Source organism: Opitutaceae bacterium (genome assembly GCA_041395105.1).
Classification (GTDB): domain Bacteria; phylum Verrucomicrobiota; class Verrucomicrobiia; order Opitutales; family Opitutaceae; genus B12-G4.
Map to the genome: position 1 here is coordinate 57672 of JAWLBB010000003.1, position 115343 is coordinate 173014.

Genomic DNA, 115343 nt, shown 5'->3' on the forward strand with positions numbered 1-115343 from the left:
AGATCGAGGCTTCGAGGGGATTTGGTCATCGGTAACGGAGTGCACTCTGGACGGGCACCTACCAAACTCGACACCTAAGCTGCCAAATCCACAATTCCGCCAACATCCGGACCTATTTTTACCCTGACTGCGTTAGGCCTGGAGCAATCGATGCATTCGCGACTCCCGGCCGGCTGCTGCCGGTCGGAAGTCCTGCTCGGACGGTAGTCGGATGATTCGGTGGCCATCGAGGGCCGACAATTCCTGCTCTCCGGCGGATCGACGCGGGTTGATGATGGGTGCAATCGCCCAGGTATCGTCGTGGTTCAAAGCGATCAGTGAATGATCCATCGCCCAGTGATGGTTCTTGCAGAGTGCGATTCCATTGGATGGGTGATCGTTGCGGCTGGCGGAAAAGGGAATCAGGTGAGCTGCGTCGACGAAGGACAGTTCATTCTCCAGCCTTATTCGCAGGCCGCAGGCAGCACATTGGTGGTCGTAAAGTTCGCAGATGATCCGACGGAAAGCTGTCGATCGTAACGGGCTCTCAGCCGTCCTTCCATCCGTGTCATCCCTTTTCTCGCCGTATTCATACCCGAGTCTGGCAAGCTCCGTTGCTTTGTCTGGGAAATAGCGAGCGATCAGGTAGGAGCGAACCTCATTCCGGATTTTTCTGGATTGGAAAAGGGTCCAGAGATCTGGATCAAAGTAGGCGTAGTCGGCTTCTTTTCGGAGTTGAGCGACAGACTTGGGTGCCCGGACAATTCCCGGCACGTAGAGTGGTTGGTTTCCTTTGCTGGGTTGCAGATGCCAAAAGCCGTCTCCAGACAGGTAGTAGAACGGATTCTGGATCGTAGGCCGGTCGTCTTTTTCGGCCACTGTGGCGAAGACCGCTTTGAACTTTGTGATGAGTTGATCGCTCAATTCGATCCGATTCGCCTTGATTGCTCCCGAGTCGATCAGATCAAGGATCGCCAGGAGGAGTGCCGGTTTATGGGGGCGCTCGTGCCCTGCGGACTTGTCCCGTTTGAGGCGATAAAGTCTATCAATGTAGTCCTGCAGATTCACTGGTTGTCGAGAGCGGACGAATTGTTAGCCCGTTTCAGTCCAGGCTCAATCCTCAACGTCGCGGCAGATGCTGTCGAGTTGACGGGCGATCAGATCAATCTCCTGGGCCGAAAGAATCTGCTGACCACGTCCTTTGACAGCCTGTGGAAGAATCTTGGGGTTGATGACCCGGATACCCGGGGAAGGGGATTCCTTCACGAACCAACCCGGGAAGGTGAGGATAGGACGAACCGGCGTTTTCAGTCCCGTTCGGGTTGTGATCCAATTGCTCAGCCAATCGGCCTGCGCTTTGGCCTGTTTGATCCCCTGGGTATCTTCACCCCAAGGGAAGATAACCTTCCGTCCGTCAAAGCTGGCTTCGTATTCCTTGTATCCGGGTCGTGCGCGGCGTTTTCGACGTGCCTTCGTCTCGACAAGAGCAACGCCAGTCGGTCCGACAACGACGTGATCAAGGTTGAACCGCTTCTTTCCGTTCGAAGCGGGCACATCATGAAAGACTCGGTACCCATCGGGTTTCAGAGGTTCAAGATACTCCCCGACGGCTCTTTCGCCGAGGTACCCGAGTCGATCATCCCTCATCCTGTTCAAACGGCGAAAGAGCAGGGTGCCTCCTATAGCGATTCCGCCAACGAGGATCACGCCCATGGCCGCCAACTGGAAGACGATCCGATCTGCAGGGAGTCCCGGCAGGGTGTAGACAAAGACCCCAGCAATCAGTAGCGGACCCAGAGCGGTTCCCAACACCCAGAGTTCCATGGTGTTTTCGGTCTCTTGGACGCGCCTGCGAAGCGATTCTCCCGGTCCTCGCAGAAGAATGAAGGGTACGGGCGAAAGGGTCAGCCCTTACTTCTTGAGGGTACGGGCGAAAGGGTCAGCCCTTACTTCTTGATGTTTTCCGTTGCATGAGACTCATGGTACGGGCGAAAGGGTCAGCCCTTACTTCTTGATGTTTTCCGTTGCATGAGACTCATTGTTCGGTGTAGGGGGTGGTGAAGGGAAAGGGGTAGGAACGAAAAGGTGTCACCGTTCAATGTTCAACCCAGGGGGCGCTCCCATCGAGTCAGCCGACCAGTTGCGTCCGATCTTTTGTTTCGTGCTCATTGAAAGGGATTGACCACCCGAACCCCATCGTAGTCCTGGCCGGGGTTGAGGTCTTCGGAGTAGAGAGTGTGGCAGCCGAGTTCCCGGGCGGCGGCGACGATGGTGGAGTCCCAGTGGGAAAGTCGGAATCGGCGTCGCAGGATGATGGCGGAAAGAATCAGCTCACGAGTGATGGGCTGCACCGGCACGTGTCCGCTGAGTTCCATGGTGGCCTCGATTCCGTTTTCGGAAATGCCCAGTTCTTTCTTGCACAAGGCATTGGAGATGAATTCCTGCAGGACCTGGCCGGAAAGAGCGAAATCGGTCTCCAGGATCAACCCTTCGGCGATGGTCCGCTTTCCGGCGTCGGCGGGTGCGGAGGAGCAAGCGTAGAGGAGGACGTTCGTATCCAGAAAAGCCTCAGCGGTCATAAATTTCTTCCCGCTTCAGAGGCGCCATGGGTTCCGTGTTCGATGCCCGCATGGCTTTCAACAAGTTCTTGAAGGTCTTCTTCCTCTGGTTGTCCCGTGCGCTGTCGTTCTCTTCGGAGGTGACCGTCTCCAATCCCCTGACGACGAGTTCGCGCAAGGTTGTCCGCCGCTGGGCCGCTATGATCTTCGCCCGATGGAGAAGTTTGTCAGGAAAATCTATCGTCGTTTTCATCGGAACAACATTTGCAGAAGTATTGGAGTATTGTCAATGAAGGTCGATGGTGGGCCGCTAATCAGGCTCGGGTTGGTTTAAACTCGAAGGTAACCCTTCGACGGGCTCAGGGCTGGCGAAAGAAGGAACGAAGGCCTCCGGCTCGGAGAGGCGCGACTTTCGGTGGCTTGTAAGGACATAGGGGTCAGGCAACAAATATCAAGAATGGTGCTGGGTGCACATCGACCGAGGCTTCGAGCGAGGCAAGGGCCTGGTGCTTGTGGGAGGGGATTGACTACGAAGAAGGTACCTCTTCGGGGGGCCCAGGGCAGTGGAAGGAAAGGTAAGGGGCGCTGAAGGTTGGAAGACGGGAGATGAATGCTTTGGCGGCGTGGCCCGAGGGCCAGCCCTACGGGAGAGGGTGGGGGAGGAGTAAGGGGTCAGGCTTTGTGGATTGTAGTTGAACGGCATTGTCGCCCGGTTCTCGACCCCAGCGAGGCCGGCTTCAGGCTCAACCGGCGAATTGGCTGCGATGGATCTCGAGGAATGCGGGGTCGGGGAGAAACCGTTCTGGCAACTGAATCTTCGTTCCCTCGAAATGTTTGAAGTTTTCCCGAACGGTGCTGTTGGTGAAGTGGTCCCGGATCGTCTTGGAGACGACGAGCCGTAGATCAGAGTCCAGGGTGATCAAATGGCGATCAAAGGTTGCCCTTGTGGGGCTGTTGCCCAAATCATGATAGGTCCACCCTCACGGATTCTTCGGGCGGCGGCCCGGCCTCCGGCTCAGAAGAGCCTATGGATCGGAGAGGAGGACCGCCCTCCATCATGTCCCGTTCTTTGAGATGGAGGGTCGTGCTTCCGGCTTCGTGGGACTACGCCGGGACAAGCCTGCGCGACCGCGTTTGGGCAACAGCCCCTCAAAGCCTGACCCTTTCTCTTTCTCCCGGATTCCCCTCGTGTCCTCTTCGGAGTCTCCGATTCCCAGTGGTCGGACACGCATGATCTGACGGGTTGGGCAGGAGAGGATTACGCCTCGATTCTTGTCCAGACCGGCTCTGGATCGAGGCATAAAGCCTCTCCTACACCCTCTTGTGGATACCTGATACCCATCAGTTAATCAGTCTCTTAGCTGGTGGGGAAGCCTTCGGGCCAAGGTTGGCCTTCGGGCGGACGCCAGAGAATGTTGGTGTCGATGCTGGGTTTGTGGTGACGGTATTTCTTCATCAGGCGGATCTTCTGCCGCACGTGCCGGCCGAGATTCTTACCGTAGATGAAGGTGGTTTCGCCGGTATCGGAAACGACCATGAACTCGGTGGGGGAGTTTTCGAAGTGATCGAGGAAGCCCGTGGCATTCTCGATTTCCTGGTCGATGGAGGCTTGGAGGAACTTCTCGTATTTCCTCTTTTGGGCGACGGACTTGCTTTCGATGTATCCGTAGACACCGGAGCACCACGCGACGACGGTGCGCAGGGTGATGGCCCAGTGGCGGTAGGCGCGAAGACGATCGCGGAGATCGCTGAAGACGGCGGTGGCCTGGGTGTCGTCGGCACATTTGGCGAGGACGGCGGCGACGTGTCTTTCGGCTCTGGCGATACGGGGGAGCAGTTTCTTGTCGAAGCGTGGCACCATCTTGTCGGCGGAAGCGCGGGGGATGAGGTCGAAGAGCACGTCTTTGCCGAGGTCGTTTATGCCGGGGTTGTTGTGCTGGAAGCATCCGTGGCGTTCGTAGTAGCGGCGTTCGGCGGCGGGGATGGCTTCGATATCGGGAACGATCGGGCGATCCCAAGTGCGTTGCCAGCACCAGCCGAAGCCGCAGAAGAGGGGCACGACCGGTTGCCAGGCGACGGCGTCTTCGAAGAGTTCCCAGGCCTTGGCGAGAGCCGGACCGTGGCTGTCACCGGCAAAACGGTTTGCGGTGGCGGCGAGGACCTCGTCAATGGACAGTTCGGGGGTGAATTGAGCGGCGCGGATCGCCGCGGTATTCGGCCAGTAGGGGGCGGCGGTGGTGTTGGCGAGGCCTCCCATGGCACTGACCATACCGACGCCGATGCGTTTGAGCTGGGTGAGTCGTGCGTGGAGCATGCGTGGCCAGGGAATGCCGATGAGGGGTTCCTGGTTCCAGACGGGTCCGGGGGCGTAAGTGAGGATCGGTTCGACGCCCTGGGCGCGTTCCTTGGCGAGTTCGGCTTTCTCACGCTCGTCGATCTGGCAATGGAACATGCCGCCGGCGACTCCTTGTTGATCCGGATAGTTGGGGTGGCTGTAGGGGAGGGAATAACCCCGGGCGAGGAGCGAGGGGCCTTCCCAGTGGATGCCGCGACCAAGTTCGGATTTGAGGTGGTCGTGCTCCACCTTGAAGGGCTCGATGCGCAGGCTGAGTTTGAAGTCGGGATTCACTTCGCCGGCGGCGTCGCGGAGATTGCGGAGGAATCTGCCGATGCTTTTTCCCGAAGCTTCGGCGATCTTGTCGTGGCTGCGCCATTCGCGGATCATATAAGGTCCGCCGTTGCGACCGATGTAGAGGGAGGCGGAGTGTTCGAATCCGCCGCCGCTGTCATTGGTCCAGATGGACATGGCATCGAGATCGGGCACGGCATCCATCAGGGCCTTGATGGCGAGGCGGAAGTGGTGTTTGGTGACGGGGTGGTCTTGCGCCATGGTGTAGCGCGGCAAACGGGAGCGGAAGGGGTGATCGATACGCGCACCGCGGAGGGTAGGGTAACGTTGGAAGAAACGTTCGGGCAGGCTGCGTGGCTCGTAGAGGCAGACGCTGGGCTTGAGGCCGAATTTGCGACCGAGGGCCGAGAGACTCTGCAGACGTTCGAGGTTGGCGTCGAGGTATTGGGCCGGCCAGATGCCACGGGTGAGCGGGGTGTCGATGAAATGATTGAAGCCGGGACAATAGGTGTAGAATTGGGAGTAATATTCGCCGGGCACGGAGTCTTCGTAGGGGAAGCTGGAGTGGAGGCTGTTGACCTCAATGTGAGTGAAGCCGGATTCAGCGAGCGTGGCGGCGTATTGCTCGGGGCAGAACTTTCGGTTGGTGCGCCAGTATTGGGCGAAGGAGCCGTCCCAGATGGGGCGATTCATGCTGAAGCTGCGTTCGATGAGCAAACCCCGGGCGAGTTTTTCCCGAGTCGTGCCGGTGAGGCCGTGGGAAAGCAGGCGCACGGCGGCGTAGAGCCCGGAACCTTCGCTGGCGATGACTTCTCCGGTGCCGTCTTCGGCGATGCGCAGCCACATCCAGTTGGCGGTGTCCCTGGCGGCTTTTTGCGCGGCGGGAACCCAGCCTCGGGAGGCCAGGGCGACATTGACGCCTTTTCCGGGCCGGGGGGATTTTTCGGCCGGCGCACCGGTGAATTGGGCGAGTTCATCGGCCGCGGTTTTTTCCACCGGGGAAAACTTCGAGGCGTAGGTGATCCCCTTGATCCGGAGGGAGGACTGAAGAGAGGTGGCGTTGCTCATGAGAATAGGGAAAGTCATAAGGAGAAGGGAGACGGAGCGGGAAAGACAAGCAAAGGCGTCTTCAAGCGGTCCGACTATTCATGATTCCGCAAGGGAGGAAGAAGTCGGAAGGGCAGAAGGGAAAAACGCATAAACTTGAAGGGGGTAAAAGAGTTCATCCCCACAAAGCCTGACCCATTCTCAGAAGGGGGTGAATGGGCCGACCCCTTCCACTGTCCGATTTTTATTGTGCATCGCCATCGGAATGCTAGTTTCGCACCGAAATTGGTATTAGCCAATCACGAGTTGTATCGCAGGCGGTCGGAGAAATCAGAAACAATTCCACTCCGATCGGTTGGGGGACTTAGCTGATCGATTCGGCTGGCTGTGCTGTTTTGGACCATTCGGACCGCGGGATTCAGTTGGAGAAATCGTGAGGGATCGCCCACTCCTCGACCGTTTTCGCTGACCGGGAACCCCTCTCCGAAATGATCGATTTCATGATATTTGCTGGAGATTCACGAAGAACCTAGAGCGCCCAAGAGAGGATTCCCATGATTGATCAGGTCAAGATTTCATTGCCGGGACGCGGTGGTCAACGATCGCTTTTTCTCTTCACTTCTCTAGTCGCAGTCCTTGCCGCACGTTCTGAAACGAATCTCCTGCTGGAATACGGCGGATTTGAGAACGTTGAGCCGGGAGCTAGCTTTATCACGCCGCCCGACATTATCGATGCGGAGACCTTTCAAGGCTGGAGGCTCTTTAACGTTGATTCGGGTAATGTGGTGTTCGAGGCATCCATAACGGATCACGCTTCGGCTGGCAGTCAGGCCATACGACTCAAGGTGAACAACACGAACCAATCAGGCAGTCTTGCCCTCGACCAATGGGATTTGCCATCTCGAGCTGCCGCGAGCTTTCGGAAGAATTACCTGGTTTCCTTCGACGGCGCTCTGGTGGAAGGTGCAACCACCAACAATCTTCACTTGGTCATTCACGAATTCGACGCGAATGGAGATATCCTCCAGGCTGGATCGGAAACGTATTTTTCTGTCGAATCATCGGAATTTGCGACGAAGTTGTATGCCTTCAGCCCTGTAAATCCGAGCACAGGCATGGTCAGTTTGTCGTTCGGGCCGATGAGAAATGTTTCCGGTTCTGCAACGATCGACCTCGACAATATCAGCATTGTCGAATTGCCCCCGGTTGTAAATGGGGACTTTGAATTGTTCGACAAGGAAACGGCGGGTGGTTCAGGGGTTTTTGGCGATGTATCATCCATCGTCGGATGGCGACTCTTCAGCGTAGGAGAAACTCCGATCGAGAGTCTGGTCACCACGGTTGTCGATTCCGCCGATTATACGGGAGGCGGATCCGAGGGGAAAGCCCTTCGTATCGATATAAACAATACAGGAACGCCCGTAGGTCAGGACTACGGCCTGGACAAGGACAACTTCAGGACGCCGGTCTCTCCCGGTGACAAGTTTGTCCTTGGTTTCGATGCGGCCCTGCTTGAGGATTCAGAAGGATCGTTTCTCCTGGCTGTGAGCGTGGCGGAGTTTGATGGTGAGGGAGGGTTCAATGGAATTGCGACAGGATTCAATCATGCGCTTCCTCTCGATCAGAGTTTCCATAGGTATGAGTTCTTTATCGAGATCACCGATCCAACGGCCGCTCAAGCAATGATCGCCTTTCGCCCAACCACGACCGGCGCAAGCAGTCTCGTTCTTGACAATGTGGAATTGACACCCTTTTCGGAAAAGCCCGGCTATCAACCGGGTGATCTCAGTGCTCGCCAGAGCGAACTCACCGTGGCCCTCAGGTCTCTGGAAGGGGCGCCTCTCCAAGGGACGGCCAGCGTAAAGGTGGAGATGCTCAATCATGCCTTTCGGTTCGGCACCTCGGTTGCGGCATACAAACTGGATCCCGATAATGCGAGTTACGATGAGTGGACTGCCACCGAAGTCGACAAATACTTCAATTCGGTCACCTTTGAAAACATCATGACCTGGGCCTTTTACGAAGGTATAGGTCCGGAGCGCCTTCTGAAGGCTGTTGAGGCCGCCCGGAACCACAGAGGCTTTGGCAGTGCTGATCGGATGCGGGTTCGCGGACACACCACCGTCTGGGGCGCCCGATACCAAGTGCCCCTGGACGTGCAGAATTCAGACGATGGCCCCTTTATCCACGACCGTATTATCAACCATGTTTCAGACTACCACAACACGTTCAGGAAATCCGGAGTGAAGGTGTTCAACCTTTACAATAATCCGTTCTATCAGACCAATCTGCTCATGGCGAAGATTGTTCCGGGGCTGGACTTGACTGCCCAAGCCGCGGAGATCGCCCAATGGTCCAACGCAGCCAAGGAGGCGGATCCGAATGCAATCCTCTTTGTGGAAGAGACCAATATGCTGAACTTCTGGAATGAAGATGATGCCGACATAATACGATACAAGGCCCTGATAGACGGCATTCGCGATGCAGGTGGGCAGATCGATGGTATCGGGGTGCAGGCCCACATCGATCGCATGATCACCAAAGCACAGATTACTCGCCGACTGGATATTCTGGCTGCTCCGATGGCACCTACGGCGAATCACCCTGAGGGTCTCCCGGGCTTGCGAATCGAAGTGACGGGTTTCGATCTCAATATAGGAAACTGGAAAGCGTCTCCGGAAGAACAGGCATTCGTCGCTGCCAATGTGCTCGAATGCGCTTTTGAGCATCCATCGGTCGACGGAATCACCATGTGGGGCATGAACGATTTCAACCATTGGCGCAGAAATTCTGTCCTGTTTGACGACCTTGATAATACCAGCGGCGATCGCATTGAACCTGTGATCAAGCCCAGCGGCCAGGTCTGGATAGATCACGTCCTGACCGATTGGTGGACGAACGTAAGCGGCGAGAGCGACAGTTCCGGCATCTTTGTGACACCCGTGTTCAAAGGAAAGCACAGGATCACCGTTACATACGAGGGCGTCACCAAAGAGTATATAGCGACCATTACGCATGATGAAACGGTGGCGGCATCGTTCAAGACCGCGGTGCAGGATACTTCCAGTTTCGAGGAGTGGGAGGAATCTATCTCATGGGCCCAGGCCGGCGACAGCGACAGGGCTGCGGATCCCGACGGGGACGGCAAAAGCAATTTCGAAGAGTACGCCAGAGGTTCCAACCCGCTGGGCCAGGACCCCTCCGCGGAGGACTTTATTCAGCTTGATTCCGACGGAAACTTGAATTTCCACTTTTCTCAACGAACCAGCGGCGGAGATATCACGCGAGCCATTGAGTATTCACCCGATTTGTCTGTCTGGTTTTCCTACCCGGATGAAGTTCTCTCTTCCCCCGCACCGGCGCTTGATTTCGTCATGGTCGACGAAGGTGAGGGTATTGCACACATGAAAGTGCAAGTAGGGCCCACGGGATTCTACAGACTGGTGTTAAGCCCTTCGACGCCGTAGGCGGAATTCGTCAGTTGCGGGAAGCAGAAGGGGTTGTTCAGAATTCAGTCTTTCTTGGACTGGGATGGGGTCAGCCCTGGTTTTGAAGTAGTCACGAATGGCGCTCAGCTAGCGAAAGAGTCGGATCAGCCAACGAGGTGTTGATTGCGCTTCGGCGGCGGGTCCGGAGGCCCTCGCCCTACCACCTGGAGTCAGAGCATCCGTGGCAGGGCTGGATGTCCTCTCCGAGGCGTAGGCTCGACGAGCCGGAGGCCCGGTCAGCCGCAACGGTTGTCCGAGACAAGACAATGAAAGGCACCCTTAACTGAGCGCCATCCTATTGTGCTACGGTTTCTTTCGGAATACCCGGCCCAGGCACAGCCTCCCTCATGCGGACCCGTTGAAGAAACGGACACCTGACCGTCGAACCCTTTTCAGCGCCCCGATGGCTGACATACGGTGCAACTGTCTTCAGCTACAAACTACAAAGCCCGACCCTTTCTCTCATTCACCGGTGAATTGGGCGAGTTCATCGGCCGCAGTTTCTTCCACCGGTGAAAACTTCGAGGCGTAGGTGGTCGCCTTGATCCGGAGGGAGGACTGAAGAGAGGTGGCGTTGCTCATAAGAATAGGGAAAGTCAAAAGGAGAAGGGAGACGGAGCGGGAAAGACAAGCAAAGGCGTCTTCACGGGGTCAGTCCGACTATTCAGGATTCCGGAAGTGAAGAGGAAGTCGGAAGGGCAGAAGGGAAAAAACGCGTAATCTAGAGGGGGGCAAAAGAGTTCATCCCTTGAGTTTTGATTCACGGTGACTCTGAACCGAAAGGCATCTGGAACGGGACAAGGGATCTGGAAGGGGAAAACGTTCAGTTTTCAGTTTTCGCCCGACCCCGCCAGGGACAAGAGCCAGAGGAAGGGGGCCAATGGGGTCAGTCAATGAGAAGCTGTTGCCCAAACGTGGTCGCGCAGGTCTGTCCCGAGGTGCAGCGGCCGCTCGGGGATCACGATCCCCATCTCCAGTGACGGAACGCGATGAAGGACGGTCCTCGTCTCCGATCCGCACGCTCCCGTGAGCCGGAGGCCGGGCCCCCGCGCGAAGAATCCGTCAGATTGGAGGCATCCCGAATTGGGAAAGAGTCCCTTGTCTGTCGATCTCATTCAGGTTGGACCCTCGGGGCGATCCGGAGATTGCGCCGCCGAACGCATCCTGCGCGAAGACTTACCGCCCCTCCTTGAAGAAGGGGGCTACATCGCGCTGGCCGACGGACGCGTCCGCGAGGACGTGGCCTTCACAGACTACCTCCACTGCCAGCGCCTGCTCCGCGCTGTCACCTGATCCGCCTAATTGCATATGGGCGTGACATTAGCTCAGGTTATGATCTGAATCGCCCTCCATGACTGCCGCCCCATCCGACGGGACCGCTGACGCCGATGATGCCTGCCACCCGCGCCCGCCGGGCCATTCCCGGGTCGGGGTGGAGACCCAGCCCTTGTCATCCGTCCGGGGCGGGCGGCGCGCCCTGGTAGGCCTCCTGGCCCTCCTTACGGGCGTCTGCGCCCTTGCCGGTCCTGAACCTGCAGTATCGATCCGGACGCCGGTGGCTGAGCCGATTATCGGCGGTGGACCGGCCGCCCCGGGCGAGTTCCCCTGGATGGTCGCCTTGATCGACCGCGGGTCGACCCTGAACTCCGAACGCCAGTTCTGCGGCGGTGTTCTGATCGGCCCGACCTGGGTGCTCACCGCCGCCCACTGCGTCGACTCAATCCCCCTGAACGGCTTCCTCGTAGCCCTCGGGGAGACCAACTTGAACGCTTCCCCGCGGCTGGCCCGCGCCAAACTTGTCTTCGTTCATCCCGACCATCATCACCGGGTCTCCCTGGGCGCCGATATCGCCCTGATCCAGCTTTCGGTCCCGGTCGATGACATCGGCCCGCTCACCCTCCGCCGACCGGAGGATCCGCCGGTCCTGCCCGGGACGGGAACCATCCTTGGCTGGGGCCGCACCACGACCGATCCCGAAGACCAGACGCGTACCGCCCATCTCCAGGTCGTGGACGTTCCGATCCATCCGCTCGACAGCGCGATCCTGGTTGAAGCCGGACTGGACGACCTGCCGCCTGGATACATCCCTGTTGGAGGCTTCGATCCGCCGGCCGATTCGGCGCAGGGCGACAGCGGCGGGCCGCTCCTGATCCGGGACGGCGAAACCGGCGACTGGCTGCTGGCCGGGATTGACAGCTACGGCGGCCGGCCCACTTCGGACAGCCGAAACGGATTGTCCGTCTACACCGACGTCGCCCACCACGCCGGCTGGATCGAGGGGATCACCGGCTCGGCGCCCTCGGCCCCGCGCGTCGAAGTCGACGGATTTCCGTTCCTCGGCGACCAGCTTGCCACCACTGAGGCGACCCCTCCCTCGTTCAGGCTCTGGCCCTTCGCTCCCGGCTGCCTTCAGGAAATCGAGTTCTCCGACGACCTGCGTGACTGGCACCGGTTCAGTTTTGCGATGCGCGACGCCCCCGACTACCGGTTCGAGGCGGACGGCGGCATCATTGTCGACCCCGCCCGTCTCTTCAACCTGAGCGGTCGCGTCTTCGTCCGCGACACCCGAAACCCGGCATCGGCCGTCCGCACCGGAGCCTTTCCCCTCCGGCCCCACGTGGTCACCCGGGGGACGAGCCGGAGCACCGCGGCCTCCCTCGGCCAGAACCAGGTCACCTACCGGCTGGCGGGTTTCGAAGCCGGCCGGCCCTACATCATCTCCTGGAACGAACCTGACATCCAATCCAGCAACATCCGGTTCCAGGTGGAAACCAAGGGCCTGCTCAAGGACATCCCGTCGGTGATCGGCGAGACCCTCGAAGCGCAGATCGCCTTCCTTGCGGAGGCCGGCTCCGGCTACTGGCTGACCGTGTCCGGCCTCAACCCGCACCAGGATCAGGAGTTCTCGCTCTACGCACGCGAGGACACGGCGATCGGGGTGGTGGTGGACGCGTGGCAGAACGGCTCCCTTGAGGCTTCCGACACTCCGAGGGCGGGTGCCGACGTGGTGATGGACGTGTTTCGGTTCACCGGACTGACACCCGGGGAATACCGGATTGAGCTCTACTCTGAGTTCGATGCCGAAATGGAGGTGGTCGACCGGCGGACCGGCGGACGGCGCGGCTACTTCGACGAGGAGGTGGGGGGTAAGACGGAATCCTTTATCGCCGACTGGCTCGACCTGGCGGAGTCGGATTTCCGTATCCGGAATTTCGATGCGGGGGTCTACGGCGCCTACCGGTTCCGGATCACTCCCCAATCCAACACCGACACTGTCGATGTCGGATCGGACCGGCAGCGGGCCGTGACCGGCCGGGACGCCTCGGTCTCCGACGACAGGGGGAGGGTCTACCAGTACGAGTGGCTCGAGATCGAGCGGGCCCGGGAGTATTCAAGCATCACGGTCACGGTTGAAGGACTCAGCGGCTACGGTCCATTTGTCGCGATCGTCGGCAGCGGCTACGACGATTACGTGGACACGGGCAAGGGTGGTCTCGTCACCCTGACCTTCGCGCCCGAATCCAACCGGGGCTACGTGCTCCTCGTCGGCACCCAGGACGACACCCGCAACCAGAACTACCTGTTGACGATAAGCGGGACGCCCCGCCTGGACGATCCCGACTACAACCTGCCCTGACCGTTTCATCCGCGGAGCCAGGTGGGGCCCAAGCAAGGTCGCTGCGCCGTCCGTACCGGAGCGGCCGCTCCGCTCGAAGGTCAAAGGGGGCGGTGTTCAGATTCGAGTTTTCTTTGAAACAACGCGCCCGAAATGGGATTGATCGTTCCTATCGCGTATCTGTGAGGAGTCGGCCCGGGTGGGAAGCGGGTATGTTCGGCAGAATTGCGGGTCACAGGATATAAGATACAAACAATGTCATTGATTCGGGCCGCTCGACTTTGTTTCTTTTAGGAAACGGCCGGTGTCGCTGTTGAGTTTGTCGGTCTGTTTGGTTATATCGTGGGTTGAAGCCGTGCCAATCTCATCATGCCCGTCCTGGCCGAGACGTTCCGCTGCCGTATCTCACTTTCTTCTGTCGCATCTCTTTCCGTGTTGCAGGACTACCTTACCCGGCCCTGTGGAACCGTGAGGAGGAGACTTTACATTTCGTATCGCCTCCCGGCAATCCAACGTCTTCAAAATGAGGAATAGATCATGCTCGACAAGCTGTTGAATCGAAACCTTCTCAGCCGGCGCAGGTTTATCCTGGCCGGAGCCTCAATTGCCGCCGCCCCGCTGCTTCGCTCCCGGGTTTTCGATCCCATCGGGGAGCCTGAAGGCGGGCTCTTTTCACTTGGGGTGGCTTCGGGTGATCCCCTGTCGGACGGTTTTGTGCTCTGGACCCGGTTGGCTCCGCGGCCAAACGAGCCAGGCGGAGGCATGTCACCCGAGCCCGTCGAGGTCAGCTGGGAAGTGGCTGAGGATGAATCGATGAACCGCATCGTCCGGAAAGGCATCGCTGTGGCCGAGGCGGCCTGGGCGCATTCCGTTCACGTCGAGATCGCGGGGCTCCCGTCCGATCGGTGGTTCTGGTACCGGTTTCGGGCCGGCCCCGAGGTCAGCCCCACGGGAAGAACTCGAACGCTTCCCCGGGAGGGTGCCCTGCCTGAGCGGCTCAACTTCGCCTTCGCTTCCTGCCAAAAATACGAGATGGGCTATTACACAGCCTATGAGCACATGGCGCGCGAGGATCTCGATCTGGTGGTCTTTCTGGGCGATTATATTTATGAGGATGAGGACTCCTCCAAGGGGGTCAGGCCCCATGGGCTGGAAGCCATCCGCACCCTGGACGACTATCGGTTGCGCTACGCCGTCTACAAATCGGACCGGGCACTGCAGAAGGCCCACGCCATGGCTCCGTGGATTGTGACCTGGGACGACCACGAAGTTGAGAACGACTACGCGGGCGATGTTCCGAAACGCCCCGAGGATTATTCAGAATCCGCATTCCTGCAAAGGCGCGCCGACGCCTACCGTGCCTACTACGAACATATGCCGCTCAGGTCGACGGCGAGGCCGTCCGGACCGGATTTGACGCTCTACCGGCGGTTCGACTATGGACGGCTCGCGCGATTCCACGTTCTTGATACGCGCCAGTATCGGTCCAATCAGCCGAGCGGGCCGAGAAGGCAGCCGTTCAGTCCGGCGCTGGAAGACCCGACCGTCACCATGCTGGGAACCGAACAGCGCCTCTGGCTGGCCGATGGGCTCTCCCATTCTCCGGCCATCTGGAACATCCTCGCCCAGCAGGTCCTGATGGCCCCGGTTGATCTGGAACCCGGCTCCGAGACCTCTTTCGACGTGGACAAGTGGTCGGGCTACGGAAACGAACGGCGGTGGCTTCTGTCCTATCTGCGGGAGGCGAATGTCTCCAATCCGGTGGTCCTGACCGGCGATCTCCATGAGAATTGGGCCAATGAACTCTGGATTGACGCCGATCAGGATGTCACGGACCCTGTGGCGGTCGAACTGGTCGGGACGTCAATCAGCTCGAGTGGCAACGGGGTGGGGGAGCCGGACTACCTGGCGGAACTTCTGGCCGAAAATCCCTGGGTCAAGTTTCACAACGACCGACGGGGATATGTCCGCTGCAGGGTGACACCCGCGGAATGGCGGGTCGACTTCCAGACGGTGCCGTATATCGACAGGCGTGGCGCCCCGCTCGAAACAAGCGCGTCATTCCTGGTCGCGAGTGGTGACTCCCATCTGCATCGGGCGCCGGGTGGCCCGTACCCGCCTGAATGAACGCGAAGGGCGTCTCGCAAGAGTCGAATAACCGAGGCCGGACACTCCGACGAAGAACCAGCCACAACCAGGCCGGACATATCCGAACTCGAAAGAAAACGTAGCATGCAACGTATTCTTTTTGCCGCCCAAAAGAAACCGTATTGTGCTGGAATGGCGCTCAGTTTGCGAAAGAATCGGATCAGCCAACGAGGTGTTGATTGAGCTGGCGGCGGGTCCGGAGGCCCTCGCCCTACCACCTGAAACCGGAGCATGCATGGTAGATGACATGTAGCCGACAGGGAAGCAGAAGGGGTCAATGTTCAGATTTCAGTTCTCTTGGAAACAACGCTCTTGAAGGAGGTAGGTCCATTCAGAGCATCATGTTGTCCTGGGTTCCTCGAACACAGCCGCTGGCAGGGACTGACCCCGTCCTCTTGCTCCCCAACCGCCGCCTTGCCCAACGAACCCAATCAATCTCTGCGACACGCTTCAGCAAAACTCAAGACAGCCTCTTGGAAGGAAACGGGCCGTAAGTCTCCGCCAGGTCATTGTCGGCATCATAGATGATCTTGCCATCTTTCACAAATGGCACGGCCATGGCCCACTTCTTGATTTCATCTCCACCAATCGGGGCCGAGGCATACTGCGGCAGATAAATGCGGCGCATCCGCTTTGTCAGATTGGGGCCGCTGCGATGCAGGGTGTAACTCGTGAAACAGGCGATACTGCCGGCGGGAGCAATCACGGGATCTCCGGGATCGTCGCCGGTGTAGCCCACCAGATCATGCGTGCCGGGTTCCTCGATGTGTTCCACGATCTTATCCGCCGTGCCACCACGGGAATGTGGGAGGATATAGGCCGTGCCATTGGCCTCACTCACATCATCGAGCGTGACCCAGCAAGTCAGATACGGAGGGTGTGCGACGTCGGGATGGCTGCGTTTCACGTAGCCGCTGTCTTGATGCCAACTGAACTTCATTCCCTGCTCCGCATTCTTGACGACCCATTGTTCATTGAACAAGAACACATCGGGACCGAGGGCGGCTTGGGCAATTTCCGCCATCATGGGACTGAAAATGAACTCCCGCATCCGCTGGCTCAACCGATAGAGGTTGCCAATGAAGTATCGGCGACCTCGATGATTGATCCCATCCACCATGATACCCTTGCTGTCCATCTGAGAATCCTTGTAGCCGAGGAAATAGGAACACTACTCGCGAAGCATCGTCAGTGTGTCAGGTGGGATGATTCCCGGTAGGATCATGTAGCCTTCGGTGTGATAGAGATCGCGCTGTTCAGGTGTAATGAGGGTCATCGTGCTGAAGGTTGGGGGAGTCTGGCTGGGACCTGTCGTTGCAGGCCAAGTTGAGAATACCGGGGAAGTCTAGGTCGTCGGCAGCCTGACTGTCGCGTTCAATCTTCTCGAATGGGTAACTAAAGGGCTTGGGATGGGGTCAGCCCGGGTATTGAAGTAATCACCGCAGGCTTCCTGCGTTTACACGGGGCGCCTTAGGTCCTGTTCCCAGTCCTGGTCAGTCCCGGGACGCTGAACTTTGGCCGCTGACTGACCGTCGAGCCGCTTATCGTTGTTTTTTCTCGGACAACAGTTGCGGCTGGCCGGGCCTCCGGCTCGTCGAGCCTACGCCTCGGAGAGGACGTCCAGCCCTATCACGGACGCTCCGTTTTCAGGTGGTAGGGCGGGGCCTCCGGACCCGCCGTCGAAGAGCAAACAGAGCTTTGTTGGCTCATTGCGCCTTGGCGCTAACCAGGCGTCATTCTATTATGCTACAGTTTCTTTCCAATGCTGCCGGTAATGCCTTTGCGTCCCCACTGCTGGTGCGCTGGAGATTCGTAGGCAGGGTGATGCCTCAAGTCGGCGGAAGGGGAGACGGGGGGTTCGAAAGGTGATCGAGGATGGCCGCGGCCAGGGCTTCGGGCTCCTCCTCGGGCGCCGAGTGGCCGCACTGCTCGAGGATGATGAGGTGCGCCTGCGGCAGGGTTTCGGCGACGCGCCGGCAGGGCTCGACCCCGACCACTGCGTCGTGGCGACCCGCGACGACCAGAGTGGGCGCCGGAATGCGTTCGAAGGGCAGGGTGAATCCCCGGGTGCCTGCATGGCCGCGCCGAAGCCGCGGAACGCGTCGCCGAGGCCCTCGATCAGGAGACGTTCCCGGTAGGCCTCGGCAATTTCCGAGGTGAGGAGGTCTTTTCGATGGTAGGCCATCCCGAGCGTGCGCCGGAAGCGGTCCGGGCTGGAAAGGAGGGCGCGGACCATCCCGTAGGCGAGCAGCCGTCCCGGTGCGACGCGCAGGTACCAGGGTGGCTTCTCGAATTCGGCGGCCGGGCTGATCAGGACGAGGCGGTCGACCCGGTCGGGGAAGTCCGCGGCCAGGACCATCGCGAGGGCGGCGCCGTAGGAATGGCCGACGACGGTGGCCTGCCCGACGCCCAGGTGGTCGAGGACCGAAAGGACCATCCGGACCTGGCCGTCCGGCGTGTAGGGCTCCGTCCGGGCCGGGCGTTCGGTGAACCCGAACCCGTTGAGGTCGATCGCCACCACCCGGTGGTGCTCCGCCAGCAGGGGCGCCAGCTTTTGAAAGGAAAAGGTGGAGGCGGCGAAGCCGTGCAGAAGGACGACCGGTCGGCCCGCCCCGGTCACCTCGACGTGGACCCGCCGTCCATCGACCTCGACAAGCTGGTCGCCGGGAAGCGCGGCAACGGCCTCACGGTAGGGGGTCAGCGAGACGCAGCCGGGAAGCAGGGAGAGGGCGGCCAGACTCATGAGTCGGATGATGAAGCGGCGAGGCGCGGGCATCAGCCTCAGGTCGACAGGCCGATCCCGCGGGCCATCAGAGTGGCGAGCAGCGGCATGGCGAAGAGCAGGATCAGCTCGAGCCGGACGCTCCAGATCAAGGAAGCCGGGATGGCGACCTCGTCGGAGGGTTCGCCCTTGCGCTGGCGACCGAAGAAGACGCTCGGGTAGATCGAGATCAGCCCGACGAGGAGGAAGAGGGTGATCTTCAGGTGAAAGATGCCGTTGGGGGAGTAGAAGGAGGCGGGCTTGCCGACCACGAACCACTGCAGCAGGCCGGTGACCAATACGATGACCGCGCTTATCCCGTAGACCAGGTCGATCCGCTGCAGGCGCGCGAGCTGCAGACGCGTGAGCCGCGGCTGCAGACCCCAGTGCTGGGCGGCCACCGCGGCCACCAGGGTGAGGATCGAAGCGAAGTGGAGGTAGCGTACCAGGATGTCGGCAGTCATGACTCGAAGCGGATGAGATGACGGTTATCCGTTAAACTGTCCCGCGCAACAACCCCGCTGAAGTATTGCCCGGAAACCCGACCCGGTTCCCCCATCGGGAGATCCGGTCGGGCGGGACCCGCCGCCGCCTTCAGAGCGTCTCGCTTCGGACGCGCTGCTCCTTGCCCTTCATGCGCAGGACCCAGCGAAGGCAGAAGTGGGCGGGATCGGCCGGTTTGAGATAGAGCATCGGACACAGCCCGGGAATGACGATGGCCCCGGCGCCGCGCAGCCGCTCGATGGCTTCGGCCGTAGCGGCGCCGGGGCTCATCGCATCGTGGAGCCAGACGAAGGGGACGCGGGCGGCGATGCAGTCCTCGACCGCCTCGGTGACCTGCGGGGGATCGACATAGAGAAGCACGGCCTCGACCGGTGGGTCGATCCGGGTGAGCGACGAGGCGCGGTCTGCCGCAGGGTCGTCGGCGAATGCGGGGTTTACCGCGATCACCTCGGCTCCCCGCTTGCCCAACTTCCGGGCCACCCATTCCCCGGGAGCCGGCTTGCCCGTCTCCACGCCCCAGATCGCGATGCGTTTTTTGCCGAGGAATTCCCGGACCCGTTTCTCGAATGAACCGTCCGTCATGATCTTGCTCTCCTTTTTGCCGCCGTGGCGGCGGATCGAGAATAGCCGGCCAGGCCCGCCCGGTTCAAGCTTTCCCGGGGGGAAGACGAAGCGTCCTCCCGGATTCCTCTGGTCGGGAAAGCCACGATCTCCTGCCGGAACGGGCAATGACTTGCCGGTGGCTCCGGTCAGAATGGGAGAGGCGAAAGAGGGCACCTTTCAGGTTTCGGGAGGAAAGGCCCCGCATATCCCCTGGGCGTGGCGCGTGCCACCGGTGGGCTCCGGGTTAGTCCGAGGCAAAATTGGTGGGATCGTTCGATTTTCGGCGGCCGGAAGCGGCAGTGTTTCAAGGGTGCCGAGGCGATTTCTCAGTCGGCCGGAGGGGGTGGAACGGGCGTGCGGCGATTGCTCGTCGCGGGCTGGAACGACTGTCCGTCGGGCCTTGCCTTAACGGGAGTTTCCGTCGAAGTTTTTGGGGTGTCCGGACAAGGTTCTCCGCCTTCCTGAGCGGAGACCGGGGCGAAACCCAAGGTCCCGGGATTCCGGCCTTCCGCACTGTTACCCGTCATGAAATCGCTTGAAGACAAACTGAAGAATTGGAAGAGCCCCGTCGACATGCTGCGCAATGCGCCGGTCGGCCCCTATGTGTTCCCGATCAAGCCGGAGTTCAGCAACTGGCGGGACGAGCAGGAGGCCTGGCTGAAGACGGCCGCGCTCTTCGACCTCTCGCACCACATGACCGACATCTATTTCGAGGGCCCGGACCTCATGCGGTTGCTCTCGGACCTCGCGGTCAACACCTTCGCCAATTTCGGGCCGGGCAAGGCCAAGCAGATCGTGTGCTGCAACCCGGAGGGCTACGTAATCGGGGATGCCATCCTCTTCGGGCTGGGCGAGAACAAGGTGAACATCGGCGGTCGTCCGTCCGTTCCTCACTGGGTGGCCTACAATGCCGAGAAGGGCGGCTACAACGTGACGGTGACCCGTGACGAGCGCTCGGTCCAGAACCAGGGGCGGCGCAAGACCTTCCGCTTCCAGATCCAGGGCCCGCACTCGATGGCCATCCTGGAGAAGGTGGTCGACGGTCCGATGCCGGTGGTCAAGTTCTTCAACATCGCCTCGTTGTCCATCGCGGGACGGCCGATCCAGGCGCTCGGCCACGGCATGGCCCGCACGCAGGGGATGGAACTGTTCGGTCCGTCGGAATACGGCGAGGACGTCCGCGCCGCGCTGCTGAAGGCCGGCGCCGATTTCGGCCTTCGCGAGGTCGGCGGCCGGGCCTACTCGACCGTCTCGCCCGAGTCGGGCTGGATTCCGTCGCCGATGCCGGCCCTGTTCAGCGAGTCGATGAAGGCCTACCGCGAATGGCTGCCGGCCGACGGATTCGAGGCCAACGCGTCGATCGGCGGCAGCTTTGTCTCGGACCGGATCGAGGACTATTACCAGACGCCCTGGGACCTCGGCTACGGGCGCCACGTGAAGTTCGACCATGACTTCGTGGGCCGGGCCGCCCTCGAGGCGATGGCCGACAAGCCCCACCGCGAAAAGGTCTGGCTGGTCTGGAACAATGACGACGTGCTCCGGATCTACGCCAGCGCCCTGGGGCACGGTGACCGGTTCAAGCACCTGGAAATGCCCGGCGCCCAGTATTCAACCCTGCCGTTCGACCAGGTGCTCATGGACGGGAAGCTGGTCGGGCTCTCGACCTACAACGTCTACACCTCCAACACACGGGCCTGGGTTTCACTGGCCATGGTCAACCGCGAGGCCGCGGCCGACGGGACGGAGGTCACGGTCATCTGGGGCGAGGAAAACGGCGGCACGGCCAAGCCTTCAGTCGAGCGTCATGTCCAGACCGAGGTGGGCGCGGTCGTTCGCACCTCGCGTCCGGTGCCGGAGGAGCATTGAGGCGTTCCCACCGCGATCGACCGGGCAGGGGCCCGCTTCATGCTGCCGCACCGGACAACCACACATGACGACTGACGCGCAGATCCGCTGGACCCTTGAGGTCGTGCCCGCCCACGCCGACCGGGTTTCGGTCGCACGCGGCCTGGTCGACGAGGTCTTCGTGACCATGATACCGGGTTCCGAAATCCGGGCGATCCTCACGGCAATCGAGACCATCGCGGGCCAGGGTTTCGCACCGGTTCCGCACATCGCTGCGCGCGAATTCCGGAGCGAGGCCGAATTGGATACCTTCCTGGAAGGTATCCGCAGTCTTGGGATTGCCAAGGCGCTGGTCCTGGCCGGCGGCATTGGTCGTCCGGCCGGCCCCTTCACGGAAAGCCTCGATGTCCTGCGGACCCGGGCGTTCGAACGCTCGGGACTCAGGACCGTGGGCGTGGCAGGCCATCCCGAGGGCAATCCCGCTGACCCGGATCCCCGCCGGAGCCTCGAGCGGAAACTGGGATTCCTGCACGCAGCCGGCATCGAGGTGGAAATCGTCACCCAGTGGAGCTTCTCTCCGGAAAACGTTACCACCTACATCGAGGACCTGCGCCGGACCGGGATCAACGAGACCGTGGCGGTCGGAGTGGCGGGTCCGGCCTCGCTCAAGACGCTCCTGAAGTATGCCAAGACCTGCGGGGTGTCCGCCGCGACGGAAGTCCTGAAGAAGCAGGGCTTCAATCTCGGACGGCTCCTGGTGTCGAACAAGCCCGAGGCCTTCGTCGCCGCGGTCCGGGGAACCCGCCGCTTTCACCTTTATCCGTTCGGGGGACTCGAGAAGTGCGCGCGTTGGCTGGAGGAGCAGAAAGCCAGGTCGGCCGGCGTCCGAGGGGCGGAGTAGACATCCGCGACCGGGCACAGGTGCGCGTTACGCGATCCGGGGATTGCGCCGGACGGGTACTCTCCGTAACCTTGCCGGGTGCGTGAGAGCATGACCCACCGCCGCCGTTTCCACGAAACGATGGGGCCTGGATCCCCGGACCGGGTGCCTTATTTTCAGGAAGGCATCCGTGCCGAAGTGCTCGAAGCCTGGCGCCGGCAGTCCCCCGGTGCCGTCGAGGCCCAGGCTTGGGTCCTGCAGGCGGATCCGAAGGTTGAACTGCAACCGGACCTGGAACCGGCTCCGGAGATGCCAGGGCGTCCGCGCTCCCGGACCGACCTGGCCGAAATGGAACGACGGCTTGATCCGCACGACGCGGGACGGCTGGCCGCGATGGCGGGCGCCGTAAGCGAAGAACTTCAGTCCGCGGACACGGTGCGCATGCTGCGCATCCACCGGGGCTTTTTCCCTACCCTGGGCGTGCGGAACTGGGAGCATTTCCAGGACCTGATGCTCCTCCTGGGCGATGACCCGGGCGTCGTCCGCGAGGCCATGCACATCCAGGGCCGCTTCTGCGCCGCTCTGGCCGAGCACATCCTGGAACAGACCGAGATCGATGCCGCTGTCTTCAGCGAACCCATCGGCGGGAACGCGGGGCCGCTGATCTCCCCGTCGATGTATCGTGATCTGCTCCTGCCGAGTTATCAGCCGGTGCTTAACGCTTTTTATCGGCATGGCGTTTCCACCATTATCTTTCGCACCTACGCCAATGCGCGGATTCTCCTGCCGGCAGTCCTCGAATCCGGATTCAACTGTCTCTGGGCCTGCGAGGTGAATACCGCCGCAATGGATTACCGGTCCATCCGCCGCGAGTTCGGACGTGACCTGCGCCTGATCGGGGGGATCGACCTGGACGCGATCCGCGCCGGGCGCCACGCCATCGACCGCATCCTGCGCGAGGAGGTGCCGCCCCTCCTTGAAGAAGGCGGCTACATCCCGCTGGCCGACGGACGCGTCCGGGAGGACGTGGCCTTCACGGACTATCTCCATTACCGGCGCCTGCTCCGCGAAATCACCCGATCTGCCGGGTCGGATTGAGCGCGGTTGAGCCGGGTCGATAGGCACCAGCGGAGTCCCCTTTGGCACCATCCCATGCCCACCGCCATGCTCTACTGACCATACCTGGGCAATTGACGGGTCTCTCGAATGCCTGAGAGTGGTTCACAGCTGGAACAAAATCGTTTGCGTATTTTGAAAAAGAACCTCTACCAGTGAAATGCAGGCTACCTGACGCACCTCTGAACGGCATCCGGATAGCTATCGCCTATCCAGGAAAGCCAACAACGATTAACATGAAACCAACGCTGCTCGCCCTATTGTGTGGGCTCGCTCTGCCAATCTCTGCCACCACCCCCGACGACGGCTCCGTCCTGCCATTTCCGCCGACCCTGTCCGCCAGCAGGGCTGCGCCGCGCCTTCAGGACTCCATTCACCAGCGCCGCGTCGAGCCGGAGCGTCTCCCAGTGGACGCACCAAACATCCTGATCATCCTGGTTGATGATGCGGGTTTCGGGACGCCGGACACCTTCGGCGGTTTCGCCCACACGCCGAACCTTACCAGGCTGCGCGAAGAGGGCATCGCCTACAACCGCTTCCACACCACCGCGATCTGCTCGCCGACGCGGGCCGCGCTTCTCACCGGCCGCAACCACCAGCGTGTCGGCTCCGGCACCATCGCCGAGCGCGCGGTCGATTGGGACGGCTACACCGGTATCATCCCGAAGACCTCCGCCACCATCGCGGAAGTCCTGCGCAACTACGGCTACAAGACCTCCGCCTTCGGCAAGTGGCACAACACTCCCGCTGACCAGACCACCGCGATGGGTCCGTTCACCTACTGGCCCACCGGTTACGGCTTCGACTACTTCTACGGCTTCCTTGCCGGTGAGACCTCGCAGTATGAGCCCCGGCTGATCGAGAACACCACGGCCATCGAGCCGCCGCACGATGAGACCTACCATCTCACCGACGACATGGTGGACCAGTCGATCAGCTGGCTTAAGAGGCATCGCGCCTTCTCGCCCGACAAACCCTTCTTCATGTACTGGGCACCCGGCGCCGTGCACGGCCCGCACCATGTCAACGCAGAATGGGCTGACAAATACAAAGGCCAATTCGACCAGGGCTGGGACAGACTGCGCGAGGAAATCTTCGCCCGCCAGAAGGCGATGGGCTGGATCCCGGCCGACACCGAACTCACCCAACGTCACCCCACCATGGACTCATGGGACAGCATCCCTGAATCGGAGCGCGCCTTCCAGACCCGCCTGATGGAACTCTACGCCGGCTTCGCGGAGCACACCGACGCTGAGATCGGCCGCCTGTTCTCCGCCATGCAGGAGATGGGCGTGAAGGACAACACTCTCATCTTCTTCATCTGGGGCGACAACGGATCGTCCGCCGAAGGCCAGAACGGCTCGATCAGCGAGTTGCTCGCCCAGAACCAGATTCCCAACTCCGTCTCCCAGCAGATCAAGGCCCTCGAAGAACTGGGCGGCCTCGAAGCTCTCGGCACCTCGGTCACCGACAACATGTATCATGCCGGCTGGGCCTGGGCGGGCAGCACGCCGTTCCAGAACACCAAGCTCGTCGCCTCCCACTTCGGCGGCACCCGCAACCCTCTCGTTGTCTCGTGGCCGAAGAGGCTGAAGGCCGACAGAACCACGCGAACCCAGTTCCAGCACGTCAACGACATCGCACCGACCATTTACGAGTTGCTTGGGATCAAGCAACCCGAGGTCGTCAACGGCTTCGAGCAGGACCCGATGGACGGCGCCAGCATGGCGAAGAGCCTGTCCGATGCTTCCGCTGCCGACAGCAAGCCGACCCAGTACTTCGACAACAACGGCAGCCGCGGCATCTACCACGAAGGCTGGTATGCCTGCACCTTCGGCCCGCTCATCCCCTGGCTCAACGCCCAGAAGGACCTCGCCGACTGGGACTCGGCCAAGGATGTCTGGGAACTCTACGACCTTACCAAGGACTTCTCCCAGGCGCACGATCTCGCTGCGGAGTACCCGGAAAAACTCGCCGAGTTGAAGGAACTCTTCCTCGCCGAGGCCGAGGACAACAAGGTCTTCCCGCTCGGCGCCGGCATCTGGCTGCGCCTCCATCCCGAAGACCGCATCAAGACTCCCTACACCAGCTGGACCTTCGACGACACCACCACCCGGATGCCCGAGTTCACTGCTCCCGCGGTCGGCAACCACAGCAACACTATCACGCTCGACGTCGAGACCGGCGAGGATGCCAACGGCGTGCTCTACGCCATGGGCGGTTCGGGTGGCGGCCTCTCCTGCTACATCCTCGACGGGCACCTGTGCTTCGAATACAACCTGATGATCGTCTACCGGACCCTCATCAAGTCCCCGGACAAGCTCGCGCCAGGCAAGCACACGATTGTCGTGGAAACAAAGTTGGCCCAGCCCAATCCCGGCTCGCCCGCCGACATCATCCTCAGCGTGGACGGCAGGGAGGTCGCCCGCGGCACCACCAAAATGACCGTCCCCGCCGCCTTCACTGCCAGCGAGTCCTTCGACGTTGGCGTCGACCTCGGCTCACCCGTGGCTCGGGATTACTTCAAAAAGGTCCCCTTCCGCTTCGATGGCAATATTCACTCCGTAAAGGTCGAACTCGCGAACTGACAGAAAATCGATTCCAGGCCCTGAAACACGGACAACCGCTTTCCTGCCGATCATAATTCAGGGTGTGCTCTTCAATAAGCTCCTGAACGGCGCTGGCCTTACCCTTGCATGGACGAGAGTTGACGCCCCCCGATTTGCCTTAACCGATCCAGCAGAGCCACCTCCGCTATTGTTTGAATCGCATTTCGAACGTGCGCGACATCGTGCAGGTCGCGCCGCTCTGGTTGACCTGCGAGTGGAGTTCTCCGGTGATGTACTCCTCGTTCTGAACACGCCAGGTGAAGTGGATCTCCATGGGGATTCCATCCTGAGATCCACCGACGGTTCCTTCATAGGTACAGTCGGCCACCCGGTGCATGACGAGGTCGGCGGTATCGCGCGAGAAATCGGTTCCGAGGATGGTGTCGCACCCATCCTGGAAGATCAGTTTCCCGGTCGCTGTATCGGGCGGGAGCGGGACGGTCATGTTGAAAGCTCCGGTGCAGACCATTGCGCCCGGAAGGTTCGTGATGGTCCAGGACCCCTCCCGAGGGCAAATGCAGTCATGGGCGGTGAATGTGAACGTAGAGGTGACGGTCTCGCCTTCTTCCACATTGAAGGTGACTGTTCCGGCGGGCACGTCGCCGGTGCTGGGTCCGGGACTTTCCCCGTCGTCGCAGGTGATGGTCTGCAGGTGATAGCCGCGGGCCAGCAGTGTCGGGCTGATGACGGACAATCTGGATGTGTAGGTTCCGGGTTTCAGGTTCTCCGTGACCAGCTGTTCTTCCTGTCCGAGGCGCAAAGTAATGAGGCCGTCCGGCGTGCCTTCGAAGCGGAGTGTTTCGGTGTCAACTTCGGGCACTGTCACGATCCTGATGATGACCGAGCCGGATCCGTTTTGGGTATCCGCAGAACTGCCGCCGCTGGAATGCGCCGCTGTAGTCGTCGACGATTTCATGGTCTCGGATCCAACGGCCAGACCGCAGGCAGCAACCCATGAGAGAATGGAAAACAGAAACAAACGCATCGCCTTTCCGATGTGAAGAATCGGTTCCGATGTCAACCCCGGCGGATCGACCGCCGGCCGGTCGGAATAGGCAGAGGGCGGTCAAATCCGGCAAGTGAACGCGCAGGTAACGATCCTTTGGCGCCCGGGGACTCGGCCGCCCGGATCAAATCATCTCATTGAGCAGATTGGGATGCGGGCGGGGAATGACGACACGATTGACAAGGAGGCCTTTGGCGGCGACGAGGCCGGCTCCGGCGTCGACCGCGGCCTGAACGGCGGAAATACTGCCGGTCAGGGTGGCAAATGCCTTGCCACCGAGCGCCATGGCGAGACGGATCTCGATGAGCTGGACATTGGCCGCTTTGACTGCGGCGTCGGCGGCCTCGATCATCGAGGTGACGGAAAACGATTCGATCACACCCAGGGCGTCGAGTTTGGTGACCGTGGCGGCGCCGGAGATGGCGGGAAAGACGGCTTCATCGATGTTGGCGAGCACTGCATGGTCGATCACGGCGCCCTCACTGGCACCGACCCCAGCCTGGACGGCGGCCTCCACACCGGCGACATCGCCGGCGACCGCGACCATGTATTTTCCCGAGCAGATAGATCGGGCCAACAGCATTTCCACGTCGGCGGCTTTGAGCATGGCGTCACTGGTGAGGTAGCCGGCCGCGATGCTCGAGAGTTCGACGATTCCGATGGCGTTTTTGGGCATGGCGGGAGTATCAGGTTTTCTCGATGACGATGGCGCCGTTCACCGAGGTGACGGTGCCGGCTATGCTGGAGTGAATGCGGGCCGCGAGCTTGCCCTCCGGGATGTCGGCCACCAACTGTCCCGCCGCGACCCGGTCGCCGGGACGAACCACCGGCTGGGCCGGGGCGCCGACGTGCTGGGTGAGTGGCAGGGTGATGCGGCGGGCGTCGAAATCAACGTCGGTCCACGGCGCCGAAACATCGTAATGTTTCACCCCGAGCTTCAGCATGAGCGCCTTGATCGGCACGTGCCGGCCGGCCTCCATGGGGTGTGCGGTGATCTTCCTGTCCGGCCCGAGCCAGCGCGCCAGTCCGGCTTTCTTGCGGTCGTCCCTGGCCTGGTCGCAGGCTTCCTTCGGAAATAGGTCCTCGGGGCAGGAGTAAAGGGTGCAGAGTCCACAGGAGCAGCATAGGTCCGCCCACTTGCTCCAGTTTTCCTTACCCGTGGCGGTGAACCCAAGGGTTCGCATGACCTTGTGCGGCTGCACGTCATAGCCCAGCAGGTAGCGGGGGCAGAACTCGGTGCAATAGCTGCACTGGTCGCAGGCCGACTTGCCGATCCGGTGCATGGCTTCTTTCGGCCGCAACATGCGCTGCACAAGCCGGTGCTGGGTCGGCAGAACGATCAATCCGCCCGTGGTCTTGGTGACCGGTTTGGAGAGGTCCTGCTCGATGCGGCCCATCATGAGACCGCCGACGAATACGGTGCAGTCGGCCCTGGTGGCGCCGCCCGCAATATCGATCACTTCCTGCAGGGTGATGCCCACCGGCACGGCCAGACTCATCGGCCGTTTCACTTCGCCGGTCACGGTCAGGAACTTGCGCGTGACCGGCCGGCCGTCCATCGCCTCCGCGATATTGAAGAGGCTTTCGGAGTTGTGAACCACGACGCCGACCTGCAGCGGGATGCCCCCCGCCGGGATGAGCCGCCCGGTGCACTCGTGGACAAGGACAAACTCGTCTCCGGCTGGATAATAGTCTCCGAACTTCTGGATCCTGATCGGCGTTCCCGCCGTCGCATTCTCCAGTGCGGCGATCGTCTTTGCGCGTTTGGCTTTGATTCCAAAGATTGCCTGTTTCGCCCCGGTGACCTGGATCGATGCCTCCATCCCTCGGATGACCTGAGCGGCATGGGCTTCGGTCAGTTCGGCGTCCTTGTGCAGCAGCGGTTCGCACTCCGCACCGTTGGCCAGGACGTATTCGACCTCGGCCTTGAGTTTGATGTGGGTGGGGAACCCGGCCCCGCCGGCCCCGACCACTCCGGCATCCATTACCGCTTTGAGAATGTCCATGTTGTCATGAGTCACGCATGTCTGTGCCGGAAAGAACCGCACCTTTGCCTGCCCGCGCAGGGCGTGTGAACGGGCAAAAGGGGTCAGGCTTGGTCGTGTCTTTTTGAGCGATAGTGTTGTGAGGTCTTCTCGTGCGAAAAACAGCGATTGAGGAGAGGATTTGGTCCGCCCCGGTCTTCGGCCACATGGGTGGTGAATGAAAAACCATGACAACCATCAACGGGGCTAGGGTGATGATTAGGTCATCGAGCCCGTTTAGCCAAATCCTTTCGTTCCCACGTCGATCGGGTTTTGAAGCCCTCGTGGCGAATTACGGCATCGATCTTCAAACTCTGGCGTGCTTGTCATGCCTCTCAATACTGGGTCACCGCATCCGCCGGGGGTAGCGCATCCGGCTGAAAACACGCAGTGTTCTTCGACCCGGTGTTCGGTCAGAGAGGCCCAACCGCTGAAGGTTGCCTTCCGGAATCCGGAATCCGGGACCCGGATAGGGATCTACTGGCGGATCCGATTACCGGATGATCGGATGTCCCGGCAGGCTATGACACGGAATTGATTTGTATCCCTGAGGTGAAGCCTTAGGTTCTTCCTCGTTCTTTCCCACAACATCCTTCGAGTGCTCCGCAGGCAGCGGGGCCGCCAACCGGGTTGATGAGAGTCACCACGGTGGTCCAGACGGGGTCGTGTTTTTCACGGTCCCGCGGGATGCGCAGTAAACCACTGAATCCAAGCACTCTCCCGTTCGCTGATCCGCCGGGAGCTCACTGATGAGTGCCCGGCGTTTTTTTTGACGCGGGCGGAAGGGTGCGTGTTCGAAAACCACGATACCCATGACCGACAGCACGTTATCGGGAGGCGTCCTGAGCCTCCGCACCGATCCCCGCAACGATCGCCATCACCTCTACCGGAACAACCGGGGGAATTGGTGGATCCACTACACCCTCCACTTGCCGGATCATACGGCCAGTCGGGTCCGTCGCAGTCTGGCCACCCGGGATCTGGCCGAGGCACGCAGGCGCCGGGATGAGATCCTCGCACGAATGAGCGGAGAGGCGGTGGCGTCGTGAACCGCATACCGGGACCCGCGGCGGCTGAGCGGGATCCGCGATTCTGTCAGGGAGTGTGGCGCTGGAAATGGAATCAGACCCATGTCTTCAACCATCAAGCGACAGGCAGGCGAATTGTGAAGTGCGGCCTGGGTTTCGCTCGGGGCACCGAATCGGGAAGTTCCGGCGGCGACGGTCTCAAGAAAGCTCGGTGGACAAGGAGAACGGCAGGTCGCCGGCTGCGTGTGGAGAGTCTACGGGTTGGTCGGTCATGTTGAAGCGCAGCGTGCAACCGTTGGCCAGGGTTGTGTGCGCGATGTCGGCGGCACTGTGGTTTTCACCGTCCACCTGGACTGACTCTACGTAGACGTTGTGGACACTGTTGTCGGGGGCTTCGACGACGAGATCCCGGCCGTTGGGCAAGTGCACGGTGGCCTTTTTGAAGAGCGGGCTGCCGAGAACAAACGAGGGGTGTCCCGGGCAGAAGGGGAAGAAACCAAGCGCCGAAAAGAGGTACCACGATGCCATCTCGCCGTTGTCTTCGTCGCCGCAGAAACCATCGGGCGAATAGAGTTCGCCGAGCACGCGCCGCACCCAGTATTGTGTCCGGTGGGCGGCACCGGCGAATGGATACAGGTAGAGTACATGATGCACGGGTTGGTTTGAATGGGCATACTGGCCGAAGTCGACCGCAGCCATTTCGGTCATCTCGTGGATTTCAGTGTTGTAGTTGCCGACTTCGAAACGCGGCGGCAACGACAGCATGGCATCGAGTTTCCGGACGGTGGCCCCGGGTCCGCCAAAGAGGGCGATCAGCCCGGCGGCATCGTGCGGCACCGCCCAGGTGCATTGCCACGCCGATCCCTCGATATAGGCGCCGCCCCAGCGAAACTCGTCGAAGGGACTTTCCCACGAACCATCGCGCAGACGCCCCTGCATGAAGCCCGTCGCTTTGTTGAAGGTGTTGCGGTAATGGAAGGCGCGTCGGCGGAATTCTTCGCAGTCTTCTTCGTGGCCGAGCGCCCTGGCCACCTGGGCGACGCAGAAATCGTTGTAGGCAAAGTCCTGCGTCCGTGATGCGGCGTGCTCGACCTCGTCGTGCGGGACCCACCCCAATTCCATATAGGCCCTGATGCCGCGGCGACCATAGTTGCCGGCGTCGTCGCCGGTCCGGGTGGCGTTCTTGAGCATGGCCTCGTAGGCCGTATCCAGGTCAAAGCCCGTAATGCCGCGCACGCAGGCATCGGCAATGACTGCGTCCAGGTGGGTGCCGATCATGCAGGCGCGGTAGCCGGGGCTGGACCACTTGGGAAACCAGCCGCCCTCCCGATAGGCCTGGACCCAACCTTCGAGGATCTCCGACAAACGCACGGGATCGAGGAGGGCGAGAAGCGGGTAAACGGTTCGGTGCGTGTCCCAGAAACCGTTGTCGGCATAGAGCACACCCGGATGCACCTGCCCGTCGTAGGGACTGAAGTGGCAGGGCAGGCCCGCGTCGTCGTATTCGTACCAGGCGCGCGGGAAGAGGTGGGCCCGATAGAGGCAGGAATAGAACGTGGTAAGCTGCGCATCGGTGGCGTCTTCGACGTGGATCCGGTTGAGCACGGTATTCCACGCCGCTGACGATTCGGCGAGGACCTCGTCGAAACCGCGGTCGCCAACTTCGCGGGCGAGGGTGCGGCCCGCCTGTTCGATGCTGATAAAGGAAGTGGCGATACGAACGGTGACAGGTTTTGCCGTCGGCAGGAATTCGATGAAGGCGCCCATCCCGTCTCCGCTGCGGCTCGTCCCGTCTTCCCAAACCTCGTCGCCTTTGAAGAAGCCGCCACCGGTCGTCGGAGTTTCCAGCTCCATGTGGAAGTAGAGCGCGTAGTTGGCGGATACGCCGCCGCTGTTGGCGCGGGTAAAGCCGCTCAAGGTGCTTCCCTTGGTATCCAGCTCGAACCGGCATTCTCCATCGAAGAGGTCGACGATGAGACGGGCCGGTTCTCCGGTAGGAAAGTGCAGGCGCATCACGGCGCAGCGCTCAGTTGGCGTGAATTCGACCTCAGTCCGGTAACGGCCTAGGATCGTGCGGAAATAGTGAGGGCGCAGTATCGTGTCCTGTGGGCGGAAGACGGACGAGCGCCTTTCGCCCTGCAGGAGGCGACGGCCGCTTTGTGGACAAAGCAGGAAATGTCCGTAATCGCCGATCCACGGGCTGGGCTGGTGGGTTGCGCGAATGCCCTGCAGTTGGCGCGCATCGGGCTTGTAGAAGCGCGGGCTGTCTTCGGTCTGGGGGGCCCAGTGCGTCATGGCGAAGGGGCGGGCGACCAGGGGCAGGGTATTGCCCTGCGAAAAGGCGTGGACCGAAGAGGTTCCCTGGGCGGGGTTGGCGTGGTCGAGCAGGTTCCGCATGATGACTCGGTCCTTGAGCTGGTGGCGGAAAAGATCTAGCACGAAGAGGGCCTGAAGGGGATCGGATTCTTCAGCCTGTCTTCATTTGGTTCCATGCGGGCGGATCCGGGAGGTGGCGGGTTCGGGTCGAGGTGCGGCGGGAATTGCCGCGTGGGCATACCTCCATGACTACCCGCCGAGAACCTTGCTTATCAGGTAGGCCGCATAGGCCATGTAGCAGACCAGCAGCACCGCGCCCTCGATGCGGTTGATGCGTCCCGGTCCCCGGAAGCCGTAACCGATGACGAACAGCGAAAGGGTCAGTGCGGCCATCACAAGCATGTCCCGACTGAAGATTTCAGGTCCGACAGCCAGCGGGCGTATCGCTCCAGCGATACCCACCACCGCCAGCGTGTTGAACAGGTTGGAGCCCAGAACATTGCCGAGAGCGATATCGTGTTCGCCCTTCCTGGCTGCAATGATTGACGAGGCCAGTTCCGGCAACGAAGTGCCGACGGCGACAATGGTCAGGCCGATGATCAGGTCGCTGACCCCGAACCCATGAGCGATCTCCACCGCGCCCCAGACCAGAATGCGGGAACTGACAATCAACAGCGCGAGTCCGACTGCCAGCCAAACGACCGCTCGGCGAATGGGCATGGCACGGACGTCCAGTTCTTGTTTTATCTCGATTCCCAGAGCATCCTCTTTTTTCCCCAGCCCCTGCCAGATGGTCCAGGCCATCAAGCCGCCAAACACGGCCAGCAGCACCATGGCATCGAGCCGGGTGATCTCGTCATCCCAGAGTTGCCATGCCGCCAGGGCGGTGACCACCGTGAGGATAGGTAATTCCTTGCGCAGCACCTGCGAATGTACGGCGATGGGGCTGATCAAGGCCGTTACCCCCAGGATCAGGGCGATGTTGGTGATGTTCGAGCCGTAGGCATTTCCCAGCGCGATTCCCGGGTTACCCTGGGAAGCGGCCAGCACCGATACCAGCATCTCCGGCGCGGAGGTGCCGAACCCGACAATCGCCATGCCGATCAGCAACGGCGGCATACCGAAATGGCGTGCGGTAAAGGCCGATCCCTCCACAAAGCGATCGGCGCTCCAGATGAGGAGCGCCGAGCCGAAAACCACAGCAAGAAATGCCAGTGTCATACGGAAGTGGAGTAAGTGTCTGGTTTGGGTTCTGTAGGTCAAGGGGCGTGACGGGAGTCGGCAGGCGGCGACCACCTAAGAGGAAGGTGGTGAGGACGTTTGGGTGGAGGATCCTGGAAAACGAGTGGCTGCAGCGAATGAAGGCGCATCCAACGCCCTTTCTGTCCCACGGGGGCGGGCTCTTCTCAGGAAGTGATCAAGAGACTGAAAGCCATCCCGCGGGACTTTCGGGCGGGGCTACCGCAAATCCCGGAATTCCTGGATTCAAAGGTCTGCAGAAAAGATCGAAATCAGTTCTTGGATCTCGAGTTAGGCCAGCCGTGTTCTCCGTGAAGGTTTCGGCTGAGCTGCCGCAGGCCCGAGTAGGGGCGGTGACTTTCGTTCTTGCCAAGCAGAGCGGAGGGGTAAAAGAATTCCGCTTTCTACGGGTCGATAGCTCAACGGAAGAACAGTTGCCTTTAGTCGACGTATCTGGTTTAACACTACTGATCCGATCTGATCTCTTCCATGCTGGCCTTACACTTACGGGTTTCAGAAGTTTCTGGAATGATCCCGAATGTGCTGGATTTTCGGATCGAGTATAGAAGGGTGTATAGTACTTTGACGTCGTCCAATCGGCCGGCAATTGATGCGGGGAAAGGCCTTCCGAACGGCAAGCGTGTGTTGACAGCGCTTCATTGCGTGTCTGAGCGTTTTGAAAAAAGCACTTGTTTTTTCAAGTGAAAAGGACGAGGCTCTTTCGTGGCCTTTGAATTCGATCCGAGGAAAAGTGCGGCCAACCAGGCGAAGCACGGGATCGACTCTTGAGTTGCCCAAAGGCCTTGGTCGGATCCGAGAAAGATGATTCTTCGAGCTGAAGCGCGGGGTGAATCCCGCGAAGCGATCCTGGCATCATTGGGCGGGAGGGTCTGGTTTGGCGTATTTACACTGCGAAAAGGCCGAGTCCGCCTGATCAGCGTCCGCCCGGCTCGACGAAACGAAAGGAGAATCTATGAAGAAGCAGAGTAAAGGAACGGTTCGGAGCCTCGATGGAAAGCGGACGGTTTCGTTGGAGGAGTTCGATCGAATCGCCGACAGCGGGTCCGATGAAATTGATGAATTCCTGGATTGGTCGAAAGCGAAACGGGGAGGGGCCCGTCCCGGTGCGGGTCGCAAGCCAAAGGAGTCCGTGCGCCTGCAGGTCAGCTTGCGTCCTGAGGTCCGGGAAAAACTGCGTCGACAAGCCACCCAGCGCGGCATGACCCAGACCGCATTGCTTGAGGAGGCCATTACCCGGCTCTAGATTGTCGCCGATTCCGTAGCGATTGAGGATCAGAGTGTGATCTTCCCCTCGCTTCCTGGCCACGGTCACCAGGCGCTCCGGGGCGTTGGCCCGGAGTTTGAAGCTGTAAGTACTGACTTCCACAGTAGGGGGATGTCCGATGGGGTGCGCTGAGAGTCAAGGGCCCGCCTTTTCGGGATGCGGGCTCCTTTTCCGTGAAGGTTTCGGCTGAGCTGCGCAGTCCCGACTAGGGGCGGTGACTTTCGTTCTTGCCATACGGGGGGAGGGGGCAAAAGGATTCTGTCTTCTACGGGTCGATAGCTCAACGGTAGAGCAGTTGCCTTTTAATTCCTGTATCCGGTTTATCACTACCGATCTGATTTGATCTCTTCCTTGCTGGTCTGACACTTACGGGTTTCATCCTTTTCTGAAATGATCCCAAATGTGCCCATTTTTTGGATCAGGTATAGAAGTGAGTATAGTACTCTGGGCGATTTTCTACGGATCACAGAATTGCTTTCCGCCAGTTGAGATTGCTGGCTGAAGATCAGGTCTTGGGGCGTTGCCAATGGCTTTTCCATGAGCGATGGTTGCCCTCACTGTGGTAAGGGCTAGTCCAATTTTGGGAATAATCAGGCGTAGAGTTGCTTGGCTCCTCTTGACCTTCACGCGGACCTGAGTCGTCGGCGTCCTTAGCTAGAACTGAGGGAAAGTTTCGCGTCCCAGGGTATGGTCCACCAAAAGGTACTGTAGTCGGATCAAATTGGCCATCGATCAGGGGGTCGGGATAACCTGACTCGAATGGCGCCGTCGCTTTGGCTGTCTCCCTTGCCCATGAGAGCCACTTAGCCTGCTCAGCGTTCAGTTCATTGGCTTGAGTATCCAACCAGCGCTGTTCGCACACAGTAACAAACTCCGTGATCGACTGAGACACTTGCCACCATTGGGCTGCTCTCCTCAGATCGTCGAGCCGGAGTTGCTTTACGGTATTGAGGGATTCGAGGTGCCGCCGTATGGCTACGTCTCGCTGACGAATCCGTTCTTCCTCTTGCTCTTTTCGCCAGAGTTCCTCGAGTTCCCGACGCTCCTTTTCGTCGCTAATTGCCTCTTGTTCGCGCCTTTCATTTAGCTCGCGGTGATAGGCGCAGGTGAAGAGGATGATCTTTGAAGCCATTGCACGCGGAGATCCCTTTCCGTCGTCAATCCACTGTTCGGAGGTTCTTTGGCAGTAATCATCGGACTCGATGACAAAGAGCAATGATCCGCTCGGGACCTTGTTGCGCGTTACAGTCTGGTACCGTCTGCCTTGAGTTCGGGTTGCGCTCGGCTCGCTCACGAGCGTTTCAGTGATCTTGAGGAATAGCCGATCTTGGCCGTTTACGAAATAGCCACCGCCCGATGATCGTCTCGAATGGCGGTATGGTAATCCGCGAGACTCAAGCTCTTTGACGATTGCGTGGATTGATTGCGTCGCTCTCCATGCTGCGGCTTTGCTGATCTGTGCCTTTGGCAGAGCTGGTTCATCGAGCCAGACCAGCCCGTCGGAGTGCTCTTTGGACTTCTGCACAGCATGCAGGAACTCTTCAGCGACTGGGTGAAGGTTCGATGGTGAATTGGGAATGATCAGTTTTCGAGACAACGGCCTATTCAGTGCTTTTAAGAGTTCCTCGGGGGAAGGCGGAAGGGCCGGGCGCTTGATGCGATGTCCAGCCGCGATCTTTGCCCAATAGCCCGGCGGTGGCCGAGGGACGCTCAGTTTTCGGCACCGCTTGGCAATTGCGACGTCCGATACGCCGAATTCCTCGGCCAGTCGAATGCCCGGGCTCTCCCATACCTTTTCATAAAGCTCCTGCCTTGTGAGTTGGTGCAAATCGCTCTCTCCCATGGTTACATTACTATCCCCATGCAATTACAGCACTTGGATGAGATCCAGTCAAATATGCAATCAGTCCAGAAAAGGTCCAAACCCAGTTCTGCTTGGGAGAACGACTCTCGCTCTGATCTTCGAGGGTCGCAAAAGCAAAGAGTTGCTGACTCTTTTCATATTTCGACCCTTTTCAGATTATTTGCCTGTCGCTTGAAGATATGCCGTCGATGGTAAGCGAGGAATGGGATTTGCTGGGGACGAAATGGACCTACAGAAGCCTCTGGGTTGATGTTCCATCGAGTCAGCAGGTTGGTTATTGTGGAATTGGAGACTCTCATTCGGCCGTCATTGGTGAACGTGATCCCGCACCTGTCGAATAGGCGATCAACATGAGGCGCCAATAGTAGTCCATTGGCGCCGTTCAGTCTGTCAGCGTTCCCGCTTTTGATCCACGGTCTGATATGGCTCGCGACTAGAAACATGGAGTCCGTGACCCCAGTGACCCTGCATCCTCGTTGTTTTGCCAATACTCTTTGCTTGAAAGTCCCATGTCCGCGGCAAGCGTTTATTAGTGTAATCTTCTCGGTTTCTGAGAGATCCGAATCATGAATCTCTTGTTCAGCGATGTTTCCTGCGATTTCGTCACTGAGCTCCTGGAGTTCAGAAGTTACCCGGCACGCATCAGAGGTCAGTCTGACAATAGCGTAGAACAGATCTTTGGAAATCCAGGTGAAGCGCACCAGTTGGTTTCCGGCGCCATCGCTCTTAATGGGTGAGTATTGGGTGGGAAACAGGGTCTGCATCTGGCCATAGAATCGGCGGAGCTGTAATGCTGTAACGGCTCGTTGAACGCCGTCCAAATCACGGGGATTTTCCCTTCCGCAACATGTTGATCGCTAATATATGAAACACCAGAATTCGCTGTTTCGGGCGACCACCGGCCGCAGACAAGGCCGACGCATGAGATCATTCATTCTGCGGAGGAAACTACGAGGTCACCTGGGATCGCGTCCGCAAGTCTACTGTAGTCTCTGCAGGCTCTCCCGCTTTCCGTTGTTTGTGGAATTCGGATGAAGCCGCCGTGGATCTCCTCTTGAGCGGTGCGATTGTGGTTAACCCACCAGTAGTTCATCGCGATGTCGAATTTAGGTTAATCGGGTCGGGAAGTAAGGCCGACAACACGGTAATCCAAAGGAATACGGAATTCATTCTGGAGCTTCCTGAGATACTCTCGATCCCGTAGCTTGAGCTCATTCCGGCCAACGATCACGAGCTTCACGGGCCCCTGGTATTCGTGACCCGGGTAGTAGGCATATTCAAGGATTTGCCCCAAAGCCTCGCGGATTACCTTTCGAGGTTGGAGGGCAGTCTTTATCTCGAATAGGAGGAGCTCCTGATCCTTCCTGACACTGACATCGACGAAATCTTCTTCCCTAATGACTGCCGAGTTAGGAAATTCGGCTTGAAGCTCCTTCATCAGTTGAGCCTGCATCCGGGCGTGTTCAGGAGTTACGTCGATAGCAGGAACTGCTTCTCGTGTGGTCGTGCGAGCATCGGGCAGATCTAGCGATCCGAACCTTCCAGCCAGTGTCGGTATGTCGTTCCTGGCTTTGGTTTCCCTAAACCCGAACAGTTGGTATCGTTGGAGCTTCAGGACCCGATCTCCTTCTTTAGCGAATGTGCCCTTTGGGAATTCTGAGATGTTTCTTTGCTGGTATCGGATGTTAAGGATGTGTTCAGGTCCAGGGGCATTGGTGAGGCCAGAGATATCGCCTCCTATCTCTTCGACCTCATTGCACATTGTTTGATACCACCCACGCTTTTTGAACTCGGCAAGGGCGTCTGCAGCCTGCGATTTATCTAGGCACTCGATATCACTTATGGTTGCTACGAAACGTCGCATTCTGTCGGGTTGGATCGTGAACAAAGTAAGGTCGAATGACTCTCCGGCCCGCACCAGGTTCGTATGGCTCTTATTCACGCCCTGGATGAAGGAGTAACGCCAACCGTCAATCACCCACTCAGAACGGAAAAGCCAGTCCTCATGACCGTACCCGACCCTATTATTGAAGGTGCCTCTGGCTTCGTACTTTCGAGCTTCCCCAGTAGGAGAACGCCAGCCTGTCGGATTGAATGATATTCGAGTGAGTTTGTGCATCGCAAGACTCAATGAGCTGGCCTAGTGTCCAGAGGGTTCACAATGGATTTCTTGAGTGAGGCCCAAAACACGAAGACTCCATTGTCATCTGCAAGTCTTGGGGGGATTTCTTCTTGGGGGCTGATTAGGTTTCCGGTTCCGGCAGCTCTTCGATGAGCTCTCGGATCACTGCGATCCGCTCCTGAATGTCAGGCTTCGCAAGCATATTGGCGATCTTCTTCCATAACTGCTTCGCTTGTTCTTCAGTGCCTTCGTCAGAATCTAGATCGAAATGAACACCTGTGGGTAAGCTTTCGATCGTGATCCACTGCGGGTTCGTTTTTGGTGTTCTTGGCTTTGATGCGAAGGGCTTTTCTCCAATCCGACTGAGAATCCGTTGGTACCAAGCATACGGTGGTCTGCCGGCTATAATCCTAAGCGATGTTCGACCTCGTATTGGAATCGCGACTTCAAATAGAACGAATGCCCCATTGGGCCCCCATGCAGTTCCGGCGCGGTTCTTGGGGACGTCCCATTCAGTGGGTAGAAACCGGAATGAGCTTTTTGTAGATGCGACAGGCAAAACTCCCTTGGACTGTCGCGCAGACGTCTGCAGCGCCTCACTTGCCGCCTCACGTTCGTCTGGTCGGTGCTCGAGGATCACGTCAATGGCGCGATGGTGCTTGCGGTAGATGGACCGGGCTAGGCGGGCGATTTCGGAATCGTTCATGAATCTTTCCTCCAAAAGGCGCAGGTAACTCTCCATTAGGAGCCGGGGCTCAGCACCTATCGAATTCCTTCGTCGTTGCAGGGCGTCGCGCAGGGCTTCAGTCACCTGGGAATAGTCTGCGGATATAAAGGCGTCATCTTCTGGGTCTTCGTCGTCCCGAGTCAAAAAGATGAATAGCTGCTTCGCTGCCTTTGGAAACTCGGTTTCAATTGTTTCACGGTAGCGCCGCAATTGGTCCGAGTGTTGCATTGAACCGACCTTGTTCTCGATGCACACAACCCATTGCGCGCCGTCGACGTGAGTCAGCAGGACCAAGAGATCAATGCTACGCCATTCTCGGCGCACTTCGACCGCTGCGAGATTCCAGGTGTCGATCTCGACAGGAGACAAAGGAGGTCTCTCGACCCCATCCGCGGCATGGACGATTCGGATTAGCCAGTTTTGCAGGAAAAGATCATCGAGCCCATGGTCCTGTGCCGGGTCCAGGAGCCACGCTAAGGTATGCGAGTGCCGCAGTTCGGCGTTCGCCGCGCCAAGAGTATCGAAGAGATTGAAACCGCCAAGCCGATCCTCCAATTCCGCTAACTCGGGGCAGTTTACGACTAAGGCCGTCAGAGCCGCCTGTTCGGTGGTGTCCGCCGCTGAAACTCGCTCGCTCATCGATCTGCTAAGAGCGTTCCTAGCGCTTGCCCCAAGACTCGGAATTCTTCCTTGGCGTCGAGGCCTTCGACGATCTCGGCTACCAACCCGGTTCGGGATGAGAGGCCTCCAGCCTCATCTTGAATGGGGTGCGAGGTAAGCATGTGGATAAGGTTCCCTTGATCTATGTGGGGTTGCCGCCGGCTCTTGGGTAGCGGTTTGTTTTCTTATTGGCGATGAGACGATTTAGACGCAACGATATTGCCAACTGGAACAATTTTCAGTCAGAACATGGCAATTAATGCTCGGTGAGGGTCTCCACCGGATACGCTGACGTCGACTCGTGATTCGTATGGTCAAATAGTCCGAAGGAGCGCCGTCAGAAGCTGCATATTGGCAGTTCACGATTCGGTTGATATGGACTCTGCAGTCTGCCTAAGGTTGGCCGCATTCTTCGGGATAGGTCACAGACCCTGTCTCGGTGATTTCGATCACTTTGTCCTTCACGAGCCCCTGGATGGTCTTTTCCAGTTCATCGGGCGTCAGGCTCTTGGCGAAGGCGGCTTGGATTGAGGATTCAAGGGTCTTCCGCTTCGCTGGGCGGGAGACTTTCTTCTCTCGGTAAAGCCGCTGCAGGAATTCCGCTCGTTCATCTTGCTTCATCAGGGCGGGAATTTCCGCGAATGATTCACGACGCGAGGCCAGGATTTCGCGGTCTTTTAGATAGCGCACCACTGCATCAAATCCCTTGTCTCGCGAGAGGATGTGATAATAGCCCGTCGGATCGATTTCAGTCTGTCGTCCCACCTCACAAGCGAGTACAAAATCAAGTGCGTTCTTCGCCGCTAGACCTGTCTCGACGAGGCTGACCTGAGCTGCATGTGACTGAATCAGCTTCACTAGCGGAACTGGTAGCGCCTTGTGGCGCTCGCCCAAGACCAGCGTTACATGGGCAGCCTTCCCTCCTAAGCGATCAAGATCCGCCTCGTGGACGTTTTCGTAGTCCACGTAAATGTAGTTATTCCGTGTCATTGTTAAGGATTTCGGCTCGAAAGTTGGAGGGATCAATTGCCTAGAGTTCGGACAAATGGTGTACCCACTATCCGCAGTCCGACGGATTTCGAGGTGATCGCTTCGCAGAGGAAGGTTGCCGGTCCAGTGTCCAGATCGAACGTTCTGGTCTCCTCGCGTCGGATCCGGGTGCCGTTCACTGCAGCGACTTTCTCATCGTTGCTTTCGATGATACCTTGAAGAGCGAGTTGGGAAAAGACCAGCTCCGCTTCGATTGGATTATGACCTTTCAGGTCTCCGATCCTAAAGGTCCGCAAGATGGCCTCGGCTTCAGTGACTGAGGCGGACGAAATCTTGGGGACGATAATCTTCAAGCGTTCGCGGTAGATATTGGGGTTCCCGAGCGGAAAGGGGGGCTCGGATTTGACCGCCAGGGACATCCAGATGTAGGCATTGACTTCGTTTCTTGGAATTGTGGCCTCAGACAGGTAGGCGTTGGAAATGCGGGCCTGAGCCTTGGCGACTCCCTGCATGGCGGAACGGCTCCACCAGAGAATGGCGAGACGCCGGTTCTTGAGCCCTTGTTTCCCTGAACGGTACCTCAAGTGGTATTCCCCCAGTTCATATTGAGCGAGAGGGTGGCCCTGTTCGGCAGATTTTCGGATCCAGGCAATCTTCTCATCAGGCTTCGTCAGGTAAATGGAAGTGCCGTACAGGTACTGGGCATCGCGGTCACCGGCTTCCGCCGCCGCTTTGATTCGGGCAATGTCTGGAGCAGCACTCCATGCGTTCTGGGTCGCAAGCAGGAAGACAAGAATCAGGAAGTTCCTTAATGAGTGATTCACGAGACGGTTTCCAGTTTGAGGACCTTCTCAGTATGTCGGCATTTCGGGAACGCGCTGCAGCCCAGAAACTTACTTCCCAGGTTTGGACCGCGACGGGCGGTCCGAGTCACCATTGGCGAGCCGCACTTAGGGCAAATAGGTTCGGCGACAGTTCCAAGTGAGGAAGGGGGATTTACGGGGGCCGTGGTTGTTGAATCGGCCCGTGTGGCCTGGATCAGCCTCACGAGGGAGGCACCATCAATCAGGTCGACAGGCTTTCCAACTGCGAAGCGGGTGGCTTCTTGAGTGAAAGTGCCTGAAGTCACGATCGCCGCGCGGCTGGCTTTTCTGGCGGTCAGGAGTCCAAACATTTCCCGTATCACCGAAACGCCGACGGATCGTGACTTCCAGTGCTTGCACTGGACCAGGATGGTTTCGCCTTCCTTTCGGACCACGAGATCGACCCCGCCATCTGGTCCGGTTCCGAGGGAGACATCGACCCGGTACCCGTGGCGCCGGTAAACCTCGCCGACCAGGAATTCAAATGACTTCCAGGACAAGTCTCGGAGGGAATCCAGTGAAATGATTCCGCCAGCCAGCCGGCGGCACCGGAGCCTGAAGAGAAGCGAAAGAAGCGAGAGAACGAGAAAGGGTAGGGTGGCCAGGCAACCCAGGGTGTAAGCACCGGCCTGGATCGAATCAGCAATCAAGGTTCCAGACCCGAGAAGAGGCAAGCCGAAGGAAACGACGCCGTAGGTGCCTGCCCCCAGAAGGAGACTCACCCAGAAGGGAGCACTGACCAGAATATCCCCCAACGATTCCCGTCTGTTAGCCACTTATTTGCTATCGGATCAGTTGCCTCTACCTTCAACGCCGGTGGTGGGGGAGGCAACTCCCGGCGTCGCGATTTCATTCAACTTAGGTTCGGGATTCCGGGATTCGATGTCCGTCCAGCATGCATCTTTGGTTCCGACTACAAACGGCGAGGGCCTGTTGCCCGAATCGGAATGGCCTTTCGCGTCTCCTTTTTGCGGATGCCCGAAGTCGGACTCTCAACGAACCCCTCCGAACTCATCCGTTCACCGAACTGATTTGAGCGACAGCCCCGAGAGGACTGACCCAATCGGCCCCTCCGGAAAACTCATGAATACTTGGACTGACCCCATCCGGCGTCCCAGGAGATGCCGATGGAGGGATTCTATTCGTCCCGGTCCAGCACGACGGCAATTCCCAAGCTAGCCGGGAAGAGGTTGCGAAAGTCGTCGCACTGACCCAAGAGCTGTTGCTATCCCAACTGGCGGACGGTGAACGACTCAGACCCCTTCAGCTAGATGACATTCTGTTCGTGGCCCCCTACAACATGCAGGTAAAGTGGCTCCAGGAGGCACTCCCAGACGGCGCCAAGGTCGCCTCGGTTGACAAATTCCAAGGCCAAGAGGCTGCCGTAGTGGTTATCTCGCTCTGCACCAGTCCCGGTGAGTCAGGACCCCGTGGGATCGGATTCGTTCTGGACCTCAACCGAATTAACGTGGCAATCTCCCGCGCCCAGCGCCTAGCGATAGTGGTCGCCGATCCACGTTTAGCTACAACATCCTGCTCCACCATCGATCAGATGGAGCGCTTCAATCTCTTCAGCCGACTCAAAGAAAACACCCGCTCCGTTCCAGGATCGTAGAGTTCGCTGACATCCGCCTGCTGCGAATCTGCACATCAGTGCTGCCAGACACCATACCCCTTCTGTCGGAGCTTCTCCGCCAATTTGGGCTCCCGCTCAACCGCTTCCTCGTAAGTGAGCTTTCCGATCCCTCGCATCTTGCTCTTCGCGAGCCACTTCCCGTATTTCTTAGCCATCCTGGAAGATTTATACCCAGCGATGTGCTGTTTGAATCTCTCCCGAACGGGTTTCCCAGTCATACCCACGTAATAACATGGCTTTCCTTCACGGTAGCTTGGATTGACGTCGCGGAACTTCTTCAGTTCGAGAACGGAATCATCCAGGCGTATTACGTAAATCCGATAATGGGCCTTGGGTTCAACTTCGCTGGTCGCTTTGTCCTTCATTAAGCGAAAATCTAGGGGTGACACTGACGCCGGGCTAGGAACTGGTTGATGTTACCGATCTGCCGCAGAGGCACACCGTCACCGATTCTCCCTCTCTTCGATAATTCCTGGTAGCATTCTATAGTCGCACAGACATCGATCAAAGCGTTGTGGGCGCCGGCCACATTTCGCCCGAAAAGGAATTGGTAAAGCTCTTCCAGTTTCGGCCATTTGTAACCTCCGCGGGATCCCGGTATTGCGCAGAGTTCAGTCGAATGCTTCATCGTGCAAAACTCAGATAATCCCTCAATTGGACACGCCCGGTTCATTCGTTTACACTCATGGGAGATCACGTGCAGGTCGAAATTCAGATTGTGGGCGACCAGCTGGCTTGGACGATACCTGTTGAGAACCGCTTCGAGCTGATCCACGATTGAACGAATCCCGATCCCGACCTCGAGCGCTTTCCGCTGACTGATTCCATGAACGGCTGTAGCTTCAGCCGAAATGGTAAAGCCGTCAGGCCTAATCACATGATACTGTAGGTCGACGATTCCGTTGTCTGTTCCAGCAATTCCCCAAGCAATTGAAACGGCCCTCGGAAAACCCTCGCCCTTTCTAGGGAGACCGGAAGTTTCAAAATCCAAAAAAAGGATGGTATTCATATCACCAAAGCACAGATAAAACCAATATTAGAGGTCTAACCTTTCGGCATCCGCGACTTTGATCGGGCATATGCAAACCATCTCCTACAAAAAAATAACTAACTTCTTAGGCCAAAAAAAACGACGATCAAGAAGCTTTAGGAATATGTTTACAAAGGAAAAAATGAACTACCCTTCCAGGAATAAACTCGCAAAAGGAGGTACATTCGAGTAAACACTCTGTCTACACTAGACGCATCCTCTAAACAAGAAGAATATGAAGTTACCAGTATAGAAGACATGGTGGAGGCACTTCAGCGATGGAGGTCTCCAGTCGTCTTTGACGACGGGGTCCTCTTTGACTTTGAAGGATTGCCCTTCCGTGTAGTATTTGACGATGAAGATCCTCGATTTTTTTGTTTAGTGGTTACGGTCGTTTGGGTAATCGAGAGTGCCGAAGAAATGCTAAAGGTCCTAGAAGCAGCAAATTTCGCGAACTCGAAGGTAAAGGTCGCAAAGGTTTACGCTGTCGAAGACGATGTTTTTGGTGCAATTGAAATGTTCTTGCAACAACATTGAAGATGTTAAGCCAGTGTTCATGCGATCGCTGGTTGCCTTGCAGGAGGCATTGAAATGCTTTATGGGAAAAATGGAGGCCCCTGATTGACTTTGTATTTGCCACAGATTCATCAGTCCAACGGTCCATCAGAAAGGAATCTGGAGTATTTGCCTATGTAGCTCAACTAGGTTCTCGGGATTCGCAACCATAAGAAAGTTCGGTTAAGAGGATTGTAAACTAGACCTGACCGTTTCTCCAAGCCTTAAAAAGACCCTCTCAACTTGCTGATGATGTCTCTTCGGGACTTGTGACTAAGGCTTCGATCAGCAATCGAAGTTGTTTCTTCAGCCCTGCGTCTCTAAATATGTCCACCGCGGATCGATTTGGAGAGATTTCACCAACATCCAAATCTGGTCGGCCACGCAGCCGCCGCTGCTTGGAAGAATTCTAAAGAACAAATTCGCGTCTCTGGACGCACTCCATTAGCCCGCCTTTCATACACGATCGATCTCCTCGCCGTCGTAATTCTCAACTTCGGAAAATGGAACTGTTCCCTCTATTTCTCCATAGGCTTCGTTATAGGTCCAATCTCTGTCGTTTTCAGGGTTAACAGAGTCCGGTAGTTGGTGGATAGCTGCCTCAATCAGCTTCCAATCAATGTGTGGACAGTATCTATAACGATGAAGGTTTTTTGTTATCTCATGGCGAATTCGTTCCCTTATCAAAGTGCCAAATGTTTCGCCTTTTGCCAGCATTTTCCCCCTTTCCAACTACCCATCTTTGAAAGGCTATATCGCCAGTGAACGCCTGCCCTCATGCATCCCCATAGATTATGGCCATGTTCGACCCCAAAACAGAAATTATTCGGACGGAATGCATTTTGCCTATCCGATGCGCAATGCGAGAACCAGAACACGGTTTCCCATGCCTCTTCTACTTTATCTAGAAAGACACGCTTACTGCGCATTTGTGCAAGTGAAAGGGACCAGTGGCAGGGCCGATAACAGAGGAATCCGAAGGAAAGACAACCCTGTGCCACGACTTTGTCTTTAGCATATATGAGTTGTAACTCTCATTTGCTCTAGCTATATTTATTGCCTGTAGAAACGATCCTGATTGAGAGTCTGCAAACTCAATAACAATTCCCTCTGGAATCTCTGGTGCAATATTTGTTTGGCGAATAAAGGTTTTGGATCCAGGCCGCCCCGGATTTCGGATAGGCTGATTGGTAGAGGTCCTAGTCGGAGATACGCTGTTTGGTCGATATTCGCAGTCGGCTTGTAGTTCTTGAATAAGGGCCGTTAACTGAATCTGTGTGAGCCCAATCAGTTCCGAGAATTCCCGGATGGCGATTGTTTCCTCTTGGCTTGGGGATTCTGACCTGTTTGTATAGCGAATCATATATTCGAGATTTTTTACCCGGTCTCCAAGTGTCCCCGTTGGTGAAAATGTGTGCAGGCGCTTTTCTGTAATTTTGAATGCCTGGTTGAACGCTAGCTTGGGGAGTCCAGACTCCTTTTGGAATGCTTCTAGAATCTTAATTTCGTCCGCCAAGATTTTACCGTTGATCCTTGCAAAGCAAAATAGATTTGCAAAAAATATAACTGGATCTAGTACGTTCATATATTGTACGGTTTTGGGGACCTCACGCAATGGGTTAGGACCAACGATTGAGGGTTTTTGTAGGGACACCCAGCGCGTAGGTGATTTGCATCTTTAGGAATTTGAAACTACATGAATTAATTCCTCGTCGAGTCCTTGTGTGATTGACTCAAGGCGTGTTCTCCCTTGAAGGGCTTCGCGTGGGGAGCTGTTCAGCCTGAATGGGAAAAGGGAGGGATGGCCGGGAAGTGAGTTCTTTGGAGTCCAGCCGCCACCGTTTGAACGGATAAGGCATTCATATAGCCATCCGGTCAGGTATGTAGTCGGAAGGCCGATTGACGTAGGCCTTTTGTAGACTCCCTTTCTGGTTGTCTCAATAAGAATTTTCCAGTCAATAAACATCCGGTAGATTCGCCGAGCAGCGCGAGCGACCGTTTCGCGCTCGCCGAGCTGCTCGCGGATACGTCGTTGTACCTGCGCCGTGGTTATCTGATCTTGTAGACGGAGGAGCTTCCCAACCACACCGGCCACGCTACCAAAGAAGGGATAGACGGCCATGGACATTCCCCAGTGGAGGGCGAAGTGCTGAGCCGATGGGAGCCGCTGGAGCATTTCCAGGCCATCGTCTCGAAGCGTGATGAGGTCTGCTGGCGGTGTATGCCAGATCTTCAGCAGGATGGTGATCGCCTTTTCTCGGTTGCCCCGTTGCACCTGATGACCCACCGACAGCTTATCACTGAGGTGTTCTTGCAGGGCTTTGTTGGCTTCTTTGTGGGTCTTGCCCGCCAGTGTTAATTGGGCCGTGAATTCGAGCCACGGGAGCTGTATTCGTTGACTGAATCCAACTGGTTGAGCTGCGGCCATTAGCGATCTCCTGAAATTGCTGCAAATGGGACAATGGCTTCTTCGATCGATGCGCCACCGTGCGAGACTGTGACAACTCCCGATTTGATAAATGCAGAGCCGGTCGGGGCGAGAAGAGGCAAGACGTCAGGAGGGAGGCCGATCGGTGGCCAACAGGAGGCTTCAGGCATTTCCCGGGCTATCTTTGAACGCAGCTCAGGGCTGTTGTAGATACGAACTCGCTGGCCGCGCGTCTCAGCAGTGGATCCCTCCGATGGGTTCCCAATGCCCCGTGCTTCAATATTCCCGTGGTCGGAAGTGAGAAAGACCCTAAACCCGTGAGCCACAAGCTTCTTCAGCAGAGTCTGCAGATACCCCTGCCGGGCCCACTGCTCCACTTGGCTGTACATACCGGATGAGCCCAGCACCATGCCATGCATGATGTCGTCAACTGTATTCACGACAACTCCCAGCACTTTCAACCGGTCGTCCTCCATGTGGGTAAGGAGCTCCTGGTCTTTGGATGGGCCGAGTGCGGCGATATGCTGGACGGCGCCGGCGTCCAACCCTCTTTCCGCCCAGAACTGCTTCCAGAGGCTGCCTTCCTTTGATGTACCGTAGAAGCTTTCGGGGAAGAACTGGGGCAGCTTCCCCGAGAAGATCGCTTGGCGGGAAACGCTGGTAAGAGTGGGAATCCAAGCGAAAACAGCCTGCTCCTCGAATCGGATACTTTTATCCTGATCACGCAAGACTTCGCGAATCACCGACCACTGGCCCATGGACATCCCGTCAATGACCACCAAGGCAAGCCGTGCGCCGTGGTCATCGCTCATGAGTGCCGACATGGCTTTCGGTATATGGTGAACCATCACCGGGGGCGTTGAGGGTTGGTTGCACACGGCTCCCGTAATGGCTAAGCAGCCAGGATAGGAATAACTGGTCCATTGAACCATCACCTTCGGAAACCTCCCTGTTCGCACCGAAAGATGCATTAAGGCTCTCAAGTCACCCAGTGTGCGCGCATAGGTCATCCATTCCTGGTAGGACGCTCCCTCGTTGGGAATGCTTTCGGCCAGCCTGCTCTGAGCGTGATCCAGGCGCCGTTGTCGATCCTCTACGGCTCCCTTGGAAACGCCCACAAGCAGCCATGTGTCGGCTAGTGCAACCGGTGATGGCCACTCGACGGGATCTAGCAGGCCTTCGCTGAACAGGTTATCCAGGTAGACGCGAACATCGTCGTGCTCAAAGGGAAGAGACGTGGGGCCGGGGAATTTCAATCCGTAGCCTTCTTCTTTGGACTCCTTGACCTGCTGTCCCTTGGCGGCGGCTTCTGACTGAACTCTCAATACCCATCGCTCTTGGATGAAGGCGTAGAAATCGGCGCTGGTTGCCACGATCTGCTCAAGTGGCCAATCATCAAAATGTCCGCCCTGCCTGAGCACCTCAACGAATCGGTCGACCATGCGAGAGGGTATGACCTTGTCGCGGTAGTGCTTCCGCATCAGAAAATGCAGGAGCTGCGCCGGCTTCTGAATGAGCTTTGGTTCCGTCTCGAAGACATGCAGCAGGATGAAGTCCGCGCTCTGGTTACTGCCCATTCGCGCCGGCTTGTACTGCTCCTGGGCCCGGAACAGGGAATCGAAGTGCTTTGCGCCCAGTGCTTCGACGACGGGGTAACTCAGATTCGGGAAGATCGCTGGGATGCTGAACGATAGCTTGCGCCCCGCCGTGTAGAGATCATACGGCAGCTTGCGTAGATCCTGTTCCCGAGATCGTAGCACAACAACCAGGTCGGTATTCTCACCTCTGTCCCACCGTGCACGGTATTTCGATTCGTAAGCGTACCGGAAAGCAATGGGGTCTTCGAATTCGATGAGGTCAAATCCCCGCTCTCGTAGACCCTGCAGGACACCTTCTTCCGTCAGCAGTCCATCGGGGTCGGCCACCAGGGTCAGGCGAGCCACCTGACTGGGAAACTCCTTCAGGATCGTATCCCGCCAAGTGCTCATGATTTGCCCTCAACGTTTGCGATCACAAGAAGAACCAGCTCAGGGCTGAGATGTTGCCTGCGATTGAAATCGCTCCGCCACTCGGCTTCTTCTCGATCCAACTGGGCCAGGCGGTACGCCCGCACCTCAGGAAGGCCGATGCGGCCGACCATCCGCCTCCGGGCCTCGAATGAGTAATTGGACTTCTCTTCCTCCTGCCGGAGCTTGTCGAAGTGCTTACGCACACAATCCTCGAAGACGGGCTGCCCATTTTCAGAGGCGGCTGTCCACAACTCTTGAAAGAGCGTCTCATCCACGCCGTGACCGACACCACCTGCCACATCAAAGTGCCCGGACATAATTTGATCCCAGATGTGCCTCGCCGTGGGGGCGAGGATTCGTCCATCTGTTTGACGGAAGACAGGCAGCATTCGTCGATGACTCCAGCCCTCGGTATGAATCTGAATCCTCCACAGAGCCCAGCAGCCCTTCACGTTGGCCGGAAGATTGGGAACACAGATTGTCGGAGCCGGTTGCTGAATAATGAATCGGGGCAGACCGGAGGTAATCCCTCGAACCCTCGGAGATTCCAGCGTCATGTGAATGGCCGCGGGCAACTTCGTGGCTTCCTTGGCGCTGAAGACGACCGGTTTCATCTCATGGCCGTCCGGCCAGATGAGTTCCCATCCGGGCCCATTCCGGGATGCCCGTCCGCCATGAGATTGCAGGTAATTGACGGTCATCTGCTCGACCCAGTGCGGCATAGGATGATCCGCTAACTCCCGCGCCATCCCTGGGTCAAGAGCCGTGGATTCACCTAGAAGCGAAGCCGCCTGTTTGTTGGCCATGGCCTGTTCGCGTACTCGCTTGACGGCCGTTGCGACCTTCTCCTCGACTCCTTCGGGGTTCAGGATCGATTCAACGTAGAGGTCGTCAAAGATCTGTCCAGCCTGAGCGGAATCCAGCACATCACCCGTCTTATCAATCCCGAACTCCTCCAGAATGACTGCCAGCTTGGCTTCCAATACCTCTCGGACACGGAACTCCACTGTATCCTCGTAAGCAAAGTTGATCGCCCGCACAACGTGCGGCTGCCCAATACGGTCGACACGGCCGATACGCTGCTCCAGCCGCATGGGGTTCAAGGGCATGTCGTAGTTGACAACCACATGGCAGAACTGAAGATTCAGACCCTCGCCGCCGGCATCGGTCGAGATCAGAATGCGCGTATCGCCGGCGAACTTCCGCTGCGCTCGCAGTCGATCGTCAATGCTCATCGAGCCGTTGATCTGGACCGTCAAGATGCCTCGCTCTTCAAAGAACTCTGAAAGCATCTTCTGCGTGGGAACGAACTCAGTGAAGAGCAGCACCTTGAGGTCCGGCTCTCCTTCCTCCTGCTGAAGTTGATAGACCAGGTTCAGCATTGCTTCGGCCTTGGCGTCGGGGCCTGTATGCTCGACCTGCCTGGCCGCGTTCAGCAGGACACGCACCTCCTCCTGCTCGTTCTTCAAGGCCTTGAAGCGAGTACGGATCAGGGTTTCGAGCTGATCCTGGCCGTCCAGATCGGTCCACTCCTCAGCCTCAAGCGTTTCGAAGAATGTCATTTGTGCCTCCGGCTCGCGCAAGGCTTCCAGGCGGTTTTCCAGGGCAGTTCGGATTGCACACGTAGAGGAGGTCACGAGTCGCTGCATCAGGATCATGAGAAACCCGATGTAGTTGCGCTTTTCGCGCACGGCCTGATTGTATCCTTCCTGAACGTAGGTCGTGACAGCCTCGTAAAGCCGCTCCTGGTCGCGGTGCCGGTCGTCCCATGCCACCGCCAGCATCACAGTGCGACGAGGTTTGAATAGAGGGTTCCCCTCGGCATCGATGGCCCGTCGCTTTTCTGTCCGGATCACGTACGGTGCGATGCGATCACGGGTCACGCTCGCTTCATCTGGAAAGGCCCCTTCATCGAGCAGCGACACAATGCGGCGGAAGGCGTCCGTTTTACCCTGGTGAGGCGTTGCCGTAAGCAACAGAAGGTATGGAGACGCCTCCGCAAGCCCCTTGCCGAGCTTAAATCGGGCCACCTGGTCCGTGCTCCCGCCCAGGCGATGCGATTCATCTACAATCACCAGGTCCCAGCCGGCAGAGACCAGGTCATCGAAACGCTGCCGGTTGTAATCCGCGAGGTCGCCCTTGGTCCATCCCCGGCGCTTTTCGACCGGCTTCACCGAATCCATCGGCACGATCACCTGGGGAAACATCGTCCATACATTGGAAATATTTCCACTCCGACCTCCAGGTGACGGAAATGGACTGCTCCCGTTCGGGACGTCTGCCGTGAAGCGGTCCGATGTCATGCGACGCAGTGTTTGGAGGTCCTCTGGCAAAATGACTCGAAACGTCTCCCCAAAATGGATCTGCATCTCGCTGGCCCACTGTGCTGTCAGGCCTTTGGGAGCCACTACGAGCACCCGTTGCACCAAGCCGCGAAGTTTCAGCTCTCGGAGATCAGCCCGCTTCAATGGTCTTCCCAAGACCGACTTCGTCAGGGCGCAGGTAGCGGACCCGGTCACCGGAAACCGCCTGCGCCAGCGCCTTGATCTGGTGCGGGAGGGGATGACGGGCGCTTCGATGGTGCCAACAGCACGTCTTCGCTCAGGGCATCCGCGATTCTGGCAGCTGCAGCAAGATAGCAAAGCCGCTCCTTGTTCCAACCATCCGCCTCTGAGAGGGGTTTCAGGAGGTTGGCATCAATACGAACGGTGGCATCGGTGGACGGCAGCCAGACACGACAGGACGACCGCCCCCAAATTTCCTGCCTTTCGATTACCAGGCAGGGTTGGCGGTGCTCTGTGCTGTATAGCCATTCTCCGTTTGTCATGCTTCGCTAACCTGACCAGCTGCTGTTGTTGGGATTGAATCGCACCAAATGCGAGTGAAAGGAGCCCAGGTTTCGGAGAACCTGAGTAGCCTTCGGTGCCAGATCAATGCTCATGCGTCTCTTTGCCATCAGTTGACCTTGGCGCCAATCTCGTCAAACCATCCGTTGATCTCGTCGTAAGCGTTGCGCTCCTTCATGCGCTCGACGGTCATACGGTCTGCGGCGTCTTCATTCAGCCAGTGCTTGATAGATCTACGCTGGATCTTCTTCTGGCCACCCAGCGCGTTCTTGATCTCCATCTCAACGTCACAATCGTCTGTCAGGACGAAGAAAATGGCGCTGGGACAGCCGCGTTCATGGCCTCGTTGATGGCATCCAAATGTAGATAGTTTTCCATCTCACGCTTACCTGTAAGGAAGCTGACGGAACCGTCGCCACGGGCATTGACAGCGTCATGAGCACCCTGATACTTGAACTTTCCAGCCTTTTCCTCGTCCCGGTCGTAGATGTGAACCTCCGGGAGGTTGAGATTCCGCAGGTAGTGTTCGTTGACCCACTCCCGAAGGTATGCCGCCAAAACCACCATGGCAACCCGCGGATCGGAAAAGACGTCGACAACGTCTTCGTTCTCTTGCCGGAGAATTCCATTGATACGCTTGAGAAACTGTAGATCGTGGGGGCCTTCAACGCAGAGCAGCACTTTCGCTCGTTTGTCTGGAATGATGCCCAGATCGGAAACTACTTGGGCGATGACCTCATCGAGCGCAACTTGCACCTTTCGGCCGTTTTCTTCGCAGGGGGAGATGTGACGGATGGCCTCAACGGGTAGCAAGGACGCCAGTGCAGGCACATGTGTCGTTAGCAGTATCTGGCAGCCGTCAGACTCCGCAATCGTTCGAAGTGCTTCCACCACCTTTCTCTGGTTGCTGGGTGCTGCGCCGTCTCAGGTTCTTCAACGGCATAGATAATGTTGCCCTTATCGTTCACCTCCCGCAGACGTTCCGCCTCTGCTCGAAAGAAGCTGAACAGAACCAGCCTTCGCACACCGCTACCGCGTTTGTTTATCGGGATCTCGTCGTCACCAGTGAGAGCCAGCTTGAAGACCCCTTCCCACTTCGGATCTGCTTTGAAGTGAGGATTCAGCTCAGAGGCGAGTGCCTTGTCGAAATCGGCAAGTTTGGTCAGGGTCCGGCCGGCCACATCCAACGCTCTTTCCCGCACCTTCTCCTTAACGGTATTCAGTTCCTCCTGCACTTCCTTTATGGCTTGCCCGATAGCGAATTTGAGAGGGTCCTGGACCTCAGCATCCTCATCTGTCGATGGCCGGTCCGCTCCAGAACAGCGCATATTCCGGCAGGTATTTGGATAGCTGTTCCCAGATCGCCTTTGCATCCTCCTTGTCCAGCTGCAGTTCGGTCGGGCCGAGTTGGAGATCCGCACATTTTCCAAGATTGACTTTCTAAGGGCGGAATTCGACCGTTTGTCCACATCATCCGATACACCGAGGGCTGCCGCCTGCTTCTTCAGGTCAACATTCTTCTTCGATAACAGACTGTCGAATCCTTCAGCTTGTGGATGGTTGGCGATAGCGAACACCTTGGGCCGTTTAATGGCCTTATCCGCGAAGGCGAAGACCTGATGTATCTCCAAATGCCCATTCGCATTCAACAGGTATTCGTCCAGCAAAGAGGTCTTTGATGTGGCATCAATCACTAATTCCGCAGGGAAATCCTCGAAAATACATCAATCCGCATTTCCCCTGCATCCCCCGCCTTCACGCACACATCACTAAAGTCGCACTTGCCGAGGGAATGCCCGAAGAAAAACGGCCAAGGCGTCAAAAATGGATGACTTTCCAGCATCATTCCTTCCAATAAAGGCAGTGAGGCTGCCAAGGCTGATACGGTGTTCTCCCAGGTAACCGCGGTAGTTCTTGAGAATGATTTCAGACAGCTTCATATCATTCCTCCCTAGTCGAGTCAGCGCTTGGTCGTACCACATCAGCAGTTTAGGGTCTTCCTGGAGGACATCCTCGGGAATTCGCTTAGCGACAGCGATGATTGTGCGGTAGTCCTGCTTTTGCCAACACTTACGAAATCCTACGCGGACAGCCTCCGTGCGGATGATCTTGATCCGCCTTCCTTTGAGTACCTTCGCCCGGGTATCAGAGAGGCCGGGCAACTCGTTGCCTCGGTCGAGTCCGTATCTGGCTTGAATCCCTCGGGCAGGTATTCCCAGAACTCCTTCAGCAGGGACCGCTCACGGAGTTTCTCTAGATCACCGGCCTTATTGGGATCTGGAACATACCAGCGGTCTTTGGCCTTGCCGATCAAGACAGGGTCGTCCTTGGCGAGGTTGCGCAGATCCTTCCAATTCGTGGAAAGATAGGCGTGAATTTGCTCAGGAACTTTCCCATCGCCGCTGTAACATAGGAAGTTCTGGTTCAACAGATCGCGGAGGTCCAGTGGCTTTTCGTACTTTTGCCAGCCACTCAATTCTTTCATAAACTGGGGATTTATATCCGAAGATGTTTGCGGCTTGGTATGGAGGACGTTTCGCAGCCAATCAATTGCTGAGGCTTCGTCTGAAACAAATAGAGACATCTGACCGGGCCTGCCATACCGAATGCTGCTCTTGTCGTACTCGGCAACCTGATCAGAAAGGAAATACATGCCGTCACGCTCGATGAAGCGCTGCGCCAGCCCGATCTGGAACTCCTGGCTGGAGATGGGAACAGGGGTAGCCCTTGCGGACGTAGTAGGCCACCATCTGATCGAATAGAATGCGCGGGTCACGTTCAAGAATGAAAAACATTAGCGCTCCTTGGCGCTTTGTAACCGGCAAATGCTTCAGATGAGTACGAATGAAATCCCATACACCTTCTTCAGTTTGCGCTTCCCTTCGGAAGCGCTCTTCAAAGCCGCCGTTTGGTTTGTACGCCGAAATGACAAGATCTTGTTTGACCGAAGTAGGATTCGAGAATGACTTTATGCCCCCATGTTTCTTGTCAAGAGACGCGACATTGGCAACTACAAAACCAGCATCCTGCAAATGTAGATTGAATAGAATTCCAGACACTCGCTCTGGAATTTGAGAATTCAACAGTAATCCATCCTCCCGCCCTAAGTGCTCGGTACAACACTTTGAAACAGTCTGCCATCAAAGCCTGATATTGAATCAATGTCTTTTTCTGCGCTTCATTTGTTATAGCTTCCTCAAGTTGATTTGTTGTAACGCCAAGCCAGGTTTCAGTAATGAAATTCAACTCAGAATACATTAGGTTTCCGCCAAAAGGAGGATCAACAAACACGTAATTAATGCAGCCTTCGGGAAGGCTTACAGAAGATCCCGATTGGCTCGAAATAACATTTCTGCTGTTTTTCCAACTAGATTTGATTCTCCTGTCCTTCAGAAGCTCTAGCGCACTCTGTTCGACAGATTCTGAAGAAATATAGAGCGTTCCTGATAGTGGTCCGTTAACCCGGCCATTTACATTGTGATTGTTGATAATGAATCGGTTTAGCTTTGTTGCATTGCGGGAAATAAACGAAGTCAGTATCCACCTTTCCTTAGGCCTAAGACGATCCCACATAGCGGATAGCATCAGTAAATTCCTCTTATGATAAAAATGGTGAGTATGCGTTATCCCCTCATGGTACCCGGCTCTCCACGAGTCACCCCATTGACTACCTTTTCCAAGAAAAAGCTTCGTTGGAACAGCTAAATCAAAGTCGAGTGATTCAGTTTTCTTTGCCAAACACTTATCGTATGAGTTTGTACGTCTGCGAATTTTTGATTTTCCTTGAAAAAAGCAAACATAGGCAGGCTCAGATTTGGGCTGCGAAATCACTGAAGACAATGTATGGTCGAAACGGTTGGAGAGTTCTTTCTTTGCAGTGCTCTTGCTGACGTTCGCTCCACATTGCGGGCAGTTGAAGGCATCTAGGGCCTTTCCTTCGCCTACAAGCATTGTGTGGTCGAACGATGATAAGCCTGCACTGCAATTGTTGCAGATTAGAAAATCGGTCCATACAATAAAATTTAATTTTCTAATTCGGATGAGACTATTGCTTACGCCGGCTCTTGCGCACAATGAATTTTCTGACGACAGAAGATCTCTACATTCTTTTGGTGTTGTACACGCCTCTAGCTGTTCGTTTATTTTCTCTAATTCGTCATCTGATGCACCTTCAATAGTTGAATGCATCCAGCCCAGAGAACTCTCAATTTCTCTATATAAAGCCGCTATTGTCTTGCTGACGGCTTCTGCATCCATGTCGTCATTGAAACGCGAGGCGATGAAGGTAGCAGCCGATGACAGATCATTTAATACCGCCTTACGAGCACCCAACTTTGAAAACGGGCGCCAAACCTTATTACTATTTTCATCCATTTCTTCCCGCAAAATGGTTCCATTCGGCTTCACCTGGTAGCCGAGGGACCTGACCACTTCGACGTCACCACACATCTGCGCAGCGACACCTGTCATGCCGGATCCACAGAAGCCGTCTAGTACAATGTCACCAGGTTGCGTGTAATGTAAGATATACCGCATGATGGCCTTGTGCGGCACCTTGGTGTGGTAGGAGTGCGCGTTGTAGATTGGGTCGTTCTTGCCCTCACTCACGTTGGCCGCAAAGGGTTCACGGGGGTAGTGATTCCCTACGGGTGTTTCGGATTGTTGCGTCTGCCACTCGATGATGAAATCTACGATCCACGGATTAGGACATGCCGTGTAGTATGGCGGGTCCGAGAGTGCCAAAATGTCCTCGTCCTCCCCATGAGGAAAGCCATCGATTCTGCGGAATTCAGGATCCTTCAGCTTCTTTGCCAGTTCTCCCAGGAAGTAATCCCGGCGCGCGTCATCGTTCGGGAACTTCCTGCCGAGGCATTCGACCGGCTGGCAACTCTTGGCGTCCAGTTCTTCCTCGTAGGACCTCTCGATGAAGTCCTGCTGCCCGGAGGGGTCTCGAAACATCATCTTGGTCGATTCGGTTTTCTTCTTCCTCGGCATAAAAAACTCCTGAAGGCTACTCTTTGATGGCGACGCTCCCACCACGTCCTTTGCCGGGGAAAATCCGGCCTTGAGCTAATAGCTGATCCTTTGCGGCGATGTACTTCGCATCGTCCCATCCAAGCTGGTCGCGCAGGGAGTGGTTGCCGGACCTGCCACCCATTTCCAGCAATACGGACAATAAGCGGTCACAATCTTCTTCTGACGCATCGGAGGCAGTCGGCGCTGCGGCAGATGTGGGTTCGTCGCCATTCGGAGACGGCACTTCTGACGAGGACAGCGCCTGTGTTGCCTCCCGCGAGAGAATCACCTGACGGGCCCCGAGTGCAGCATAGTCCGAAGGGTTGCAAGTCAGCACGATGACTTGCAGGCCACGCGTTGCTCCGAGGTCCAACATCCTCTGCAGGACTTGAACCCTTTGGGGGTCGGAATAGGCAAAGGCATCATCGAATACGACCGGAAGAACCCCATCGTGCTCCGCGGCGAGCAGTTCGGCGATGGCCAGGCGGACCGCCGCGGCGACCTGCTCGCGGGTGCCCCCGCTCAGGGCATCAAACGCCGTGGCACCTGCCTGTGAGGATCGCACCAGTTCGATAGCTTTGAACGCATTGTCTTCAAAAGTGACCACCGCACGGGCGTTGGCACCGAACAGGCATTGCAGGTAGCCAGTGACCTTGTCCGCAAGCGGTTGAGAAAACCGATCAGCCAGGGCCTGCTGCTGTTCCTGGAAGAGGTCGTCAAGCAGGGCAATCGCAGACGCTTTGCGTGAGACCGATTGGAAATGCTCGCGCGCGGCATTCAGCCTCGCTTCGGCCTGGGCGAGAGATGCCTTCGGGTCCTCGGTGCCGTCCGAACGAAGCGTGGCCTGACTGACCGCCTTCGCGGTCTGAGCGCCTTCCCGTTGCTTGTTGGCTTCGTTTATCGATCGCTCCAGACGATCCCGGTCGGAAGTCAGCAGAGCGGGTTGCAGCTCTTCCAGTGCCTTCTGCGTCTTCGCGAATTCCTGCTCGGTATCCGCGAGGGACTTGCGGGTAGCTTCGATCGCTTCGCCGCGGCTAGCATCATCGCCATGATTCTGCAGGAGCAGGTCCAACTGCGCTTCGGACCCCGTCAGAGTTCGTTGATCCTCAGCGATACCCTCACGCAGAGTCGATAGCTGTCCGTCCAGCTCGGTCATCTGGCCATGGAGTGCGTCGCGCGTGGCCTTGAGACTGCTTTCATTGCCTTCCGCGTTCTGTACTGATTCGTCCTGCGCGTCCCGTAAAACCCTTGCCGCGGCCAAATTCTCGGGTGCATCGAGGGATTTGACGTTCTCCAGGCGACGGGTCACTTCGGCTTCCGCAGCGGTCAACTCGTCCTTCGCTGCTGACTGGGCATCCGCGGTCGCCTCGGGGTCCAACTCCTCAAGCGTCGATCCAGCACCGTCGATCTTCCCGCGCAGGTCCTCTCGCGCTGCGACGACCTCCGAAGCGCGCTTGGTCGATTCAATCCCATACTGGTCCAGAGTGCTCTGGAGCCGCACATTGAGCGAGCGGGCCGTCTCGCGAGCTTCACCCAGGCTGTCGCCGCCTCCGGGATGAATACGCAGGCATACGGAATCACCGACGTTTACATCGGTGGCCTCCGCGATCGTGCGACTTCCGCCGGTCTCAAGGGGCTGGTCCCCGACCCGGACCGCCTGGTCGGCTGAAACGATCTCGATTTCGGCAGCCATGGCATTGAGGGCGGCCCTGGCTTGTCCAAGCTCACTTTCGATCGCTTGGATCTCCTCGAGAGCATCCCTATCGATCTCGGGAAGTTCTGAGAGTCGACTGCGGTAGCCATCGATGTCGCTCTGCAGGGCCCGCACACGATCCAGACGTTTCTGGATTTCATCCAGCCTGGCCTGCTTCTCATATACGGACACGTAGGCTGTGGCCAAGTCGCGCCCGAGCCGCGCGTTTCGGGTGCCGATCTGGGCATCCTGTAGTTCGCGGTCGGCTTCTCCCGCGCGTTTGCGAAGGTCGGCGATTCTGGCTTCAGCTTGCGCGAGTTCCTCTTGCTTCGGCTTCAGGGCATCTTGGAGTTCGTCGATGCGTTTCCGTAACTCGACGATACTTTCCTCGGTCGTCTCCAGGGACCCCAGCTTGTCCTTCGCGGTTACGACGGTCGCCTCTTGCTCCCGCTCCACCTGCTGCAAGCCTTCCGCCTGCGAGATCTTCTCTCTGACTGCCTGCTGTTGCTTTCGAAGTTCCTCAAGATCCGATGCCGTGCGATGAAGGGTAGCTTCCGCGGTTTCGTAATCGCTCATGGCCAGCTGCAGCTTGCCCAGGCGTTCGGATGCCGTCGTATGGAGGGTTTCAGCTTTTCTGAGCTCGGTCTGGGCTCTTTCGAGATCGGAGCCGGCCTTGGCGCTCCCGGCCCTTACGAAGGTCTGCTCTCGTGCCTTGGCAAATCGATTGGCGACCTTTGCATCCAGCTCCGACTGCATGGCAACGGATCCGCCCGTGTCCTGAAGCCGTTGGAGTAATTCGGTCTGCTGCGATGCGGCGTGTTCCGCCGGGTTATCGCCACTCATGCCCTGCCAGACCCAGAGGTGGGCCCATTGCTCATTGATCTTGCTGGCAGTCGACCTGCCGGTGGCATCTTCACTGCCGAGGAGAGAGGCAAGCTTTTCCTCCGCGTCATCGCCCTGCCAACTCTGGCCGCCAACCTCCGAGAGCTGGGTGGTGCCGCTCTGGCCGCTGAACCGTTTGCGCAGCGTGTAGGTATGTCCACCCGCTTCGAAGGATATTCCAACCTCGGGGTGGCCCGCATGGAGGGTCGAAGCCATCGACTTGTGCATGGCCCCGGTTCCCTTTGCCTTGAGGAAGAGACCTCGATGGACAGCTTCGATGAACGTACTCTTCCCGACCTCGTTGGGCCCGCCAATCAGTGTCCTGAGTGGATCGAATTCGACCGTTAACTCGCGGTGGAGCCGGTAGTTGCGCACGGCTGCGGAGAGCAGCTTCATGATCCTGCCTCCTGCATGCAGGCCGCGTGCAGCTCGCGCAGAGCGATGCGAACCACCTGCGCATCCTCGTAGTCTCCGGTTGCACGTTGGACGAGCTGCCCTGCCACGTTGGCAATCAGGGGGTCTGATGCCCGTGTGGTGAGCGCGTCGATCTCCGTCTCGGTAGGCGCAATGCGCGTCTGGTTGGTCAGTTTGAGCCTCAGAAGTCTGGCATCAAGGGATTCGAGAATTTCATCCAGGCGGGCGGATGCTTCGATGCCTATCGAGCCAGTGAGGGTCAACTTGAGCAAATCCTCGTTGGCCCGCTGCGCAAGAATTGCGGTAAGGCGGTCCTGAAACTCGCTCAATGAAGAATCATCTGAAAAATCGAAGGAGGCATCATTCCATCGAAGGCTCGCGGTAACCTTCTTGACAACCTGGGGAAGGCCGCCGCGTTCCACCTGCACCAAAAGGATATTTCCAGGGTCGTGGTCGCCGCCCTTGGCGAACCGGTCCAGTTCCGGGGTTCCTGCAAACCAGGCCTTGGCGTGCACTTTTTTTGTGCCATGCCAGTCGCCAAGCGCGAAAAAATCGATCTCGGCGTCCGGCAGTCGTGCGAGATCGATCAGGTTCCCGACTGCGCCGACCTCTTCATCGTCATCCCATTGACTTGAAAAAGCCTGGGTACTCCCATGTCCGATGACGATACGTGGCTTGCCGGGCGGCAGAGATGCATAGACTTCCGAGTTCCGCAGCCATTCGGTGGGGTCTGCGGCCACACTGCGGCGCAAGAGCGGACACGGGAGCAGAATCGCTGTGCCGCAATCATGCGGTGTGGTCTCAAGCAAAACCGTCAGATTGGGAGCCAAAGCCGCTTGCTCGCGCTTGAAGAAATCTTGATTCCACACGCTTCCGGGTCCGCCGTGGTCGTGGTTGCCTGGAATAACGAAAACCGGCAGGCCCATCTGCCCGATGGCGCTGCATGCCGCTGATACGGTCGATTTGTCCGCACTGGGGGAGTCAAACAGATCGCCTGCGACCACAACGAACTCGGCGTTAGCGTCCTTGGCGACGGCATCGATACGCTTGATCGCCTCGGTCCGTGCATGCTGGACCAGTGACCGTTTGTGCTCGTCACGGATTCCGGCAAAAGGTTTGCCGATCTGCCAATCTGCTGTGTGGAGAAACTTCATTGAGGGTGACTACTCCAGGACGATCCTCACCTTGCCGACATCCTTGCCCTTTGAAAGTTGAGACAGGAATTCCTCGAACCGCTTCTTGAGCTCATCCGGTGTTGCCGGTGAGCCACCTGTCAGAAGTGCCTCCTGAAGCGCAACCATCTTGACGGGGATCTTGATCAGGCCGGAGAGAACCTCCTTCAGGGCGCCGATGAACGCTGTGGACAACTCATCGGGCAATTCGCCGGCGGCAATGAAGTCCTCGACCAGTTTCCGAGACTTTGGCTTCAGCAGCGCGAGGTTCTGCTGCGTCACTGGGTCGGCCAGGTTCTCGAGAAGGGCCTTGCTCCAGTTTTCGACGAGGGTGTCAAGCTCGTCATCCATCTGCGCTAGAACCTTGCCGGCTGCGATGGTCTTGGGTTCGTTGATGGGCCGATAGCCGCAATGCTCGCAAACGGGACTGGATTGCAGTTCATCCTTGGTCAACGCGAAGCAGCTGCGGAGTGTGGTGGCTAACCGATTCTGAAAGCCGGTTACCTGTCCGGCCGGCATGAGATCAATGGTCGCCAGTTTCTGGAGCTTGGCGAGTCGCTCATCCTTCAACAGCGCAGCTTTCTTCTTGTCGTCGTTGACCCCCAGGCGGGCGGCTCGGTGGAGGTCCAGGTAGATCTGGACGTAGTCGCTTTGGAGCGCCTTCATAGCTTGGGTCGACTTCTGGCGGAAGCCGGAAGCGGTTCGCTTCTTTCTATCGGAGATGTCCTGAAGGAGTTTCGTGCGAGTATCCCTCATGCGCGTGACCCAGTCATGCTCCTCAGCGAGTGTCATTTCCGCCTGCGAAAGATGGGTGGCAACTCCTGCCAGTTCACCAACCAGTTCCTGAATCGATCCCAGCTCGGTCAGGGCAGCGAGTCCTTTGCTTTGCTCCTTCACCTCGTCCGCGCCGTAGCGGAAGTTCTTGAGCTTGCCGGGGGTGGTATAGACTTGAAGCGACTCAAGAAAGGTCTTGGTGGAATCAAGCAGGCCGCGGTAGTGGTCGCGCTCTGCTTCAGACAAGATGTTCTTGTTCCAGAAAGGGAAACCCGTCTGGATCTGTTGGTCCGCCAGGACCAGTTTCTCGACACGCTGCTGGACAACCTTCTGCAGTTCCTGGACCGGCTCATCCTTTCCTTGCGTGATGAGCTTAGCCATGCCTGGAGCGAGGTCCAGCAACTCGAACAAGGCCTTCAGGGCCGGCAAATTCCAGTCTTTCGGTCGTTCGACATGTTTGAAGTTGATGAGATCGTCCATTGCGGTCGATGCCATCAGTTCCAATCCGCCGGCATCAAACTTGCCGCCAGGGATCGCCAGCACGGAATGACCCGAGTAGATCAAAGCGGCGAGAAGCACGACACACCATTCAGGTTCCAACCGGTACGCATCGCCTGCCATGTACTCCACACCATAGATTTCCTGAATGATTTCCTTGCGGTTCATCACCTGCCCGTGCCCCTTCTTGGCCAACAGGTCGATGATGAACCTGGCATACCGGCTATCCTCAGGATTGAGCTTGTCGCCATCGAGCAGCTCAAGGGCATCCAACACAGCGCTGCCCTGCTTGGTTTTGCTGATGCCGGCGATCCATCGGAGGGCATCTTGGGCAGCTTGTTCGCGATTATCCTGCGTGATGAGCACGTTAAAGAAGGGATACTCCTTGGCCTGCTCCTCGAAGTGTGGGCCCAGGCAGTTGGAAGCGACGGCATTTACGAGGTCGCGCACATTGGCTCCGCCGGGCAGTTTGCCGCCCTTCAGCCAGTTCACCATCTTCTTGCGATGGCCGGCATGGCTGATTTCATAGGCCGAAGTCATGTGTTCCTGGAGCCATTTCACCAAGTCCCGTAAGTATCCGTCCGCCTTGGAGACGTAGGTCGATTTCGCGTGGCCGGTTGTCTTGCCTGCCAGGTCTGTGGAAGCAGCGAAGAATAGAAGCGCGCGGTTGAATTCCTCGTCTTTACCTTCCAAATGGATAAACAGCTCGTCATCTTTGCGTTCGTCCTTGAAGGCCGGTGGATCGAAGGGCTGGATGAAGTAAACGTAGAAATCGCGGGGCGGAACAGCGGTGGACCGTTCGTTTGGTGCCCCAAAGAACAAGTACCCTTTTCTGGATGCCTTGTGCTCAGTCCATTCGACCTCATGTTCCCAGATTCGGTATCCGGTTACATACGTCTGATCGGCGCACTCCATGACCTGCTTCAGCGCCTCGTAGTAGTAGATGTCGAGCTGGTTCTCATCCAGGCTGTCGGCCCGCTTTTCGATCAAGGCGTCGTAATCATCGATCTTCTTCAGGTCGAGGTAGTACTGGCTGTTCTCAGGATTGCTCGAAATGAATTGACCACTGACGGTCTTGTGCACTTCGCGCAGGACCGTGACGACCTGTGACAGCAGATCATCGGCGGGTTCGCCGCCGAGTCCTTCGATGCCGGGTTGGTAGAGACAGAGTTGGTCCCGAAGTTCTGTCGGACTGGTTCCGATCTTGTTGTAAATATCGCCGGTCGTAAGGCGGTGCACCGAAAGAGCATGGATGATGCGAAGCGCCATCTCTTTATATGCCGGCCGGGAGAAGGACTGCTGGACTTTGCCTTCCAGCACCTTGCTGCAGTCGATGACGGACTTGATCTCCGGTACGGACCTGAAGGACGGGTTCTCACGCAAGGACTCCCAGTATCGGTCATAGGCAATGAGCCCAGGACGGTCCGCCGGAACGGTGTCACCCAAGGTTCTCTTCATGGCGCCAGACAGGGACCGCAAGACTTCGCGTTTCTCGGCGAAGGTGATCTTCTCGAAGGTGTCCGTGTAGTCCGGGTGCACAGGGAACATCGCCACGAATTCATCCATGCGCTCGTTCATACCACTGTAGAATTTCGCGAATGGCGTGAGGTACTCCTCAACCTGGGCCCGCTGGGCCTGTGTCTTCTTCAGGAGCCTTTGGGTTACCACGTACCGAATGTCCTTGCTGGCGATGTGGACCTGCTCAAACCGGGCTTTCACCCGGCGAACCTCCGAGGCGACAAACGCGAAACGCGGGCTCTAAAAGATGGCTTCCTGGACGCCTGCCATGAATCGGAACTTGAGGTCCTTGCAGACCTCGCCCACCTCCCTGAGGAAGCCCAGGTCCGCGATCAATGCCTGCTCCTTCTTCGTCCGGAGGTAGTCGAGCAGCTCGTCGACGACGATAAGAAGTCCTTGATTGGGGTATTTCTCGTGAAAGGCGGACATCATGGCCTCAAAGCCGGGCTTGTTGCTGTGCGCCTTGTCTGTTGACGGGAACTTGAAATCGATACCCTCGCTACTGAGAAGTTCCTCCAGTTGGCTGACAAGGATGTCGCGCAACGACATTGTGGTGTGCCCGATCTCCGTCCTGACGACCTTGAACCGGCCGGAGATCCGGTCTACGCCAACGTAACCCTTTGCTTCGCCCTTCTTGTCCACCTTGAGAGCGTTCGGATCGATCAGGGCACCCTCCAGTTCACCATGTTCGGCCAGCCCGGATATTACCGACATCAAATGGCTCTTACCCGTTCCGTAGTTGCCGACTACCAGCAGCCCGCGGTTGTCCGCAGGTTGGTCGAACTGAAGATGTGGGAAAACCACCCCGATCAGGCGCTCAGCCATCTCTTCAGAGATCACGTAGGTGGAAACCAGCTGCTTGGCCTCGTCCAACTTGTTGGCATCTCTTAGTTGGATGACATCTTCGATTGGATCAAACTGAATTAGGTCAGCGTACTTCATGCTTCTTTTCCTTCCGTGGTGACATACACAAAATCGACTTCAGAAATTGGGTAGTGTTGGTACTCTGGATGATCGGGTTCGGCGTAGTCCAAACTGTTCTTGTCGATGTGGCCGTTCCAAGTTGCCACGATCGTCTTGGTGCGTGACAGCTCCTTAAGGACCCGCAACGGGTCGAGCTGAAGGGTCCGATCGAAAAGGATCTCGTTGTTGTCCAAAACGACTGTATCGTCCCCGGCGTCCTTAATCAGGTCTCGCAGCACTGTGAGAGCTTGGAGGGATCGCTGACGTCCGGTCAGGTTCAACATCTGCTTGGAGAGCTCAAGATTCACATTCAGACAGGGGCAGGGATGACTGATAGCGACCCGCCTAACAGCCCCGGTCTTGCCAGAGCCGGATGGCCCAACCACTAAAACGAGCCGATGATAGAGCGAGGTTGCGTCATTTATCGCATCCGCTACCGTCTGGTCAATTCGGTGCATCTATGGAGATTCCTCTTGATTCAGCAGTTCGCTAAGGCTTGGAGGTTCTAGCAGATCGTTCCTAACGTGGACCGAAAACGGGGGGCTTCTGGGTGCGTTCGCGCCACGGGTATGCCCAAGTTCGTTTCTTGTCAGGAAACAGTCCATTGGTTCGCCGGATCTGCGTTTTCCCATGTCAGTGCTGTTTTCATCGAATCAACTGGAATCAGATTGATAATGAATCGGTTACGGGCAATGAAAATACACAGTCCGCCAATCCACGGACGGACCATGCCAATTGCGGCACAATGGCCAGTGATCCTAGCAGAATGTGCCAAGAGAAATGACCGACTAGATACTGGAATCCTTGGGGGCAGGCTGGGGCCCCTTTGGCTCCTTACCTAGACTGTATTCTCTGGATCGGCCGGCTCCGGTGATATCGGCTTTGGGCGTCTCTTGAATTCCGGCATCGACTCGTCCGCCGACCAGTGCGAACTGCGGCGCAGGTTCTGGTAGGAGCTGCTGGAATAGAGCATGGACTTTCGCGAACTCCGGTATGTGCCGTCTTCTTTGATCTGCGCGAGGGTTCGGCTCAGGAGGGCGAGGGCGTCTTTGACCTGGTCCGGGTGACCGTAGGCTTCGATCCGCTGGATTCCGTCCGTGAGAACCTGGCGGGCTTGCTCCACTTCACCGCGGTCCCGCAGGGCCATGGCTTGTTCCACGATTCGGGCGGCTTGGGGTGGGGTGATCCAGGACAGGGCGGATTCATTGACCTTCACGTCGGCGGGGCTCTGGGTCGGGCAGATTCGGACCGTATGGGTCTCGGTGACCGATGCGATCCCGCTTTCCTCCACCCGGTCGTAGAGCATCTCGGCCTCGACCAATCCTTCTCCTTCGAGGCTGGCTGCCGGTCGGCCGGGTGCGATCTCAGGGATGGCAAGGACGTCGAGTTGAAAGACGGCGGCCATCTTCTCGTCAGCCACGAGGTCGCCCAATGCATATTCCTGTCGGCCATCGGGCAGGGCCAAGCCCTCCCGTCCGCCGAGAAAACGAATACCTTCAACGAAATCCAGGGACTTCAGTCGCACCCTCAGGTTCATGACAACCGTCTTCTGGAGGCCATCGAGTTCTGCCTCGAAGATGGCCGGCAGCTTCTCCGGCGAATTCGCATCGTAGAACTCGCCGTTGGTGACTCGAGCCAACCTGGCCAGGAGATCCTCCACGTAGGAGGGTCCAAATCCGAGGCAGCTTGTCCGTATCCGTTCCATTTCTAGTCCCTGTCCGACGATGCCGGCTACCTGGTCGGGGTCAGTAATCCCAACGTTCAGTTGGCCATCAGATAAAAGGAGCAGGCGTCGCATGGTGCCGGTGGGTGCCTTTCTGAGCTCATCGCGCCCGAGCATCCAGCCTCCAGTCAGGTTGGTGCTGCCACCAGACTGAACTGTGTCAATCCTCTCCATGGCCGCTGCTTTGTCCGGGATCTCGGAAAGGGGAATGACCGTTCGGGCGGAATCGTCGAAGGTCACGAGGGCAAAGAGATCGCCCGTCCGCAGATTCTTCACCGCGTTCTTCGCCGCTGACTTTGCGGCTTCAAGCGGTGGTCCGCTCATCGAGCCGCTGCGATCAATCACGATGGTGAAAGCGGCGGGTTGCGGACGGGTCAGAGTGGATTCGGGCGTTTCAAATAGAAGCGCGAAATGGACAGGTTGTGCCTGATTTGCGAGGATGGCGTGGTAGTCGAGTGTGATCGTTGTTTTCATGGTGGATCTGCGGTGAGATCGCTTTCGGCGTCCAACTTAAAGTGCGGCCCTGCGCCACAAGGCGTAGGATCAGATGTCGACTCCAGTTCCCGAAGGAGTCTCCAGAAGCGACCGAAGGCTTCTTCGGCACTGGTATCGGATTCGGGGATGGCCTTGATCTCGTCCCAGAATGCGGTTTCGCGTTCTGGTGTCAGTTTTTCGAGTGGGTCTAGTATCGGGTCCATAGCCATTCGGATCAGAACTTGCCTTCCTGGACTGGACGTTTTCCGGCCGGACCAAGATGGGTGACGGGAAGCTCGTCCAGAGCTAGAGTCGTCTGGTCCTCATCGGATCGGTGCTTCTTGAACGACACCAAGCCCTTGAGCTTCGAGAGGGATTCCGTGGCCTTAACACCGGCGCGCTTGTCATCGTAGTAGTCGAACCATGGGAGACCGGCCTGAGCGTAGTCGCGGGCCCTTATCGGCTTGTGAGGAGGTTTCTCGCCGGTGATGCTTTTCCACTGAGTCGAGTTCAGCAGATGGACAAATGTCCGGCTTCGTTGGCTGGTGTCCCAGTCCTCCAGTTGGAATCGATCGCGGTAGATATGTTGACGCATCCGGCCTCCAGGTGCTAAGCCCATCTTTCTTTCGCCGGGTGAGCAATTAACCATCATGCGGTTTAGGGCCGACCGGGCATAAACGATGTCTTCGTGCCGAGGCCGTTTTGGGAAACGTCGTTCAAAGACTTTCCGCTTCATTGGATAAACCTGGATTTGGAGTCCGCCGTGTTCCGCTTTGCCAGTGATCTGCTCCTCTGCGGTGACGCCGGTTCCGAGAGGCGCAGCCACGAACTGGCGGATGATACCTTCCTCCACGCAGTAGCCGTCCAGCCAAGGCTGGCCGGGGACGACCAGATAGTTCTGGGTATTGCGCAGCAGTGTGTCGGTCCAAGGCTCGCCGGTGACGGCGCAGACTTTACCCGTGCCGATCTGAATCGCGAAAGGATACTCGGTGTCGTGATCCCGGACGAAGGATCCTTCAAATCGGATCCAGAGAGCTTCCGACTGATAAATGGGCAGGATGACGCCTCCCTTACGAACGTCGGCCGAATCAAGGACGTTGGTGTGGTCTTCAGTGTGCCTGAGCGGAAACTGCCCAAGTCCGGGTGGCAGGGGATAGTCCTTCCCGTCATCTGGGATACGCAGGGTGCGCCGGAAGTTGATGGAGAGCTTCGCCTTGGGGTGCACCTCGGGGAAGCGGATTTCGAGTTGGTCGTGGCTTAGTGTGATCATGGTGGTGGGGCGAGCGAGGCGCTCGCGAAGATAGGAGATGGGAGATGGAAGATAGGGAGGTCCGGGAGGGAAATGGTCGAAGGTCTGAAGGTCGAAGGTGGAATGGGCCGGGAAGGGTCAAGAGGTCGGACGACAGGGGACGCGGCGTCACCAGTCACCGTCGCGGACCTCGCGGACGAGTTTGAGGAGGGCGTTATCGGGCATTTTGTTGAGCTGGCGGATAAGCTCGCCGAAGAGTTCTGGCTGCTTGCGAACCGCTGCCTGGACCTCTGCCGATACCTTTCCGGCCATAGCCAAAAGAGCGTCGGGGTTCACTTCGAGCTCCTTGGCCAGGGCAAGTAGCTTCTCTTCACCTGGGGGAATATCTGTACCGCGTTCAATCCGACTGAGGTACGATGGTTCCATGCCGATCCTGCCGGCCACCTGACGGAGGGAATATGATCGACCCCTCTCGCTGCGGAGAGCTTCGCGTCTTTCCCGTAAAAAGGGTCCCAAGAGTTCTGGCATCTACTGTGTAGTAGATACTGCACAGAAGATGCAGTCAATAGAATTTGGGGTTATTCGAGAGGGGAGAACGAAGCGATGCGGTGGGGGCTCGCAACACCGCTCGGATTATGGTTCTGCCCGAAAAATGATCCATGGGGAGCAGGCAGTGGCCTATGAGACCTCGCTCTCTAGGCAGAGCCGAGGCGAATTCTACCTTTGCATCACGGCAGGCAAATCACAGGCAGGCAGGACGTGGCAGCAAAACGAAAGTGAAGGTCGACGCCTCCGGTCAGATCTCCTAAGAGCCTCTTGTGGCTGGTCCGATGGGCGTCGTGTTGCTCTCGATCGAACCGATCTCGAGAAAATTCAAAACTCTTGGGTTTTCTTGACCATTTCCTGGTCGTTCGATCGGGAGAGAATCGAGACGAATATCCGTGCACATTAGCGGGATCTGCGATCCTAACCCCAGATCCTGCAGAATGCCAGCGAAGCGCGAAATGTGCGAAATTTGCGAGACCGGGGCAGTGGGGGCATAGAGTTCGCACATTACGCACTTCGCCAATTGGTTATTGGGTGGCCGATGCGAACCATCGCTGAATGGTCCGGCTCTCCCCTTTATCAGCGATCACATAAATCCGGCCACACGACTCGAGTAACGTTAATGCTCGCTTAGTTTCATGTGCTGGGCTGTGACCCTGAAGTAACTTGGAGATCTCTGTTCGTGTCATCCCGCTCGGGCGAATTCGCAGCAACTCTTCGTAGATCGTATCTGCCGTCCTATTGCCTGTGCTCTGTCCGAAGATGAACAGAACGGATCGTTCAATGTAGTCCCAGATACTGAGGGCAGCTTCAAGGTGTCTTGTCCCGATCAGTTTTGCCTTGTCGAGAATGGCAAATATTAGAGCAAGCCTCAGAGTGTGGGGTTCGGCACGACCAAGGACACTGCCGCTGATACCAGGTTTTCCCGCGGAGAGTGCTCTGTAACGTTGAATCCAAAGCACTCTCGCGTCGTCCTCGAATCCGATCGCATCAAGCGTCTTGGCAAATGCAACAACGGACTTGAGATCGGTTACAATACCCTCAAATACTTCTGCTGAAGGCGTCCCTGGGAAAGGGAGGAACTTAGTTCGCCTGACGCACGCGAAGATATAGCGGTTGGCGAAGCCGTTCGCCAGTTCAGTTCGTTTCATTGATTCAACGACCTCGTCCTGAGTGATGTGTCCGATGATTGAGACGTGGGCATCAGTTGCTTTCAATGGGCTGTTTTTGGTCATGCTCCTAACCGACCCTTGATCCCAGAGCTTCCGAACCACGGCAGACAGCGTATTTCCGGCTCTTTCGATCGCTTTCAGGACACTGGCGAATTCGGGTTCAATTACCAACAACCTCTTATCCATGACGCCTTTGTCGATCATCACTTCCTGGCCATCCTTAAGCCCATACTCGGCATCGCGAATCGCATAAGTCAGTCCTTCGCCGGAGGAAAGGCCTTCCATGATTCGCTCATCGACCCATATAGGAGCAACTGCTTTCATGAGAGCCCGGACGTAACCTAGACTCGAACCCTTGCGACCCGTTCCCGAAGGTCCAACCAGCACAAGAAACTCATTTGATCCATGCCTGTCAGCCCCAACCTTGAAGTGGGGTCCTCGTCCGATCATATTTCCGAAGGAGACAAGAAATTGAAGCAAAAGTGCCTCCAGCGCCGCCTCGGTATGTGGTTCAAATGTTCTGGCAATCCGACCAGCAAGTCCGATGTAGGCATCGTCGGAAAGTGGTGCCGGCCAATCATCCGTATCCTTGCTTTGAGACTCTTCTAGGGACTCATCGTCCGATTCCACGTTCGTTTTCCTTGGGACTGGGATCCATCCATTGGCTTTGGCTTTGGCGAATAGCGATCCAAGGCCCAGACTTGGCGACCGGTCTTCACTGAAGCTCTTCCAGATTCGATCCATTTCATCTGAATTGTACTTCTCTGGACATCCCTTCGACCAACCGTCCCATAGCCCAAATCCAAGTCCTTCCGGATCGAACGAGTGAATCGCCATGCCCATCTTGATCCATGTATCTCGATCATCAGGTGGGACGAGTTTCAGTGCTGCTTCGATGCGATTGGCCGTTTCTTGGCGATCATCCGGGCTTTTCGCGATATACTTTGACCTAGAAGCGACCGCCTGCATCCGGGGTTCATCGGCAACCAGATTGACGAACCAATCTGGCAGATCAACGGCGACGATGTCGCGGGTAATGATGTAGTCTGAATCGCGGCACCGACTCGGAGGGGTGATTATGTAACCTCCATCCCCCCTAATGTCGACGCCATCGCAAGGACAATTTGTCCGAGACCCGACTTTCGTGCCCGGATAATTGAAATATAGGTGCCGCCCGCCCGATGGGGTCTTTATCTCGCGAGTCTCTGGAAGACCACCGTATTTTTCTCCAATCTGGTACAGGTTCCAGCCGCCGTTGTTTCCGTTCTTTTGGTCAATATCGACAACAACAAGGTCGGTCAGTTCTCCTGTTGGGAGACCGATGTTTGCTGTCGGATTGGTTTTCCACCAGGACTTGATAACATCTTCGTCGACCGAAGCATCCTTGAATCCGTGCGCAGTCAGGGGATTCTTTGCCCCTGGTGCGCACGGAAACACTGGAAGGCCTTGGCGGGCAAGTGCGAGAGCCGCATCCATATACGGATTACCAGTCATCTTGCCTCCTTGGTATTGTCTGAATTGACGAAATCGCTGAAGAGCTCGGAAACCGGTTCTTGATTCGGATCTCGGGGTTTGGTCTTGCGGGTGGTGTTTTGACTTTTGCGCATGGTTTGGAGTGCTCGATACAATGGGCCACTGATGTGTTCCACTCCGCCGTCGAATAGCTCGGTCTTCATGTCACTGACCCGCTCAAGGTTCTCGCAATATTCCTGTATTAGGATCTCCGGTTTGTGGGTCGGATGTCGTTTCATATCGATTTTCCCTCCAGAAGCTTCACCACTTCGGCGCGAGCGATGATTTTCTTGCGTAAATGAGGGAGTGATCGGAGGTGACCGCGCTTCAGGAGGCGGTACACAGAGACGACGGAGATCCCAAGGATTTCCGCTACCTCGTTTACGGAGTAGGCCAGCTTTTTGAGCTGGGTAAGGTCGGGCATTTTGCCCTGGTGCTCGGAATTGTATTCCATGCACCTATTCTAACCCCAATTTCTCCGTTATTTGCTGGTCTGACGTTGCACGAGAGCCACCAGCTCGCCCGGTTTTGGTGGCTCTGGGAAGCCGTCGTAGATAACATCTGGCACAGTCGCATCAAAAAGAACCTCGTTCAGCTTCCCGTCGGTGTCTCGGGTGAATGCGAGATGAAGCTTCTCATTTCGGCCGGTTGTTGGCTCGCTCATACCGGCAAACCGAAGGGTTGGATACCAGCAAATCCAGATGCCCTCCATGTCAGTTGCGATTCCGCGGTAGAGCTTTCCGAAGGTCTTTGGGGTTGTACGATAAACACAATCTTTGGGCAGATTCTCCATGAATCGTTCGAGGAGTATTTCGTAGGTAACGGGAAGTCGGGCCCGAGGTCGTATCTCGCCAACGTGGTATGCCCTAACCTGATCCGACAGTCTGAGGATGTCTTCCAAATCGGCGGATATTCGACTCGGGTTTTCAAGTCGTCGCAGAAAGTCTGCCTCCCCCGTGATAGCAATTGAACGTTTCATTGCTGCAATCACGTGCGGCTGCAGCTCGTAATCGGACCCTCTTCCCCGTTTGGCCGTTCGGTGATTTAGGTAAAAGTCTCGAAGTCCTACCATCGCGGCCTCCCACCAGACCTGTCCTGCGACTCGAATAATCAGCATCCGGTCCGGTTGTCTTTGGGCGGATAGAATTCTTGGGTCGCAGGACTGGGCGATCGCGGCGGCCAGACGTACATACCATGTATTGTCGATTCCGCGGATAACGTCCTCATCATCCTGGTAGCGAGCTGTCAGGACATTTGGAACAGCTCCACTGTGTTTCATAGCCGCAATCCAAAACGCCGCCCAGAGTAATCGTGGAGGCAGATCAAGCATCTCCTTAATGATTGCCTGAACGCCTTCTGCGAAGAACGGAGAATACCAGAAATGAGGTGAACTGAAGGTGCCAGGCAGTGGCTTAACTTCATTTCCGCCGACACGCTTGGTCGTGGTTACTTTTGTCTTCTTGGCTTTCTTCTTCATTGAGAATGCCCGGTTCCGTTGGCTTCCCGAAGGGATGTGACATTAGGAAGGAACGAGCTACTTCTGGGAGACTAGAATTCGACCTTCTCAGCCTGCTGCTGGCTGTGGTCGTCGCGAAGGTGGCCGTAGGTTTTCATGGCCAGCGCGCCGCCGTCTTTGTGGCCAAGCCACCGGGCCACCGTGGGTATGTCAACAGCACTTTCGATGCAGACGGTGGCAAAGAGGTGGCGGAGATCATGGTGGGTCATCCGGGGGATTGCGAGGATCCCGCAGGCCCGGTCAATTGACTTCTGGCACTCGGTCAACTTGAGGATTCGGTCACCAGCTTCGACTGTGTCGCCCTGTTGACGCCGCCTGACCTTGATCGCCTCGAGCAGCTCGACCAGTGGCGCAATCATCGGGACGACCCGGTTGCTGGACTCGCTCTTGGTCCCGGGAATCCTCAGTTGCTTCTTGGAGAAATTCGCGTGCCCCCAGGTCAGCCGCATGGCCTCGCCCTTACGGGCCCCGGAAAAGGCGAGGAATTGAACCAGATCAGCCGCGTCGTAGGCCCAGCCTGATCCCGAGGAGCGGATTTCCTCAACCATTCTTCGGAAATGCTCCTTGCTGGGTAAGTGGACGGGCTTGGCCCTGACCGAAACCCGCAAATTCCCCATGCCCTCGGGTAGTTTGGATGAAACTGGATTGGCCGGGATGGCGTGGACTTCGATGGCGATGTTCATCAGCCGGCGCAGGGTGTCCAGGCTCTGGTTGACGGTGGTGGCGCTGGTTCCCCGGGTCTTGGCCGAGGGGCCACGGCTCAAAGGGGGCGCGAAACCCGTGCCGGTGGTCTTCAGTCGGTTGACCCATTCAAAGACCTGTTGGGCGGTGATGTGCTTGGGTTCCAGCTTCTCAAACCCCGGCCAGGTCTTGGGAATTCGATCCATGGCCAGTTTCCGGGCCTTGACCGTGGCCGGCCGGAAACTCTGGTTGCCCTCGACCCTTTCACGGTAGGTCTTCATGACGTCAGCCATGTAGATTTTGCCCGTATTGGCGGGCGCAGGCTGCCATCTCTGGGCCAGCGCCTTGGCCTGTTCATCCAGGAGGCGTTGCTGGGCGGTCGAGAAGACGATGGTCTCCAGACTCTTCCAGCGCAATTTGCCGTTGACTCGTAAACGGGCATAATACCTTTTTGAGCCCGTATGCCTGACCAAGTTCTGAACACGAGTCTTCTTCCACGTGGAGCTGGGTTTCTTCTTGCCCATTCTCCCCGTATAGTACTCGAGTATAGTACTGGGTCAAGCGCTGAAAATCAAGTCACTGATTATCAGTCATTTGGGTCGATAGCTCAACGGTAGAGCAGTTGCCTTTTAAGCAATTGGTTCAGGGTTCGAATCCCTGTCGACCCACTTTTTTTTGTACGGCGAGCTGGGCTCGCGGAGATCCCGACACCACGGGATGGGCCGGGACAGGTCGGAGATCGGGTGGAAGGACGGATTCCTCGGGAGGAGAACAGGAAGAAGGGAAGAAGGCGCGGAGCGCTGAAGAGGGAGGGGAGCCGGAGGGGGGACTGTTGTCGGTGGACTGGCGGCAAGCCCTGCACTCAGGGCGACCGATGTGGATTCAGGCTGCAGGGCACGTCGACAGAGTGACGTGGCTACATCGGGACGAGGGAATGCGTGGGGCGAGGAGAGCAGGCTAATAGGGCACGTCGACACAGCGACGTGGCTACAGCATGACAAGGAATGCGTGGGGCGAGGAGAGCAGGCTAATGGGGCACGTCGACACAGCGACGTGGCTACAGCGGGACGAGGGACTGCGTGGGGCGAGGAGAGCAGGATAATGAGGCACGTCGACAAAGCGACGTGGCGACAGCAGGACAAGGACTGCGTGGGGCGAGCACCAACGCTTCGGCGGGTCAGACGATGAGTGCCCGGGGGAAGCGGGTGAAGTTGACCCGGTTGACGATGTGGTCGGCGATGGAGGGTTTCGCCATCGAGGTCTCGCTGACATGCTCGAGCAGTTTGGCCAGGAAGGGGCCGCGGTCTGCGTCGGTCGTGCGCATCTGCTGGCGCAGCTCGACCATTTCGCTCCGGTAAAGCATCCACCCCGCCTTGAATTGCTTGGCGATCGGACAGGCGGCGACCGCCTGTATCAGGCTCTTGCGCTGCCGCGGAGTGAGGTCACGGTCAAAGGTGAGATTGACCCGTTCGAGCAGGCCCAGGGTCTTTCGGTCGAGTCCTTCGAGATTGATCTTGAGCAGCTGGGTGCGGAGCTCGAGGAGCCGTTGATGGACTTCCGCCGACTTCATCCGGAATGCGAGCCGGATGCTGTGCATGTCCCACCGCTCCATTTCGAAGGCGACAAGAAGAAGCTTCGATTCTCCCGAGAGGCTCGGCATCTTCCGGGGCCCACAGCTGTCCTTGCGGTCCCGGTTTTCGGAAAGGGTCAGCATCTGGACGACGAGGGCGCGCTCGAAATCGGACAGACGTTTGATGAAGCGCAGTGACCGCCAGATGGCCTGAAAGAGCGTCTCGAGGGCGCTCTTGCGTTCGTCATCGTCACACCAGCCCAGCATGAAGAAGGACTCGGCGGCAAAGTCAAAGTAGTGGGATGTCAATTCACCGAAGGCCTGGGTGTCGCCGCGGACGGCGTTCTTCAGATCGGCACGCAGGAGCGACCTTTCACGGTCGGGCGGATTGACTCCCGTCATCAGACGAGACGATTTCGGCATTTCTTGTTCTAAAGAATCAGCTGTCGCGATCGCCGAAGCGGCGCGAAAGTTCTTCCCGGCAGTCCCGCATGACCCTCAGCCAGATTTCCCTGCAGTCAAAAAGGCGAATCCGGCTCTGTGCCTTGAAGTAGGACAGTGGCGGACTCTTGGATTCGTCCATCTCGTTCAGCATGGCGAGCGACTTGTTGAGCTCACTCAGGGAACGCTTGAACATGCACACGGCGAGCGAGTAGTCCCCCATGTCCAGGGAATGGACGGCAAGGAGAGCGGTTTGCTCGGCGCGAAACAGTGACGATTGAAAACCCAAGGCGGTCCGCGCCGGGATGCGGGCGGCGCAGGCTGGAGCGACCTGCTCCCATGCCTTGTGCAGCCAGACGTAGAGCGCCTTAGAAGCGATGAAAATGGGGTGTTTGTGGATCGTGTAGGGATCGACGTCGGCTTCGGCCTCGGCTCCGTCGAGCATCCGGTCGGTCGATTCGAGATCGGCACCGTCGTCGGCCAGGGGGTCGTCGTTGGTCCAGCCATCTTCGTCCCAGCCCATTTGGTGGGCGACCTCGTCGATCCGGTCCGTCCGGTCGAGGTATTTCTCGTAATGACTGAGGTAAGTCTGGACCGTCCGATCCTGGCTCTTCAGGTAGTTCTCCCAGTCGAACTCATTCCAAGCAATGTCCCAGGATTCCTCCCAGTCGCCTTCAGAATAGCCTTCGAATTCGTAATTGCTCATTGTTACTCAGGGAGGATAGGGAATCTACCTCATGCTGAAGTTGGATCACAGCCGGTCAGAAAGCAAACCAAATGTGATCACGATAGGGAATGTCCCTATGGGTCAGTGAGGCGGGTGTAGGGGAAGAAGGGATGAAAGCCGCTCCGCGGCGGAGATGGAAGATGTAAGATGGGAGATGGTGGGCGGAGGGCAGATGGCGGAGGGCAGAGTTCGGATACGGGTTGCTCTACTGAGGGGGAGGCAAGGTGTGCCCCGACGCTTGGGTGAGGGGCGATGCATTTGCTTGCGCTTGGAGGGGTTCAGGTGTTTGAAATCAGGGAGTTCCGTCTTTCGCGATCATGTCCGATTCTTCGCCTACCTATCACTTGCGCGCACATTTCTCGGGTCGGGTCCAGGGAGTGGGGTTCCGCTACACGACCTATCAGGTGGCGAAGGAATACGAGGTATCCGGATATGTGCAGAATCTGGCAGACGGTCGGGTCCTGCTCGAGGTCGAGGGAGAGTGGGATGAGGTGGAGTCTTTTCTGGACGGACTGAAGGAGCGGATGGACGGGATGATACGCGAGGTGGAGGTCAAGCGCGACCACCGCGCACGGGTCTTCAGCGGGTTTTCCATCCGATGAGTGATCTCCCTGAGGCCGTCATCGAGATCGGCGACCTGATCAAGGAATTCGATATCGGGCTGCGCGGGGTACGTCTGCGCGCGGTGGACGGCCTTTCGCTGCGGATTCCCCGCGGTGGGGTTTTTGGCCTGCTCGGTCCCAATGGCTCGGGCAAGAGCACGACGATCAAGATCATCCTTGGCCTGATGCGGGCGACATCAGGTTCATGCGCCGTGCTGGGTCAGCCGGTCGGGAACCTCGAGATCCGCAATCGCATCGGTTATCTCCCGGAATCCCCGGATTTCTACCGCTACCTGACCGGATGGGAACTGGTTGCGTTTTATGGTCGCATCGCGGGACTGCGAAGGGGCGCGCTTCAGAATCGGGTGGCGCAGGTCCTGGAACTGGTCGGACTGCGGGAGGCGGAACGACGCAAGATCGGGACCTATTCCAAAGGGATGCTCCAGCGGGTTGGTCTGGCCCAGGCTCTGGTCCATGACCCGGATCTGATCATTCTGGATGAACCGACGGCGGGGGTGGATCCGATCGGTTCGCAATTGATTGCGGACATCATCCGGCGGCTCAAGACCGAGGGGAAAACGGTGGTGCTGTCGTCTCATCTGCTGGCCCAGGTGGAGGGAGTCTGTGACCGGGTAGCCATCCTGAACCGGGGGAGGGTCATCCTCGAAGGCGCGGTTGAGGATCTGCTCAAGGAGAAAAACCAGCGCATGGCGGTTTTCGACGGTTTATCGGAGGACGCGGAGGCAGCCCTGTTGATCTGGCTCAGGGAACACGGCGCTGACCGGGTCTCCATCGGCAGTCCCCGCACGACGCTCGATCGGATCTTCGTGGAGCAGATCGAAAAGGCCGGCGCGCGGAAGGAGGACCTTTCATGATGAGCCGGGTATGGACGATCGCCCGGCTGACACTGGTCGAGGCGTTCCGGCAGCGGTTTCTGACCGTGGTCATCCTTCTCGGGGTGGCCATGATGGTCGGTGCCCGCTCGCTCGGGACGTTCGATTTTGGCTCGTCCGAATTGAAGTTCACCGCGGACCTGGGATTTGGCGCGATCACCTTTTTCGGAACCATTCTGGCCGTGGCGATGACCGCGCAGCTTTTCTTTGCGGAATTGGAGAGCCGGACCGCACTGACCCTGCTGGCCCGGCCGGTTCGAAGGGCGGAGTTCATCACGGGCAAATACGTGGGGATCGTCCTCGCGCTTTTCGCCTTTGCCGCCGTCATGACCCTCATCCTGGTGACCATACTTTTCTGGCGGGGGGCGACCCTTGTCGGGGACGAGATGGCAAAGACCCCTAGGCTCGACGCGGTGGCCTGGGTCGGTCTGATTCTGGGTCTGAAGTTGGCGCTGACCGCGGCGATCGCCCTGTTTTTCTGCTCCTTCGGCCGGACGCAGCTGTTCAGCATGGTCGTGGCTTTTCTCGCCATCCTGATCTGTCACCTTCAGTATCTGGCACAGGACGCCTGGATGAAGGGCGGCTCGGTCATCTTCCGGGGGCTGGCGTGGGTCTTTGCCGTGGCCCTGCCCAATTTCCAGGTTTTCAGCGTGGGCGATGCGGCCGCCGACGGGCAGGCGATTCCGATGGCGACGGTCGGGATGATTCTGGGTTACAGCATACTGTATGCGGCGGTCTTCCAGGTGGTGGCGTGGATCTGTTTCGAACGGCGGGAGGTTTGAGGAGCGAGCGTTGCTCGCGGAGATGGGAGATGGGAGATGGGAGATGTAGGATGGGAGATGGGAGATGGCAGATGGGAGATGGGAGATGTAGGATGGTAGATGGGAGATGGTAGATGGGAGATGGCAGATGGGAGATGGGAGAGCGGGTAGCGTGAGTTGTTGATGTGATGCGTTCGAGATGGATGACTCTGGTGGTGGTTCTGGCGCTTCTCTTGGGAAGCGGAGTCCTGCTGCGTCCGCTCGAAGTCACGACCAGGGCACGGGTTCGGGAGAACCAGCCGGCTCTGGAGTTCAGCGAGGTGGAGGGGGCGGCCGGGCAGGGTATCCTGCTTGGGCTCCTGAGCGGCGGACGTGCCCTGCTGGCCGACCTGGTCTGGATCCGCGGCTACACGGCCTGGGCGGAAACCGATGTCGAACGGGCTTCGGCCCTGATTCATCTGGCCGTCGGCATTGATCCCCGGCCGCTCTTTTTCTGGATCAACGGGGGCCGGACCATCGGCTACGACATCCCGGTCTGGGGAATCGATCAGGCCGGAGGTGAAACCCATCTGCCGCGCCTGGTCGTGGACCGGATCCGCCGGGATCAGGCGGAGCGCGCTTTGCAGTTCTATGATCGCGGCTTGGGTTACCATCCGGATCAACCATGGCTGTTGGTCGACATGGCCAATATCCACCAGAGAAAGCTGAATGACCTCGAAGGGGCGGCGGAACTTTATCGAAGGGCGGCGGAAGTGCCGGGCGCACCCTGGTTCGCGGCCCGCATCTATGCGGAATTGCTGCAGCGGCTGGGTCGGGATCGGGAGGCCTACGATTGGCTGGTCGCGCTCCATCCGACGCTCCCGCCGCGGGACCCGTCAGCGATGGCTCCGATCGTCCTTGGTCGGATACGGGCCCTCGAAGACAAGCTGGCGATTCCGGAGGCTGAGCGCTACCGGGCGAGCGAACCCGTCCAAGAATAAACTTGAGCCGGTCGGTGTCGTAAGTTCTTAGGTAAACAACGCTGAATTGTTGCCTTTCATGCTCATCCGTCCTGCAAACGCCCTGTCCCTGACTCCTCCGGCCATGCCGGCGGCCCGGCCTTGCGTGTTCCCGATCCGAGGTCCTGGACGATGACGGGCGGAGCCGAAACCAATCTTTTTCCCACGGACCATCGTCTGCTCGGACGGGTCGAAAAGGAGCACCTGCTCGGCCAGCGTGCGATGGTGATCTGGCTCTACGGTCTTTCCGGTTCAGGGAAGAGCACCCTGGCCAACGCCCTTGAGCGACGCCTCCACGCCGAGGGGCTCGTGACCACTCTACTGGACGGCGACAACGTGCGGACGGGGTTGAACAAGGGACTGGGTTTCAGCGACGAGGATCGGAGCGAGAACATCCGGCGGATCGCGGAAGTATCCAAACTCTTCGTGCGATCCGGGGTGATCGTGATCAATGCGTTCATCACCCCCCGCAATGACCTCAGGGCGAATGCCCGGGAAATCATCGGTCCGGGTGACTTGATCGAGGTCTATGTCAAATGTGACTTCGAGGAGTGCGAGCGCCGGGACGTCAAGGGGCTTTACGCGAAGGCCAAGGCCGGCGGGGTTTCCCACTTCACCGGATCGGAATCGAGTTTTGAAGAGCCGGAATCTCCCGACCTGGTCATTGATACGGTCGATCAGAGCCTGGAAGAGTCGCTTGAGGCGCTTTATCGCCACGTCCGGCCACGACTTTTCCCGATCGGATGAGAAACCGGTCAGTTGCAGGCGCGATCAACCGATGAAATGAGGGCAGCGAGCCATTTTACAGCATGCATCACTACTACAACCTGAGTCATATCAAGCAGCTCGAATCCGAGGCCATCTACGTGCTTCGCGAGGTCGCCGCTCAGTTCGAACGGACAGCGCTTCTGTTTTCCGGCGGCAAGGATTCCATCGTCCTCGTCCGACTGGCGCAGAAGGCGTTTCATCCGGCGCGCATTCCGTTTCCGCTTTTGCACATTGATACCGGGCACAATTTCCCGGAGACGATCGAATTCCGTGACAGGCTGGCAGCGTCGGTCGGCGCCAAGCTGGTCGTCCGCCTCGTGCAGGATTCCATTGATCAGGGGCGCGTGGTGGAGGAAAAGGGCGTCAATGCCAGCCGCAACGGGCTGCAGACGGTGACCCTGCTGGACGCCCTCGAATCGATGAAGATCGATGCGGCCATCGGCGGCGCCCGACGGGACGAGGAGAAGGCACGGGCCAAGGAGCGGTTCTTCTCCCACCGGGACGAGTTCGGCCAATGGGATCCGAAGAACCAGCGGCCGGAGCTCTGGAACATCTTCAATGGGTACAAGCAATATGGGGAGAACTTCCGGGTCTTCCCCTTGAGCAACTGGACGGAAATGGATGTCTGGCAGTACATCGCCTCGGAGAATCTCGACATCCCCAGCATTTACTTCGCGCACGAACGCGAAGTCGTCGAGCGGGATGGCTCGCTCCTGGCCAACTGCGAATACATCAATCTTCAGCCCGGTGAGCAACCCGTGGTCAAGCAGGTGCGCTTTCGCACCGTCGGCGACATGAGCTGCACCGGGGCGGTCGAGTCGTCGGCCGCGACCCTTGGCGAGGTGATCGCCGAAGTCGCGGCGGCCCGCAAAACGGAGCGGGGAACCCGCGCCGACGACCGCCGCTCGGAGACGGCGATGGAGGACAGGAAGAAGCAGGGCTATTTCTAGCCCCGAAAGCGTGACCGGAATTGGCAAGAACGGGCTGATGAACTCGAACCTCTCGATATCCCAAAACTCCCCAGACGGAAAGGAATCCGGATCGGGTTCTTGCCAATCCCTCTCGTTCGCATGCGCGAAATGCGATGTTGGCCGCCTGGAAAATGCGCGGTTACGCACTCGAGTGCGCGCCCCCGCCTTTTCGACGTCCGCCTTGCGCTTCATCACATCCGAACATCGTCACGCTTCCGGTTTTCGCTTCGAAGTCCGCTTGAGCGACCGAGATCGGAGATGGGAGATGGAAGATCAGGTGAAGATCGGAAGACAGGAAGCAGGGAAGAATGGGTGGAGGATTTGACTGCGAAGGAACGAAGGTAATGAAGGTCCTGGTTTAAGGGATTACGGGCATTGAGGTTTATTGAATGAGTACTGACACCAAATATCTTGATATGGATCTCCTGCGGTTCACCACCGCGGGCAGTGTCGATGACGGCAAGAGCACCTTGATCGGGAGGCTTCTCTACGATTCGAAGGCGATCTTTGAGGATCAGCTGACCGCGATCGAGAAGAGCAGTGAAATGATGGGCGAGGGGCAGGTGAACCTGGCCCTTCTGACCGACGGTCTCCGGGCCGAGCGGGAACAAGGCATCACCATCGATGTGGCTTACCGCTATTTCGCGACACCCCGTCGCAAGTTCATCATCGCCGACACGCCGGGGCACATCCAGTACACCCGGAACATGGTGACGGGTGCTTCGACCGCCAACCTCGCCATCATCCTCATCGACGCCCGCAAGGGGGTGATCGAGCAGACCTGCCGGCATTCCTTCATCGCCTCGCTCCTGCGTATCCAGCATCTGGTCGTCTGTGTGAACAAGATGGACCTGGTCGACTTCGACGAGGACGTCTTCAACCGCATCGTTTCCAACTTCAAGCACTTCGCCTCCCGCCTGGATATTTCGGACATCAAGTTCATCCCGATCAGCGCGCTCGAAGGTGACAACGTTGTCGAGAAATCGGACCGGATGCCCTGGTATCAGGGTGCTCCGCTGCTCTTCACGCTCGAGACGACCTACCTGGGCAGCGACTACAACCAGGTCGATTCGCGGTTTCCGGTGCAGTATGTCATTCGCCCGCAGACCCAGGAGTTTCACGATTTCCGGGGCTTTGCCGGCCGCGTGGCGGGCGGGGTCTTCAAGCCGGGAGACGAAGTGATCGCCCTGCCTTCCGGATTCACCTCCCGGATCAAGGAGATCCACACCCTGGATGGTCCGGTCGAGGAGGCCTTTCCGCCGATGTCGGTCACGATCACACTCGAGAACGAGATTGATATCAGCCGGGGAGACATGCTGGCCAAGCCGAACAATCAGCCGACGGTATCCCAGGACCTGGAGCTGATGGTCTGCTGGTTTTCCGAGAAGCCGCTGCAACCCCGGGGCCGCTACATCATCCGCCACACGACCCGCGATGCCAAATGCCTTATCAAGCAGGTGCGCTACAAGGTGGACATCAATTCGCTGCACAAGATCGAGGACACTCCGTCAATCGGGTTGAACGACATCGCCCGTATCCAGATTCGGACAACACAGCCGCTTTTCTTCGACGAATACAATCGCAACCGGCAGACCGGGAGCGTCATCCTGATCGACGAGTTCACCAATAATACGGTGGCGGCGGGAATGATTCTCTGAGCGACGGTGCCTGCCGACGCGAGGATCGGTTCTGAGACAGAGCCGACATGACCGGGGACCGCAAATGCGGGCAACCGGATCATTATGAGCAAGGTGGGTTGTTTGATGAGAGAGCGGCGGGTGCGCGGTCGACGGACGCAGGCCGCGTTGCGGCGGAGATGGAAGATGGGAGATGGGAGATCGGGTAGAGGACAGAGGATGGAAGACGGAACGATGGGGACGAAGGACACGAAGGGGAGAGAGTTTTGAGGTGGAGGGTGGGCGTGGCTCTGCAGTTTTTGGGTGGGATCGCTTCTGCGGGTGAATTCCGGATCCTTTCCGAATTCGTGTTGATTCGTGAGGGTTCGTGGGCAGTGATGAACCGATCTTGTCATTTCCCGGTGAACCTCAGCGATCGGGTCGCGGTCTGCGGCCATGGATTTCGGCGGCTCGGCCGAAGACTTTGCCGGCTGCGGTGATTCCCGTGCTGCTCGGGAGTGGGTTTGCCTTGCGGGACGGAGGCACCTTATGGCCGGGCCTGCTCATCTGCCTGATCTTCGCCCTGCTCGTCCAGATCGGAACGAACTACGCGAACGACTATTTTGATTTCGTCAAAGGCGCGGACCGGGATGACCGGGTCGGGCCGAAGCGGGCTGTGGTATCGGGATGGGTCACCCCCCGTGGGATGTTGGTCGCTTCGATCCTGGTTTTTTTGACCGCCTTCTGTGTGGGGCTGGTGCTGGTCGCCTACCGCGGACCGGTCCTCCTGGCCGTTGGGGTCGTCAGCATCCTTTTTGGATTTGCCTATACGGGTGGACCTTTTCCGCTGGCTTACCGGGGTTTGGGGGATCTTTTTGTCCTGATTTTCTTCGGCGGGGTAGCGGTCGGTGGAACCTACTTCGTGATGACCGGTGATCTGACGTTGGAGGTGATGCTGGCGGCGCTTCCAATCGGGCTGCTGGCCACGAATATCCTGGTCGTGAACAATTACCGGGACATGGAAACGGATGCCCGGGCGGCAAAGCGGACCCTGGTGGTCCGTTACGGCAGGGGATTTGCCCGTGCGCAGTATGGGATTTCGCTTCTCGTGGTCTTTGCCCTACCGGTGATTTTTGCGGTCAACCGCAAGGAGGTCTTGCTGTTGCTTCCCCTGCTGGCCCTGCCTTTTGGGTTGCGGGCGTGGGCCCGCCTGACGCCGGATCGATCGCCCGATGAGCTCAACGGCCTGTTGGGTGCGAGTGCCGGTGTGCTTCTGATTTACGGAGTCTGCCTGGCGTTTGCGGTGACGCAAGGGTAGGGCGGACGAGCCGACAGCGCCGAGCCGGCAAATTGTAGTCCCGGCAGTCTCTTGCCGGGTTCTTCCACGCCACGTTGGAGCGCCCCAAGAGACTGGGGCGGCTACAGGAACGGCGTTGGACGCTGGGGCTTGGGCTTCGGAGGACGGCCCGGCGGTCCGTCCCTACCGGGTGGCGGGGCTCTCAGGCGAGGTGCGGCTGGATCTTGGTCTTGAGGTCGGCTTTGCCGACGAGACCGACGAACTGTTCTGCGACCTGGCCGTTCTTGAAGAGGATGAGGGTGGGAATCGCGCGGATACCGTATTGCCCGGCGATGGCGCCGTTCTCATCGACGTCAACCTTGCCGATACTCAGTTTGCCGGACATCTCGGTCGCCAGTTCTTCGAGAACCGGGGCGATCGCCTTGCAGGGGCCGCACCACGGGGCCCAGAAATCGACGAGGACGGGCACCGCGGACGAATCGATGGTGCTTTTGAAATTTTCGGTGGTGAGGTGTTGGATGGCGTCTGACATGAGTGGATTGAGTGGTTAAGCCTCTAGTGGGAATTCTGCAAGCCCGGGACTTTGATGAGATCAAATCACCGAGGCACGGCGTTCAAGAATATCATTTGGGAGTGGACTGCTGGATGATCTCCGCCAACTCGGATTTTTCGACCTGATGCAGCCGTTTGCCTCGGTTCTTCAGCTCCTCGAAGGTCTTCATGACCGTCTCCGTCATCCGCTCGTGCGTTTCCTCAGACCCGCCGACGAGGGAAAACTCTTCCGCGACGGTGACCCGTTTGTGGCCATCGGTATTGTCCAGGCCCAACCCGAGCAGGTGGGCGCGCTGTTCCCGTTTTTGCGTCACTCTACGTGAAGATGCGTCAAGCTTCGGAGGGATCAAGTTCGTTCTCCAAATTAAGACTGTGACAATGAATATCGGTGAAAGCGGCGTTTTGTGTAACCGTGAGCCGCCTCATCCGGACCAGTTCGAGGATGGCGAGGAAGGTGACGACGAGGGTGCGCAGGGTGGTATGTTCCGGGAGGAGGCTGGAAAAGGTGAACGTCTTTTCACGGCCGGCGCGTTCGAGGATCATCTCCATCTGGTCCACCACGGTCGTCCGGTCGTCGGTGATTTCGCCGACCACGAGTTTCTCGGCGAGGCGCCGTAGCACGAGGTTGAAGTTGTTCCAGACATCGAGGCGGTCGATCGGTGCGAGGGGGCGGTCTTCGACTGGATCAAACTGCCCGAAACCATCCCGGGCGATGCGGTTCTGTTCGGCGGAAGACAGGGCGTCCAGCGAAGAGGCGGCATCCCGGAATTTCCGGTATTCGAGCAATTGATGGACCAGTTCCCAGCGCGGGTCGGAGTCATCTTCCTCGGCGTCGGGATCGACTGCCTGATCCTGCTTGGGCAGGAGCATCCGGCTTTTGATCTCCATGAGTGAAGCCGCCATCACGAAAAAGTCGCCGGCCACTTCGAGCTGAAGTTCCTTCATGGCGAAAAGGACGTCCAGGTACTGCTTGAGGACATCGGCGATCGGGATGTCGTAGATGTCGACTTCGCTCTTCCGGATGAGAAAGAGAAGCAGGTCGAGAGGGCCCTCGAAGACCTCGAGTTTGATGGGATGATCGGTTTCAGCAACCATGGGGGAAGAAGCGAGCTTGGCTCGCGAAGATCGGAGATGGAAGATCGGAGATCGGGAAGAGGCCGGTGAGATGAAAGCCGCTCCGCGGCGAAGATAGGAGATGGGAGAGGGGAAGAGGGCGGTGGACTGTGGACGGTGGACGGTGGGAGATGGAAAGTGTGAAGGGGGATGTCGGGGGGTGGGAAGCTTGAATTTCAGGTCGGCGGTTTGCGTTGCAGGATGGCGACGTAGAATCCGTCGCCGTTGAATCGTTCGGGGAGGATGTAGTGACCGGGGCCGGCGGCTTCCGGCAGGTTCAGGGGGTTGGAGGACGGGAATGGGGAGAAGTCCGGATGGCGGGCCAGGAAGGCCTCCACGACCGCTTCGTTTTCTGTCCGACAGAGGGAGCAGGTGGCGTAGACAAGGCGACCGCCGGGTCGGACGCAGTTGGCGGCCTGCCCCAGAATTTCAATCTGCCGCTCGGCCTGTTTTGCGAGGGTCTCCGGATCGGTCTGGTGACGAAGAAACGGATGACGGCGCCAGGTGCCGGAACCGGAACAGGGTGCGTCGACCAGGACTCCGTCAAAGGCCTGTCGGGGCGCATGGCTCAATCGCTGGCTCAGGCATCGGATATTCGCAAGCCCACTGCGTTCGGCCCGTTTCTGCAGTTCGGCCAGGGCGGAAGCCCGGCGGTCCATGGCGGTGACGGATCCTTCGGCACCGACCAGGCCGGCCAGATGCAGCGACTTTCCCCCGGCACCGGCGCAGGCATCCAGCCATTTTTCACCTTTCGCGGGAGTTGCCTGGTGAAGGATGGCCTGGGAACCGATGTCCTGAATCTCGATGCGGCCATCCTTGAGCGCCTCAAGTGAATCCACCTTCGAGCCGGTCGGCACGGCGATGGCGCCGGGCACCTCGCCTGAGGGTTCGGCCTGAAGTCCGTGGTGCCGGAGTTCCGCCACAATGGTCGCGACCGCATCGGGATCCGTCCGAAGCCAGATGGGCGGACGCTTGAGGGTATGGGGGAGGTGGGAGGTTGCGCTGGCGGGGAACTCCGTTGCCACCCAGCCGGGCTCAAGCATCTCGGCGTGGTAGGGCCGGTGGGGGTCGTAGGATGATAGGATGGCGGAGGCCGCCACCGGATCTCCCGGCTTAAGCGAGGCGAGCACCTCCGGCAGGGCGGCCTTCCCCGATGCGGTCTCGGTGGTGGGGTCGGCCAGCAGAATCAGGAATTGGCCGGCGAAGAGAGGGGAGACTGCCCGCAGCGGATCGATCCATTCCCGGTAGCGGAACCAGGTGAAGACGAGTTCGCGATAGAGGCGGCGATCGCGGGAGCCTGCCCCGCGGATCCGTCGGATCTGGTCCTGGACACAGGCGGCCACGTCCTCACCGGGTTTGAGGTGGGGCTCGACGGCATCGATCAGGCGCAACGCGAGATCAAGCTGACGCTGGAGACGGGGAGGGAAGATGGTGGGAGAGCCGCGTGGCGGCGGACGGAGAATTGAACTACCAAGGAACGAAGGGGAGTAAGGGAGGAGGCCGTGGGGCGGTGATGGAGGACGGAGGGCGGTGGGTCAGAAGCCGAGGAAGCGGATGCCGAACTCGAGGCGATTGCCGGTTTCGCGTCGGGGGCCGTCGTAGAAGGTGATGCCGTATTCGATCTCCCAGAGGTTGTGGATATTCTGGGCGATGCGGATGGACGCTTCGTTCAGGATGGAGGTTTTTGCGTCGTAATGAAGGCGCGCGTTGATGGCAAAGGTCTCGTTCACCCGGAACCGGCCATCCATGGTGTACTGCTGGAATTCCCCCTTGAGGAAATCCGTGCCGACACTGAGTTGCCAGTATTCCTGATCGATGAGCGCGAGTTCGGTGTTCAGCTCATCGAGTTCCCAGGTATCCGGATTGATGCGGGTATAGAACCGGGCGCGCAGCCAGGGTGCGGGAGTGAAGTCGAAAAGGGTGTAGATCGACGACGGATCATCCACTGCGGGGTCGTCGTTGAAGCGGATGTCGCCGGCCAGATAGAGGCGGAAGAGATCCCGGGATCCATAGTCCCTGCTCCGGGTCTGGATGGTGTTGTCGAAGCCGATTCGAAGTGTGTTGGTGTCGCTCAGGTCATCGAGAGTGGGTCGGATCTCGGACAGGGAGAGGGGCGGCAGGGCCGTGCTGAATACGTTGCGGTCGATGACCGGGATGATCGATCGGCCCTTCTCCGCATCGGGAATATAGCGGTATTGAAGGGTCGTATTGATCAGGTGGCGCAGTCCATTGATCTCCCAGATGGGCTCCTTGAAGTCGAAATCGGCGAAGCTCTTGATCGAGGCGTCAAAACCAATCTCCCCCAGCCAGCGGGTGTAGCTGTCGGAGCCGTCGACCGTCTTCTCGTAGTGGGTGGCCCGCCCTCCGACCAGGGGGGTGAAGGTCATCCACGGCTGCAGCCGCATGGCCCGGGATAAACCATAGTAGGCGTCGAAGCGGTCGCTCTGGAGCCGGGTCTGGTCGCTGACGTCGGTGTATTCGAGGCGGGCGGCGCTGAGCTGGAGTTCATGGACGAACCCATGACCGATCGCGGTGGGCATGAGGTCGAAGCGGACTTCCGGGAGCCGCTCGGTCATGGCGAAGAACTCGTTGGCCTGGTAGCGTCCGAACAGGCTGACCTGGTAATTGGAACCCCGGTAGGCGGCCTCGACGTAGGTGTCGGGCTGCTGCGATTGATCGAAGAGGGAGGGGCGGAAGTCGCGGGTGACCTCCGAATCCGACCAGGCGTTGACCAGTGCCGTCAGTGAGAGCCGGTCATTGACGTCCTGGTAATGTTCCCAGGCCAGGAAGTAGCGATCGGTATCGATCGGGTCGCCGAGAACATCGGTGCCCCGCTCTCCCGTGTCGTGGATGGTGTTGAAGCGGAAGACCCCGGCGGCCCCATTCCCGTCGTTGCCGGGCCGATAGCGGAGGATCGGCCCCCAGAGAATCCCCCGTTCGCTGAAATAGCCGAGGAAGCCGCCAACATCCAGACCCGACCCGAGGCCGACCGTCATCCCGAACCCGGCGAAGGCGCCGAGATAAGAGCTGTAGCCCGCATAGCCTTCGAGATACGGTTCGCCGAAATCGATATCGCCGCTGACGCCCGGCGCGAAGAAAACGGGGACGTTGCCGAGCCGCACCACCAGTCGATCCGCCTTGATCCTGCGGTCGCCGAAATAGTGGAGGGCATCAGCGGTCGCACGGGGAGCCAGGGTGGCCGGTTCCCCGTAGAAGATCACGGGGTTCTCGGTGGTGAGGTCGTCAACCGTGCCGCCCGCCCGATCGCCGGCCACGTAGCCGGGGGGCTGCCCGAGACGAAACCGGGTCAATTCGGCTCGTTTCTCCTTGGGCCAGTATTCCACCTTGTCCGCAAGGAGGCGGTAATTCTCCTTCATGATGACGACGTGGCCGCTGGCCTCGGCCCGCCCCCCGGTCTGGCTGTAGCGGATTTCATCCGCCACCAGAAGCCAGCCGTCGTAACTCAGCCTGGCATTCTGCCGGGCCACCATCTGCCCCGTCCGGTCATCGTATTCGATCGGGGCTTCGGAGGTAAGCTCGATCCCGGTCTCCGGGCTTTCGACCGCTGCGTGCAGTCCGGACCCGACGAACGGGCTTCCGAGAAGCAGGGCGAAGGCTGGCAGGAGACTCTTGAGGGCGCGGACCACGAAGCGAGATTTCCGCTCCGTTCGACCGATGTCGAGCGACAACTCGGAGAGGAAACGGAGGGCAGATCCTCTCCGGCCCTGCCTTTCCGGTTGTTTCAGGGGTCAGGCGGCGTTGGGATCAACGCACTTCGGCCCCTTGAGGGCGTCCTTGACCTCGACAATGACGGGATACTTGTCGGCCTCGTTGGCATTCATCTCGACGAACTCCTTCCACTCTTCCGGGACGTCGTAATCCGGAAAGATGGCTTCGACCGGGCACTCGGGAACGCAGGCATTGCAGTCAATGCACGTCTCGGCATTGATATAGAGCCGATCGGGCGCTTCATGAAAGGCCTCGACCGGGCAGACCGCGGCACAGCTGGTGTATTTGCAATCGACACAGAGACCGGTAACGACGTAAGCCATGGGTGATTTTCAGAGGTGAGTTCGGGGTGAATAAGCGAAGAAGAAGTCACGGGAAGATGAAGCAATCCGCTTGGAACTCAAGTCCCGATGAGGGGTAAATGCCCGTCATCGGATCCGCCCGGATGCCCAGATGCCCACCTCCGGAGAATTCCCCGGAGCAGAGTGTAACTTCCCGAGCCACGCCCCGTCTTTCTCATCGTTCCCCTCATCCTATCATGTTCTCGTCACTGTTGTCCGGGTCGGGTTCCCGTCGTGGTTTATCCTTGTTCGCCGCTCTGCTCCTTTCTGTCCCCGGGCTTCCAGCCCGGGAGGCCGAGCCGGCGGCCACGCCCGCCGGTGATATTCCGAACGAACCCCGTCTGATCACTCTATCCGATGCGATCAGCATGGCGTTGGACCGGAACCTCCAGCTCAAGCGGTCGGGAGTCGACGTGGAGATCCAGCAGAACCAGGTCGAGGCGGCGCGGGGCAATTTCCAACCCAATCTGACAGCCACGGCCTCTGACACCGTGCGCTACGCCGGCAGTGGTCTGGAGAGTGTCTGGGATGATGGCCAGTGGACGAACAGCCTGTCCGCGGCCCTGAGCTCGGCGATGATTCTCTACAACGGCGGGGGCAACGATGCTTCGCTGGCCCGGGCCCGGGCCGATCTGGAGGCGAGCCGGCTCGATTTCGACCGGGATCGGCAGTCGATTCTCTTCCAGGTGGTCGGCCAGTACCTGCAGGCTGTCCTCCGGCTTAAGGAGATCGATATCCAGAGGGAGGAACTGGCATCACGCCGGGTGGTTCTCGACCGCATCAAGGCCGACGTGGAAAACGGAATCCGGATCCAGTCGGAGGTTCTCCGGCAGGAGGCCCAGGTGGCCATCAGCGAACGTCTGCTGGCCGAGGCGATTCGCAATTACCAGACCAGTCTGTATGGCCTGAAGGACCTGTTACTGATCAGTCCGTCCGAGTCGATCAGCTGCGCGATACCTCCCGATCGATGGATGGCGGCGGAGAGTCTTTCCGAGCCGGATCGGGAGGTGTCGATCAATGCGGCCTGGGACCGGGTGGATCTTGAGGCGCAGCGCTATCGTCTCGAGGCGGCCAGGGAGGACATCCGTGTGGCTCGTTCGGGCGCCTTGCCCGTGGTTTCGGCCCTGGCGGGCTTGCGATCCGGCTACAACAGCCGCGGTTATGGTGATTTCGGCAGCCAATTCGGTGAATACCAGCCTGAGGTCAGCGGCGGTCTTTCGATCGCGATTCCCATTTTCGACCGGAAACGGCACGAGACGGATCTGGTCCGTTCCAAACTGTTTCTTCGGCAGGAGGAGTACTTCATGGAAGGTCTGATGCAGGCCGCCGAGACTGACGTGCTGCAGGCCATCCTCGACTTCAATACCTCGAAGATCCGCCTGAAGGCCGCCCGGGATCAACTGCTGGCGAGTGAAGCGGCCCTTGAGGCCGAGGAGGCCCGTTACGAAGCCGGTGCTTCGACCATTCTCGATGTGAACAGCCTGAGGACCCTTCGGGTGGAAGCGGCTGTCGCGGTGGAGGAATTCCGCTTCGATCTCTTTGTGACGCGGCTCGGGGTGACTTTCCAGGATGGCACCATCGAGTCGTTTCTGATGCAAACCCTGGCCGTCCCGTTTTCCAATTGATCCACCCATGAAGAGCAAGTTTCTGATCCTGTTGATTGTCGTGGTCGCGGCCGGTGCCGGCTGGTATTTTCTCCGACCGAAGAAGGTGGAGACCGCGGCCGGACCGGCCTATGAATACGCCCAGGTGGAGCGAAAGACCGTTCAGAACATCGTTTCCGCCACCGGCACCCTCGCCGCCCGCGAGTTGGTCGAGGTGGGAACCCAGGTTTCGGGAACGATCCAGAAGGTCCTGGCCGACTTCAATGACAGGGTGGAGGAGAACCAGCTGATCGCATTGATCGACACCTCCGTGCTTGATGCCCAGGTCAAGAGCTCCGAGGCCGACCTGATGCGGGCCACCGCCCAGTTGCGCCGCGCGCAGATCGACCTCGATCGATTCAAGCCGGTCCACGAGCGGGGCTTCCTTTCGGACAACGACTTTGTCACATACGAAATCGCCGTTCAGACTGCGGAAGCCGGAGTGCTCAGTGCCGAGGCCTCGCTCGACCGCAGCCGTCGCAACCGGCAGTTTGCGGAGATCCGGGCGCCGATTTCCGGAGTTGTCATTGATCGGAATGTGGAGCCGGGTCAGACCGTTGCGGCCAGTCTGAATACACCGAGACTCTTCACCATCGCCCGTGATCTCTCCCAGATGGAAATCCTCGCCAACGTGGACGAGAGTGATATCGGGCAGATCAAGGTGGGCCAGGATGTGAAATTCTCCGTGGCCGCTTATCCCGATGATCCGTTCACCGGGAAAGTCGATGCGATCTACCTTCAGCCGGAAGTCATTCAGAACGTCGTCAACTACACGGTGGTGGTGGAGACGGAGAACCCGAACGGCCGGCTCCTGCCCGGGATGACCGCAACGGTGGACTTCATTGTGGATGCCACCGAGGATGCCCTGACCCTGCCGGCCGCGGCCCTCAATCTGAAGATGAACGAGGCCATGATCGCCGTCATGCAGGCGCGCCGCCAGCAACGTGCGGCCCAGGGTGGCGGAGGGGGCGGTGGAGAGGGGGGCGGCCGCCCGGGCGGATTCGGTGGCGGCGACGCCGCCGGAGCCCGTCGCAATTTCGCCATGCTCTGGTATGAGGAAGGCGGGGAGCTGAAATTCCTGCCGGTGCGCAAGGGGGTTTCCGACGGCGTCTCGACCGAGGTTCTGCCGATGCGCGATGCCGTGATCAAAGAGGGCATGACCTTCATCTCCAAGGTGAACAATCCCGCGGCTCCTCCCGCCGGCGGATCCACCTCCCAAGGCGGACCTCCCAGCGGCCTCCGGCGCCTCGGGTTCTGAGTGATGAACAACGAAGTCATCTCTTCGAGGCTGGATGTAGCCACTTCGCTGCATCGAAGTGTATTCCACTGTAACTTGAACGCCGGCACAGCGGTGTTGCTACACTGTTCAGAATTCGACTCGTCTCTGAGCCGACACAGAGTCTGTCGCTGGAACGGTCTCTTTCCCAGCCCTGCCCACCGGATCTGTGATCCCACCTGATGCCTTCCGTCATCCATACCGATGGTCTGAAGAAGACCTACTTCCTGGCGGAGCCGGTCCATGCCCTCCGCGGCGTCAATCTCTCGATCGAGCCGGGTGAATTCGTCAGCGTCATGGGGGCTTCCGGCTCCGGGAAATCCACCCTCATGAACATCATCGGCTGTCTCGACCGGCCGACCGAGGGACGCTACCTCCTCGATGGAATCGAGGCGAGCAAGCTCAGCCGCAATGAACAGGCCGACATCCGCAACCAGAAGATCGGATTTGTCTTCCAGGGCTTCAACCTGCTCTCACGAACCACCGCCCTGGACAACGTGGAACTGCCCCTCATTTACCATCGGGGCGTGCACATGCGGAACTCGAAGGAACGTGCGGTGCAATGCCTCGAGCGGGTCGGCCTGGGAAACCGGATGGACCATCATCCCCAACAGTTGTCCGGCGGGCAGCAACAGCGGGTGGCCATCGCCCGGGCCTTGGTCAACAGTCCCGCCTTGATCCTGGCCGACGAACCGACCGGCAATCTCGACAGCCGCACCTCGATTGAGATCATGGGGCTTTTTCAGGAGCTCAACACAAAGGAGGGCGTCACGATTGTCCTGGTGACCCACGAACCGGAAATCGCGCGCTACACCCGGAGGTGCGTCGAAATGCGCGACGGAGTCATCGTCAGGGATGAGGAAGTGAAGAACCGCCGGGATGCCGCACATGACCTCGAGGTCTTCACCGGTGTCATCGGCATCTGAATACAGGTAATCCCGGAACCGATCATGAAAATCTTCAAGCTTCTCGAAATCGCCCGGAGCAGTCTGCTCAAGAACCGCACCCGCAGCCTGCTGACCATGCTCGGCATCGTTATCGGGGTGGCGGCGGTCATTGTCATGGTCGCGGTGGGCGAGGGCGCCCAGAGAAACATCAAGGAGCGGATCGAATCAATGGGGACCAACCTCATCATGGTCCGGGGCGGCGCCAACTTTTTCGGGGGCGTCAGCCGCGGCGCCGGCAGCCGGGACGTCCTGACGCTCAAGGACGAGGAGGCCATCCGGACCCAGGCCACCCACGTCATGGCGGTTTCCGGGATCGCCAACGTCAACGGCCAGGTCATCGGGGCGGGGAAGAACTGGTTTACCCAGGTCCAGGGGGTCTCCACCGAATACCTCATCATCCGGAGCTGGCCGCTGGAGGACGGGGCCTTCTTCACCGAGCGGGATATCAAGGCCCGGACCAAGGTGGCGGTGATCGGAGCCACCGTGGCGGAGAATCTTTTCGAAGGGCAGTCCCCGATCGGACAAAGTCTCCGCATCCGCAACGTGCCCTTCAAGGTGGTGGGCGTGCTGGGAAAGAAGGGCCAGAATTCATTCGGCCAGGATCAGGACGACGTTATTCTCATACCGGTCACCACCGCCGTTTACCGACTGAAGGGCGATCAATACCTCAACATGATTTATGTCAGCTCCAACAGTGTGGAGGAGATGGCGGCCGCCAGTGCCGAAGTGGAGGAGATTCTGCGCCGCAATCACAAGTTGATCGAGGGACAGGAAAACGATTTCAATCTTCGTACCCAGACGGAGTTGACCGACATGTTCTCCTCGACGACCAAGGCATTGACCATGCTGCTCGGGGCCATCGCCGGCGTTTCCCTCATTGTCGGCGGGGTCGGCATCATGAACATCATGCTGGTCTCAGTGACGGAACGGACCCGGGAGATCGGTATCCGGGTGGCGGTCGGCGCCCGCAGCCTCGACGTGATGGTGCAATTTCTGATCGAGGCGATCGTGTTGAGCTTCGTGGGCGGGCTGATCGGGGTGGGCATCGCCTGGGGGGTCTGTGCCCTCTTGACCGCCAACTGGGGGATGACCGCGATCATCCAGCCGGGGATCGTCATTCTCTCGCTGGCCGTTTCCGGGTGCATCGGGGTCTTCTTCGGACTCTACCCGGCCCGCAAGGCCGCCCGCCTGGATCCGATCGACGCGCTGAGACACGAGTAGGGCGATTGGGCGGTGGGTGGATGGGGATGGGAGGAAGAAGAGGTCGGAGATCAGAGGACAGATGTCGGGAAGAGTGAAAGCCGCTCTGCGGCGAAGATCCGGCTACTCGCTGATACGCCGGGACGAGTGGGAGATGGGAGATCGGGTTGAGGTCAGATGTCGGGAAGAGGGGGAGAGGATTGAACTGCGAAGGAACGAAGTTAACGAAGGGGAGGAAAGATGGGAGATGGGAGATCGGGTAGAGGACAGATGTCGGAAAGAGGGCGGGAGAATTGAACTGCCAAGTAACGAAGGGGAAAAAGGGAGGAGGCCCTGGGGCGGAGACGGAGGGCGGTTGTATTCACTTTTCAACCAAACGTAGCAGACTACGTTTGGTTTCTTGATGGAAAACAAACCCGTCTATACTACGTATTGTTTTCGACGAGCGTGAACCGCTCCGGACTTTACCGCGACCGCCGTGTGCCTCATGCTCTCTGCCGATGAAAAGACGATCGAACGGCCCGACCCCCGAACCCATGGACCTGGGCACCGCGCGGATCCGCCCGGCAGGGCGCATGGCGGCCGGTTCCTGGACCACTCTCCGCTGGACCTACACGACGGGGCACCCGATCGATGACACGGGATCGATCAAGATCGCTTTTCGCTACGCCGGGGATTTCGGGGTTCCCCAGATGGCCGACCCGAAGGCTCCGAACTACTGCTCGATCGGCACCTCGGGCGATTGCCGGATCGAGGCGCGTTGGGATCCGAAGGGGCACACCCGTCCCTGGGATCGGACGTTGTTTCTGAAGGTCATGGGCGGGTACCTCGATCGGGGCGACACGGTCACGGTTCTCTTTGGCGACCGGTCTGGCGGGAGCCCCGGATGGCGGGTGCAGACCTTCTGCGAGGACAGTTTCGAGTTCAAGACCCTGGTGGATCCCATTGCCTCCTACCAGTTCAGGGAGTTGCCTGTTTCGCCCACCCTGAAGATCGTGCCCGGGCAACCGGTCCGGGCGGTCTGTATCGCCCCGAGCCTGGTGGAGAAGGGCAGGGCGTTTCACTTCCATCTGAAGAGCGAGGACGCCTGGGGCAACCCGGTTCGGCGTCCGGGACGGCACCGTCACCCCGGGTTCGCGGGATCCGGCTTTCGAACCGTGACCGGAAAGGACCCGAAAACAGGACTGAAGGCAACGAGCAACCCGGTTGAGGTTGTCGAATCCCTGCCCACCCTTCGGCCTTTCTGGGCCGATCTCCATGGTCAGTCGGAGGAGACCATCGGGACCAATACAATCGCCGACTACTTTCGGTTCGCCCGCGATTATGCCCGGGTGGATATCGCCGCCCACCAGGGGAACGACTTCCAGATCACGGATGCGTTCTGGAAGGAGATCAACCGGGTCACCCGCAGATTCTACGAACCGGGCTCCTTCGTCACCTTTCCGGGTTATGAGTGGAGCGGCAATACGCCCCTGGGGGGCGATCGCAATGTCTGGTTCACCAGTGAAGGTGGTCCGATCATCCGGAGTTCCCTCGAACTGTTGCCCGGCGCCAGATCGGAGTGGTCAACCGCGGCAACGGCCGCGGATCTTTTTGCGGCGCTTCGCGATCAGGTCCGGCCCGAGCCTCTGTATGGCGCGCACGTCGGCGGGCGCTACGCGGATCTGGCCACTCACGATCCCGGGCGGGAGTTTGCCGTCGAGGTTCACTCGGCCTGGGGAACCTTCGAGTGGATGATCGATGAAGCCCTGCAGCGGGGATACCGCATCGGCATCGTGGCCAATTCCGACGGACACAAAGGGCGGCCGGGGGCGTCTTATCCGGGCGCGGGGAAGTTCGGCTCGCTCGGCGGGCTGACCTGTTACCTGGCCCGTCGCCTGGATCGCCGGGGCATCCTGGAGTCGATGCAGGCGCGCCGTTTTTATGCCACGACCGGGAACCGGCCTCTGATCGCGTTTTCAGCCACAAACGGAGTGTCCGGATATTCGGTGCCGATGGGCGGAGTGCTCGAGGTGGAAGGTGGCGAGGTGAGTTTGTCCGGACGCGTGGTGGGAACGGGTCCGGTGCAGGAAGTCCAGATCCGGGGGAAGAATGGGGTGCTCCGTTCATTCAGAAATTTCAAACCCGCAGATCTCGGTTCGAGGATCAGGATTACCTGGCGCGGAGCCAAGGTCAGGGGGCGGGACCGGATGGTGCGGTGGGACGGATCGTTGAAGGTGACGCGAAACCGGATTCTCGACATCCAGCCGATCAATTTCTGGAATTCTTCGGCTCAGCCAAAGGTCGAGCGCGATCGGGAAGTCGCATGGGAGTCGGTGACGACCGGAGGTGTCGCGGGAGTGATCCTGCGGCTTTCCAGCGCCACGGCGGGTTCCATTCAGATTGTCACACCTCAGGGTGTGGCGACAGTGAATCTTCGAGCAATTGGTGAAGAAGGCCGAATCTGGAAATACGGTGGATTGAATTGCGAATTGCGGATTGAGCGGCTGCCGGACGTTTCCCCGCCTGCGAAGATGGACGTCGAACTGCAGCTTGCGGAACTGCCGAAGGGGGACCACCCCTTTTACCTGCACCTCGTCCAAGAGGATGGGCACATGGCATGGACGAGCCCGATCACCGTTGTCTCCTGAGCATGCAGGGAGATGGAGGAGGATCCGGTTCTACTGGCATCGACAACCGCGTGGCTCAGGGATGTTTCTTTTTTGGGGTTCGCCTCACTTAGGGTTCGTCTACCCTGCTTTTTTCGGAAATGGATGAGCGATAGATCATGAGCACACCGGCCAATTCGATTGATGCACACGCCTTGAAAGGAATGTGTTATTGCGGCGCCGTCCAGTTTGAGGTCGCCGATGCGTTTTCCTATTCCCTGAACTGCCATTGTTCCGATTGCAGACGGACCACGGGATCCGCCTTCAAGCCGTTCGCCGGGATCCTGCGGCAGGAACTCTCCGTCACCAAGGGTCAGGATCGGCTTCTGATCTACGGAAAAGAGGCGGCTCACGACGTTCACTGCGCGGTATGCGGGTCTCTCCTGTATTCCGTCGTGCGCGAAGAGAAATATGTGCACGTTCCTTTGGGAGCGCTCGTCGATGAGCCGTCGATCCGGCCGACCGCCCATATCTGGGTCAGCGACAAGGCCCCCTGGTTCACGATCACGGACAATCTGCCCCAGCACGCCGAATCTGGCTGACAGAACGGGCCGATCCCTGCCAGATCCGATCCATTCCCGAATCCCGATGACCCCATCCATCGAAACCACCCTGCAGACCTTTCATGCCGACGGTTACGCCCTGGTGCCCGGAGTCCTCGATGCTGTCGAAGTGGCGACGCTTCGCGCAACTGCCGACCGGTTTATCGATCATCCGGAAGCAATCGATCCGAGCTTCATCCAGCAGGTCTATGGAACGACCGTTTTGAGAAACACCCAGTCGCTTGACCCGGTATTCTGCGAGCTGCTGGGCAGGAAGGCATTTGTCGATCTGGCCGCCGCGCTTCTCGGACCCGATTTCGGATTTTGTGGTCAGAACGTGATTCGAAGCGGCAAAGGGGAGGCTATTTCGATCTGGCACGTCGATGACGAATTGGAGGTCCCGCTTCCCGACAACGTGCCAAGTCACAATAGGGCGATGCATCTTCCTGTCATCTGGTTCAGCTTCCAGATCGCGCTTTCGGATATTCTGACTCCGGACGACGGTGCCACCGAGGTGGTTCCTGGCAGTCATTATTCTGGCCGGGTTCCTCCGCGAAACCGGATCGATCCCGATGAGAACGACCTTCCGAGTTTCGAGGGGCGCCGTGCCGAACCGATCCTCTGCCGGGCCGGCGATGTTTACCTTTTCAATCACCAGCTCTGGCACCGGGGACGCCCGAACCGGACAGGAAAGATCCGCTACCTGATGCAGAACCAATACTGCCGGTCCTGGGTTCTGCGTCGGTTCGGATCCGGACCCCACCGGGACTGTCACCTGCCCGCCGAGGCGGCGGACAGACTCTCTGCGGAAACCCGACGGTTCTCCGGCTAGTCAAGGCGAACTGACCGGGAATCGGCGACGGGCGGTGAGCGGGCAGGCAACAGGCCGCATCGGGACGCGATGCGGCCTGAATAAGTGACAGTCGAGCGGATAGCGCTTGTCTACCGTGCCGCCAGCCCGTTGCTACCGGCCGGAACCCCAACTCCGTCTTCGACCGGGGTCAGGCTCCCGTCACGGCCGACGCGGTAGCCGGTGATTGCGTTGGTGCCGCCGCTCAGCGCATAGACGAAGCGCCCGTCCCGGGTCGTGGCCATGTCGATTGGCATGCTGCCCTTCCCGGTGGATGCGGTGACGCCGTCCGATTCGAGCAGGCGAAGGGTTCCATCGCGCCGGATCTGCAGGCCGGTGATGGTGGAACTGCCGGTATTGGTGGCGTAGGCAAAACGCCCCAGCTTGTCGACCGCGATCCAGCAGGCGGCAGTCTGGGTGGTGGCGAGTGCACTCGTCAGGGTGGTCAGCATCCCGTCCGGACCGACAGCGTAGGAGGAGACCGTGCTCGCACCGGGTGCGCCGCCTGCGGCTTCGGATACAATCAGCCGACCCCAGCGATCAAAGGCAAAGCCGAAGGGTGTCTGGCCGTTGGATGCCTGCGGGATGGCGACTGAGGCGAGACCGCTGTGATCGACCGTGAAGGTGGTAAGGCGGTCCGTGCCCTTTTCCGACACTATGAGGACGTTGCCGCGCCTGTTGAAGCTGACCTGGGCCGGACCGACGGAAGCTGCGCTGAGTGCGCGGGATGAGCCGGGAATTGGAATCAACCTTCCATCCTCTTGGTCAAGAACGAAGCCCGTGATGGAGTCTGCCCCTCCGCCCGCATTGAGGACATAGACGATCTCGTCGTCGATCGCGATGCTCAACGGGGTCTCGCCACCCGAAGGCACGATGTCCCTGAGAATGAGGCCGTCGCCATTCACTTTGAACAGTGAAACTTCCGATGAACCGGCATTGACCGCGAGCAGCCAATTGCCCTGGAGGATGAGACCGCCCTGGTTGCCGAGTCCGCCACCGGTACCGAAACCCCCGGTGGGAAAGTCGTCGACCGGCTTCAGTTTTCCACTGGGCAGACGGTCGAAGACAAGGATGCGGTTCCCGTCGGCCGCGTTCGACATGGTGTAGACGGAGCCCGGCCCGTTATGCCCGGCTCCATTGCTGGCGGAAGCGACACCAGCGGCGAAAAGCAGTGCGGCCACGGCCGCCATGGCGTGAGTGAGTTTGCGTGAGAACATATGCGTATTGATTTTATTGAGACCACTGTTGTGTCGCGTCCTCCGGATAACCCGACGTTGAATGCACGTGTAGGGATGTGAGTCACTCCCGGAGAGTTTATTTCCAACTATCTCATCACCGTGTGGTCGCTCGGTCTGTCCGTGGTCTTCCGGGGAAACCGGTCGGAATGCCATCATGGCCCTCGCAACCTGACGAGATGATTGAGTGGAGCGCCTCAACAGGGAAGACTGTCTGCCGCCCGGAATCGGGCTGTCGACAGGCTCGACTTCGAGCACGTCAGCGTCAGGGTGAACCTTCTTCTGCGATCCTCATCCGCATTCTGAATGTTCCTGTCTCCGGACAGGGAATGCCGATGGCATCGTTCCCGCCACTGAAACCTCCCGATCATCACCCATCCACGACCATGAATAATCCTCAATCTACGGGAAGGCTCGTTGGCAGCCTCGTCCTTACCCAGATTCTGGGCGGCTTTCTGGTCAACTTCGTGTTGACCGCGCCCTTGTTCGGCCCACCAGGGTTCCTGATCAGTGCGTCCGCTCATTCCGGCCGGATCGCACTTTCGGCCCTCGTCGGAATCGTGCTTGGAATGCTCTCTGTCGTCATTGCGATCGCGGTCCACTCTGTGGTGGGTGACCGTGCCAGGAGCCTGACCCTTTTCCTGTTTGCCCTGGCCACCGTCAGCCTTGCCGCGACTGTAGTTGAGCAGATGAACGTGATTTCCATGCTGTCCCTGAGCAAGGCCTACGCCGCGGCGTCGGCTGCTGAACAGGCGGATTTCCAGGGACTGCGCTTGGTGGTAGCCGCTGCGCGAAACTCTTCGCACTACATCGGTCTGGCAGTCGCGGGAACGATGCTTCTTGTCTTCTACGTTACCCTGTTCCGGACAAAGCTGATCCCGGGCGCCCTCGCGGTGTTCGGCGTTGCCGCCTCCTTTGTCCAGATCATTGCGGTGGTCATGCCACTCTTCGGAAAATCCGTCGTCTTCTTCCTGCTGGCGCCGTTGGGGGTCTGTCAGTTGGTCCTGGGTTTTTGGCTTCTGGCAAAGGGATTTCGCGGAATCCAGAGCGAGGGGAGTCGCGTCGGCGCCTGAACCTTCCCTCAGGCACACCCGAACCGGCCTGTGCCTGGTTCGGGAATTGCGGCGTTATTCAAACCGTCAATCCGGCTCATCCCGGCATCGATTGCCATCGGCATTCCCGGTGTTTCCGGATTTGTCGTAGAAGGGGAAAGCACCGGCCGAGACGGCTGGAGATCATATCCAACTTCATCGTGCCAAGGGAACAGCCCGTTTCAATATCCCCACCGGCGGCTGAGGTTTTGGGCCATACCCCTTTACCCGACACAGGAAGACCCACCGATGTGGGAGATTCCCTGAAGGTGAGCCGCCGGAATGGCTACTGCGCAGTCTGAACCCCGAAAGAACGCGGCTTCCGGAAGAGAACGCGCTCACGACGACGTCCGTTGAGTATTTTTCCGATCACCGTGGAACGCACGAACAGGTCGTACATCACGAGGGCGATTCCCACGGTGATCGCGGAGATCGCAATCAACTTCAGGGACCAGTGCCAGGGCAATTCGGCGAGGGCGACCTGCAACCAGACGACGATCGGCAGATGGACGAGGTAGAGCCAGTAGGACGAGTCTGCCAGATAGCGCAGCCCCGGGCTTCCCTTTGTGATCAACTTGGCGAAGACACCGATCACCAGAAAGGCAAGCGACCACATGAGCGCGGCGTAGCATACCGCATAACCCACCCGAAACTGGCTGTAGTGCGGATCCGACATATCCATCTGCTTCCGGGCGAGGACCAATGTCCCCACAATGGCGAGTGCCACCAGAACGCACCGGGACAGATTGAGCTCCGTCAATCTCGGCAGCCAGTCGGCTTTGCGGTGCAGCATCCAACCCAGCCCGAAGAAGCCCGTGTAGACAAGCGTGACCGGGATATGCGGTCGCAGCGATTGATCCGGTGTATCCATTCCCCAGCCATTCATGAACCAGAGAGCGATCGCCGTCGGAATGACAAAAGCCACGGCGGGCAGTCGCATTCGGGCGATCCGCTCGATAGCGGCGTCCCCCAGGTCGCGCAAGCGACTGGAAACAACCTCCGAAAAGCAGAGCACCCACCTCGAAATGAGAGCCCCTGCCGTCGCCAGCATCAGATAGTAGAGGAACCAAAGGTGGGTTCCCGTAAAGACGCCCATGGGCAGGGATTGGAGCGACGCGATTCCGCCACGCAATCCTGCCATGACATCCACGTCACCCTGCAGACTGGTTGCGCCCATGATCCAGCCGGATACGAGCAGTGGGCGGAGCAGAAACCATCCGATGACAAATGGAATCCCGAGGCGGAACAGGCGCGACTTTGCGAACGCGGCCACCCCTTTTCGATGATAGGTCATATGGCTGAAGTAGCCCGCGACGAGAAAGAACAGTCCCATCCGAAACGAATGACTGATTGTCATGAAGGACGGCACGACAACACCCGTGGAGACGTCCATCACGGCCCATCCGATATACAAGGGAAGGAAGGAGAGGCTGGCGTGAAAGACAATGCCCAGCAGTAGCGCGAAGGCGCGTACGGCATCGAGGTAGTCGAGACGACCGGTGCTGCCCGGTGAGTTCATGGTGGATTTCATTCGAATAAGGGATCTGTCTGCGCTCAATAGAACCCGATTTCGTCGATATCGTAGGCCACTTCCGACGGTTGCACACCGAACGCCACAATACTCACGCTTGCGATGGTGGCGGCATCGAGCGATGTCTGCGGCGACCAGGCGCGCTTCATGGAGCTGAAGGGGATATCCACGACATTATAGTCGCCGGATGGACGCGGGATGACAGCGGAATGGTAGTCGAAATTGTCGACCATCGTACTGTTGGCAGAGACCGAGACCATGCCCTTGCGAATGCGTATCCGTATCCGGATGCCTTCGAATTGGCTGAGATCCCTGCCTGATCCATCGGCAGTCGCCGGCAGGGCCAGGCTCACCCAGCCGGGTTGTCCGCGGGCGGGGACGATCTTGCCGTCGGCCGAAAGCACGCCCGCTTTGACGCTCATCGCGAGTTGCGATTTTCCTCCAACCGAAGAATCGTCGACCACGATGCGCGGGGTGTTGATACTGGTCGTCTCTGGAGCACTGAAATCGTCCAGCAACAATCCGCCTTCGCCCGCGACGGCTGTGTGGGTGACCAGGAAGGTGGAGACGATCGTGGCAACGGCCAGAAGTGATTTAGTCAGAGTATTCATGAGTTCGGTTTCAGTTGTATTCTTGTTTTGGTCGGCGTGCGTCTATCGAGCCCACAACCGGTTTTCAGTGACAAGTGCCCCGTTTGTCCGAAAAGGTGACAGGGTTTCTCGGAAAACTTGCCGTGAGTTCAGGATGCCGGTCATCCGGAGGGCGAGACGGAGTCGGGATGGCCGCGCAATGCCCTATGAGGACACCTCCACGCTCTCGAGAGGATGACCGGCTGCGGGATTGGGAGAATCCGCTGCGGTCGCCCCGGACCGCTTCCTATTTTCTGCCCATGCGCCGACGCACTTCCCTGGCGTAGAAGCTGACCGGCACGATGACCGCCAGAGCGATGAAGATGAGCAGGATCATGTGATTTTGCTCCGCATTGGGATCGGCAAAGATCTGAAGAGCCTCCTCATTGTTGGCATGCTGTGCAAACGCGATCGGACCCTGTGCGGCGAGACGGGCAATGGCAATTCCTCCGCTTCTCGCCGTTTCCCATCCGACGGCCGAAAGCCAGGAAGCCGCGTGTACACCGAATGAGACACAGCCGACCGCAATGAGCCCGGTGACAAAGTTTCCCAATGCGATCGCTCCGATTCCAACGGAACCGACTGAAAGCAGTCCCACGGAAAACGCCCCGACGCTTATCGGCGCGACGGCAATCAGACCCCAGGCGAAAAGCAGACCATAAGCCCTGTCGCCACCCGCGATCCAGCCGACAATTGGACCCTCTCCCTCATCCGGCGAGGCGAAGCGGAAGTGCACCAGGGGGATGCCGAACAAGGTGGCCTTGCTCCGGTAGCTGCCGTGCCTGGAGCCAATTTGATCCCGCTCGTCACGAAACAGTTCAGGGTGGATACGTCGCTCGAACGTGCGGAGACGACGGGAATAGCGCATCATCCAGACCAGTCCGATCGGAAACGCGATCGTGAACGCTGCGCTCAACACCTGGGACACCATCGCGAGGGCAAGGCGATAGTCCCACCAGCGAATGGCCGCGACGTTAAGGCCATAGAGTAATCCCAAGAGCCCGGCGAAAAGGGCCAGAATCAGGACCACGGCAAGCACGACCGCGCGACGTTCTTTTGGCGTCCGCGATTGATCGAGTCCGATTCGCATGCCCATCACTGCTGAAACAAGCCCTGAGGCCGACGCGATAACCGTCGCCAACCAGGTTGTCTTGGCCAGGGTCGCGCCCTTGATGGCCACTGCCCCCATGCCGGCCGCCTTTGCCGTGGTCGGAATGGCCGAGGGCAGGGCGGCGAGGACTCCCATCGTAAAGACCTTTCCGGGTGTCGACCGGGCAAGTGCGCCCTCCACGAAGTTGAGGACCCGCTCCTGGAGGATCTTCCGGCCGCGCGAGAGCCGCTGTTTGACCGCATCCTCAGTCAGGTCAAAGGAGGCGGCCACGTGCTCGACCGAGCAATGCTCGCGATAGTAGAGCACCAACGGCTCGCGGTAGAGCTCGGGCACGCGCTCAAGTTCCGCCCAGAGAATTGCCTGCTCCTCTTTTCTCATGGTTTGATTGGTGGCGGATTCGTCCATATTCATTGCCTCCTCGACGTCTTCCAGTGGCTCTGCCAGATGCGACGGTTCACGGGCGTCGCGGCGTCGCATTCGACTCACCTTGTGCCGCAGAATGCCGCAGAGCCATGCACGCAGCCGCTCCGGGTCGCGTAACGAGCGAAGCGAGGTCCATGCCGTCACAAACGCCTCCTGGGCCAGGTCCTCGCTTTCACTCATCCGACCGGTCGCAGAATACGCCAGCGAGCAGAGCAGGCGCTGGTAGCGTTCGACGATGACGCGAAAAGCTTCGCGATCACCGCCGAGGCTCAGGGCCACAAGCTCGGTGTCGTCCATGGTGGCTGTCGGGGGTAAAGAATCCATCGGGAGAGTCTCCATTTACCGTTCTAGTGCCACATTGGCCAGAAAAGGTGACAAAGTTTTTCCGGCCGCATCGGTCGGCGCGGCATCCGATCCGCGGAAACCTCGGACCGCGAAGGGCAGCCTTGTGTGGCTGCACCCCATTGCTGTACTGATCCTGGGAATGATCGCCGCAATCTACAGGGAATTCGGTGGGCCGCTCGCGATTGAACAAGTGCCCGATCCGACGCCGCCTCGCCGGGGTGTTGTGATCCGGGTCGAAGCCAGCGGTTTGTGTCGGAGCGACTGGCACGGATGGATGGGGCATGATCCGGACATCCGTCTCCCTCATGTTCCCGGCCACGAATTGGCCGGTGTGGTCGAGGCGGTCGGTCCCGAGGTCGTGAAGTGGAAACCGGGAAGTCGGGTGACGCTGCCCTTCGTGTGCGGATGCGGTTCCTGTCCGCAGTGCGCCTCGGGAAATCACCAGGTCTGTGATTTCCAGTTCCAGCCCGGTTTCACCCATTGGGGATCGTTTGCGGAGTTTGTGGCCATCGACTATGCGGACATCAATCTGGTTGCCCTGCCGGATTCGCTGGGTTTCGTGACTGCCGCGAGTCTGGGGTGTCGCTTTGCCACCTCCTTCAGAGCGGTGGTCGACCAGGGCAAGGCTGCCGCCGGACAATGGGTTGCGGTGTATGGATGCGGCGGGGTCGGGCTCTCCGCCATCATGATTGCGAAGGCGCTGGGCGGGCGGGTCGTCGCCGTCGACATTGACGACGGCAAGCTGGACTTCGCGGAGAAGATCGGCGCGGAAGCGCGGGTGAACGCCTCCAAAGTGAATTCGGTGGTCGAGTGTATTCGCGACATCACTGGTGGTGGAGCGCACCTGTCCATTGATGCATTGGGAAGCACTGCGACTTCCCTGAATTCCATCGGCTGCCTGAGGAAGCGGGGCAGGCACATCCAGGTGGGCTTGATGACAGGCGATGACAGCAGCCCGCGACTGCCGATGGGACCGGTCATTGCCAATGAACTGGAGATTCTCGGTTCCCACGGCATGCAGTCCCACCGGTATACGGAGTTACTCGCGATGATTGCCGACGGAAGGCTGAAGCCGGAGAAGCTCATCGGCCGAACCATCCGTCTCGAGGACGCCGTGACCGAACTTCCGGCCATGAAGAGCTTCAGCGGCACGGGTGTGACGGTCATCGACCGCTTCCGAGAGACTGGCTCATGAAGGTGCCGCGTGCGTGCCGCGTCGGTCCGGACCGTTCCAAAGACCGGAATTGCCTGTCCATCGATCCGAGTTGCAGCCTGATTCACCCTTGACTTGACGTCCCGGCTTGGGTGATTTGAACGTTTTCCTGTCCAAGGACATGCCAGAGTAGCTCAGTCGGTAGAGCAGAGGACTCATAAGCCTTTGGTCGGCGGTTCAAGTCCGCCCTCTGGCACCACTTTCAGTGCTGTCCTGCCGGGCGGACTCAAACCGCCGACGTGTCGTCGGTGTCAGGCTTCTCGCCAAAGGGCTCGTGAACAAGTCCGCCCTCTGGCACCACTTTCAGTGCTGTCCTGCCGGGCGGACTCAAACCGCCGACGTGTCGTCGGTGTCAGGCTTCTCGCCAAAGGGCTCGTGAACAAGTCCGCCCTCTGGCACCACTTTCAGTGCTGTCCTGCCGGGCGGACTCAAACCGCCGACGTGTCGTCGGTGTCAGGCTTCTCGCCAAAGGGCTCAGAACAAGTCCGCCCTCTGGCACCACTTTCAGTGCTGTCCTGCCGGGCGGACTCAAACCGCCGACGTGTCGTCGGTGTCAGGCTTCTCGCCAAAGGGCTCGTGAACAAGTCCGCCCTCTGGCACCACTTTCAGTGCTGTCCTGCCGGGCAGACTTAAACCGCCGACGTGTCGTCGGTGTCGGCTTCGCCAAAGGGCTCGTGAACAAGTCCGCCCTCTGGCACCACTTTCAGTGCGGTCCTGCCGGGCGGATCTAAACCGCCGACGAGTCGGGGGTCAGGCTTCGCCAAAGGGCCTCGTGAACAAGCCCGCCCTCTGGCACCACTTGCAGTGCGGTCCTGCCGGGCGGACCCAGGGGGGAGGGACGGGCGGGTCAGTTCCCCGCAAAGTCCTGATCGGAGGTGCGCAACTGCTTCCAACCGGCGACTTCACCCATGACCATGATCAGTTCGAGTCTCTCAACGGTCTCGCTTGTCATCGGGGTCGTGATGGGTTCCTGAACGATACGGGCTTCGTTTGCGATTGAATCGAACACTACGGTTTCCCTCATGCTGACCTGGGTCGTACCGGCCAGATGCGAGGTCCGGATGTAGATCCAGGTCTCCGATTCTATGCCGGGGTTCCCGTTGTTCACGATGATCTCGTCGGGTTTGCCGAGAAGGTCGTAGACCCTGTCGGCGGTCATGCCTCTCGTGATCCTGACAGGCTGTGCTGCCGAAGCCTGCCGGGTTCCGTTTGTGCTGCAGGCGGCAAGCAAGGCCGCCAGGCAGGCGAGCAGCGATGCGGCAACGATTCGGGCAATCATGATCAATGGTGAACCAGCGGTCACTTTAGGTGATTGGTGCGGGTCGGTCAAATCTGGACAAAGCGCAATTCCGATGAACCTCCAGATACGGCCGGGCGGCAGTCAACTGCGACTCAGCATCATGATCGTTTTTGAAACGGGTGGATTACCAACTGACGCGAATCGGCCTATTCGTGCCGGCCGCATACCCTGTGGACCTTCCGGAGGCCAGTGGCATGGGCAACAGGCTCGAATTCGACTACGTGGTTGTTCCCGACCAGCACGGACACCCCGAAAGTCCATCAGTCACAATCGCAGCCGTCCGTTTCCGAAGCTTGAGTGACACTCCTTGTCGGGATCTGTTTGTCATGACTTTGCCGTGACAGGCCGGCGCGACCGTTCGGCCCCCGGCAGGCATTCCAGATTACCGCGATGAGTGTATCCGGAATCACCGTTAAGTTGCACCAGCGGAGACTCGGAGACGGACTGGCGCAGAGAAGCACGGGGCAAGACCATACCCCTACAGGCATGTTGCTGGATGTGACGGAGGACGGCGGATGGGACAACTCGCAACGCGTCACCTCGTTGTTGACCCCAAGCAGAGCGTTTTCCCCAGGTTCCCGGCGCTTCTTTGCCCTGTTTCACTCTCCGTTTTCTGCCTATCGACTTCCATGGCGTGCGCCGACTTGCTTTATTCGGGTGATTCGAGTCTTTTGGGGTCCTGGAGCTAATCCATTAAATTCTCAACCCAGCCCCTCAAAATGATCTCCCTCCAAGACAAATGGTCTCTTGTCACCGGTGCGAGCCGTGGTGTCGGCGCACACATCAGCGAAGGACTCGCGCGGCTGGGCTCCAATGTCGTGCTTCACAGCCGCGATTTGGCCCATACGAAAGCCCTCGCGACCAAGATTGAAAGCCTCGGCGTCAAGGTCGTCGCTGTTTCCGGCGAGCTGTCCGACCAGGCGCAGGTCGACGCCATGCTGGACGCGGCCCTGCAGCAGGCGGGGCAGATTGATATCCTCTACAACAACGCGGCGGTCATGACCCCTTATCGGGTAGACCCGTGGAGCATTCCGGCCGAGGACTTTCGAACAAGTTTTGAGGTCAACGTGATCAGCCTGATCCGGATCTGCCATCGGCTTGTGCCGCCCATGCTCACCCGCAAATGGGGCCGCGTGGTCAATGTGACGTCCGGCATTGCGGATCAGCCCAGCCTGACCGCCTATGCGATCTCAAAAGCAGCCGTGGACAAATTCGTCCGCGATTTCGCCGACGATCTGAAAGGAACGGGTGTGCAGATGAGTCTACTGGATCCCGGCTGGCTGCGCACCGAGCTGGGCGGGCCCAATGCGCCCAATGACCCATCCACGGTGCTTCCGGGCGCCCTGGTCCCGGCTCTGGTTGATGATGGTGAAAGCGGCCGCTTCTTCGCGGCCCAGGACTATGCGGGGATGAGCCTGGATGAGGCGCTGAAGAAAGCCGGAACGCTGTCTCGGAAGCGCTGAAGTGCAGCGCCTGGACGGATTGAGACGGCCTCAATTCATAGCCACGCGACCCGACCCCTCCATCTTTGGGGAGCAACTCTCGCGTCAGCAGGAAAGACCCGCACCATCGGCCTTGTGACGGTGCGGGCCGTATTCAGATCTTACTTGCCTGCAGGGGTTGTCAGCTCGAGCGGCGCGTAGCCTTCGGCGGTCACGACGACTTTGTCCTGTGCCGCGAGGTCATCGATCGTCCAGCTGCCGCCGGCGGCGATCTCATGGTCGGCAAGGACTTTGGTCTGCGGGCGGTTGTGCGATTGAACGCTGAAGGTGATAGTGGCCGTGACGGTCAATGCGTGATCGGCGGTGCTCGTCAGCGTCAGGGCGTAGGGACCGCTGTTTTCACCCGGGGTACCGGCTCCGAAGGAGGCAGTCAAAGGAAGGGCGGGAGCATCATCTCCGGCCGTGGCTGATGGCAACGCCAGGCTGACGGCGAAGACCGTGCTGAGAAGAATCGCGGTGAGGCGACTGCGAAGCAGACGTGATGTGGTCATAGGCGTCCCTTCTGACGCATCCTCGGCGCTCAGGCAAGAAGGAATAGGGTCAGGAGGCCGGGGCAGTCAGCGCCTGAAGGAATTCGGCCGGATCCGTGGTCACGGGCAGATGGCGGGCAATCTCACCGTCGGCGTGGAGAAGAAGGAGGGTGGGAAAGCGATCCACCCCGTAGCGATCCATGAAAGCCCTGCCTTCCGGTGACTCGTATTCGATGCGGGAAAAGACGTAGTCTTCTGTGATGGCCGTCTTGACTGCCGGATCGACAAAGATCGTCTTGTCGAGAGCCCGGCAGGTCGGGCACCAGATGGCGGACATGTCGGCGAGGACGAGCTTGTTATCCGTGGTCGCCCGGGCGAGGGCCTCTTCCAGGGGAAGTGAAGTAAGTCCGGTCGCGGCCAGCGCTTTTTCGCCAAGACGGGTCTGGACTTCGACCATGATGAAGTAGGCGCCGACAACGACGACGGCGAGTGCGGCCCAGCGATAGAGGGTGGATTTCTTGATGGCCATGGGATGGAACGGTCGTGGGGAGAAACGGACGGCAATCCGGATCTGAGCTGACAAGGCATCCCTTGTCAGCATCAAAGACTCGTGAGGCCCCGTGCCTCCCAAGCCGGGAGAGAACCGTGCGGACCAGGGTGTGAGCTCGAGCGGTCTCCTCGCTCAGGGAACGGGAGGATCGGGGACGATCGGACGGGGGGCGTAGATGGCTTCGGGACGGGTTCCCGGCTTGCCCTCCCGCTCGTTGGCATAGAAGCGTTGGGTGGGGTAGGCGAAATCAATGTCGTTGTGCCGGGCAAACGCTTCGAGGATGGCTTCCCACAATTCCTGCTCCGTTGTCCGCCGTTTGCGGGGATCGCAGAGGTAGCGGATCGTCAGCATGACCCCACAATCCTTCACGCTCGTGTAAACGGTGGGAGTCAGGTTCTTGTAGAAGATCATGAACTTCTTGGCGGCGGCCCGAAGTTGCTGCTGGGCGGTCTCGCTGATCGTGCCCCCGTGATGCTGGGCAAGCTTCATGAGGATTTCCTTCGCCTTCTTCCAGTCGCTTTCGAAGGTCACGAGAACGGCGACCTCATTCCAGATATAGTAAAAGCCCTGCGCGTAGTTGGCGAGGACATCGGTGAAGATCTTCCCATTGGGTATGTGGATGACCCGCCCGGTGCTCTGGTCGGCGTCGACCCAGTTGCCGATTTCCAGGAGGCTGAACATGAAAATCCGCTGGTCGATGACATCACCGCGGTGTTCGTTGATCTGGATACGGTCACCGACCGAAAACGGTTTTCGCCAGAGAATGAACGCCCATCCGGCGAGGTTGACCAGAGGAGATTGCAGGGCGATGGCGAGACCGGCCGAAAGGAGACCCAGGTAGGTCGAGAGGGCCTCGAAGCCGGCGAACCAGATTCGGCCGATGATGAGGAAGGCGAGCGACCACGTGACATAAGTGACGATCTTCCGGAGGCGGTACTGCGTCTTGACGTCGCGATTTCGCAGGAAAATCAGGAGGATCACCCATTTCAGTCCGCCAAAGACGAAAAGGGCCATTATCGAATAGAAGACTTTTGTTTCCAGTCCGTTCCCGGCAAAGACCTGTGTTCGCAAATACGTCCAGAAATCAGTGGCCATTCAACTGATCTATCGGGCTGTGACCGGACTTTCGAGCGCCAAGTTCGAAGTTGCGGTGTGCATTTGAATACCTCGGGAACGCACGCGCGCGTCTTTGACGCGTGGGTTGGCTAGGGCAGTCGAATGACCGCGGACACGGGCTCGTGATCGGTCAGGTAACGACCATCCGGGCGGGGACGATGGATCGTTGCCGAACGGACCCTGATTTCCGGCGAGACGAAAATGAAGTCGATCTTGTCCGGCTGTATCCGGTCGGAGAAAGCGTGGAACGTCCCGACGTCGACGGCATCGGGATGGACGAGCCGGAAGGTTTCGGTCAGGGCGCGTTGCAGCCTCAAGATTGCCGGATTCGACTCGCCGGCATTGAAGTCACCGGTCAGGACGACCGGCGAAGCGGAATCCTCACGCGAGGCCATCCGTTCCAGGATGAGGGCCGCCGACTTTTCGCGTGCTTCCTGAGACTCGTGATCCAGGTGGGTGTTGAACAGGTATAACGGATGGCTGCCGTCCGGAGAGGTGAACCGTGCCCAGGTGCAGACTCGGGTGTAGTGATTGCCCCAGGTGCGAGAGCCCGGAATTTCGGGAGTCGCGGAGAGCCAGAACGTATCGCCGGCGGTCGGACGGAGACGATCCTTCCGGTAGAGAATGGCCGAGAATTCGCCACGTGATTGTCCGTCTTCCCGGCCGACACCGACCGCGCCAAATTCCGGATTGTCCGCGAGCAGGTCCTGCAGCTGATGGTCAAGTGCTTCCTGCAGGCCGACGAGATCCGGCTTGAGGGCCTGGAGGAAGTCGCGGATGAGCGGGCGACGGGCTTCCCAAGTATGTGGCGCATCGGATGGAACGTCCACCCGCACATTGAGGGTGAGGACACAAAGGTCCGAACCGATGCGCTCGGGAACGTCCTGGGCACCCAGGGTGGCCGCAATCAAGGTGGGGAGCAGCATCTTCATGGTGGGTCGGGAGAATGGAAAGAACCGACTATCGTGTCGCGATGATTCCGGGCTCAACGCAATTCTTTCCCGCCAAACCGGAGCGACGAAGGTCATCCCGGACTTGCCGAAGCCTCCGAATCGATGTGTGATCCGGCATGCCTCCAAATCCGTCCGACTCTGCACCTGTCTATTGCTTCGGGCACGTCAGCACCGGTCAGATACTCCGGCTCAGGGGAAAGTACCCCGAGCCCAACGGATACGCGGAAGTGGTCGAGACGGCCGAGAACTATTGCGGTGAGGCGACGGGCACGGCGCTGGTGCTGCAGCGGCTGGGCATCCCGACTATCCTGGAGGGGAACTGGCTGGGCGACAACCCGGCCGGGGAACGGACACTGTCCTTCCTCAGGAACCGGGGAATCGATTGCTCGGGATTGGGCATCAAGGCCGGCTACGGAGGGGTGAATGAGGTCGTGATCACCGACCCGACTTCAAGGACGGTATTCGGGCGGTATGTCGATCTGCTGTCCACCACGCGTCAATGGGAGCCTCCGCGCGAGGAGTCCATCCAGCGTTCGAGATGCGTTTGCGTCGATCCCGGTTTTGGCGAAACCAGTCTGGAGGTCGCCCGGATGGCCCTGAAGCACGGGATCCCCCTGGTGACAAGCGATGCGGCTCCGGGCAGTCCCCTGACGGCCGGCGCCGCGATCATCGTGGTCTCCAAGGAAGGTCTGTCCTGGCACAAGCTGTCGGCTGATCCCCGGAAGGCTTTCGAAGCCTACCGGGCTGCCTGCCCGGGTCTGGTGGTCTTCACCCGCGGTTCGGAATCCACCTGGTGGGCGAGGGGCGCCGAATCGGGCGAAGTGGCCTCCTTCCCGATCGAAACCATGGACACGGCCGGGGCCGGCGACAGTTTCCGAGGCGGAATGATCTACGGAATGCTGCAGGGCTGGACTGACGAACGGACGGTACGATTTGCGGTCGGGGTCGCGGCGTTGGTTTGTCAGTCCTTTCCAGGCGTGCTTGGTTCGCCGGAGCTCAGGACGGTTGAGGCATTTCTCGAGGCCCATCCAAGTTAGCTGAAGGAATCGGATGATTGTCGGATGGGGGGGAAAGGGCGGCTTTTTTTGGGTCTCGGACTCGACCCGCGCCAATCACGGCCGATGGTAGGGCAGATGCGGTTTATTCTGACGCCAGTGGGTTCAAGCGGGGATGTGAATCCTTTTGTGTCGGTCGGTCGTGGCCTTCAGGCCCGGGGACACGAGGTCATTCTCTTTGCGCCAGAGCCGTACGGCGACGTGGTCCGAGGAGCCGGGCTGGCCTTCGAATCCAGTATTTCGACGGACGAGTATGAGCGCACGGTGGCGGACTCCGGACTATGGGATCCGTGGAACGGCCTGAGTGTGATTCTGCGCACCGTGGCGTCGAACCTGGAGGCGAACTTTTCGAAGATTGAGTCGCTTTATCTGGAAGGAGAGACCGTCCTGGTGGGACATTCCCTATCCCTGGCCACTCGCCTGCTGGAAGAGGTCAAGGGATGCCCGGCGGCGACCATCCATCTTTCGCCGAACACCTTCCGTTCGGATTATCGCCAACCGGCTCTGGCGCCGGGTCGAGACTTCAGCGGGGCTCCCCGCTGGGTCAAACGGCTTTTCTGGAGGCTGGCCGATTCTCTGGTTGCGGATCCGCCGATCCGGAATTCGTTGAACAAGCTCCGACGGACCCTCGGGCTGCCGCCGGTCGATCGCATATTCAACGAGTGGTATCACTCGCCACAACGAATCATCGGTCTTTTCCCGAACTGGTTTGGAATGCCGCAACCGGACTGGCCAGTCCGTTTGCGGCAGACGGGTTTTGTCTTCAATGATGACTCGAATACACCGCCGCTTTCAGACGAGCTCGAGACTTTCCTGGCTGCCGGCGACCGCCCCCTGTTGATCACTCCGGGATCCGCCAATCGCCATGCAGCCCGCCTCCTGAAGGCCGGACTGGACGGCGCCCAGATGCTGGGTCGGCGGCTGATCATCCTGACCCCCTACAAGGATCAATTGCCCGAAGTGGAGACCTCGGGAGTTTTCCACGTCCCCCAGATACCCTTCTCGAAGATCTTCCCGCGCTGTGCGGCGATCATTCATCATGGTGGGATCGGAACCTGCGCCGCAGCTCTGGCCGCGGGTGTTCCGCAATTGATCGTTCCCTTCGGATTCGATCAACCGG

General features: G+C 58.7%; 89 protein-coding genes, 2 tRNA genes and 1 pseudogene (1 of these 92 only partly in view). 33 read left to right on the forward strand and 59 right to left on the reverse strand.

What is annotated here, in order from left to right; genetic code table 11:
• Positions 1-132: 132 nt before the first annotated feature.
• The 5 genes from R3F07_11810 to R3F07_11830 all read right to left on the reverse strand — a co-directional run bounded on the left by R3F07_11810 (position 133) and on the right by R3F07_11830 (position 6252).
• Positions 133-1047, reverse strand: a complete 915-nt coding sequence (locus tag R3F07_11810; GenBank protein MEZ5277058.1) for an HNH endonuclease — start codon at positions 1045-1047, stop codon at positions 133-135.
• A 45-nt stretch (positions 1048-1092) separates the two neighbouring features.
• Positions 1093-1803, reverse strand: a complete 711-nt coding sequence (locus R3F07_11815) for a nuclease-related domain-containing protein (protein MEZ5277059.1) — start codon at positions 1801-1803, stop codon at positions 1093-1095.
• A gap of 341 nt (positions 1804-2144) precedes the next feature.
• The gene (locus tag R3F07_11820) at positions 2145-2558 is read right to left on the reverse strand and encodes a PIN domain-containing protein (GenBank protein MEZ5277060.1); all 414 of its coding nucleotides are present in this window, start codon (positions 2556-2558) and stop codon (positions 2145-2147) included.
• Positions 2548-2790 carry a hypothetical protein gene (locus R3F07_11825; GenBank protein ID MEZ5277061.1) on the reverse strand — a complete coding sequence of 81 codons (243 nt, stop codon included), beginning with the start codon at positions 2788-2790 and terminating at the stop codon, positions 2548-2550. The genes R3F07_11820 and R3F07_11825 overlap by 11 nt, the downstream gene beginning before the upstream one ends.
• 1104 nt (positions 2791-3894) lie before the next feature.
• The gene (locus tag R3F07_11830) at positions 3895-6252 is read right to left on the reverse strand and encodes a hypothetical protein (GenBank protein ID MEZ5277062.1); all 2358 of its coding nucleotides are present in this window, start codon (positions 6250-6252) and stop codon (positions 3895-3897) included.
• A gap of 515 nt (positions 6253-6767) precedes the next feature.
• Here R3F07_11830 and R3F07_11835 point away from each other — a divergent pair.
• From R3F07_11835 to R3F07_11850, 4 genes are all read left to right on the forward strand, one after another.
• Positions 6768-9680 (forward strand): endo-1,4-beta-xylanase, encoded by a 2913-nt coding sequence (locus R3F07_11835; protein MEZ5277063.1) that lies wholly within the window; start codon positions 6768-6770, stop codon positions 9678-9680.
• Between the two features lie 1119 nt (positions 9681-10799).
• The gene (locus R3F07_11840) at positions 10800-10994 is read left to right on the forward strand and encodes a hypothetical protein (protein ID MEZ5277064.1); all 195 of its coding nucleotides are present in this window, start codon (positions 10800-10802) and stop codon (positions 10992-10994) included.
• A gap of 58 nt (positions 10995-11052) precedes the next feature.
• Entirely contained in the window at positions 11053-13338 is a 2286-nt protein-coding gene (locus tag R3F07_11845; GenBank protein MEZ5277065.1) for a serine protease, read from the forward strand.
• A 516-nt stretch (positions 13339-13854) separates the two neighbouring features.
• Positions 13855-15444 (forward strand): alkaline phosphatase D family protein, encoded by a 1590-nt coding sequence (locus tag R3F07_11850; GenBank protein MEZ5277066.1) that lies wholly within the window; start codon positions 13855-13857, stop codon positions 15442-15444.
• A 481-nt stretch (positions 15445-15925) separates the two neighbouring features.
• On the opposite strand, the gene R3F07_11855 is transcribed toward R3F07_11850, so the two are convergent.
• The 4 genes from R3F07_11855 to R3F07_11870 all read right to left on the reverse strand — a co-directional run bounded on the left by R3F07_11855 (position 15926) and on the right by R3F07_11870 (position 19507).
• Entirely contained in the window at positions 15926-16585 is a 660-nt protein-coding gene (locus R3F07_11855; GenBank protein MEZ5277067.1) for a phytanoyl-CoA dioxygenase family protein, read from the reverse strand.
• A 621-nt stretch (positions 16586-17206) separates the two neighbouring features.
• Positions 17207-18241, reverse strand: a complete 1035-nt coding sequence (locus tag R3F07_11860) for an alpha/beta hydrolase (protein ID MEZ5277068.1) — start codon at positions 18239-18241, stop codon at positions 17207-17209.
• Positions 18242-18246: 5 nt separating this feature from the next.
• Positions 18247-18690, reverse strand: a complete 444-nt coding sequence (locus R3F07_11865; GenBank protein ID MEZ5277069.1) for a DUF2214 family protein — start codon at positions 18688-18690, stop codon at positions 18247-18249.
• Between the two features lie 130 nt (positions 18691-18820).
• The gene (locus R3F07_11870) at positions 18821-19507 is read right to left on the reverse strand and encodes a CoA-binding protein (protein ID MEZ5277070.1); all 687 of its coding nucleotides are present in this window, start codon (positions 19505-19507) and stop codon (positions 18821-18823) included.
• 351 nt (positions 19508-19858) lie between these two features.
• On the opposite strand from R3F07_11870, the gene R3F07_11875 reads away from it, so the two are divergent.
• The 4 genes from R3F07_11875 (at position 19859) to R3F07_11890 (ending at position 25762) form a co-directional block, all read left to right on the forward strand.
• Positions 19859-21199: a hypothetical protein gene (locus R3F07_11875; protein ID MEZ5277071.1), complete on the forward strand. Its 1341-nt coding sequence runs from the start codon at positions 19859-19861 to the stop codon at positions 21197-21199.
• 64 nt (positions 21200-21263) lie between these two features.
• Positions 21264-22079, forward strand: coding sequence for a methylenetetrahydrofolate reductase (locus R3F07_11880; protein ID MEZ5277072.1), 816 nt, complete (start codon positions 21264-21266; stop codon positions 22077-22079).
• A gap of 120 nt (positions 22080-22199) precedes the next feature.
• On the forward strand, positions 22200-23156 hold the full coding sequence (locus R3F07_11885; GenBank protein MEZ5277073.1) for a uroporphyrinogen decarboxylase family protein: 957 nt from the start codon (positions 22200-22202) through the stop codon (positions 23154-23156).
• Positions 23157-23410: 254 nt separating this feature from the next.
• Entirely contained in the window at positions 23411-25762 is a 2352-nt protein-coding gene (locus R3F07_11890; protein ID MEZ5277074.1) for an arylsulfatase, read from the forward strand.
• Between the two features lie 166 nt (positions 25763-25928).
• Here R3F07_11890 and R3F07_11895 read toward each other — a convergent pair whose 3' ends face one another.
• From R3F07_11895 to R3F07_11905, 3 genes are all read right to left on the reverse strand, one after another.
• A complete protein-coding gene (locus R3F07_11895; GenBank protein MEZ5277075.1) occupies positions 25929-26699 on the reverse strand; it encodes a hypothetical protein in 771 nt (256 codons plus the stop codon).
• 214 nt (positions 26700-26913) lie between these two features.
• Positions 26914-27465 carry a BMC domain-containing protein gene (locus R3F07_11900; protein ID MEZ5277076.1) on the reverse strand — a complete coding sequence of 184 codons (552 nt, stop codon included), beginning with the start codon at positions 27463-27465 and terminating at the stop codon, positions 26914-26916.
• A 10-nt stretch (positions 27466-27475) separates the two neighbouring features.
• Positions 27476-28795, reverse strand: coding sequence for a 4Fe-4S dicluster domain-containing protein (locus R3F07_11905; protein MEZ5277077.1), 1320 nt, complete (start codon positions 28793-28795; stop codon positions 27476-27478).
• Positions 28796-29625: 830 nt separating this feature from the next.
• Between R3F07_11905 and R3F07_11910 the strand changes: the two genes are divergently transcribed.
• The gene (locus R3F07_11910) at positions 29626-29862 is read left to right on the forward strand and encodes a hypothetical protein (protein MEZ5277078.1); all 237 of its coding nucleotides are present in this window, start codon (positions 29626-29628) and stop codon (positions 29860-29862) included.
• 177 nt (positions 29863-30039) lie between these two features.
• Here R3F07_11910 and R3F07_11915 read toward each other — a convergent pair whose 3' ends face one another.
• Together R3F07_11915 and R3F07_11920 are read right to left on the reverse strand one after the other, a co-directional pair.
• Positions 30040-32280 carry a GH92 family glycosyl hydrolase gene (locus R3F07_11915; GenBank protein ID MEZ5277079.1) on the reverse strand — a complete coding sequence of 747 codons (2241 nt, stop codon included), beginning with the start codon at positions 32278-32280 and terminating at the stop codon, positions 30040-30042.
• A 126-nt stretch (positions 32281-32406) separates the two neighbouring features.
• A complete protein-coding gene (locus R3F07_11920; protein ID MEZ5277080.1) occupies positions 32407-33378 on the reverse strand; it encodes a calcium/sodium antiporter in 972 nt (323 codons plus the stop codon).
• A 991-nt stretch (positions 33379-34369) separates the two neighbouring features.
• Between R3F07_11920 and R3F07_11925 the strand changes: the two genes are divergently transcribed.
• Entirely contained in the window at positions 34370-34660 is a 291-nt protein-coding gene (locus R3F07_11925) for a hypothetical protein (protein MEZ5277081.1), read from the forward strand.
• A gap of 526 nt (positions 34661-35186) precedes the next feature.
• Here R3F07_11925 and R3F07_11930 read toward each other — a convergent pair.
• From R3F07_11930 to R3F07_11950, 5 genes are all read right to left on the reverse strand, one after another.
• Complete coding sequence (locus R3F07_11930; GenBank protein MEZ5277082.1) at positions 35187-36524, reverse strand: hypothetical protein; 1338 nt, start codon at positions 36522-36524, stop codon at positions 35187-35189.
• Positions 36525-37656: 1132 nt separating this feature from the next.
• Positions 37657-38664: a hypothetical protein gene (locus R3F07_11935; GenBank protein ID MEZ5277083.1), complete on the reverse strand. Its 1008-nt coding sequence runs from the start codon at positions 38662-38664 to the stop codon at positions 37657-37659.
• Positions 38665-38788: 124 nt separating this feature from the next.
• On the reverse strand, positions 38789-40033 hold the full coding sequence (locus R3F07_11940; GenBank protein ID MEZ5277084.1) for a PD-(D/E)XK nuclease family protein: 1245 nt from the start codon (positions 40031-40033) through the stop codon (positions 38789-38791).
• Positions 40034-40447: 414 nt separating this feature from the next.
• Positions 40448-41020 (reverse strand): PIN domain-containing protein, encoded by a 573-nt coding sequence (locus R3F07_11945; GenBank protein ID MEZ5277085.1) that lies wholly within the window; start codon positions 41018-41020, stop codon positions 40448-40450.
• 56 nt (positions 41021-41076) lie between these two features.
• Entirely contained in the window at positions 41077-41868 is a 792-nt protein-coding gene (locus R3F07_11950; protein MEZ5277086.1) for a tetratricopeptide repeat protein, read from the reverse strand.
• 389 nt (positions 41869-42257) lie between these two features.
• Here R3F07_11950 and R3F07_11955 point away from each other — a divergent pair, with 389 nt between their 5' ends.
• A complete protein-coding gene (locus R3F07_11955) occupies positions 42258-42395 on the forward strand; it encodes a hypothetical protein (protein MEZ5277087.1) in 138 nt (45 codons plus the stop codon).
• 1162 nt (positions 42396-43557) lie between these two features.
• Here R3F07_11955 and R3F07_11960 read toward each other — a convergent pair.
• The 23 genes and pseudogenes from R3F07_11960 to R3F07_12070 form a co-directional block, all read right to left on the reverse strand.
• Positions 43558-43908: a hypothetical protein gene (locus R3F07_11960; GenBank protein ID MEZ5277088.1), complete on the reverse strand. Its 351-nt coding sequence runs from the start codon at positions 43906-43908 to the stop codon at positions 43558-43560.
• An 11-nt stretch (positions 43909-43919) separates the two neighbouring features.
• Complete coding sequence (locus R3F07_11965) at positions 43920-44552, reverse strand: 3'-5' exonuclease (GenBank protein MEZ5277089.1); 633 nt, start codon at positions 44550-44552, stop codon at positions 43920-43922.
• 1032 nt (positions 44553-45584) lie between these two features.
• On the reverse strand, positions 45585-45845 hold the full coding sequence (locus tag R3F07_11970) for a hypothetical protein (GenBank protein MEZ5277090.1): 261 nt from the start codon (positions 45843-45845) through the stop codon (positions 45585-45587).
• A gap of 187 nt (positions 45846-46032) precedes the next feature.
• The gene (locus R3F07_11975; protein ID MEZ5277091.1) at positions 46033-46713 is read right to left on the reverse strand and encodes a hypothetical protein; all 681 of its coding nucleotides are present in this window, start codon (positions 46711-46713) and stop codon (positions 46033-46035) included.
• 93 nt (positions 46714-46806) lie between these two features.
• Positions 46807-47556 (reverse strand): hypothetical protein, encoded by a 750-nt coding sequence (locus tag R3F07_11980; protein MEZ5277092.1) that lies wholly within the window; start codon positions 47554-47556, stop codon positions 46807-46809.
• The gene (gene pglZ, locus R3F07_11985) at positions 47556-49544 is read right to left on the reverse strand and encodes a BREX-3 system phosphatase PglZ (GenBank protein ID MEZ5277093.1); all 1989 of its coding nucleotides are present in this window, start codon (positions 49542-49544) and stop codon (positions 47556-47558) included. The genes R3F07_11980 and pglZ overlap by 1 nt, the downstream gene beginning before the upstream one ends.
• On the reverse strand, positions 49541-52084 hold the full coding sequence (locus R3F07_11990; protein MEZ5277094.1) for a DEAD/DEAH box helicase: 2544 nt from the start codon (positions 52082-52084) through the stop codon (positions 49541-49543). Before R3F07_11990 ends, pglZ begins: the two co-directional genes overlap by 4 nt.
• A gap of 436 nt (positions 52085-52520) precedes the next feature.
• Positions 52521-52691, reverse strand: a complete 171-nt coding sequence (locus R3F07_11995; GenBank protein MEZ5277095.1) for a hypothetical protein — start codon at positions 52689-52691, stop codon at positions 52521-52523.
• A 20-nt stretch (positions 52692-52711) separates the two neighbouring features.
• Complete coding sequence (locus R3F07_12000) at positions 52712-53242, reverse strand: hypothetical protein (protein ID MEZ5277096.1); 531 nt, start codon at positions 53240-53242, stop codon at positions 52712-52714.
• Positions 53243-53250: 8 nt separating this feature from the next.
• Positions 53251-54105 carry an AAA family ATPase gene (locus tag R3F07_12005; GenBank protein ID MEZ5277097.1) on the reverse strand — a complete coding sequence of 285 codons (855 nt, stop codon included), beginning with the start codon at positions 54103-54105 and terminating at the stop codon, positions 53251-53253.
• Between the two features lie 386 nt (positions 54106-54491).
• The gene (locus tag R3F07_12010; GenBank protein ID MEZ5277098.1) at positions 54492-55193 is read right to left on the reverse strand and encodes a hypothetical protein; all 702 of its coding nucleotides are present in this window, start codon (positions 55191-55193) and stop codon (positions 54492-54494) included.
• 206 nt (positions 55194-55399) lie between these two features.
• On the reverse strand, positions 55400-57406 hold the full coding sequence (locus R3F07_12015) for a DNA methyltransferase (GenBank protein MEZ5277099.1): 2007 nt from the start codon (positions 57404-57406) through the stop codon (positions 55400-55402).
• 16 nt (positions 57407-57422) lie between these two features.
• Positions 57423-60398: an AAA family ATPase gene (locus tag R3F07_12020; protein ID MEZ5277100.1), complete on the reverse strand. Its 2976-nt coding sequence runs from the start codon at positions 60396-60398 to the stop codon at positions 57423-57425.
• Complete coding sequence (locus R3F07_12025; protein MEZ5277101.1) at positions 60395-61570, reverse strand: metallophosphoesterase; 1176 nt, start codon at positions 61568-61570, stop codon at positions 60395-60397. The genes R3F07_12020 and R3F07_12025 overlap by 4 nt, the downstream gene beginning before the upstream one ends.
• A gap of 9 nt (positions 61571-61579) precedes the next feature.
• Positions 61580-65320 (reverse strand): annotated as a pseudogene (locus R3F07_12030) (DUF6079 family protein).
• Positions 65317-65799, reverse strand: coding sequence for a BREX-3 system P-loop-containing protein BrxF (gene brxF / locus R3F07_12035; protein ID MEZ5277102.1), 483 nt, complete (start codon positions 65797-65799; stop codon positions 65317-65319). The pseudogene R3F07_12030 and the gene brxF overlap by 4 nt, the downstream one beginning before the upstream one ends.
• Before the next feature lie 380 nt (positions 65800-66179).
• Positions 66180-67538 carry a VWA domain-containing protein gene (locus tag R3F07_12040; protein MEZ5277103.1) on the reverse strand — a complete coding sequence of 453 codons (1359 nt, stop codon included), beginning with the start codon at positions 67536-67538 and terminating at the stop codon, positions 66180-66182.
• A gap of 235 nt (positions 67539-67773) precedes the next feature.
• Positions 67774-68808 (reverse strand): hypothetical protein, encoded by a 1035-nt coding sequence (locus R3F07_12045; protein MEZ5277104.1) that lies wholly within the window; start codon positions 68806-68808, stop codon positions 67774-67776.
• Positions 68809-68955: 147 nt separating this feature from the next.
• Positions 68956-69315 carry a helix-turn-helix transcriptional regulator gene (locus tag R3F07_12050; GenBank protein MEZ5277105.1) on the reverse strand — a complete coding sequence of 120 codons (360 nt, stop codon included), beginning with the start codon at positions 69313-69315 and terminating at the stop codon, positions 68956-68958.
• Positions 69316-69860: 545 nt separating this feature from the next.
• Positions 69861-71999 carry a bifunctional DNA primase/polymerase gene (locus R3F07_12055; protein MEZ5277106.1) on the reverse strand — a complete coding sequence of 713 codons (2139 nt, stop codon included), beginning with the start codon at positions 71997-71999 and terminating at the stop codon, positions 69861-69863.
• Positions 72000-72252: 253 nt separating this feature from the next.
• Entirely contained in the window at positions 72253-72471 is a 219-nt protein-coding gene (locus R3F07_12060) for a helix-turn-helix domain-containing protein (GenBank protein MEZ5277107.1), read from the reverse strand.
• 27 nt (positions 72472-72498) lie between these two features.
• Positions 72499-73494: a hypothetical protein gene (locus R3F07_12065; GenBank protein MEZ5277108.1), complete on the reverse strand. Its 996-nt coding sequence runs from the start codon at positions 73492-73494 to the stop codon at positions 72499-72501.
• A 71-nt stretch (positions 73495-73565) separates the two neighbouring features.
• Complete coding sequence (locus tag R3F07_12070) at positions 73566-74630, reverse strand: site-specific integrase (GenBank protein ID MEZ5277109.1); 1065 nt, start codon at positions 74628-74630, stop codon at positions 73566-73568.
• Between the two features lie 180 nt (positions 74631-74810).
• Here R3F07_12070 and R3F07_12075 point away from each other — a divergent pair.
• Positions 74811-74882, forward strand: a tRNA-Lys gene (locus R3F07_12075).
• A gap of 509 nt (positions 74883-75391) precedes the next feature.
• Here R3F07_12075 and R3F07_12080 read toward each other — a convergent pair.
• Positions 75392-76207 carry a hypothetical protein gene (locus tag R3F07_12080; GenBank protein ID MEZ5277110.1) on the reverse strand — a complete coding sequence of 272 codons (816 nt, stop codon included), beginning with the start codon at positions 76205-76207 and terminating at the stop codon, positions 75392-75394.
• A 16-nt stretch (positions 76208-76223) separates the two neighbouring features.
• Positions 76224-76931: a hypothetical protein gene (locus R3F07_12085; protein MEZ5277111.1), complete on the reverse strand. Its 708-nt coding sequence runs from the start codon at positions 76929-76931 to the stop codon at positions 76224-76226.
• A gap of 338 nt (positions 76932-77269) precedes the next feature.
• Here R3F07_12085 and R3F07_12090 point away from each other — a divergent pair, with 338 nt between their 5' ends.
• The 8 genes from R3F07_12090 (at position 77270) to R3F07_12125 (ending at position 84879) form a co-directional block, all read left to right on the forward strand.
• Entirely contained in the window at positions 77270-77554 is a 285-nt protein-coding gene (locus R3F07_12090) for an acylphosphatase (protein ID MEZ5277112.1), read from the forward strand.
• Entirely contained in the window at positions 77551-78429 is an 879-nt protein-coding gene (locus tag R3F07_12095) for an ABC transporter ATP-binding protein (GenBank protein MEZ5277113.1), read from the forward strand. The genes R3F07_12090 and R3F07_12095 overlap by 4 nt, the downstream gene beginning before the upstream one ends.
• Positions 78426-79229 carry an ABC transporter permease gene (locus tag R3F07_12100; GenBank protein ID MEZ5277114.1) on the forward strand — a complete coding sequence of 268 codons (804 nt, stop codon included), beginning with the start codon at positions 78426-78428 and terminating at the stop codon, positions 79227-79229. Before R3F07_12095 ends, R3F07_12100 begins: the two co-directional genes overlap by 4 nt.
• A 167-nt stretch (positions 79230-79396) precedes the next feature.
• Complete coding sequence (locus tag R3F07_12105; GenBank protein ID MEZ5277115.1) at positions 79397-80188, forward strand: hypothetical protein; 792 nt, start codon at positions 79397-79399, stop codon at positions 80186-80188.
• Between the two features lie 150 nt (positions 80189-80338).
• The gene (cysC, locus tag R3F07_12110) at positions 80339-80953 is read left to right on the forward strand and encodes an adenylyl-sulfate kinase (GenBank protein MEZ5277116.1); all 615 of its coding nucleotides are present in this window, start codon (positions 80339-80341) and stop codon (positions 80951-80953) included.
• Between the two features lie 62 nt (positions 80954-81015).
• Positions 81016-81924: a sulfate adenylyltransferase subunit CysD gene (cysD, locus tag R3F07_12115; GenBank protein MEZ5277117.1), complete on the forward strand. Its 909-nt coding sequence runs from the start codon at positions 81016-81018 to the stop codon at positions 81922-81924.
• A gap of 410 nt (positions 81925-82334) precedes the next feature.
• Entirely contained in the window at positions 82335-83603 is a 1269-nt protein-coding gene (gene cysN, locus R3F07_12120) for a sulfate adenylyltransferase subunit CysN (GenBank protein MEZ5277118.1), read from the forward strand.
• Between the two features lie 367 nt (positions 83604-83970).
• The gene (locus tag R3F07_12125; GenBank protein ID MEZ5277119.1) at positions 83971-84879 is read left to right on the forward strand and encodes a 1,4-dihydroxy-2-naphthoate polyprenyltransferase; all 909 of its coding nucleotides are present in this window, start codon (positions 83971-83973) and stop codon (positions 84877-84879) included.
• A gap of 181 nt (positions 84880-85060) precedes the next feature.
• Here the strand turns inward: R3F07_12125 and trxA are convergent, their stop codons facing one another.
• The 6 genes from trxA to R3F07_12155 form a co-directional block, all read right to left on the reverse strand.
• Positions 85061-85390 carry a thioredoxin gene (gene trxA, locus R3F07_12130; GenBank protein MEZ5277120.1) on the reverse strand — a complete coding sequence of 110 codons (330 nt, stop codon included), beginning with the start codon at positions 85388-85390 and terminating at the stop codon, positions 85061-85063.
• A gap of 91 nt (positions 85391-85481) precedes the next feature.
• Positions 85482-85724: a hypothetical protein gene (locus tag R3F07_12135; GenBank protein ID MEZ5277121.1), complete on the reverse strand. Its 243-nt coding sequence runs from the start codon at positions 85722-85724 to the stop codon at positions 85482-85484.
• A 16-nt stretch (positions 85725-85740) separates the two neighbouring features.
• Positions 85741-86505, reverse strand: a complete 765-nt coding sequence (locus tag R3F07_12140) for a segregation/condensation protein A (protein ID MEZ5277122.1) — start codon at positions 86503-86505, stop codon at positions 85741-85743.
• 194 nt (positions 86506-86699) lie between these two features.
• Complete coding sequence (locus R3F07_12145) at positions 86700-87914, reverse strand: RsmB/NOP family class I SAM-dependent RNA methyltransferase (protein ID MEZ5277123.1); 1215 nt, start codon at positions 87912-87914, stop codon at positions 86700-86702.
• Between the two features lie 144 nt (positions 87915-88058).
• Positions 88059-90212: an LPS assembly protein LptD gene (gene lptD, locus R3F07_12150; GenBank protein ID MEZ5277124.1), complete on the reverse strand. Its 2154-nt coding sequence runs from the start codon at positions 90210-90212 to the stop codon at positions 88059-88061.
• Positions 90213-90272: 60 nt separating this feature from the next.
• The gene (locus R3F07_12155; protein ID MEZ5277125.1) at positions 90273-90575 is read right to left on the reverse strand and encodes a ferredoxin family protein; all 303 of its coding nucleotides are present in this window, start codon (positions 90573-90575) and stop codon (positions 90273-90275) included.
• 215 nt (positions 90576-90790) lie between these two features.
• On the opposite strand from R3F07_12155, the gene R3F07_12160 reads away from it, so the two are divergent.
• The 7 genes from R3F07_12160 (at position 90791) to R3F07_12190 (ending at position 99681) form a co-directional block, all read left to right on the forward strand.
• Positions 90791-92218 (forward strand): TolC family protein, encoded by a 1428-nt coding sequence (locus R3F07_12160; GenBank protein MEZ5277126.1) that lies wholly within the window; start codon positions 90791-90793, stop codon positions 92216-92218.
• 7 nt (positions 92219-92225) lie between these two features.
• On the forward strand, positions 92226-93494 hold the full coding sequence (locus tag R3F07_12165; GenBank protein ID MEZ5277127.1) for an efflux RND transporter periplasmic adaptor subunit: 1269 nt from the start codon (positions 92226-92228) through the stop codon (positions 93492-93494).
• Positions 93495-93694: 200 nt separating this feature from the next.
• Entirely contained in the window at positions 93695-94438 is a 744-nt protein-coding gene (locus tag R3F07_12170) for an ABC transporter ATP-binding protein (GenBank protein MEZ5277128.1), read from the forward strand.
• 24 nt (positions 94439-94462) lie between these two features.
• Positions 94463-95680 carry an ABC transporter permease gene (locus tag R3F07_12175; GenBank protein ID MEZ5277129.1) on the forward strand — a complete coding sequence of 406 codons (1218 nt, stop codon included), beginning with the start codon at positions 94463-94465 and terminating at the stop codon, positions 95678-95680.
• A 479-nt stretch (positions 95681-96159) separates the two neighbouring features.
• Positions 96160-98289 carry a DUF3604 domain-containing protein gene (locus R3F07_12180; GenBank protein ID MEZ5277130.1) on the forward strand — a complete coding sequence of 710 codons (2130 nt, stop codon included), beginning with the start codon at positions 96160-96162 and terminating at the stop codon, positions 98287-98289.
• 137 nt (positions 98290-98426) lie between these two features.
• Positions 98427-98849 carry a GFA family protein gene (locus R3F07_12185; protein ID MEZ5277131.1) on the forward strand — a complete coding sequence of 141 codons (423 nt, stop codon included), beginning with the start codon at positions 98427-98429 and terminating at the stop codon, positions 98847-98849.
• A gap of 46 nt (positions 98850-98895) precedes the next feature.
• Positions 98896-99681, forward strand: a complete 786-nt coding sequence (locus R3F07_12190; protein MEZ5277132.1) for a phytanoyl-CoA dioxygenase family protein — start codon at positions 98896-98898, stop codon at positions 99679-99681.
• 110 nt (positions 99682-99791) lie between these two features.
• On the opposite strand, the gene R3F07_12195 is transcribed toward R3F07_12190, so the two are convergent.
• A complete protein-coding gene (locus R3F07_12195) occupies positions 99792-100916 on the reverse strand; it encodes a beta-propeller fold lactonase family protein (protein MEZ5277133.1) in 1125 nt (374 codons plus the stop codon).
• A 404-nt stretch (positions 100917-101320) separates the two neighbouring features.
• Between R3F07_12195 and R3F07_12200 the strand changes: the two genes are divergently transcribed.
• Entirely contained in the window at positions 101321-102007 is a 687-nt protein-coding gene (locus R3F07_12200; protein MEZ5277134.1) for a DUF4386 domain-containing protein, read from the forward strand.
• Between the two features lie 304 nt (positions 102008-102311).
• Here the strand turns inward: R3F07_12200 and R3F07_12205 are convergent, their stop codons facing one another.
• The 3 genes from R3F07_12205 to R3F07_12215 form a co-directional block, all read right to left on the reverse strand.
• Positions 102312-103556, reverse strand: coding sequence for an acyltransferase family protein (locus R3F07_12205; GenBank protein MEZ5277135.1), 1245 nt, complete (start codon positions 103554-103556; stop codon positions 102312-102314).
• A gap of 23 nt (positions 103557-103579) precedes the next feature.
• Positions 103580-104167 carry a CIA30 family protein gene (locus tag R3F07_12210; GenBank protein ID MEZ5277136.1) on the reverse strand — a complete coding sequence of 196 codons (588 nt, stop codon included), beginning with the start codon at positions 104165-104167 and terminating at the stop codon, positions 103580-103582.
• Between the two features lie 265 nt (positions 104168-104432).
• A complete protein-coding gene (locus R3F07_12215; GenBank protein ID MEZ5277137.1) occupies positions 104433-106043 on the reverse strand; it encodes a sigma-70 family RNA polymerase sigma factor in 1611 nt (536 codons plus the stop codon).
• Between the two features lie 160 nt (positions 106044-106203).
• On the opposite strand from R3F07_12215, the gene R3F07_12220 reads away from it, so the two are divergent.
• Positions 106204-107259: a zinc-dependent alcohol dehydrogenase family protein gene (locus tag R3F07_12220; protein MEZ5277138.1), complete on the forward strand. Its 1056-nt coding sequence runs from the start codon at positions 106204-106206 to the stop codon at positions 107257-107259.
• A 141-nt stretch (positions 107260-107400) separates the two neighbouring features.
• A tRNA-Met gene (locus R3F07_12225) sits at positions 107401-107476 on the forward strand.
• Between the two features lie 648 nt (positions 107477-108124).
• On the opposite strand, the gene R3F07_12230 is transcribed toward R3F07_12225, so the two are convergent.
• Entirely contained in the window at positions 108125-108556 is a 432-nt protein-coding gene (locus tag R3F07_12230; protein ID MEZ5277139.1) for a hypothetical protein, read from the reverse strand.
• A 740-nt stretch (positions 108557-109296) separates the two neighbouring features.
• On the opposite strand from R3F07_12230, the gene R3F07_12235 reads away from it, so the two are divergent.
• Positions 109297-110040, forward strand: coding sequence for an SDR family oxidoreductase (locus R3F07_12235; GenBank protein ID MEZ5277140.1), 744 nt, complete (start codon positions 109297-109299; stop codon positions 110038-110040).
• A gap of 140 nt (positions 110041-110180) precedes the next feature.
• Here R3F07_12235 and R3F07_12240 read toward each other — a convergent pair whose 3' ends face one another.
• The 4 genes from R3F07_12240 to R3F07_12255 form a co-directional block, all read right to left on the reverse strand.
• Positions 110181-110570 carry a hypothetical protein gene (locus R3F07_12240; GenBank protein ID MEZ5277141.1) on the reverse strand — a complete coding sequence of 130 codons (390 nt, stop codon included), beginning with the start codon at positions 110568-110570 and terminating at the stop codon, positions 110181-110183.
• 49 nt (positions 110571-110619) lie between these two features.
• Positions 110620-111078: a thioredoxin family protein gene (locus R3F07_12245; GenBank protein MEZ5277142.1), complete on the reverse strand. Its 459-nt coding sequence runs from the start codon at positions 111076-111078 to the stop codon at positions 110620-110622.
• Positions 111079-111231: 153 nt separating this feature from the next.
• A complete protein-coding gene (locus tag R3F07_12250) occupies positions 111232-112194 on the reverse strand; it encodes a mechanosensitive ion channel family protein (protein ID MEZ5277143.1) in 963 nt (320 codons plus the stop codon).
• A gap of 110 nt (positions 112195-112304) precedes the next feature.
• The gene (locus tag R3F07_12255) at positions 112305-113147 is read right to left on the reverse strand and encodes an endonuclease/exonuclease/phosphatase family protein (protein MEZ5277144.1); all 843 of its coding nucleotides are present in this window, start codon (positions 113145-113147) and stop codon (positions 112305-112307) included.
• Between the two features lie 137 nt (positions 113148-113284).
• Between R3F07_12255 and R3F07_12260 the strand changes: the two genes are divergently transcribed.
• Both R3F07_12260 and R3F07_12265 read left to right on the forward strand, forming a co-directional pair.
• Complete coding sequence (locus tag R3F07_12260; protein MEZ5277145.1) at positions 113285-114205, forward strand: carbohydrate kinase family protein; 921 nt, start codon at positions 113285-113287, stop codon at positions 114203-114205.
• 96 nt (positions 114206-114301) lie between these two features.
• Positions 114302-115343: the 5' portion of a glycosyltransferase gene (locus R3F07_12265; GenBank protein ID MEZ5277146.1), read on the forward strand. The gene runs 221 nt beyond the window's last position; 1042 of the gene's 1263 nt are visible here — the first part of the coding sequence; its start codon is at positions 114302-114304; the stop codon falls past the right edge of the window.

Bases quoted from the DNA above. Each gene is read 5' to 3' on its own strand.
- R3F07_11815 (MEZ5277059.1), bottom strand. From the start codon at position 1,803: ATGGAACTCTGGGTGTTGGGAACCGCTCTGGGTCCGCTACTGATTGCT.
- R3F07_11820 (MEZ5277060.1), bottom strand. From the start codon at position 2,558: ATGACCGCTGAGGCTTTTCTGGATACGAACGTCCTCCTCTACGCTTGC.
- R3F07_11825 (MEZ5277061.1), bottom strand. From the start codon at position 2,790: ATGAAAACGACGATAGATTTTCCTGACAAACTTCTCCATCGGGCGAAG.
- R3F07_11830 (MEZ5277062.1), bottom strand. From the start codon at position 6,252: ATGACTTTCCCTATTCTCATGAGCAACGCCACCTCTCTTCAGTCCTCC.
- R3F07_11835 (MEZ5277063.1), top strand. From the start codon at position 6,768: ATGATTGATCAGGTCAAGATTTCATTGCCGGGACGCGGTGGTCAACGA.
- R3F07_11845 (MEZ5277065.1), top strand. From the start codon at position 11,053: ATGACTGCCGCCCCATCCGACGGGACCGCTGACGCCGATGATGCCTGC.
- R3F07_11850 (MEZ5277066.1), top strand. From the start codon at position 13,855: ATGCTCGACAAGCTGTTGAATCGAAACCTTCTCAGCCGGCGCAGGTTT.
- R3F07_11855 (MEZ5277067.1), bottom strand. From the start codon at position 16,585: ATGGTGGATGGGATCAATCATCGAGGTCGCCGATACTTCATTGGCAAC.
- R3F07_11860 (MEZ5277068.1), bottom strand. From the start codon at position 18,241: ATGCCCGCGCCTCGCCGCTTCATCATCCGACTCATGAGTCTGGCCGCC.
- R3F07_11865 (MEZ5277069.1), bottom strand. From the start codon at position 18,690: ATGACTGCCGACATCCTGGTACGCTACCTCCACTTCGCTTCGATCCTC.
- R3F07_11875 (MEZ5277071.1), top strand. From the start codon at position 19,859: ATGAAATCGCTTGAAGACAAACTGAAGAATTGGAAGAGCCCCGTCGAC.
- R3F07_11880 (MEZ5277072.1), top strand. From the start codon at position 21,264: ATGACGACTGACGCGCAGATCCGCTGGACCCTTGAGGTCGTGCCCGCC.
- R3F07_11885 (MEZ5277073.1), top strand. From the start codon at position 22,200: ATGGGGCCTGGATCCCCGGACCGGGTGCCTTATTTTCAGGAAGGCATC.
- R3F07_11890 (MEZ5277074.1), top strand. From the start codon at position 23,411: ATGAAACCAACGCTGCTCGCCCTATTGTGTGGGCTCGCTCTGCCAATC.
- R3F07_11895 (MEZ5277075.1), bottom strand. From the start codon at position 26,699: ATGAAATCGTCGACGACTACAGCGGCGCATTCCAGCGGCGGCAGTTCT.
- R3F07_11900 (MEZ5277076.1), bottom strand. From the start codon at position 27,465: ATGCCCAAAAACGCCATCGGAATCGTCGAACTCTCGAGCATCGCGGCC.
- R3F07_11905 (MEZ5277077.1), bottom strand. From the start codon at position 28,795: ATGGACATTCTCAAAGCGGTAATGGATGCCGGAGTGGTCGGGGCCGGC.
- R3F07_11910 (MEZ5277078.1), top strand. From the start codon at position 29,626: ATGACCGACAGCACGTTATCGGGAGGCGTCCTGAGCCTCCGCACCGAT.
- R3F07_11920 (MEZ5277080.1), bottom strand. From the start codon at position 33,378: ATGACACTGGCATTTCTTGCTGTGGTTTTCGGCTCGGCGCTCCTCATC.
- R3F07_11925 (MEZ5277081.1), top strand. From the start codon at position 34,370: ATGAAGAAGCAGAGTAAAGGAACGGTTCGGAGCCTCGATGGAAAGCGG.
- R3F07_11930 (MEZ5277082.1), bottom strand. From the start codon at position 36,524: ATGGGAGAGAGCGATTTGCACCAACTCACAAGGCAGGAGCTTTATGAA.
- R3F07_11935 (MEZ5277083.1), bottom strand. From the start codon at position 38,664: ATGCACAAACTCACTCGAATATCATTCAATCCGACAGGCTGGCGTTCT.
- R3F07_11940 (MEZ5277084.1), bottom strand. From the start codon at position 40,033: ATGAGCGAGCGAGTTTCAGCGGCGGACACCACCGAACAGGCGGCTCTG.
- R3F07_11960 (MEZ5277088.1), bottom strand. From the start codon at position 43,908: ATGAAGGACAAAGCGACCAGCGAAGTTGAACCCAAGGCCCATTATCGG.
- R3F07_11965 (MEZ5277089.1), bottom strand. From the start codon at position 44,552: ATGAATACCATCCTTTTTTTGGATTTTGAAACTTCCGGTCTCCCTAGA.
- R3F07_11970 (MEZ5277090.1), bottom strand. From the start codon at position 45,845: ATGCTGGCAAAAGGCGAAACATTTGGCACTTTGATAAGGGAACGAATT.
- R3F07_11975 (MEZ5277091.1), bottom strand. From the start codon at position 46,713: ATGAACGTACTAGATCCAGTTATATTTTTTGCAAATCTATTTTGCTTT.
- R3F07_11980 (MEZ5277092.1), bottom strand. From the start codon at position 47,556: ATGGCCGCAGCTCAACCAGTTGGATTCAGTCAACGAATACAGCTCCCG.
- pglZ (MEZ5277093.1), bottom strand. From the start codon at position 49,544: ATGAGCACTTGGCGGGATACGATCCTGAAGGAGTTTCCCAGTCAGGTG.
- R3F07_11995 (MEZ5277095.1), bottom strand. From the start codon at position 52,691: ATGGAGATCAAGAACGCGCTGGGTGGCCAGAAGAAGATCCAGCGTAGA.
- R3F07_12015 (MEZ5277099.1), bottom strand. From the start codon at position 57,406: ATGCCGAGGAAGAAGAAAACCGAATCGACCAAGATGATGTTTCGAGAC.
- R3F07_12020 (MEZ5277100.1), bottom strand. From the start codon at position 60,398: ATGAAGCTGCTCTCCGCAGCCGTGCGCAACTACCGGCTCCACCGCGAG.
- R3F07_12025 (MEZ5277101.1), bottom strand. From the start codon at position 61,570: ATGAAGTTTCTCCACACAGCAGATTGGCAGATCGGCAAACCTTTTGCC.
- brxF (MEZ5277102.1), bottom strand. From the start codon at position 65,799: ATGCACCGAATTGACCAGACGGTAGCGGATGCGATAAATGACGCAACC.
- R3F07_12040 (MEZ5277103.1), bottom strand. From the start codon at position 67,538: ATGAAAACAACGATCACACTCGACTACCACGCCATCCTCGCAAATCAG.
- R3F07_12045 (MEZ5277104.1), bottom strand. From the start codon at position 68,808: ATGATCACACTAAGCCACGACCAACTCGAAATCCGCTTCCCCGAGGTG.
- R3F07_12050 (MEZ5277105.1), bottom strand. From the start codon at position 69,315: ATGCCAGAACTCTTGGGACCCTTTTTACGGGAAAGACGCGAAGCTCTC.
- R3F07_12055 (MEZ5277106.1), bottom strand. From the start codon at position 71,999: ATGACTGGTAATCCGTATATGGATGCGGCTCTCGCACTTGCCCGCCAA.
- R3F07_12060 (MEZ5277107.1), bottom strand. From the start codon at position 72,471: ATGGAATACAATTCCGAGCACCAGGGCAAAATGCCCGACCTTACCCAG.
- R3F07_12065 (MEZ5277108.1), bottom strand. From the start codon at position 73,494: ATGAAGAAGAAAGCCAAGAAGACAAAAGTAACCACGACCAAGCGTGTC.
- R3F07_12080 (MEZ5277110.1), bottom strand. From the start codon at position 76,207: ATGCCGAAATCGTCTCGTCTGATGACGGGAGTCAATCCGCCCGACCGT.
- R3F07_12085 (MEZ5277111.1), bottom strand. From the start codon at position 76,931: ATGAGCAATTACGAATTCGAAGGCTATTCTGAAGGCGACTGGGAGGAA.
- R3F07_12090 (MEZ5277112.1), top strand. From the start codon at position 77,270: ATGTCCGATTCTTCGCCTACCTATCACTTGCGCGCACATTTCTCGGGT.
- R3F07_12095 (MEZ5277113.1), top strand. From the start codon at position 77,551: ATGAGTGATCTCCCTGAGGCCGTCATCGAGATCGGCGACCTGATCAAG.
- R3F07_12100 (MEZ5277114.1), top strand. From the start codon at position 78,426: ATGATGAGCCGGGTATGGACGATCGCCCGGCTGACACTGGTCGAGGCG.
- R3F07_12105 (MEZ5277115.1), top strand. From the start codon at position 79,397: ATGCGTTCGAGATGGATGACTCTGGTGGTGGTTCTGGCGCTTCTCTTG.
- cysC (MEZ5277116.1), top strand. From the start codon at position 80,339: ATGACGGGCGGAGCCGAAACCAATCTTTTTCCCACGGACCATCGTCTG.
- cysD (MEZ5277117.1), top strand. From the start codon at position 81,016: ATGCATCACTACTACAACCTGAGTCATATCAAGCAGCTCGAATCCGAG.
- cysN (MEZ5277118.1), top strand. From the start codon at position 82,335: ATGAGTACTGACACCAAATATCTTGATATGGATCTCCTGCGGTTCACC.
- trxA (MEZ5277120.1), bottom strand. From the start codon at position 85,390: ATGTCAGACGCCATCCAACACCTCACCACCGAAAATTTCAAAAGCACC.
- R3F07_12140 (MEZ5277122.1), bottom strand. From the start codon at position 86,505: ATGGTTGCTGAAACCGATCATCCCATCAAACTCGAGGTCTTCGAGGGC.
- R3F07_12155 (MEZ5277125.1), bottom strand. From the start codon at position 90,575: ATGGCTTACGTCGTTACCGGTCTCTGTGTCGATTGCAAATACACCAGC.
- R3F07_12160 (MEZ5277126.1), top strand. From the start codon at position 90,791: ATGTTCTCGTCACTGTTGTCCGGGTCGGGTTCCCGTCGTGGTTTATCC.
- R3F07_12165 (MEZ5277127.1), top strand. From the start codon at position 92,226: ATGAAGAGCAAGTTTCTGATCCTGTTGATTGTCGTGGTCGCGGCCGGT.
- R3F07_12170 (MEZ5277128.1), top strand. From the start codon at position 93,695: ATGCCTTCCGTCATCCATACCGATGGTCTGAAGAAGACCTACTTCCTG.
- R3F07_12175 (MEZ5277129.1), top strand. From the start codon at position 94,463: ATGAAAATCTTCAAGCTTCTCGAAATCGCCCGGAGCAGTCTGCTCAAG.
- R3F07_12180 (MEZ5277130.1), top strand. From the start codon at position 96,160: ATGAAAAGACGATCGAACGGCCCGACCCCCGAACCCATGGACCTGGGC.
- R3F07_12185 (MEZ5277131.1), top strand. From the start codon at position 98,427: ATGAGCACACCGGCCAATTCGATTGATGCACACGCCTTGAAAGGAATG.
- R3F07_12190 (MEZ5277132.1), top strand. From the start codon at position 98,896: ATGACCCCATCCATCGAAACCACCCTGCAGACCTTTCATGCCGACGGT.
- R3F07_12195 (MEZ5277133.1), bottom strand. From the start codon at position 100,916: ATGTTCTCACGCAAACTCACTCACGCCATGGCGGCCGTGGCCGCACTG.
- R3F07_12200 (MEZ5277134.1), top strand. From the start codon at position 101,321: ATGAATAATCCTCAATCTACGGGAAGGCTCGTTGGCAGCCTCGTCCTT.
- R3F07_12205 (MEZ5277135.1), bottom strand. From the start codon at position 103,556: ATGAAATCCACCATGAACTCACCGGGCAGCACCGGTCGTCTCGACTAC.
- R3F07_12210 (MEZ5277136.1), bottom strand. From the start codon at position 104,167: ATGAATACTCTGACTAAATCACTTCTGGCCGTTGCCACGATCGTCTCC.
- R3F07_12215 (MEZ5277137.1), bottom strand. From the start codon at position 106,043: ATGGATTCTTTACCCCCGACAGCCACCATGGACGACACCGAGCTTGTG.
- R3F07_12220 (MEZ5277138.1), top strand. From the start codon at position 106,204: ATGATCGCCGCAATCTACAGGGAATTCGGTGGGCCGCTCGCGATTGAA.
- R3F07_12230 (MEZ5277139.1), bottom strand. From the start codon at position 108,556: ATGATTGCCCGAATCGTTGCCGCATCGCTGCTCGCCTGCCTGGCGGCC.
- R3F07_12235 (MEZ5277140.1), top strand. From the start codon at position 109,297: ATGATCTCCCTCCAAGACAAATGGTCTCTTGTCACCGGTGCGAGCCGT.
- R3F07_12240 (MEZ5277141.1), bottom strand. From the start codon at position 110,570: ATGACCACATCACGTCTGCTTCGCAGTCGCCTCACCGCGATTCTTCTC.
- R3F07_12245 (MEZ5277142.1), bottom strand. From the start codon at position 111,078: ATGGCCATCAAGAAATCCACCCTCTATCGCTGGGCCGCACTCGCCGTC.
- R3F07_12250 (MEZ5277143.1), bottom strand. From the start codon at position 112,194: ATGGCCACTGATTTCTGGACGTATTTGCGAACACAGGTCTTTGCCGGG.
- R3F07_12255 (MEZ5277144.1), bottom strand. From the start codon at position 113,147: ATGAAGATGCTGCTCCCCACCTTGATTGCGGCCACCCTGGGTGCCCAG.
- R3F07_12260 (MEZ5277145.1), top strand. From the start codon at position 113,285: ATGCCTCCAAATCCGTCCGACTCTGCACCTGTCTATTGCTTCGGGCAC.